Source organism: Staphylococcus agnetis (genome assembly GCF_002901865.1).
Lineage (GTDB): Bacteria > Bacillota > Bacilli > Staphylococcales > Staphylococcaceae > Staphylococcus > Staphylococcus agnetis.
The window spans coordinates 1-86,530 of the sequence record NZ_PPQF01000047.1; the positions used below are offsets into that span (position 1 = coordinate 1).

The 86,530-nt window shown below is 34.7% G+C and carries 83 protein-coding genes, 1 other RNA gene, 1 pseudogene and 1 riboswitch; of the genes and pseudogenes, 62 read left to right on the forward strand and 23 right to left on the reverse strand.

Annotated features, from left to right (window positions below; all coding sequences use genetic code 11):
- The 25 genes from cmk to CD172_RS07705 form a co-directional block, all read left to right on the forward strand.
- Positions 1-515: (d)CMP kinase (gene cmk / locus CD172_RS07585; protein ID WP_103345975.1), on the forward strand; the 515-nt coding region annotated here is incomplete at its 5' end.
- Positions 516-746: 231 nt separating this feature from the next.
- Positions 747-1,931 carry a 30S ribosomal protein S1 gene (gene rpsA, locus CD172_RS07590; protein ID WP_103345976.1) on the forward strand — a complete coding sequence of 395 codons (1,185 nt, stop codon included), beginning with the start codon at positions 747-749 and terminating at the stop codon, positions 1,929-1,931.
- 234 nt (positions 1,932-2,165) lie between these two features.
- On the forward strand, positions 2,166-3,476 hold the full coding sequence (gene der / locus CD172_RS07595; protein ID WP_060551082.1) for a ribosome biogenesis GTPase Der: 1,311 nt from the start codon (positions 2,166-2,168) through the stop codon (positions 3,474-3,476).
- A gap of 16 nt (positions 3,477-3,492) precedes the next feature.
- Complete coding sequence (locus tag CD172_RS07600; RefSeq protein ID WP_103345977.1) at positions 3,493-4,491, forward strand: NAD(P)H-dependent glycerol-3-phosphate dehydrogenase; 999 nt, start codon at positions 3,493-3,495, stop codon at positions 4,489-4,491.
- Positions 4,492-4,777: 286 nt separating this feature from the next.
- Entirely contained in the window at positions 4,778-5,050 is a 273-nt protein-coding gene (locus CD172_RS07605) for an HU family DNA-binding protein (protein ID WP_103345978.1), read from the forward strand.
- Between the two features lie 218 nt (positions 5,051-5,268).
- A complete protein-coding gene (locus CD172_RS07610; protein WP_060551080.1) occupies positions 5,269-5,847 on the forward strand; it encodes a hypothetical protein in 579 nt (192 codons plus the stop codon).
- Positions 5,848-6,558, forward strand: a complete 711-nt coding sequence (locus CD172_RS07615) for a demethylmenaquinone methyltransferase (protein ID WP_037564286.1) — start codon at positions 5,848-5,850, stop codon at positions 6,556-6,558.
- Between the two features lie 17 nt (positions 6,559-6,575).
- Positions 6,576-7,532: a polyprenyl synthetase family protein gene (locus tag CD172_RS07620; protein WP_103345979.1), complete on the forward strand. Its 957-nt coding sequence runs from the start codon at positions 6,576-6,578 to the stop codon at positions 7,530-7,532.
- An 81-nt stretch (positions 7,533-7,613) separates the two neighbouring features.
- Positions 7,614-8,063, forward strand: a complete 450-nt coding sequence (gene ndk, locus CD172_RS07625; RefSeq protein ID WP_060551078.1) for a nucleoside-diphosphate kinase — start codon at positions 7,614-7,616, stop codon at positions 8,061-8,063.
- 251 nt (positions 8,064-8,314) lie between these two features.
- Positions 8,315-9,481 (forward strand): chorismate synthase, encoded by a 1,167-nt coding sequence (gene aroC, locus CD172_RS07630; RefSeq protein WP_103345980.1) that lies wholly within the window; start codon positions 8,315-8,317, stop codon positions 9,479-9,481.
- An 11-nt stretch (positions 9,482-9,492) separates the two neighbouring features.
- The gene (gene aroB / locus CD172_RS07635) at positions 9,493-10,557 is read left to right on the forward strand and encodes a 3-dehydroquinate synthase (protein ID WP_103345981.1); all 1,065 of its coding nucleotides are present in this window, start codon (positions 9,493-9,495) and stop codon (positions 10,555-10,557) included.
- Complete coding sequence (aroA, locus tag CD172_RS07640) at positions 10,557-11,846, forward strand: 3-phosphoshikimate 1-carboxyvinyltransferase (protein WP_103345982.1); 1,290 nt, start codon at positions 10,557-10,559, stop codon at positions 11,844-11,846. The genes aroB and aroA overlap by 1 nt, the downstream gene beginning before the upstream one ends.
- A 1-nt stretch (position 11,847) precedes the next feature.
- Positions 11,848-13,089 carry a tetratricopeptide repeat protein gene (locus CD172_RS07645; protein WP_103345983.1) on the forward strand — a complete coding sequence of 414 codons (1,242 nt, stop codon included), beginning with the start codon at positions 11,848-11,850 and terminating at the stop codon, positions 13,087-13,089.
- Between the two features lie 9 nt (positions 13,090-13,098).
- Positions 13,099-13,632, forward strand: coding sequence for a YpiB family protein (locus CD172_RS07650; protein ID WP_103345984.1), 534 nt, complete (start codon positions 13,099-13,101; stop codon positions 13,630-13,632).
- A gap of 30 nt (positions 13,633-13,662) precedes the next feature.
- Positions 13,663-14,265: a DUF1405 domain-containing protein gene (locus tag CD172_RS07655; protein WP_103345985.1), complete on the forward strand. Its 603-nt coding sequence runs from the start codon at positions 13,663-13,665 to the stop codon at positions 14,263-14,265.
- Between the two features lie 36 nt (positions 14,266-14,301).
- Positions 14,302-14,997 carry a zinc metallopeptidase gene (locus CD172_RS07660; RefSeq protein ID WP_060551071.1) on the forward strand — a complete coding sequence of 232 codons (696 nt, stop codon included), beginning with the start codon at positions 14,302-14,304 and terminating at the stop codon, positions 14,995-14,997.
- Positions 14,998-15,137: 140 nt separating this feature from the next.
- The gene (locus tag CD172_RS07665; protein ID WP_037564310.1) at positions 15,138-15,458 is read left to right on the forward strand and encodes a nucleotide pyrophosphohydrolase; all 321 of its coding nucleotides are present in this window, start codon (positions 15,138-15,140) and stop codon (positions 15,456-15,458) included.
- Between the two features lie 14 nt (positions 15,459-15,472).
- The gene (bshA, locus tag CD172_RS07670) at positions 15,473-16,609 is read left to right on the forward strand and encodes an N-acetyl-alpha-D-glucosaminyl L-malate synthase BshA (protein WP_103345986.1); all 1,137 of its coding nucleotides are present in this window, start codon (positions 15,473-15,475) and stop codon (positions 16,607-16,609) included.
- The gene (locus CD172_RS07675; RefSeq protein ID WP_103345987.1) at positions 16,602-17,804 is read left to right on the forward strand and encodes a CCA tRNA nucleotidyltransferase; all 1,203 of its coding nucleotides are present in this window, start codon (positions 16,602-16,604) and stop codon (positions 17,802-17,804) included. The genes bshA and CD172_RS07675 overlap by 8 nt, the downstream gene beginning before the upstream one ends.
- Positions 17,791-18,762 (forward strand): biotin--[acetyl-CoA-carboxylase] ligase, encoded by a 972-nt coding sequence (locus tag CD172_RS07680; RefSeq protein ID WP_085622361.1) that lies wholly within the window; start codon positions 17,791-17,793, stop codon positions 18,760-18,762. The genes CD172_RS07675 and CD172_RS07680 overlap by 14 nt, the downstream gene beginning before the upstream one ends.
- Positions 18,763-18,784: 22 nt before the next feature.
- The gene (locus CD172_RS07685; RefSeq protein WP_103345988.1) at positions 18,785-21,472 is read left to right on the forward strand and encodes a helicase C-terminal domain-containing protein; all 2,688 of its coding nucleotides are present in this window, start codon (positions 18,785-18,787) and stop codon (positions 21,470-21,472) included.
- A gap of 98 nt (positions 21,473-21,570) precedes the next feature.
- Positions 21,571-22,863 (forward strand): asparagine--tRNA ligase, encoded by a 1,293-nt coding sequence (gene asnS / locus CD172_RS07690; RefSeq protein ID WP_103345989.1) that lies wholly within the window; start codon positions 21,571-21,573, stop codon positions 22,861-22,863.
- A gap of 80 nt (positions 22,864-22,943) precedes the next feature.
- Positions 22,944-23,636: a DnaD domain-containing protein gene (locus tag CD172_RS07695; protein ID WP_060551064.1), complete on the forward strand. Its 693-nt coding sequence runs from the start codon at positions 22,944-22,946 to the stop codon at positions 23,634-23,636.
- Positions 23,626-24,297 carry an endonuclease III gene (gene nth, locus CD172_RS07700; protein ID WP_060551063.1) on the forward strand — a complete coding sequence of 224 codons (672 nt, stop codon included), beginning with the start codon at positions 23,626-23,628 and terminating at the stop codon, positions 24,295-24,297. Before CD172_RS07695 ends, nth begins: the two co-directional genes overlap by 11 nt.
- A complete protein-coding gene (locus CD172_RS07705) occupies positions 24,297-24,626 on the forward strand; it encodes a YpoC family protein (RefSeq protein ID WP_165805524.1) in 330 nt (109 codons plus the stop codon). The genes nth and CD172_RS07705 overlap by 1 nt, the downstream gene beginning before the upstream one ends.
- A gap of 88 nt (positions 24,627-24,714) precedes the next feature.
- Here CD172_RS07705 and CD172_RS07710 read toward each other — a convergent pair whose 3' ends face one another.
- Together CD172_RS07710 and recU are read right to left on the reverse strand one after the other, a co-directional pair.
- Positions 24,715-26,934: a transglycosylase domain-containing protein gene (locus CD172_RS07710; protein ID WP_103345991.1), complete on the reverse strand. Its 2,220-nt coding sequence runs from the start codon at positions 26,932-26,934 to the stop codon at positions 24,715-24,717.
- Positions 26,931-27,557: a Holliday junction resolvase RecU gene (recU, locus tag CD172_RS07715; RefSeq protein ID WP_037564332.1), complete on the reverse strand. Its 627-nt coding sequence runs from the start codon at positions 27,555-27,557 to the stop codon at positions 26,931-26,933. The genes CD172_RS07710 and recU overlap by 4 nt, the downstream gene beginning before the upstream one ends.
- A 312-nt stretch (positions 27,558-27,869) precedes the next feature.
- Here recU and CD172_RS07720 point away from each other — a divergent pair, with 312 nt between their 5' ends.
- The 8 genes from CD172_RS07720 to CD172_RS07755 all read left to right on the forward strand — a co-directional run bounded on the left by CD172_RS07720 (position 27,870) and on the right by CD172_RS07755 (position 36,659).
- Positions 27,870-28,205, forward strand: coding sequence for a DUF1798 family protein (locus CD172_RS07720; protein WP_103345992.1), 336 nt, complete (start codon positions 27,870-27,872; stop codon positions 28,203-28,205).
- A complete protein-coding gene (locus CD172_RS07725; RefSeq protein WP_103345993.1) occupies positions 28,198-28,755 on the forward strand; it encodes an SLOG family protein in 558 nt (185 codons plus the stop codon). Before CD172_RS07720 ends, CD172_RS07725 begins: the two co-directional genes overlap by 8 nt.
- A 21-nt stretch (positions 28,756-28,776) precedes the next feature.
- Positions 28,777-29,112 carry a cell division regulator GpsB gene (gene gpsB / locus CD172_RS07730; RefSeq protein WP_037564338.1) on the forward strand — a complete coding sequence of 112 codons (336 nt, stop codon included), beginning with the start codon at positions 28,777-28,779 and terminating at the stop codon, positions 29,110-29,112.
- 41 nt (positions 29,113-29,153) lie between these two features.
- Positions 29,154-29,533: RNase P RNA component class B (rnpB, locus tag CD172_RS07735), an RNA gene on the forward strand.
- A gap of 231 nt (positions 29,534-29,764) precedes the next feature.
- Positions 29,765-30,898, forward strand: coding sequence for a THUMP domain-containing class I SAM-dependent RNA methyltransferase (locus tag CD172_RS07740; protein WP_103345994.1), 1,134 nt, complete (start codon positions 29,765-29,767; stop codon positions 30,896-30,898).
- Between the two features lie 143 nt (positions 30,899-31,041).
- Positions 31,042-31,956 carry an EamA family transporter RarD gene (rarD, locus tag CD172_RS07745; RefSeq protein ID WP_103345995.1) on the forward strand — a complete coding sequence of 305 codons (915 nt, stop codon included), beginning with the start codon at positions 31,042-31,044 and terminating at the stop codon, positions 31,954-31,956.
- A gap of 364 nt (positions 31,957-32,320) precedes the next feature.
- On the forward strand, positions 32,321-35,782 hold the full coding sequence (locus CD172_RS07750; protein WP_103345996.1) for a dynamin family protein: 3,462 nt from the start codon (positions 32,321-32,323) through the stop codon (positions 35,780-35,782).
- Entirely contained in the window at positions 35,775-36,659 is an 885-nt protein-coding gene (locus CD172_RS07755) for a 5'-3' exonuclease (RefSeq protein WP_103345997.1), read from the forward strand. Before CD172_RS07750 ends, CD172_RS07755 begins: the two co-directional genes overlap by 8 nt.
- Positions 36,660-36,845: 186 nt before the next feature.
- On the opposite strand, the gene CD172_RS07760 is transcribed toward CD172_RS07755, so the two are convergent.
- Complete coding sequence (locus CD172_RS07760; protein ID WP_060551054.1) at positions 36,846-37,247, reverse strand: ribonuclease HI family protein; 402 nt, start codon at positions 37,245-37,247, stop codon at positions 36,846-36,848.
- 87 nt (positions 37,248-37,334) lie between these two features.
- Positions 37,335-38,040 (reverse strand): annotated as a pseudogene (locus CD172_RS07765) (queuosine precursor transporter).
- A gap of 287 nt (positions 38,041-38,327) precedes the next feature.
- Here CD172_RS07765 and CD172_RS07770 point away from each other — a divergent pair.
- From CD172_RS07770 to brnQ3, 23 genes are all read left to right on the forward strand, one after another.
- Positions 38,328-38,519, forward strand: coding sequence for a zinc-finger domain-containing protein (locus tag CD172_RS07770; protein ID WP_168429135.1), 192 nt, complete (start codon positions 38,328-38,330; stop codon positions 38,517-38,519).
- 11 nt (positions 38,520-38,530) lie between these two features.
- Entirely contained in the window at positions 38,531-39,646 is a 1,116-nt protein-coding gene (locus CD172_RS07775; RefSeq protein WP_103345998.1) for a conserved virulence factor C family protein, read from the forward strand.
- A gap of 12 nt (positions 39,647-39,658) precedes the next feature.
- Positions 39,659-40,099 carry a bacilliredoxin BrxA gene (gene brxA / locus CD172_RS07780; protein WP_037564354.1) on the forward strand — a complete coding sequence of 147 codons (441 nt, stop codon included), beginning with the start codon at positions 39,659-39,661 and terminating at the stop codon, positions 40,097-40,099.
- A gap of 141 nt (positions 40,100-40,240) precedes the next feature.
- Entirely contained in the window at positions 40,241-41,194 is a 954-nt protein-coding gene (locus tag CD172_RS07785) for a thymidylate synthase (RefSeq protein ID WP_103345999.1), read from the forward strand.
- Between the two features lie 70 nt (positions 41,195-41,264).
- Positions 41,265-41,741 (forward strand): dihydrofolate reductase, encoded by a 477-nt coding sequence (locus CD172_RS07790; protein ID WP_037564358.1) that lies wholly within the window; start codon positions 41,265-41,267, stop codon positions 41,739-41,741.
- A 17-nt stretch (positions 41,742-41,758) separates the two neighbouring features.
- Positions 41,759-42,607, forward strand: a complete 849-nt coding sequence (locus tag CD172_RS07795; RefSeq protein ID WP_037564360.1) for a DegV family protein — start codon at positions 41,759-41,761, stop codon at positions 42,605-42,607.
- A gap of 14 nt (positions 42,608-42,621) precedes the next feature.
- Positions 42,622-43,149, forward strand: a complete 528-nt coding sequence (gene msrA, locus CD172_RS07800; protein WP_103346000.1) for a peptide-methionine (S)-S-oxide reductase MsrA — start codon at positions 42,622-42,624, stop codon at positions 43,147-43,149.
- On the forward strand, positions 43,142-43,570 hold the full coding sequence (gene msrB, locus CD172_RS07805; protein WP_037564364.1) for a peptide-methionine (R)-S-oxide reductase MsrB: 429 nt from the start codon (positions 43,142-43,144) through the stop codon (positions 43,568-43,570). Before msrA ends, msrB begins: the two co-directional genes overlap by 8 nt.
- A 13-nt stretch (positions 43,571-43,583) precedes the next feature.
- Positions 43,584-44,084 carry a PTS sugar transporter subunit IIA gene (locus CD172_RS07810; protein WP_103346001.1) on the forward strand — a complete coding sequence of 167 codons (501 nt, stop codon included), beginning with the start codon at positions 43,584-43,586 and terminating at the stop codon, positions 44,082-44,084.
- The gene (locus tag CD172_RS07815) at positions 44,084-44,305 is read left to right on the forward strand and encodes a YozE family protein (RefSeq protein ID WP_103346002.1); all 222 of its coding nucleotides are present in this window, start codon (positions 44,084-44,086) and stop codon (positions 44,303-44,305) included. Before CD172_RS07810 ends, CD172_RS07815 begins: the two co-directional genes overlap by 1 nt.
- A gap of 168 nt (positions 44,306-44,473) precedes the next feature.
- Positions 44,474-45,916 (forward strand): S41 family peptidase, encoded by a 1,443-nt coding sequence (locus CD172_RS07820; RefSeq protein WP_241954770.1) that lies wholly within the window; start codon positions 44,474-44,476, stop codon positions 45,914-45,916.
- Entirely contained in the window at positions 45,913-46,422 is a 510-nt protein-coding gene (locus tag CD172_RS07825) for a GNAT family N-acetyltransferase (RefSeq protein ID WP_103346004.1), read from the forward strand. Before CD172_RS07820 ends, CD172_RS07825 begins: the two co-directional genes overlap by 4 nt.
- A 9-nt stretch (positions 46,423-46,431) precedes the next feature.
- Positions 46,432-47,505, forward strand: coding sequence for an undecaprenyldiphospho-muramoylpentapeptide beta-N-acetylglucosaminyltransferase (locus CD172_RS07830; protein WP_103346005.1), 1,074 nt, complete (start codon positions 46,432-46,434; stop codon positions 47,503-47,505).
- A gap of 11 nt (positions 47,506-47,516) precedes the next feature.
- On the forward strand, positions 47,517-48,131 hold the full coding sequence (locus tag CD172_RS07835) for a phosphatase PAP2 family protein (RefSeq protein ID WP_037564378.1): 615 nt from the start codon (positions 47,517-47,519) through the stop codon (positions 48,129-48,131).
- A 577-nt stretch (positions 48,132-48,708) separates the two neighbouring features.
- Complete coding sequence (locus CD172_RS07840; RefSeq protein WP_037564380.1) at positions 48,709-49,386, forward strand: response regulator transcription factor; 678 nt, start codon at positions 48,709-48,711, stop codon at positions 49,384-49,386.
- On the forward strand, positions 49,383-50,753 hold the full coding sequence (locus tag CD172_RS07845; protein WP_103346006.1) for a HAMP domain-containing sensor histidine kinase: 1,371 nt from the start codon (positions 49,383-49,385) through the stop codon (positions 50,751-50,753). Before CD172_RS07840 ends, CD172_RS07845 begins: the two co-directional genes overlap by 4 nt.
- A gap of 91 nt (positions 50,754-50,844) precedes the next feature.
- Complete coding sequence (locus tag CD172_RS07850; protein WP_103346007.1) at positions 50,845-53,634, forward strand: 2-oxoglutarate dehydrogenase E1 component; 2,790 nt, start codon at positions 50,845-50,847, stop codon at positions 53,632-53,634.
- 13 nt (positions 53,635-53,647) lie between these two features.
- A complete protein-coding gene (gene sucB / locus CD172_RS07855) occupies positions 53,648-54,889 on the forward strand; it encodes a dihydrolipoyllysine-residue succinyltransferase (protein WP_103346008.1) in 1,242 nt (413 codons plus the stop codon).
- Positions 54,890-55,199: 310 nt separating this feature from the next.
- A complete protein-coding gene (locus CD172_RS07860; RefSeq protein WP_103346009.1) occupies positions 55,200-56,015 on the forward strand; it encodes a VOC family protein in 816 nt (271 codons plus the stop codon).
- A gap of 11 nt (positions 56,016-56,026) precedes the next feature.
- Positions 56,027-56,230, forward strand: coding sequence for a DUF6501 family protein (locus tag CD172_RS07865; RefSeq protein ID WP_037564389.1), 204 nt, complete (start codon positions 56,027-56,029; stop codon positions 56,228-56,230).
- Between the two features lie 74 nt (positions 56,231-56,304).
- Positions 56,305-57,099, forward strand: coding sequence for an ATP-binding protein (locus tag CD172_RS07870; protein ID WP_103346010.1), 795 nt, complete (start codon positions 56,305-56,307; stop codon positions 57,097-57,099).
- Positions 57,100-57,110: 11 nt separating this feature from the next.
- Complete coding sequence (locus CD172_RS07875) at positions 57,111-59,000, forward strand: vWA domain-containing protein (protein WP_103346011.1); 1,890 nt, start codon at positions 57,111-57,113, stop codon at positions 58,998-59,000.
- Between the two features lie 119 nt (positions 59,001-59,119).
- The gene (gene brnQ3, locus CD172_RS07880; RefSeq protein ID WP_037564398.1) at positions 59,120-60,466 is read left to right on the forward strand and encodes a branched-chain amino acid-like transporter carrier protein BrnQ3; all 1,347 of its coding nucleotides are present in this window, start codon (positions 59,120-59,122) and stop codon (positions 60,464-60,466) included.
- Between the two features lie 57 nt (positions 60,467-60,523).
- Here the strand turns inward: brnQ3 and CD172_RS07885 are convergent, their stop codons facing one another.
- The 3 genes from CD172_RS07885 to CD172_RS07895 are packed head-to-tail and all read right to left on the reverse strand — an operon-like array spanning position 60,524 to position 62,641.
- Entirely contained in the window at positions 60,524-61,702 is a 1,179-nt protein-coding gene (locus tag CD172_RS07885) for a toxic anion resistance protein (protein WP_404829375.1), read from the reverse strand.
- A gap of 11 nt (positions 61,703-61,713) precedes the next feature.
- Complete coding sequence (locus CD172_RS07890; protein WP_037564403.1) at positions 61,714-62,349, reverse strand: 5-bromo-4-chloroindolyl phosphate hydrolysis family protein; 636 nt, start codon at positions 62,347-62,349, stop codon at positions 61,714-61,716.
- Positions 62,350-62,371: 22 nt separating this feature from the next.
- Positions 62,372-62,641 (reverse strand): acylphosphatase, encoded by a 270-nt coding sequence (locus CD172_RS07895; protein ID WP_103346013.1) that lies wholly within the window; start codon positions 62,639-62,641, stop codon positions 62,372-62,374.
- A gap of 390 nt (positions 62,642-63,031) precedes the next feature.
- On the opposite strand from CD172_RS07895, the gene CD172_RS07900 reads away from it, so the two are divergent.
- Together CD172_RS07900 and cspA are read left to right on the forward strand one after the other, a co-directional pair.
- Positions 63,032-63,340: a DUF1033 family protein gene (locus CD172_RS07900; protein WP_037564408.1), complete on the forward strand. Its 309-nt coding sequence runs from the start codon at positions 63,032-63,034 to the stop codon at positions 63,338-63,340.
- Between the two features lie 178 nt (positions 63,341-63,518).
- On the forward strand, positions 63,519-63,719 hold the full coding sequence (cspA, locus tag CD172_RS07905; RefSeq protein WP_001831260.1) for a cold shock protein CspA: 201 nt from the start codon (positions 63,519-63,521) through the stop codon (positions 63,717-63,719).
- Positions 63,720-63,943: 224 nt separating this feature from the next.
- Here cspA and lysA read toward each other — a convergent pair whose 3' ends face one another.
- The 8 genes from lysA to CD172_RS07945 form a co-directional block, all read right to left on the reverse strand.
- Complete coding sequence (gene lysA / locus CD172_RS07910) at positions 63,944-65,209, reverse strand: diaminopimelate decarboxylase (protein WP_103346014.1); 1,266 nt, start codon at positions 65,207-65,209, stop codon at positions 63,944-63,946.
- Positions 65,206-66,279 carry an alanine racemase gene (gene alr / locus CD172_RS07915; RefSeq protein ID WP_103346015.1) on the reverse strand — a complete coding sequence of 358 codons (1,074 nt, stop codon included), beginning with the start codon at positions 66,277-66,279 and terminating at the stop codon, positions 65,206-65,208. Before alr ends, lysA begins: the two co-directional genes overlap by 4 nt.
- A 2-nt stretch (positions 66,280-66,281) precedes the next feature.
- Positions 66,282-67,430, reverse strand: a complete 1,149-nt coding sequence (locus CD172_RS07920; RefSeq protein WP_103346016.1) for a M20 metallopeptidase family protein — start codon at positions 67,428-67,430, stop codon at positions 66,282-66,284.
- A 138-nt stretch (positions 67,431-67,568) separates the two neighbouring features.
- Positions 67,569-68,288 (reverse strand): 2,3,4,5-tetrahydropyridine-2,6-dicarboxylate N-acetyltransferase, encoded by a 720-nt coding sequence (gene dapD / locus CD172_RS07925; RefSeq protein WP_060551025.1) that lies wholly within the window; start codon positions 68,286-68,288, stop codon positions 67,569-67,571.
- Between the two features lie 16 nt (positions 68,289-68,304).
- Complete coding sequence (gene dapB / locus CD172_RS07930) at positions 68,305-69,027, reverse strand: 4-hydroxy-tetrahydrodipicolinate reductase (protein ID WP_103346017.1); 723 nt, start codon at positions 69,025-69,027, stop codon at positions 68,305-68,307.
- The gene (dapA, locus tag CD172_RS07935; protein ID WP_103346018.1) at positions 69,024-69,902 is read right to left on the reverse strand and encodes a 4-hydroxy-tetrahydrodipicolinate synthase; all 879 of its coding nucleotides are present in this window, start codon (positions 69,900-69,902) and stop codon (positions 69,024-69,026) included. Before dapA ends, dapB begins: the two co-directional genes overlap by 4 nt.
- 23 nt (positions 69,903-69,925) lie before the next feature.
- A complete protein-coding gene (locus tag CD172_RS07940; RefSeq protein ID WP_060551019.1) occupies positions 69,926-70,909 on the reverse strand; it encodes an aspartate-semialdehyde dehydrogenase in 984 nt (327 codons plus the stop codon).
- A 114-nt stretch (positions 70,910-71,023) separates the two neighbouring features.
- A riboswitch (Lysine riboswitch) is annotated at positions 71,024-71,201 on the reverse strand.
- A gap of 149 nt (positions 71,202-71,350) precedes the next feature.
- Entirely contained in the window at positions 71,351-72,958 is a 1,608-nt protein-coding gene (locus tag CD172_RS07945) for an ABC-F family ATP-binding cassette domain-containing protein (protein WP_060551017.1), read from the reverse strand.
- A gap of 156 nt (positions 72,959-73,114) precedes the next feature.
- Between CD172_RS07945 and CD172_RS07950 the strand changes: the two genes are divergently transcribed.
- Positions 73,115-74,023 carry a CvfB family protein gene (locus CD172_RS07950; RefSeq protein WP_060551016.1) on the forward strand — a complete coding sequence of 303 codons (909 nt, stop codon included), beginning with the start codon at positions 73,115-73,117 and terminating at the stop codon, positions 74,021-74,023.
- 95 nt (positions 74,024-74,118) lie between these two features.
- Here the strand turns inward: CD172_RS07950 and CD172_RS07955 are convergent, their stop codons facing one another.
- A complete protein-coding gene (locus CD172_RS07955) occupies positions 74,119-75,063 on the reverse strand; it encodes a hexose kinase (protein ID WP_157950603.1) in 945 nt (314 codons plus the stop codon).
- A 141-nt stretch (positions 75,064-75,204) separates the two neighbouring features.
- A complete protein-coding gene (gene pepF / locus CD172_RS07960) occupies positions 75,205-77,007 on the reverse strand; it encodes an oligoendopeptidase F (protein ID WP_103346020.1) in 1,803 nt (600 codons plus the stop codon).
- A 130-nt stretch (positions 77,008-77,137) separates the two neighbouring features.
- Here pepF and CD172_RS07965 point away from each other — a divergent pair, with 130 nt between their 5' ends.
- Positions 77,138-77,461 carry a hypothetical protein gene (locus CD172_RS07965; protein ID WP_037564429.1) on the forward strand — a complete coding sequence of 108 codons (324 nt, stop codon included), beginning with the start codon at positions 77,138-77,140 and terminating at the stop codon, positions 77,459-77,461.
- A gap of 412 nt (positions 77,462-77,873) precedes the next feature.
- On the opposite strand, the gene CD172_RS07970 is transcribed toward CD172_RS07965, so the two are convergent.
- From CD172_RS07970 to CD172_RS07980, 3 genes are all read right to left on the reverse strand, one after another.
- Positions 77,874-79,133 carry an aminoacyltransferase gene (locus tag CD172_RS07970; protein WP_103346021.1) on the reverse strand — a complete coding sequence of 420 codons (1,260 nt, stop codon included), beginning with the start codon at positions 79,131-79,133 and terminating at the stop codon, positions 77,874-77,876.
- A gap of 24 nt (positions 79,134-79,157) precedes the next feature.
- Positions 79,158-80,417, reverse strand: coding sequence for an aminoacyltransferase (locus CD172_RS07975; protein WP_103346022.1), 1,260 nt, complete (start codon positions 80,415-80,417; stop codon positions 79,158-79,160).
- 357 nt (positions 80,418-80,774) lie between these two features.
- A complete protein-coding gene (locus CD172_RS07980; protein WP_103346023.1) occupies positions 80,775-81,812 on the reverse strand; it encodes a M42 family metallopeptidase in 1,038 nt (345 codons plus the stop codon).
- Between the two features lie 139 nt (positions 81,813-81,951).
- Here CD172_RS07980 and CD172_RS07985 point away from each other — a divergent pair, with 139 nt between their 5' ends.
- On the forward strand, positions 81,952-83,046 hold the full coding sequence (locus tag CD172_RS07985; protein ID WP_103346024.1) for a prephenate dehydrogenase: 1,095 nt from the start codon (positions 81,952-81,954) through the stop codon (positions 83,044-83,046).
- 130 nt (positions 83,047-83,176) lie between these two features.
- Here CD172_RS07985 and CD172_RS07990 read toward each other — a convergent pair whose 3' ends face one another.
- Together CD172_RS07990 and CD172_RS07995 are read right to left on the reverse strand one after the other, a co-directional pair.
- On the reverse strand, positions 83,177-84,439 hold the full coding sequence (locus tag CD172_RS07990; RefSeq protein ID WP_085622339.1) for a Y-family DNA polymerase: 1,263 nt from the start codon (positions 84,437-84,439) through the stop codon (positions 83,177-83,179).
- Between the two features lie 153 nt (positions 84,440-84,592).
- A complete protein-coding gene (locus tag CD172_RS07995; protein ID WP_060551005.1) occupies positions 84,593-85,003 on the reverse strand; it encodes a sporulation protein in 411 nt (136 codons plus the stop codon).
- Positions 85,004-85,151: 148 nt separating this feature from the next.
- Here CD172_RS07995 and CD172_RS08000 point away from each other — a divergent pair, with 148 nt between their 5' ends.
- Positions 85,152-85,337 carry a 2-hydroxymuconate tautomerase gene (locus CD172_RS08000; protein ID WP_037564442.1) on the forward strand — a complete coding sequence of 62 codons (186 nt, stop codon included), beginning with the start codon at positions 85,152-85,154 and terminating at the stop codon, positions 85,335-85,337.
- 159 nt (positions 85,338-85,496) lie between these two features.
- Here the strand turns inward: CD172_RS08000 and CD172_RS08005 are convergent, their stop codons facing one another.
- On the reverse strand, positions 85,497-86,468 hold the full coding sequence (locus tag CD172_RS08005) for an LCP family protein (RefSeq protein ID WP_037564445.1): 972 nt from the start codon (positions 86,466-86,468) through the stop codon (positions 85,497-85,499).
- Positions 86,469-86,530 lie beyond the last annotated feature (62 nt).

The following is an 86,530-nucleotide window of genomic DNA, read 5'->3' on the forward strand; positions in this document are numbered from 1 at the left end:
ATTTTAAAGACCTTATCTCAAATATTCAACTTGAATTAATTTATGACCCTGATAAAGGGCAACGTGTACTTCTTCAAGACGAAGATATAACAGATTATTTAAGAGAAAATGACGTCACACAAAATGTTTCTTATGTCTCCTCAATGCAAGAAGTTCGTGAATTTTTAGTTGAAGCGCAACAAAAGCTTGCGATTGAAAAAGGAATTGTCATGGACGGGCGTGATATTGGTACAACAGTACTTCCAAATGCAGAATTAAAAGTTTATATGATTGCATCTGTCGAAGAACGTGCGATGCGTCGTTTAAAAGACAACGAAGCACGTGGTATTGATGCAACATACGAACAACTTATGAAAGACATTGCTGAGCGTGATGCCTATGACATGAACCGTGAAATCTCACCACTTAGAAAAGCTGACGATGCGATTGAAATTGATACAACTGGCTTAACGATTGAGCAAGTTACAGAACGCATCATTTCATTAGCTCGATCGGCACAAAATCAAATAAACTAAATTTTTTTAGTTTAGTTTTAAGCGTAACACCAGTAAAAATACAGAATTTAATTTTTACTGGTCGAGACCATCGTATATTGTCATATTCTATGATGCATTTTTATTTTTTTATAAAAATTTTACTCATTTTGTATTCTCAAAGCGCTTAATTCTAACTTATCTAAATTTCTTGACAATTTTACACTTTTATAAGATGTTAGTATTATGTAGTAGTATAAGGAGGCATTCATGATGACTGAAGAATTCAATGAATCAATGATTAAAGACATTAAAGAGGGCGATAAGGTAACAGGCGAGGTACAACAAATTGAAGATAAACATGTTGTTGTACACGTTAATGGCGGAAAATATAACGGAATCATCCCAATAAGCCAGTTATCAACACATCATATTGATAATGCAAATGAAGTAGTAAAAGTCGGAGATGAAATTGGAGCATATGTAACTAAAATCGAAGTAGATGAAGACAACGACACAGGTAGTTACATTCTTTCAAAAAGACAATTAGAAGAAGAGAAATCATATGAATTTCTACAAGAAAAATTAGATAATAATGAAACAATTGAAGCCAAAGTAACAGAAGTTGTTAAAGGTGGCTTGGTTGTTGACGTTGGACAAAGAGGTTTCATTCCGGCATCGCTAATTTCAACTGATTTCATTGAAGATTTCTCAGATTATGAAGGTAAAGTTCTTGAATTAAAAGTAGAAGAACTTGACCCATCTAATAATCGTGTCATCCTAAGCCGTAAAGCTGTAGAAGCAGAAGAAAACGCAAAGAAAAAAGAAGAACTGTTAAAATCTATTAAAGCTGGCGACGTAATCGAAGGAAAAGTTGCACGATTAACAAACTTTGGTGCGTTTATTGATCTTGGTGGCGTAGATGGTTTAGTACACGTATCTGAGTTATCTCATGAACACGTTAAATCACCTGAGGAAGTTGTTTCAATTGGTGATACTGTAAAAGTGAAAGTTCGCTCTGTTGAACAAGACTCAGAACGCATTTCATTATCTATTAAAGATACGTTACCGAGCCCTTTTGAAACAATTCAAGAGACATACAGTGAGGGTGACATTGTTGACGGTAAAGTGATGAGACTCGCTAACTTTGGTGCTTTTGTAGAAATTGATAAAGGCTTACAAGGGTTAGTTCACATCTCTGAAATTAGTCACAAACATATTGGTACACCAAATGAAGTATTGGAACCAGGACAAGCAGTTAAAGTTAAAATTTTAGGTATTAATCCTGAAGAAGAACGCATTTCACTTTCGATTAAAGCTGCATTACCTCAAGAAGAAACTAATGAAGCATCTGAAGAAACAACAAAATCTTACACTCAATCTTCTGAGGATGAAAATGAAAATAATCCAACACTCGGTGATGTGTTCGGAGATAAATTAAAAGACTTAAATTTATAATCTTTTTGGCAGAGACATGCATCTCGTATGTCTCTGCTTTTTTATTTTTAATCAAAAGGCCTGTCCATGATATAATGAACAATGATGCAACCCATTCATATTTAGACTTTTAAGGGAATGAACATATGTATGTGTGTCGAGTATGTAAATAAAAACAGTCTTACATACGTCCTTTTAAAATGACAATTCTTTATGCTAAAATAATAAGGATATTTAAAGAGAGGAAGAACAATCATGACGAAACCAGTTGTAGCGATTGTTGGAAGACCAAATGTAGGGAAATCAACAATTTTCAATCGCATCGTTGGGGAACGTGTTTCAATCGTTGAAGATACACCAGGTGTTACACGAGACAGAATTTATTCAAGTGGCGATTGGCTTACACATGAATTTAATATTATAGATACAGGCGGTATTGAAATCGGAGATGCACCATTTCAAACTCAAATTAGAGCGCAAGCAGAACTCGCAATAGAAGAAGCAGACGTCATCATTTTTATGGTTAACGTGCGCGAGGGCCTAACACAAAGCGACGAAATGGTTGCACAAATGCTTTATAAATCAAAAAAACCAGTTGTTCTAGCTGTAAATAAAGTTGATAATCCTGAAATGAGAAATGATATTTATGATTTTTATTCATTAGGGTTTGGTGAACCCTATCCATTATCAGGTTCTCACGGCTTAGGTTTAGGAGATTTACTCGATGCTGTTGCACGCCACTTTAAAGAAGACATTGAAGATGAATATGATGAAGATACAATTCGTCTCTCATTAATCGGACGCCCAAATGTAGGAAAATCTAGCCTTGTCAATGCCATACTTGGTGAGGAGCGAGTGATTGTTTCAAATGTGGCTGGAACTACACGTGATGCAATCGATACAGAATACACATATGATGATCAAAAATATGTATTGATTGATACAGCAGGGATGCGTAAAAAAGGAAAAGTATACGAATCTACTGAAAAATATTCCGTATTGCGCGCATTAAAAGCGATAGAACGTTCTAATGTTGTACTTGTAGTCATAGATGCTGAAACGGGTATAATCGAACAAGATAAGCGTGTCGCAGGGTATGCACATGAAGAAGGAAAAGCGATTGTTATCGTTGTTAATAAATGGGACACTGTTGAAAAAGATAGTAAAACAATGAAAAAATTTATGGATGATATTCGTCAAAACTTCCAATTCTTAGATTATGCTCAAATTGCATTCGTATCTGCTAAAGAACGTGCACGTTTGCAAACATTATTCCCATTAATCAATGAAGCAAGCGAAAACCATAAGAAGCGTGTCCAAAGTTCGACTTTAAACGAAGTGATTACAGACGCGATTTCAATGAATCCAACACCGACGGATAAAGGCCGTCGATTAAATGTTTTTTACGCTACGCAAGTTGCCATAGAACCACCGACATTTGTAGTGTTTGTGAATGATGTAGAATTGCTACACTTCTCCTATAAACGCTATTTAGAAAATCAGATACGACAAGCGTTCGGATTTGAAGGTACGCCGGTTCATATCATTGCTAGAAAACGAAATTAAATTCGGAGGAATCAAAATGAGCAATATAACAGTATTTGGTACAGGAAGTTTTGGTAGTGCACTTGCCAACGTCCTAGCTGAAAATAAACACCATGTATTAATGTGGGGGAAAAACCAATCTACTATCGATGAAATCAATACACAACACACAAATGTAAATTATTTAAAAGATGCACAATTGGATACTACAATTAAAGCAACAACACATTTGGACGCAGCAATCGACCATTCAGATATTTTTATTATTGCATTACCTACAAAAGCGATTCGAGAAGTGATGGGTCAAGTGAACGAAAAGCTTCACTCTAAGAAATCATTCATCCATGTGACGAAAGGTATTGAGAATGGTACATTCAAACGTGTTTCCGAAATGCTCGAAGATACCATCTCACCTGACTTTAATGCTGGCATTGGCATTTTATCAGGCCCAAGTCATGCAGAAGAAGTTGTTATTAAACAACCGACTACAGTTGCTGCCGCATCTGAAAATCCTAAGTTACGCCAATTAATTCAAGACCTATTTATGACAGATTACTTACGCGTATATACGAATGATGATTTAGTAGGTGTGGAACTTGGAGGCGCGCTCAAAAATATTATCGCCATAGCGAGTGGTGTTGTATCAGGCATGGGCTATGGAGATAACGCAAAAGCTGCCTTAATCACGCGCGGACTTGCTGAAATCACACGTTTAGGCGTTAAATTAGGTGCTGACCCTCTGACTTTTCAAGGTCTAGGCGGTATCGGCGACCTCATCGTTACTTGTACATCTACGCATTCTCGAAACTTTTCATTGGGGTACAAACTTGGTAAAGGTCAAAAGCTTGATGACATTTTAAAAGATATGAACATGGTGGCTGAAGGTGTGTATACAACACAATCTGTTTATAACCTCGCACAACAAGAAGGTGTAGAAATGCCAATTACTAAAGCATTGTACCGCGTTTTATTTGAAGATCAACCAGTAGAAAAAGAATTGAAAATCTTAATGGGCAGAGATAAAAAAGCTGAATAACTTCAAATTTATAATTTTTTTGTAAAATGACTGTTTATGGCGTTAAGCTAAAGGGTACAATAAAAGCGCATATCTATATGCGTAACGCCAATTCTTGGTGTATTTTACAACTTTTCCACACAATTTAAGGTACTTGTAACTTAAATACAATCAATTTTTAAGAAAAACGCATTAAATCAGTGTTTTTCTTGTATAAATCGTTGCAGTATCGCTATTGCTTGTGTTAAAGTCATAGCATAATGATAATTGAATTATCATTACATAAACCTTTAGGAGGTGAATTGACATGAACAAAACTGACTTAATCAACGCTGTAGCTGAACAAGCTGACTTAACTAAAAAGGAAGCTGGTCAAGCTGTTGATGCCGTTTTCGAATCAATTCAAAAATCACTAGCAAAAGGTGACAAAGTACAATTAATCGGTTTCGGTAACTTTGAGGTACGTGAGCGTGCACCACGTAAAGGACGTAACCCTCAAACAGGTAAAGAAATTGATATTCCTGCAAGCAAAGTTCCAGCTTTCAAAGCAGGTAAAGCTTTAAAAGATGCAGTGAAATAATTCAATTATTTACTTAGAAAGCCCTTTTTAATAGGGCTTTTTTCTTATTTTATACTTATCTTTTTTTGTCATACATACCCAAGTGATACATAATAAATAAGCTTTGAAACCGTTTTAACATAATCATGTAAGTTTCACCATTTTACGAAACAATACAGATTTAATTTTCATATTGTTAATGTTAATATAGAGAGTGATTATAAATTGGGGTGTGACTGATGCGCAAAACATTTGAACGCTTAGAAAAACAAATTGATCAAATATTATTTCAAATACATAAACCTAAAAATGTCTATATCAATCATGATTTAAGTGAGATTTTAGATCGTCTTGATATTCCAGAATTATCAAAGGATGCCGTATTTTCGATTTACACGGCTATGACACATCTAGATCGCATTAGTTATTATAAATATGAACGCGATGCCATTTTAATAGGCGACTTATACAGTGCGCACTATTACAATTTAATCGCTCAAATTCAATCGACACAATTTCAAAAATTAATCAGTGACGCACTGATTCATATGAATGCGTTAAAATCTCATTTACAACATAACTATCAACAAATTTCCCAAACTGAATTATTAGAAACCATCATACAAGTTGAGTTATGTTTAATTGAAGCACTCATTGATATTTACCAGCTAAATGACGAACGCGCAACCATCCGTCAAGCTGTGATCAATCAAATCAAACTCGAACAACTCACATACCTCAATTTCTTTACTGAAGAGGAAATTTCAAAAGTAATCCAAACGTTACACTCAAAATATCATTATAATGGAGTGGTTTAAATGAAGAATAAAGCGAATAAAGAACAAGTACATGAAGTTTTTCAAAACATTTCAGGTAAGTACGATAAACTTAATAACATTATCAGTTTCGAACAACATAAAGTTTGGCGTAAAAAAGTGATGAAGGAAATGAATGTACAACCAGGCTCAACTGCATTAGATGTATGTTGCGGCACTGCTGATTGGACAATTGCTTTAAGCAAGGCGGTTGGACCATCAGGAGAAGTGACGGGATTGGACTTTAGTGAAAATATGTTAAAAGTAGGCGAAGCAAAAACATCCAATATGTCTAATATCCGTCTTGTCCAAGGTGATGCGATGGCATTACCTTTTGATGATAATAGCTTTGATTATGTAACAATCGGCTTTGGTTTACGTAATATTCCTGACTATACTAAAGCATTATCTGAAATGTACCGTGTTTTAAAACCAGGTGGCATGGTCGTTTGTTTAGAAACCAGTCAACCGACAGCACCAATATTTAAGCAGGGATATAAGCTTTATTTTAAGTTTATTATGCCTTTATTCGGTAAGATATTTGCAAAATCAAAACAAGAGTATGAATGGTTGCAACAGTCCGCATTTGATTTTCCTGACAGTGAAACTTTAAAGAAGCTTTTTGAATCTGTAGCATTTGAAAATGTGAAAGTACGCCGCTTCACAGGTGGGGTAGCTGCAATGCATTTGGCTAAAAAACCTAAAACGAAATAATTAAAGGTGAGGAACCCATGTCTAAAATTAACATGAATCGTGAATTAAAACATATTGAAACTTCATTAGCACAATTAATGCATTGTGAAGATCCAACACTACAACAGGCTTCTGAACATTTATTATCTTCCGGTGGTAAACGTGTACGCCCGCTATTCGTTATATTAAGCAGTTACTTAACTGGTGCACGTCCTACAGATGCAACATATCGCGTTGCAGCAGCCTTAGAATTAATTCATATGGCAACTTTAGTTCATGATGATGTGATTGATTTAAGTGACAAAAGACGTGGCAAAACTACAGTAGAATTTGAATGGAGTCAATCTACAGCTATTTTAACTGGTAATTTTTTACTTTCACGTGCAATTGCGCATTTAGCAGCAATTGAAAATTATGAGATTCATCGTACGTTATCCCATGCGATTATAGAAGTGTGCCGTGGCGAATTATTTCAATTTCAAGACCAATTTCGTACGCCTCAATCTCTAACAAATTACTTACGTCGTATTAAAAGAAAAACCGCTTTACTGATTCAATTAGCGACAGAAGTCGGAGCAATGAGTGCAAATGCGGATCAGGCAACCGTCAAATGTATGAGAGATATTGGTTATAACATCGGTATGAGTTTTCAAATCGTTGATGATATTTTAGACTTTACAAGTACTGAGAAAAAGTTAGGTAAACCTGTAGGAAGTGACTTACGTAATGGACATTTGACATTACCAACACTCCTTGAAATGAAAAAAGACCCGGAATTTAAACAACGTGTTGAGCAACTTCATGCAAACGCATCTCAAGAAGCATTTGAAGTGTGCATCAACCAAGTGCGTCATTCAGATGCCATTATGCAGTCTAAACGTGTAAGTGAAAAATATTTACAACGCGCAAAACAGTTGCTCAATACGATACCAGAAAACGACGCTAAACCATTATTTAATAAATTAATATTAAAACTCCAAAACCGCATGAAATAAATGACAAAACAATTGAAAGCGCTTTATTATCATGGTAGGATAATCTTGTAATCTATACATAAATACAGGGGGATCCTCAAAATGGAAAAAACATTTGTAATGATTAAACCAGATGCTGTACAAAGAAAATTAATTGGAGAAGTCGTTCAACGTCTCGAGAAAAAAGGTTTAAAATTAGTAGGTGCTAAGTTAATGACTGTGCCTCAATCATTAGCAGAAACACATTATAGCGAACATAAAGATAAACCTTTTTATTCAAAACTCATTTCTTTTATTACGTCAGCACCTGTTTTTGCAATGGTTGTAGAAGGTGAAGATGCCGTTGCAGTAGCGCGTCATATTATCGGTGCTACAAATCCATCAGAAGCAACACCAGGATCTATTCGAGGAGACTTAGGTTTAACGGTAGGTAGAAATGTTGTTCATGGTTCAGACTCAGTAGCATCTGCTGAACGTGAAATAAATTTATGGTTCAAACCCGAAGAAATTAGCCAATATCAATCTCCTGATGAAGTTTGGCTTTACGAATAACCTATTAATTTAAGACATATAAGTGCATAGATATCCAATAGAACGGTTAAATCTTTGATTTGACTGTTCTAATTTTTTACCCTTATACTTTAGCTATTAAAAGCGTTAAACTTTTTCATATTTTTCTGTTAATTTATCGCATGTTTTATGCTAAGATAGGTAACATATTTATTTTAATCAGTGCGATGAAACTAAGAGCTATGATAAGCTTGAAACATCATCATTATTCTATATAGAAGGAGATGCCTAAAATGAGATTTTTAACCGCAGGCGAATCACATGGTCCTCAACTGACAGTAATTATAGAAGGACTACCCGCTAATGTGAAAATTGATATAGATCAAATTAATCAAGAAATGTTTAAACGTCAAGGTGGCTATGGGCGAGGACGCAGAATGCAAATTGAAAAAGACAATGTAGCCATTGTATCTGGTGTACGCCATGGTTACACGCTAGGCAGTCCTGTAACCGTAGTAATTAAAAACGATGATTTTACACATTGGAAAAATATTATGGGGGCTGACCCAATCACAGCTGAACAGCAAGAAAATATGAAACGTGTCATTACTAAGCCTCGTCCAGGCCATGCCGATTTAGTGGGTGGAATGAAGTATCATCATCAAGATTTAAGAAATGTGCTAGAGCGTTCATCTGCGCGAGAAACGGCAGCGCGAGTGGCAGTGGGAGCCATTTGTAAAAGTTTACTTGCTCAATTGGATATTCATCTATACAGTCGTGTTGTTGAAATTGGAGGCATTAAAGATGAGGGCGATTATGACCTAGCTACTTTAAAAACGCATGTAGATCGTAATGATGTACGTGTCATTGATGAAGGTATTGCACAAAAGATTCGCGACAAAATCGATCAAGCGAAACAAGAAGGCGACTCTATTGGTGGCGTCGTTCAAGTTATCGTTGATCAAATGCCAGTAGGGATTGGAAGCTATGTTCACTATGATCGTAAATTAGACGGTCGAATCGCTCAAAGTGTTGTTGGCATTAATGCATTTAAAGGCGTGAGTTTGGGCGTAGGCTTTAAAGCAGGATCACTTTTAGGCTCACAAGTTCAAGATCCTATTTTATATGATGATGAAAAAGGATACTACCGTGAAACGAATCATTTAGGTGGCCTTGAAGGCGGTATGTCAAATGGAATGCCAATTGTTGTGAATGCTGTTATGAAACCTATACCTACCTTATATAAACCTTTAGCCTCTGTCGATATCAAAACGAAAGCGCCTTTTAAAGCGACGATAGAACGTTCCGATAGCTGTGCGGTTCCTGCGGCAAGTGTAGTATGTGAGCATGCGGTTGCTTTTGAAATTACAAAAGCCATATTAGAAGAATTTGAATCCAATGATTTTGAAACATTACTTTCACAAGTTGACGCACGTAGAATGCGAAATAAAACGTATTAAGGGGATAGACTATGAAATTGTTCACACGTTATGAATCTAACAATTATCCCATTATTATTGAAAAAAATGCCATTGATAAACTAGATGACTATATTGCAGATTACCAGCATGTATTCATTTTAATCGATCAGAATGTTGCTCAACTATGGCCATCGATTAAAAAACGCTTCCAATCATATATCATGATTGAAATCCCCTCTGGAGAACAAGTGAAATACATTCAATATTATGATCAATATATGAATCAACTTCTTGAACATCATCCTACACGTCAGTCCTGTGTCGTGGCGATTGGTGGGGGTGCCACAGGAGATTTCGCTGGTTTCATAGCTGCAACATTATTAAGAGGTGTTGATTTTATCCAAGTGCCAACAACGCTGCTTGCACATGACTCTAGTGTTGGCGGTAAAGTAGGCATTAATGCATCCTATGGTAAAAATTTAATCGGTGCCTTCCATCGACCAAAAGCAGTGATTTATGATTTGAATTTTTTAACATCTTTACCGACAACTGAAATACAAAGTGGCTATGCTGAAATTTATAAGCATGCATTACTTTCAAATCATGAGGCTGTAGACACATTAGAACAACACTTTGCTACATTACAGTCCTTAAAACATCTTGACCATATTGAACAACATATAGTTCAAGGCATCGAGACTAAGCTAGACATTGTCATTGAAGATGAAAACGAAAAAGGAAACCGAAAATTTCTAAACTTAGGTCACACGTTTGGACATGCTATTGAATATGCACATCACATGCCGCATGGACACGCTGTGATGATTGGTATTTTATATCAATTTTATGTCGCAAATATCATTTTACAGACACAATTTGCTACAGATCATTTTTATCATTATTTAAAACAACTTGAGTACCCTTTATCATTACTCGATACATTTGATTTCGAATCATTATATACACTCATGTTATCAGATAAGAAAAATACCGCGACTGGTGTGCAAATGGTTTTACTTCAACGTATAGGTCAAGCAACAGTCGAACATATACCGAAACACATTTTAAAAGAAGCATTTGATCAAATGCTTCAATATCATCAGGAGGTGCACTAATGGAAACCATTTCTATACAAGGACCTTTAAAAGGTCATGTAACAATACCTGGTGATAAATCGATGACACATCGTGCTATCATGTTAGCATCGTTAGCCCAAGGGACATCTATCATCAATAAACCATTGTTAGGTGAAGATTGTCTTAGAACCGCAGAAATTTTCCAATCACTTGGCGTTTCAATGCAATTTAAAGAAGAGCAACTACAGATTACATCTCCAGGTTTCAAACATTTTAAAACGCCACACCAAGCGCTATACACAGGTAATTCAGGAACTACAACCCGTCTTATGGCAGGGTTATTAGGTGGCTTAGGGATTGAGAGTGTATTGTCGGGTGATAATTCAATAGGAAAGCGACCAATGAATCGTGTGATAGAGCCGCTTCAACAAATGGGCGTTAAAATACGAGGCATAGAGAATAACTATACGCCACTAGTAATAGAAAAAGGGCTTATACAGGGTATTCATTATAAAATGCCTGTAGCAAGCGCTCAGGTTAAAAGTGCAATTTTGTTTGCCAGTCTTTTTGCCAACAATGAATCGGTAATAGAAGAATTAGATACGTCTAGAAATCATACTGAAACAATGTTCGCACATTACGGGATTCCTATCAATGTGTCATCACATCGTATAGTATTGCCAGGCAACAGTATCCATCACATTAAAGCCACTGATTTTGATGTACCTGGAGATATTTCATCAGCTGCTTTCTTTATAGTAGCAGCACTTATTACACCAGGAAGCGATATCTATTTACATCACGTGGGCATGAATCCAACACGGGATGGCATCATCGAAGTGGTTCAACAAATGGGTGGCAATCTTGAAATTTTAAATCAAACCAACACACCTGAACCAACCGCAACGTTACACGTTCGATATACCCCTCATTTGAAACCTATTGAAATAAGTGGAAATATTATTCCACGCTGTATAGATGAACTACCAGTCATTGCTTTACTCTGTACACAAGCTAAAGGTTCAAGTATTATAAAAGATGCCGAAGAATTAAAGGTTAAAGAAACAAACAGAATAGATACTACTGCAAGTGAATTAAATCGACTTGGTTTTCATTTAGAACCCACTGATGATGGAATGATCATACACTCATCTCAATTGCAAACACCTTGTGAAGTTGATAGTCATACCGATCATAGAATCGGAATGATGCTTGCAGTTGCGTCGTTACTTCACTCAGAATCTATTCATATTAAACAGTTTGATAGTGTAAATGTTTCTTTTCCTGGATTCTTACCGATACTAAAACAATTTGAGAATGAGGGATAACATGGAAGATATCTATAAAATTATAGATGATATCAATTTACAAAATTTAGACAACCTCGATTCACGTGTACAAGAAGTACTTCAGTCAGATGACGATGAAGGGTTATTTGCACTCGGAGAAACATTATATCAATACGGGTTAACACCTCAAGGTCTTGAGGTGTTTCGCACGTTATACCACAAATATCCTGATGAAGGGGAAGTGCTTATCTATTTTATAGAAGGCCTTGTAACCGAAAATCAAATAGATGAAGCGTTGGAATATTTGAATGAAGTCCCTGTCTCCCCAGAAAAATTATTACTAGAAGCAGATTTATATCAACAAATTAATATGCTTGAAGTTGCCACTGATAAATTGACAGAAGCACTTGAATTACAACCAAATGATCCTGTCATACATTTTGCGCTTGCTGAACTCCTCTATTTTGATGGCCAGTATTTAAGGGCATCACGTGAGTATGATACGGTGTTAGAAAGGGGAGAATACGAAGTGAATGGTGTGAATTTATTTTCACGCCTTGCAGATAGTAGTCTTCAAAGCGGCAATTACCTAGATGCCTTGAAATGGTATGATGAAATGAATGAACAAGAAATGGTTCCTGAGGATTACTTAAAGAAAGCCGTCGCATTTGAGAAAAACGATCGAACACAAGAAGCAATAAAAATCACTAAATCTTTATTGAATAAAGATCCTGACTTCATCCAAGCTTATTTTTATTTACAGCAGTTATATGAAAATGAAAAAATGTTCGCTGACGCCATTGATATCGGTGACGAAGGTTTACGTTTAAATCAATATTATAAAGAGCTTATGTACAGTACAGGCGCTTTAAAAATCGAACATGGTGATCAAAATGAAGCGGTTGCTTTATTAAAACAAGCACTCGAAGTCGACCCAAGTTATCAAGAACCGTTATTAATGCTTGCTGATTTTTACCGCCATCAAGAAGACTATGAAGCATTAATTGAATTAGTACAATATGCTAATGAAGAAGACATGGATCCTGTATTTACATGGCAATTAGCTTATGCACTTGGCCAAGAAGAACGCGATAAGGAAGCGCAACATTTTTACGATTTAGCTTTTGTAGCACTAGAAGATAATACGGATTTCTTAAAAGATTACTATGCGTATTTAATTGAAGTCGGTCACATTGCTCAAGCCAAATCTATTTTAAACGCGCTGCTTCAAAAGGAGCCTCATGAAGAAAGATGGCATGATGAGTATGCACGTTTGAGCTAGGAGGATACGATGTTTGAGGTGCCCATCAATCAAGACAAACAACATTTGATTGATTATTTATTGTTTCAATATCAGTTTAAATCACGAATATCTGTGTGGTTGTTAAATTATTTTAAATCAGATGATGATTTTTTAAGTCGGATTAATTTCGTTGATCAAATGATACCTGGACATCTTACGTTAGAAATTTCAGTTGAAAATAGTGAATACCCAGCTATACGTTTGACGATGGATGGAATGACATATGTGAATACAAATGAAATCTTTACTCGCATCATTAACGATACGGCACCGATAGATTTAAAAATCCACTTTTCTCATGCCAAATATAGAGATTTACGACTTGATCATATTATTTTACATCAATTATTAACGTCTCATCATAACACATGTTATTTTAATGACGTAGCTAACATTCATTTGAGCAATGATATGCGCCAACATTTGATGCATATCATTGAATCTCAAATTGATTTGAGTTTACAAATGAAAGATCAACACACTTTTTATTACTATACGGCGTTATTACGTGTAGTTAAATAAGATAAGCGTGTTGTTTTAAGGAGTTATGCTATGAACTGGTCTTCACTGCATCCGATTTTAATATACAATCGCGCCATATTAACATTTTTATTTCTATGTAATTTAATGGGTACGATTTTCGGTTATGTATGGTATGCGCACAGATTATCTCTTTCTCATTGGAAATATTGGTTGTTTATACCTGACAGTCCTAATGCAACGCTCTGTTTAACTGTGAGTATTGGGTTAATGCTTTTCAATCACCGCAATGCAATCATTGATACCCTCGCATTTATCACCTTGATTAAATACGGTGTATGGGCCATTTTCATGATTATATTTTTAAGTATCCACGACCAAACTATTTATTTATTAGGGGTAATCTTGTTAGTAACTCATGCCATCATGGTGATTCAAGCATTTTTATTTTTACCTCGGTTCAAAATCACATGTCTGAGCATTTCCTTTGCTATGGTTTGGGTGTTTCACAATGATGTGATAGATTATGTCTTTCATCAATTTCCAAAATATGGTTCATTGACACCATACGAATCTATCATTGGTTACGTCGCATTTTGGTTAAGTGTTCTACCATTGTTAATATCAATTTATGTCTGTCATCAACGAAAGGTTAAAAAGTTTGACCATTATTAATCAACCACTTACAATAGTATTAAAGGAGTGAACATAATGTCTTTTATTAATTTAATTATTTATTTTGTAATACTTATGATCCTCCCAATGTATGCTCAACATAAAGTTAAATCTAACTATGAAAAATATTCACAAGTTAGATCTACAAGTGGCAAGACGGGACGAGAAGTTGCTTTAGAAATTCTACATGCTAATGGCATTTATGACGTAGATGTGAAAGAAGGCGAGGGCTTTTTAACTGATCATTATGATCCAAGTAAAAAAGTAGTCGTTTTATCACCTTCTAACTATAATCGACCAAGCGTTGCGGGTACAGCGATCGCAGCCCATGAAGTTGGTCATGCGATTCAACATTATGAGGGGTATTTCTTCTTACGTTTCCGTTCTGCATTAGTACCAGTAGCAAATTTAGGTAGTTCGTTATCATACTTACTTATTACTGCTGGATTCATTTTGACAATGTTGCATATTGCATTCGGTTCTACGCTATTATGGATTGGGATTTTCTTTATGGCTTTTGCTGTGTTGTTCTCAATCATTACATTGCCAGTAGAATTTGATGCAAGTAAACGTGCAATGAAGCAAATTCAACGTTTGAATATTGTAAATGAAAAAGAATATAAACATGCTGGCCGTGTGTTACGTGCAGCTGCAATGACTTATGTTGCCGCTACAGCAGTAGCCGTTGCTGAGTTAGTAAGATTAATTCTTATCGCACGTTCTGAAGAATAATAATACGTATAAAACATCCATTCTGATATACCAGAATGGATGTTTTATTTTGTCTCTTTTCAATGTCCAATGTCCCAAAATTGCCGATACCCTAGATTATCATGTAAGATAAAGATTAAGACATTGAAAGGGTGCGTTAAATGAATAAATCAATGAAAATGATGCAACAAGAAGTGGATGATTATATATCTCAATTTAAAGCAGGGTACTTCTCACCACTTGCAAATTTAGCGCGTTTAACTGAAGAAGTAGGAGAACTTGCACGTGAAATTAATCACTATCACGGTGAGAAACCAAAAAAAGCTTCAGAAGCGGCTAATACTATTGAAGCTGAACTCGGAGATAATTTATTTGTATTGTTATGTTTAGCAAATTCATTAAATATTGATATGACAGAAAGTTTTAATCAAACGATGGAAAAATTTAATCAACGTGATAGTCATCGTTTTGAACGTAAATAAAGGAGTGTGCCAATGTGAAAATAGGAATTACGTGTTATCCTTCGGTTGGCGGATCAGGCATCATTGCCACAGAATTAGGTATCTTAATGGCAGAACGCGGGCATGAAGTTCATTTTATCACCTCAAATATGCCATTTCGACTTAACAAACCCGTACCGAACATTACGTTTCACCAAGTAGATATTAATCAATATGCGGTATTTCAATATCCACCTTATGATATTTCCTTAAGTACAAAAATCGCTAACGTCATTAATGAACATGATTTAGATGTACTTCATATGCACTATGCGATACCGCATGCCATTTGTGGCATACTGGCACGCCAAATGTCAGGCAAAGATATTAAAATTATGACAACATTACACGGGACAGATATCACTGTTTTAGGTTACGATCATGCATTACGAAATGCCATCAAATTTGGAATTGAAAAAAGTGATATTGTCACAAGTGTGAGTCAATCACTGAAAGATGAAACGTATCAAATTATAGAACCTGACAAAGAAATCGTTCCAATTTATAATTTTGTGAGAGAGCACGAGTTTCCAGTAGGACGTCAACCCGAACTACGTGCGAGTTACGGCATTTCACAAGATGAGAAAGTCATCATTCATGTGTCTAATTTCCGTAAAGTTAAACGCATCGATACGATTATCGAAACTTTTGCACATATCCGTAAAAACATTAAAGCAAAATTACTTTTAATTGGCGATGGACCTGAATTGTTAGATATGCGACAACTTGTAAAAGCGTTAAACTTAACAGATGATGTCTTATTTCTTGGAAAACAAGACTGTATGAGTAATTTTTATCAAATTTCTGATCTCGTTTTATTGATGAGTGAAAAAGAGAGTTTTGGTTTAACCCTTTTAGAAGCGATGAACTCAGGTGTCATACCTATAGGCACAAGTGCAGGTGGTATTAAAGAAGTCATTAAACATGAAGAAACAGGCTTTTTAGTGAATATTGGAGACGCACATGTAGCGGCAGACTATGCTGTTTCTATTTTACAAGATTCAAAACAATATCAACGTATGCAGGCGGCTATGTTAGCAGATATTCAACAACGTTTTCATTCCTCTAAAATTGCAGATCAATATGAGCATTATTATGAAAAAATGTTAGGAGACGCGTACACACATGACTAAAACTGCCTTTTATGATGCGATACCTGTAATGGAGCACATTTCAAAACATGGTTTTAAAGCTTACTTTGTCGGTGGCGCTGTACGAGATTATTACTTGCAACGTGATATTCATGATATCGACATCGCTACAAGTGCTACACCAGATGAAATCGAAGCTATTTTTGAGCACACGATTCCAGTTGGCAAAGAACATGGTACGATTAATGTTGTCTTTGAAGGGGACAATTATGAAATTACGACCTTCCGCACTGAAGGTGACTATGATGATCATCGTCGCCCAAATGATGTACAATTTGTGCGCTCATTATATGAAGACGTCGCACGTCGAGATTTTACAATTAATGCGATGGCAATGGATACATCATTTAAACTTTATGATTATTTTGAAGGGCGACATGATTTAACAGCAGGTCTGATTCGTACAGTGGGCGATCCCAACTTACGTTTTGCTGAAGACGCTTTACGCATCATTCGAGGATTACGATTCCAATCTCAACTTAATTTTGAAATCGATCCTAATACGTTTGAAGCGATGCGGAATGCCGCTTGTGATATTGCATATTTATCCATCGAACGTATTATAGCGGAGCTAGATAAGTTGCTTAAAGGTTCAGGAATCGAAAAGGCTTTTTCAGCAATTCAAAGCATTAATCTCTTGGCGCATGTGCCTTATTTCAATCAATATCAATGGCAAACGCTCTCTTTATCTGAACCGTTGACACTTGTGCAATTCCTTGCGTTGTTGTATTTATTAGAGGGAAAGAAAGCACATATAAAAACTTTAAAATTAAGTAACCAAACACTTAAGGAAGCTGATGTTTTATATTCCGCTGTATCAGAATTACAATCCATTCAATCAAAACGTGACCTTCAAATTTGGTTATATGATTACGGTATTACACTTGCTCAAACGATTCTTGATTTGCGTCCGTTGTTTCAAAATCATGGCATTATGTTGCCATCACCTTTATTTTTTAATGCGACAAGCGTTCATTCACTTTACGAACAACTGCCAATTCGGTCTCGTAAAGAAATACCAATTGATGGTAAAGTACTAATGGAAGTATTACAACAACCTAGTGGCCCTTGGTTAAAACAAGCATTAAGAAAAATTGAATGCGCGGTTATAACTCAAGAAACACTCAATACACAATCTGATATTATAGAATGGGTGAAATCAAATGTCGAAGTATAGAGACCCCATATTAAAATTAATTACGGATGAGCGACCGAATTACATTTCTGGTCAAACCATCGCAGAAAAACTGAATATTTCTAGAATGACGGTAAAAAAAGTCATTGATCAACTTAAAGCTGAAGGTATTTCTATTGACTCTGTACATAATAAAGGGCATCGCCTCAATACTTTCCCTAATACTTGGCATACAAGTATCGTACAATCTGTATTAACGCATCAACCTTTATTTGATATCATACACTGCTATGACTCAGTAGCATCTACACAGCTTGAAGCTAAACATCTATTGGTTGACCATGATGAACCAATGCTTATTATTAGTGATACCCAAACTGAAGGTCGTGGGAGATTTAAAAGACCTTGGCAATCTTCTAAGGGAAAAGGGCTGTGGATGTCACTCGTCTTAAGACCTCAAATTTCTTATGCCATGTTAACAACATTTAATTTATTCATGTCGTTAGCGATTCGTGATGCGATTCAAGCTTATGTAGATGAAGACGTTAAAATTAAATGGCCTAACGATATCTATATTGGCGAAAAGAAAATATGTGGCTTTTTAACTGAAATGGTAGCAAATGCAGATGGTATTGAAGCGGTCATCTGTGGTATAGGCATTAATATCAACCAAACTACTTCTGACTGGGACGATGAAATACGTCAAATTGCAACAAGTATTAAAATTGAGAGTGGTCAGTCCATTGAACGTTATACGTTTTTAGAGACACTCATTTCACATATCGCTAAACGATACCATCAATTCCTAACATCTTCATTCAAATCAATTAAAGAGGAATACGTTGCTGCTTCCAACATATGGCATCGACAATTACGTTTTACTGAAGGCAAACGTCAGTTTTACGGCAAAGTAATAGAAATTGATGATGAGGGTTTTTTACATGTTGTAGATACAACAGGAACGATTCATCGTCTAATGAGTGCAGATATTGAACTATAGATAAAAAGAAAGGAGGGGTGATATGTCAAATACGCGCTACGCGATTGTCGATTTAGAAACGACAGGAAATCAAGTGGGCTATGATGAAATTATTCAAATTGGAATATCCTTTGTTGAAAATCATTCAATTGTAGATCAATATCATTCTATGGTTAAAACAGACTTAGAAATACCGACGTTTATTCAAGCTTTAACCTCAATAGAAGCGGACATGCTTGATCAAGCGCCTTATTTCAAAGATATTGCGCGCCAGATATATCATAAACTAGAGAATTGTATATTCGTGGCACATAACGTCAATTTCGATTTGAACTTTCTTCAATTCGCCTTTAAAAGTGCGCACATCGATTATGAACCTCCACAAATTATAGATACACTAGAATTATTTAAAATTGCTTTCCCAATGGAAAAAAGTTATCAATTAAGTGAATTAGCTGATGCGAAAGGTATCGTTTTAGAACAAGCGCATCGTGCCGATGAAGATGCACGTACAACGGCACAACTGATGATTATTGCTTTTAAGCAATTAGAACAACTTCCGGTAGAAACGATGAAACAACTTTACTTTTTAAGTAAACATTTAAAGTATCAATTGGATCATTATTTCTTCGAGCTGGTTCGACAACATAAAAACAATGAACATGTCACTACATATCGCCATTTTAATGGCCTATATTACAAACCTATTCTAGATTTAAAAGAAACCCGTATACAGTTTGAAGGAGACATTCAAACACTGTATCAAACGATCATTGACAAAGCAGGGTATCAATATCGTGAAACACAGTTGTATATGGCTGAAACGATATATAATCAAATCATGCATAGTGAAAAGACCTTGATAGAGGCAGACACAGGAAGCGGTAAATCGCTTGCATATCTTATTGCTGCATTGATGTTTCATATTGAAACCGGGGAACATGTTATGATTTCGACAAATACAAAGTTGTTACAGAATCAATTGTTGCAACATGACATTCCTATGATTAATCGTGCACTGAATATACGTTTACACGCGCGTATGATTAAAAGCAAACACGACTACATCTCATTAGGCCTTGTACGTCAAATCCTCGAGGAATCTACACCAAATTATGAAGTGAATGTTTTAAAGATGCAGCTTTTAATCTGGATTCTACAAACAGAAACAGGGGATATACAAGAACTTCATTTGCGTGGCGGGCAAAAAATGTACTTTACACAAAAAGTCGAAACATATATTCCAATTAAAAACGATGTACATTATTACCATCATATTAAGCAAAATGCACAACGTATACAAATTGGTGTAACAAATCACGCCCACTTAATGTATTCTTCTCCAGACAATTCCATATACCAATTATTTAATCATTGTATTATAGATGAAGCACATCGGTTACCTGATTATGCTTTTGATAGGGCGATTAAAGTAGTAGGTTATGCTGACATAAAATACCAACTCGGGTTAATTGGTAAAACAGAAAATGAAAAATTATTACGTCAATTAGATGTTTTAGAACAACAGCGCATAGATGAAAAATTAGACATACCACCTATCGATGTATTTCAAATTAAAGAAGACATTGATCGTATTCATGAAGAAAATGAGCACCTTTTTAACGTGTTGTTTGAATGTGCACATCAGTCAAAAATTTATGAAGACGAAAGTGCCAAAACATTTTATATTTATAATTTAGATTCTGAACAAATTTCAAAGCCTTTGAGTCGTCTCATCCAACAAATTAATTTAACACTTGAGAATTTTAATAGCATGAAACATGCTACTATTAAAGCGATTCGCAAACATTTATTGTATATACGAGATATGATGAAATATTTTGAAAAGGCGATTCAGCAACACCAACCGTTTTATCTATCACTCAAAAATACGCATCAAAAGTCCACTTTAAAGGTGCATATTAAAGAAAATAAAATTAAAACGATTTTAACGAATAAAGTTCTTAATAAATTTGATTCCATTACGTTTGTTTCAGGGACGTTAACATTTAACGGCTCATTTGATGCTTATAAAAAATGGTTTAATAACGAAGCATTTAAAACTTTTACCATCAAGCCAAAAGTACCGTTAAATACAAAGGGACATTTATTTATACCATCCGATATCGAACGCTTTGATTACCATCACCATGATGATTATATTCAATCCATAGTTTCATACATTATTGAGTATGCTGAAATCGTCCAAGGTAAGTGTTTGGTTTTATTCACAAGTTATAAAATGTTATATGAAGTTATGAATTATTTACAAGACTTAGAAGCACTTGAAGATTATGTCATTTTATCCCAACAACCTAGTCAAAATTTTAAAATCGTTCAGCAGTTTAACCACTTTGATAAAGCGATTTTATTAGGCACTACGATGTTCTTTGAAGGGTTTGATTATCAAGCCAATGGCATAAAATGTGTTATGATTACCAAATTACCATTTATGAGTCAGTATCATGCTAAACCAGTACTTCTAAAGGATGAATTCGATAATATCTTTAAAGATTATGTCCTTCCTGAAGCTGTTTCAAGATTTAAACAAGGTTTAGGGCGCTTACTACGAAATGAACATGATCAAGGTATAGTGGTTTCATTCGACAATCGTTTAAAAGAGCAACATTATAAACATTTTTTCAATGAAGCACTTGAACCATTTGCTAAACATTACGGAACAATGAACGATTTTGATAAATTATTAATTCAATTACAGTCAAAAAAGTAACATGAAATGATATTTTGTTTGAACTTATTGCGATTGTAGAACTTATAAGTGAGTTTTGATAAAATAAGAAAGAGTAAAAATGTAATAGGAGACTGGTTATGAAAACAACGATAAAAGAAGCTAAGAATTTTATAGGTCAAGAGGTTACAATCGGTGCTTGGCTCGCAAATAAACGATCAAGCGGTAAAATCGCGTTCTTACAATTGCGTGATGGAACTGGCTTTATGCAAGGTGTTGTCGTTAAAGCAGCTGTAGATGAAGACACTTTTAAACAAGCGAAGTCCATTACACAAGAAACCTCTTTATATATTACGGGTGAAATCACAGAAGATAATCGCTCAGATTTAGGATATGAAATGCAAGTCAAATCCATCGAAGTGATTCATGATGCTCATGACTATCCAATCACACCTAAAAATCATGGTACAGAATTTTTGATGGATCATCGTCATTTATGGTTACGTTCAAAAAAACAACATGCAGTGATGAAAATTCGTAATGAAATTATTCGTGCGACCTATGAATTCTTTAACAATAATGGTTTCACAAAAATCGATCCACCAATTCTTACAGCTAGTGCACCAGAAGGCACAAGTGAATTATTCCATACAAAATATTTCGATGAAGATGCCTTTTTATCTCAAAGTGGTCAACTGTATATGGAAGCTGCTGCGATGGCGTATGGTAAAGTGTTCTCATTTGGTCCAACTTTCCGTGCAGAAAAATCCAAAACGCGTCGTCATTTAATTGAGTTTTGGATGATTGAACCTGAAATGGCCTTTACTACACATGATGAAAGTTTAGAAGTTCAAGAACAATATGTATCGTTTATCGTTCAATCTGTTCTCAAAAATTGTGAAATTGAACTTAAAACGTTAGAGCGTGACACATCTAAATTAGCTAAAGTAAAAGCACCATTCCCTCGCATCTCATACGATGATGCTATTGAATTCTTGCATAAAGAGGGATTTGATGACATTGAATGGGGCGATGATTTTGGCGCGCCACACGAAACTGCTATTGCAAACCATTATGATTTACCTGTATTTATCGTTAATTATCCAACTCAAATTAAACCGTTCTACATGCAACCAAATCCAGCCAATGAAAAAACGGTTTTATGTGCCGATTTAATTGCACCTGAAGGCTATGGGGAAATTATCGGTGGTTCAGAACGTATCAATGATATTGAATTACTCGAACAACGTATTGACGAGCATCAATTAGATACGGAAAGTTATCAATATTATTTAGACTTACGTAAATATGGTTCGGTTCCCCACAGTGGCTTTGGTCTAGGACTTGAGCGCACTGTAGCATGGATTTCGGGTGTTGAACATGTACGTGAAACATCTCCATTCCCACGTTTATTAAATCGTTTATATCCATAGTATTTAATGACTGTAGACCAAGTCTCATGACTAATTTTTGAGCTTGGTCTTTTTATATCAAAACGAAACGAGGTGACGACATGAATGCAAGAGAACTACAAATTCGTCCTGTGGTCATTCGATACGAATTGCTAAATTATTATCAAGCACTCGGTTTGAACGAAGCAGACTTAATCATACTAATTAAAATTTTACACGCCTATGAAGTGTCTAATTTACAACCTTCAATAGATGTTCTTAAACAAGGTACGACGATGCAAGAAACAGAAGTCACTATGATTATCCAAAAACTTATTCGTTTAGATTTATTATCAATGAAAGTTGAAAAAGATCATGACGGTAAATTCTCAGAATTCATAAATATGGACGGCTTCTTTAATCAGTTCGCAAAAGTGCTAGAGCAAGAAAAGCAAAAATTAGAGCTTGAAAATGACACAGCACATTTTAAACGTTTATTTTCTAAAATTGAGACCAATTTTGGTAGGGCATTATCACCATTAGAAATAGAAACGATTTCACAATGGTTAGACGTCGATCACTATCCACACCAATTAATCGATGCTGCAATTGACGAAGCTTTAAGTCATAATAAATTAAATTTAAAGTATATTGATCGAATATTGTTGAATTGGCAAAAGAATAATGTCACTACTGTGGAAGATTCAAAACCTATACGGGCAAAATTTAAAAAACAATCACAAGAGGGAGCAAAAAAAATTGAAAATTTCCCTAAGTTTGATTGGTTAAATGGGGAGTCACCAAATGGTAAGTAAGAAAAAAGCTTTAGAAATGATAGATACAATTGATCAAATGTTTCCAGATGCAGAATGCGAATTAAAACATAGCAATCCTTTTGAACTCACAATTGCGGTTTTATTATCTGCACAATGTACAGATAACACCGTTAATAAAGTAACACAAGACTTATTCCAAAAATACCATACACCTGAAGATTATTTAAATGTTGAACTTTCAGAACTCGAAAATGATATTCGACGTATCGGATTATATCGGAATAAAGCAAAAAATATTCAAAAATTATCTAAATCATTAATTGATAAGTTTGATGGGGAGGTTCCAAACACACATCAAGAACTTGAAAGTTTAGCTGGCGTGGGGCGAAAAACAGCTAACGTGGTCATGAGTGTGGCTTTTGGAGCGCCTGCTTTAGCCGTCGATACGCATGTAGAGCGCGTTTCAAAAAGATTAGGGATATGTCGTTGGAAAGATAGTGTCTTAGAAGTAGAATGTAAGCTCACATCTATTATCCCTAAAGATCGATGGACTAAAAGTCATCATCAATTAATCTTTTTTGGAAGATATCATTGTTTAGCACGCAAACCGAAATGCGGAGAATGTCCTTTATTTGATGATTGTCGTGAGGGACAAAAACGTTATAAAGCGTCATTAAGAGCAGTAGGTGGCGTCTCATGATGAATCGCTACACTCATTTTCATAACCTTGAACTCGAATTAGATGCACTTGCCAAAAAACGTTTAATTGGAAAACCACCTTCATTTGACTTATTAGATGCTTATTACGAATTACTCATATCTTATTTTAAAGATATCAATCATATCTCTTCTATTGAGCCACTTGATGAAACACAGTTAATGATTAAACCATTTAATTTAACAGAACGATTGGCGTATATTCAACAACGTAAACATCATTATATGGGATATCAACAAATGAAAACATTAAAAACAGAACTTATAAAAATGCACGCAGCCTATCGCGTCCGTCATGAAGAAGATCTTTAAAAGTATTGACGTGTCGGTAGCACTTGCATATTTGTAATATAAAAAAACAAACTCCTAAACAACATCGTTGTCTAGGAGTTTGTTTGCGTTAAAATCCAAAGAAGTTACGAATTGTACCACTTGGGCCACCAGTAGAATTTCTTTGATTTGTCGTTCCACTATTACCCGTTACGCCACTTTGAGAGTTTGCTGTTGGGCGATTCGTAGTAGTACTAGAACCACCGGCATTTGTACCACCACTATTTTCAGTAAAGTTACTTGTAGTATTATGGTCTGGTGATTTTGCAACATATAGGCTCTTATCACTGCCTCCTACAGAATCTGGACGTTTGAAGTCTTCGCTATATCCTGGAGGGTGAATGCCTGACATTACTTCTCTAAATAGTTCTTGAGGTAACTTTTGTTCGCTACTACCTACAAATGAGTTTGTACCATATGGTTTTACGTTGTTAAAGCCCATCCAGATAGACATCGTATATCTAGGGGAGTAACCTGCAATCCATACATCTTTGGCAGCTGAATCTGGTAAATTGTACTGTTGATACACTTCAGAACCGTAAGTACCTGTACCTGTTTTTGCTGCAACATTAAATCCTGGATTGTTACCATAAGCAGAACCATATGCTTTAAATGTACCTTTTAATACATCAGTAATCATATAAGCAGTGTAATCTTCCATTGCTTTATGACTCGTATGATCAAACTCAATCGTATTGCCATTGGCTTCTTCAACACGTTTTATCGCGTGCGCTTTGTTATATTCACCGCCATTGGCAAAAGATGCATAGGCTGACGCTAATTGTGTTGGTGAAAATTCAGAAGATGAACCACCTAATACTTCGGAAGGTCCGATATTAGTGTTTTCATATTCTAAACCAACTTTTTTAGCAAAATCAGTCGGTGCATTACTGCCTGCTTGTTCTTTAACTTGTTGCCAAGTTTTAAGGGCAGGAATATTAAAACTTTGACGTAAGGCATCATACAGTGCAACCGTTCCATGACTCTTTTGGTCATAGTTTCTAAACGTACCACCGTCTACGTTATACGCAGATTCATCTTGTAATGCGTGATTCGTCGCCCATTGGAGATTTTCAATGGCAGGTGCGTATGCTAAGAAAGGTTTTAATGTAGAGCCGGTAGGGTGTAGGTCTGTCGCTTGGTTTCTTTCTACGACATCTTCGTAATTACGTCCACCCGAAATCGCTACAAGACCACCTGTTTTACTGTCAACTATCGTTGCACCAACTTGTTGGTCTTCATTCTTATAATAACCACCATTATTTACACGTTCTTGTAATGTATCTTGAACATTTTTATCCATGTTAGTGTAAATTTTAATACCACTGTTTAGAAGGTCAGATAAGTTTTCACCTTTAAAGTCTGGATGTGCCATTAATTCTTGCTTAATGAAGTTAACATATGAATCATATTGTTTTGTACTATCATCAGGTTTAATTTGACGCTCTGTTGAAGTACGTTGTACTAGATTCTCTGTAATAGGTGTGTTTTGAGCCTCTTTTTTCTCTTTTTCAGAGATGCGATTATGGTAAGCCATTAAGTATAATACAGTATCTTTACGTTGTTCTGCTTGTTCAGGATGATCGTAAATATTATACGTATTAGGTACTTGTGGTAGACCAGCTAAATACGCTGATTCAGCAAGATTTAAGTCTTTTAAATCTTTGTTGAAGTAATACTTAGCAGCAGCTTTAATACCATATACACCATCAGAATAATAAATTTTGTTTAAGTACATTTGGAATATTTCATCTTTAGAATATTCCTGTTCCAAACGATATGATAAGTATGCTTCTTGCGCTTTACGTTCAATTGACTTTTGATCAGTTAAGAATGTACGTTTAACAACTTGTTGCGTAAGTGTTGACGCACCTTGAGCACCAAAGCCTCCAGAGACATTTTTTAAAACAGCTCCAAAAAGACGTTTGTAGTCAAGGGCACCATGATCATAAAAACGATTATCCTCAGTCGCTAAAACAGCATTTTTCATCTGTGGCGGGACATCTTTTAAGTCAACGTGTTCACGTCTTGCACCGTTATCAAGCTTTTTAACAAGTTGTCCATTTTTGTCATAAATTTCTGCTGGTGCGGGATCTTGTAATTTCGCTTCATTAAAGGCGGGTGCTTTCCAGGCATAATATGCAAAAAGTAAGATTGCTAGTAAGCCTAAAATAACTCCGGCAAGCACCATAAAACTCAGCACTTTGATGATGGTACGCTTGATGTTTCTATTCTTTTTTTGACCGGACTTCTGAGATGAACTATTAGAAGTCCTTTTCTTTTCCGTCATACGCGGTCCTCACTTTCATCTAATATCAACTTATCAACTGCATTGAGGTAATCTAATCTTGGTTGATATTGATAAGGAATATAGTAACTATTTTCTTGAATTTCTTCAACCGAAATAGATTTTTTTCCTCCTTGTTGACACCGTTCCCAAAAAGGAAGAAAGTTTTTAAAAGGGAGTAGGTACACATCGTCAAGCACTTTAAATCGAATGAGTAAAAACACTATGCCACCTTGTTCTGACACATGAGACATATGTCGCACTTGATGTTCATGAATGTTTTGTAACGGAAAAGACGTTTTATTTTTAGTTTCTTTCGCTTCAAAGTCGATGTGATAACCCTGATAAATACCATTATAATCGGTTGTAGAAGGCGTTCTAAAATAAGCCTCTTTAATAACAGCCTGACTACGTTTAGGATAATCTACATGTACCACTTGAACTGGGGTAGGCTTCTTATGAATCACTGCACGTCGGTGTTTCATATAAAATTGATTTGAACGTTCAATGTCTTTTTCTAATGACATCCCACGTCCACCATATTCAATTTTACTATGCTGTGACATATTCGTGATTCCGCCTCTAGTCTGATTTGGCTTAAAAGGCTTACCATTTGGATAATTCATTTTGCCACCTAAATTCTGAATTAAGTTAGAACGACTGTTCTTTACTACATTAGTAATGTTTTAAGGTACATATCATTTAATAATTAAGTAAATAGGGCGCTTAACACATTACTTAACTCGTATGATATCCTTTAATTCCAATGACATTACGATACAAAACACTTTGCAAATCAATATTATGTTCGTATATAATACGATGCAATTAAAGTTATCATAAACTGATATTATTGTATCACAAATGCTATAGATGCGTTACCCTTAATCCAGTTGTAATAAGCATGTAATACGAGATATACACATTTGGAGGTTAATATGAATGTCCAAGAATTGATAGAAATAAATAAAGCAATACAAAAGCGCTTTAAATTAGCTAAACAAGGTCATCAATACGACTTTGAAAAAGATATCAAACCGTTTGTTAGTGAAGTAGACGCATCTTTGTTGTCGTTTAAAAAAAATTATCATTCTATGCTTACGTTCCCATATTTTAATGACCAAAAATTTCATCGTCTCATTCAAATTATTGAAGAAGTTTCTGTAGAATGTCATTATAAAAGAACAAGTACTAAAATATTTAATGATAAAATTAAAGTTGTCACACATGATTTAAATTATCTAAAACAAATGAGTGAACAAAACCATGTTTAAAACGATGTATGTTACAGGATACAAATCTTATGAACTCAATATTTTTAATGAGTCCGCTAAAGAAGTGCAGTACTTGAAGCAATTTATAACGCATAAATTGATAGGTTATATCGAAGAGGGACTTGAATGGGTGTTAATTCAAGGCCAGTTGGGTATTGAATTATGGACAGCAGAATGTGTCATTGATTTAAAGTCAGATTATCCTGATTTAAAATTAGGTATCATATCGCCATTTGAAAATCATACAGAGAAGTGGAATGATACTAATCAATTGCGTTATCAGCAAATTATAGCGCATGCTGACTTTGTACGTAGTGTTTTTGAACGCCCTTATGAAGGGCCACATCAATTTCAAGCTGCAGATCAATTTATGTTAGATCATACAGATATTACGCTTTTGATTTATGATGAAGAACAAGAAGCGAGCCCTAAGTTTTTCAAGCGTAAGTTAGTTGATTTTACAGAAAAAACAAACTATACTTGTGATATTGTGGCGTTTGACGAAATTACGAGCTTTATCAATGATTTACAATGGTCTGAAGAAAATTGAATCAAATGAGGTGGAGAAATCATGTCAGATGTTTCTTTAAAGTTATCTGCAAAAGATATTTACGAGAAAGATTTTGAAAAAACAATGGTACGCGGTTACCGTCCTGAGGAAGTAGATGCTTTTTTAGATGATATCATTGCGGACTATCAAAAAATGGCTGACTTAAATAGTGAGGTCATTAAATTAACTGAGCAAAACAATAAATTAAAAAAAGAAATTGAAGATTTACGTATTCGTGTCGCATCAGGTCGTTCACACGATAATAAAAGTTTTGCTAACCAAAGTACGAATCAAAATAGCAATGTAGACATTCTTAAACGTATCTCTAACCTTGAAAAGGCTGTATTTGGTAAATAATCATTGCTTTTATGAAACAAAATGATATAATTTTTGAGTGATATTTTGCGTAATCGCTATAGTGAATATAGAGGAAAGTCCATGCTCACACAATCTGAGATGATTGTAGTGTTCGTGCTTGATGAAACCATAAGTCAAGGCAATACATTTATTGACGGCAACGACCTAACCTAAGTCTTTTGATACGGTTACAATAGTTTGAAAGTGCCACAGTGACGTAGCTTCAGTTAGAAATAACGAAGGTGGAACGCGGTAAACCCCTCGAGTGAGCAATCCAAATTTGGTAGGAGCACTTGTCTAACGGAAATGAACGTATAGATGAGGAAAAGTTATATGCTTTTCAGACAGATGATTACGACCGGCGTACCAGTGTAACTAGTGCACATCATGAGTACTACGGGACAGAACATGGCTTATAAAAATATCACTACTAGTTCGGGGCTGGGACATCAATGTTCCAGCCCCATCATTTATTTCACTATAAATGTGTACCCCTTTAAACCGCTATCCAATGACATCACACATCATCATTACCCTCATCGATGAACATGATTACTAAATGCCATATGTTCATTATGAATAACATAAGTATGATACAATTTATTTAATTTATACATAGCAACCTATATCAAATTATTTTAGGAGGAAAATCATGTACCAATTACTAGCAGTATGTCCTATGGGGCTTGAATCTATTGTAGCTAAAGAAGTTCAAGAGTTAGGATATGAGACACGTATTGAGAACGGGCGCATTTATTTCGAAGGGGACGAAAGCGCTATTGTTAAAGCCAATTTATGGTTAAGAACTGCTGATCGTGTCAAACTCATTGTCGGTCAATTTGAAGCAGTAACTTTTGATGAATTATTTGAAAAAACAAAGGCTTTGCCTTGGGAAGCAATCATTAGTAAAGATGGAAAATTTCCTGTGCAAGGTCGTAGTTTAAAATCAAAGTTATTTAGTGTACCTGACGTTCAAGCGATTACTAAAAAAGCTATCGTTGAACGTCTCAAACACGCTTATAAAACCCCTGGATGGTTAGAAGAATCTGGGGCCAATTATCCGGTCGAAGTTAACATTTTAAAAGATAAAGTTTTACTTACGATTGATACATCTGGTTCTGGTTTAAATCGTCGTGGATATCGTTTAAAACAAGGGGAAGCACCGATTAAAGAAACACTAGCTGCTGCTTTAGTTAAATTAGCTAACTGGACAGGGGATACACCGCTTATCGACCCATTTTGTGGATCGGGAACTATTGCTATTGAAGCTTGCATGATTGCTCAAAATATTGCGCCAGGTTTCAATCGCTCTTTTGTATCCGAGCAGTGGGATATCATGCCAGATCAGCTATTTGATTCATTGCGCGCTGAAGCAGATGAAGCTGCAGATTATGATAAAGAAATTGAAATATATGCTTCTGATATTGACCCTCATATGGTAGAAATAGCAAAAGCCAACGCTGATGAAGTTGGCATGGGTGATATTATTCAATTTAGTGTCAAAGATGTGAATACTTTAACACTTACACATGAGGGACCAATTGGTATTATTGGAAACCCACCTTATGGCGAACGTATCGGTGAACGTAACGAAGTTGAAGAAATGTATCGTTATTTAGGCACATTACTTCATAAACATGACCAACTTTCGCTTTATATTATGACAAGTCATAAAGACTTTGAATATTTAGCCAATCGCAAAGCTACAAAACGTCGAAAACTCTTTAATGGCTATATTGAAACAACGTATTATCAATACTGGGCACCTAAAAAAGCTGATGCGTAAAGTGCAAACTTGTAAAGTATTCTTAGTTGCATTCCGCTTCTCATAATTATAATGATTTTCGTGACATACATTGCTGTTCAAGAATGTAAATGATTGTGTCAATAGTGAGATAATCATTTATGAAGATAAAGGGGGCTATGTCGATGCAAGATACAAGTTTTAAAAAGGGGATTATGTTCTCATTAATCGCATATATACTTTGGGGAACATTACCACTTTACTGGGCATTAATCACGGGGATTAATGCGATTGAAACCTTAATGATACGCATAATTTTGTCCCTTATTTTTATGTTATTGTTGTTGCCACTAATGAAACAATGGACAACATTTAAAAACGATTTACAACAACTCATTGCGTCACCTAAAAAAATCATCATTATTATTATTGCTGGTTATGTGGTGACATTAAATTGGGGAACATTTATTTATGCTATTGAAGCTGGTTATGTATTACAAACAAGTTTGGGATATTATATCAATCCATTAGTAAGTATATTATTAGCAATGATATTCTTTAAAGAACGCTTTAATCGTTTAGAGTGGTTAGCTATAGTCGTTGCTTTAACTGGCGTGCTTTATATGACCGTTAAAATAGGTGAATTTCCTTTCATCTCTTTATTGTTAGCATTTTCATTTGGAATTTATGGTTTATTAAAAAAATTAGTCCCTTTAAATGCGATGAGTAGTATAACTATTGAAACGATAGTGACCACACCGATGGCACTCATTTATATCTTATATATGACGTTCCAACATCATTTAAGTATTGGATTTAATATGTCATCATTTTGGCTCCTGTTTTCAGGCGCTGTCACGGCCATCCCTTTACTCTCATTTTCTGCTGGCGCCATTAGGATTCCACTATCCTTAATGGGGTTTATCCAATATGTTGGGCCAACACTTATTTTCATATTAGGTATTTTTGTATTTAAGGAACCGTTTAACATGGACCAATTTATTACATTTTGTTTTATATGGTCAGGTATTTTAATTTATGTTTTATCGCAAATTATCAAAATATATAAAAGACCTACACCTTTAAAATATCAAAATTAACGCACTCAATATGCTTATAAAATTGTGTATGATAACTCAAAAAATGATATTATAGTTGTTTTCATTGCAAGCTTTCAAAATTCATGTATGTGAATTTTGGAAGCTTTTTCTATTTTGTTGTTGCTGAAATGCTATCTCGTTTGTCTATTAAAAATTTGACCAGATGAATGATAAAAGAGGCATTTTTTACAACATTAATGAGTTTGATATAGCTTAAAGGAATTGCATTAAATCCAACATTAGTTATTCATTCAATGTGACATCTTTATTGTTCACTTTTATTCTTGAATCGTGTTGTTGGTTTTTTTAATGGCGTCACCTATAATACAATAGTAAAGAACCATTTAAACAAGGGGAGTACACTATGCATAACCAAGCACAATTGGATATTTTATATAAATTAAAAAAAGAAGCGGAGAAGTCCAATCACACGTCTTTTGTACATACAATCAATCAAATGATCAAAAAAGTTTATTTAGATCATTATACGATGACATTTGTCGGTCATTTTTCTGCTGGTAAATCTACGGTTATAAATCGGTTAATCGGTCAGGATATTTTACCGAGCTCACCTGTTCCTACAACAAGTAACACAGCTCTAGTAACTGTTTCTGAAACTTCAGGCATTACAGCAAATATAGAAGGTCAAAGCTATACTATTTTAGATTCATACGATGATGTGAAACAAATGAATCGAGAAAACTATAATGTAGAATCGATAGATATTCGCTTTAAGTCTCATGAATTTCGTCAAGGCTTAACGTTTCAAGATACACCTGGTGTGGACTCAAATGTTCAATCACATAGCGCAAGTACAGAAAGCTTTCTATACACTAGTAATATGGTATTTTACACAGTTGATTATAATCATGTGCAATCAGCTTTAAATTTTCAATTTATGAAACGTTTAAATCATGCCAATATTCCTGTGGTATTTGTGATCAATCAAATTGATAAACATGTGGATTCAGAAATTCCATTTGAAACGTTTAAATCCCGTGTGGAGGCGTCGCTTAAAGAATGGGATATACAACTAGAAGCCACGTTCTACATAACTAAGTTTTCACATGAAGCAAATGAATTTGAAGCACTTAAATCCTTTATACGTCAGCAAGATGAAAATAGAGAACCCGTTAAAGATTATGTAAATCGAATGGTCGATTTTATCACTCAACATCAATCAGATTATTTGGAACAAAAAATGAATGATATATTGTCTCAGTTAAATATTGAAGTTGACCAATTTGACCATGCCTATGACACTTTTAAACAAAATCAAGCTGTTCAAGAGGAATCCGCACGATTAAGCAACAAATCTACTTTAAAAACAGATTTATATAACAATCGAAAACACATTTTAGATAATGCTTACGTCATGACACATGATATGCGTGAACATATACGTCATTATTTAGAAAGTAATGCAAAAGATTTTAAAGTGGGTGGTTGGTTTAATAAACAAAAGAAATTAGAGGAAATACGTCAGTCACGCTTAAATACGTTGATGGACGCCCTTCAAAATAAAGTCACACAAGAAATAGCAAAGCCCATGCGTGAAGATATGTCTTATTTGACACGCTTTATACATGATCAAGGTTTAAATCATCAAATTGTCAATCAAAACTTTGACATTCCAGTTGACTTAATCACAGATTTGTATCAGACCCAAATACAAATTAGCAATCAATATGTATTGACATTTTCTGAAAACTTAATGAAACAAATACGACAGTACGTCTTGAAATCAAGTGAACCATTAGATACCCGCATCGTATCATCCATTGATATTATTGAAGAAACAAATACCAATAATGAAGACGCTAACCTATATTCGCAATATGTAGAACTTCGTGCGTTAAAAGCATCTTTAGATACGAAAAATTATCAACATTATTATATTCATTTAGACGATTCATTGGATAAACTGATAGATCGTACACCGATAAACTATGAACCACAAACTATAAACCAAAACGCTCAAGTAGATATATCGCAAGCTTCAAAGAATCAAAAACATCACGTATCGCAAATAGAAAAAATTAAGTCTTCGTTAGAAACGCTACAAGAGTTACCTTTATTCCAAACGACAAAAAATAATATTGATGACACGCTAAAACGCATGGATCAACATATCATCAAAATCGGTGTCTTCGGAACGTTTAGCGCTGGGAAGAGCAGTTTAATCAACGCATTATTAGGAGATCAATATTTAGTAAGCTCACCTAACCCAACGACTTCAGCGACGACCGAAATATCATATGGTCATAACAATGCGATTACATTTAAATCTAAATCTACCTTACTTTCAGAGATCAATGATGTCACGGAAGTTGCAGGGTACACATTTTCTTCTATCGAAGCATTTTTAAAAGAGGATAAAACAAAACTTAAAGCTAATATTGATAAGAATCGTTTAGCCTTTATTCACGCTGTAGAACAAAATTATGATCTATATTCACGCTTAACTAAAGACAGTTTAACGATGGCGGTTGCACAAGATGACATTAAAAAGTGGAGTGCAGAAGATCAATATGCAACATTTGTAAAAACTGTACATCTTCAATTACCATTGGAATGGCTAAAAGATAAAATTATTATTGATTCGTTAGGATTGCATTCGAATAATCAACGTCACACTAATGAAACTGAAAAGATTTTAACAACTTCAGATTTAATTATTTACGTGAGTTACTTTAACCATTCATTTACAGATAATGACAAAGCGTTTATTCAACATATGAAAGAAATGAATCAATTGATGGAAAACCAAGCGTTTAAAATGGTTGTCAATGCGACAGATCTTGCAGAAACAGATGAAGACCGTTACGCTGTAATGAACTATGTACAAAGTGCATTAAATGAAGTGGGAATGACACCTGAAGTGTTTGGAGTATCTAGTCGAAATGCCTTAATACATGGTGATGCTGGTCTAGAGAAACTTAAAGCGCGTGTAGATGATTTTGCACAAGTAGAATCAAAAGAAGTATTAGAGTCACAATTGAATCATCAACTTCTTTACATATACGATGCTTTAAACGCAATGGTGCTTGATTTTGAGAAAGATAGCACGAAACGAACACACCAACATGAACGTTTAAAAACAATACGATCACCTCACGTATTTGATGCTCAAATTTTATCAACAACTGCCCAACAGGCTGAAAATGAAATTTCTGATCAACTTTATCATCTTCATGAACGTTTAAAAATACAATTGTTAGATGATATCAAAGCAGTATTTAACGGCCAAATGACAAATACAGATGATTTTAAACAAGAAAAACTAGCAGCTTCTAAACGTTATTTAGATCATGTTCATCAAAAACTATACTTAGAACAAACTTTAATCGTTGAACGATTAAAACGCTGTTTCATAGATCACTTTGAGCATCAATGCATCCCTACATTAAAAGCATTGCACGAACTACATGTATTGGTACAACCAAAATTAACTTTTCAATTAGACCAACTTGAGACACCTTATTTAAAACTTGATTTAGACACTTTTGTAGCTTCGTTGCCTAAATCTTTAACGAAAAAGAAAATTATTCAAGCACAAGGACAAAAAGAAATCCAAGAAGCAATCAAAGAGAAGACGCTCCAACATTTACAAACACCTATAGTGCATCTAAAAAAAGCATTACATGAGCGTAATCAATTATTGATTCAACAAGGAAAGTCACTTCTAAATGAATTAGAGCAAGTTGCTCAAAGCGAAATAGACCAAGTCATTTCATATCGTATTGATAATCAATTAGTGGCACAAATCAAACAAATATTACCTAAATTACAAAATACTTTAGAAATTGAGGATTCACATGAGTAAAAAAATATTATTAATTGATGGTATGGCATTATTGTTTAGACATTTTTATGCGACAAGCGTGAATAAGCAGTACATGTTCACTTCCAAAGGATTACCCACAAATGGCACACAAGGTTTTATTCGTCACATCTATACTGCGATTAAACAATCTGATCCAACACATGTAGCTGTATGTTGGGATATGGGAAAAGCAACTTTTAGAAACGAAATTTTCGAAGGATATAAGCAAAATAGGACGGAGCCGCCAGAAGCATTATTACCACAATTTGATCATGTTAAGCACATCTCTGAAGCATTAGGATTTCATAATATAGGTGTATCTCATTATGAAGCAGATGACGTTATTGGAACGATTGCAAGTCATTATAAAGATGTAGAAGACGCTCAAGTTGTCATTGTTACAGGCGACCGTGATTTACTCCAATGTGCTTCTAAAAACGTAGAAATTTGGTTAATTAAAAAAGGATTCACTGAATATGTAAAAGTCGACGAACAAGCATTTATATCACAGTACGCATTACAGCCTAAACAATTAATAGATATTAAAGCATTTATGGGAGATAGTGCGGATGGGTACCCAGGTGTTAAGGGGATAGGTGAAAAAACAGCCATTAAACTTATTCAAGCATACCACTCAGTAGAGGGTGTGCTTGAAAATATGCATCATCTTACACCAGGACAACAAAAGAAAATCCAAACACATCTTGATGATTTAAAACTATCGAAGCGATTAGCACGTATTGAAGACAATGTACCTATCAACTTTAAAAATTTAGAACAATACCTACTCTATGAGCACAATATTATGCATGCGCTTCGAATATGTGAGGCACATGAATTACGAGTTTCCCATCGCTACTTGAGATCACTCTTTTAAAACAATGTATGAAACATTATTGAGAAGATTTCATAATCAAATTAAGCATCGAATATAACAAATAACATAGCCTTCAGCACTCATCAATGAATGTTGAAGGCTATGTCAATACATTTTTAGCGTTAAACGTATTATGTTTAACTGTTCATTAAAATAACGCTTAATTCAAACTTTGGTGTTCCACTTTTAACTTCGTTTTTTTGTATATTGATACAGCTTTGATTGCGCCAACATATTCGCCTCTTTATTTTGTTCTCTAGGAATCCATTTGACAAAACACAGGTCAAAAGCATTGGATAGAGCTAAATATGATGTCAAATAGTGTTTATACTTAGCATTTTTAACAAACTCACGATTCACTGCATCTTCTATTAATTTTGAATCTGTATGTATGAGGGCATTAGAGACGTTCAAATTTTGCGCTTGTTTTAATGCAATTAACAACGCTTCCCATTCTGCCTCATGATTCTCTTTTTCTCCAATTACATCAGCAAATACATAACGCTGATGATTTTCTACAATTACCACACCATAAGTACTTAAACCTGGATTGCCTTGTGATGCAGCATCAAAATATATTTTTGCCATATCAACACCTCTAAATAATAGTAACACGAAGCGATAAAAAAAGAGAATGAACGTCTATTGTTCACTCTCCTTAGTTTTATCCTATATTTAATCAATTTGAAAAGGTTTAATTTTCCCTTTACGATACAGCCATTTAGCCCAATATCCAAAAGGCACATTGAAAATTGTAGCTATTAACTTAAGAACGTACGTCGTAACAAAAATTTCAAACACTACATCATTAGGTAAAGGTCCACCTAAAAATGCTATGATTACAAAAATACCTGTATCGATAATTGAACTTAACATTGTACTTCCATATGCTCGTATAAAAAATGTACGGTCTGAACTAAAAATCCGCTTAATACAGCTAAAGATAAAGACATCGATATATTGACCTATAATATAAGCAATAATTGAAGCTAAAGCAATACGGGGCACCAACCCAAAAATTGTATCCAAAGCGCTTTGTGCGATATCAGCTGTACTTGGTTGAAAACTTAATGAAATTTGCATCAAAATAATCATGATTAATGTCGAAAAAAAGCCCATCCATACCGCTCGCTTTGCGACTTTACGTCCATAATATATCATTAAGTATATCAGTTGCTAAATATATAGATGCAAACATAACATTACCTAACGTCGCAGATATCGTAAAAATATCTACTGTTTTTATCACTTGTATATTGGCTATCATCGTTCCTATAGCGACCCAAACCATTAAACCTTGGGGACCAAATAACCGAAACATTAAAACCAATAAAATAAAAGTCATTAAAAAAGCAACTAAACCTAACCATTCATTAAACATGAAATTCCTCCTAAATTTTGATTAAGCGGGTGTTTAGAAACCGCTTCTATACTTCTAAAATTGCCTACATTGAATTTAAGGACTTGATAATAATCCGACTTGAATTGCCACAATAATTAAATCAATCTCAACTTAATTATAATAATTAAAATAAATATAAATATCAATAGATGTAACAAAAGTTTTGCATGTCTATGAGAAAAACGTATGCTTGAAATTTAAATATTTCATTGAAAAGGGAATACATGTTACCATAATGTTTATTGTGTGTGCTAATTTAAGGAGTGATGATTGTGTTTACAGAAACAAAAAAACGTGCTGTTTCAAAAATTGACCAATTAATGAACCAATATTGTGAGCAATGTATGATCAAAACACATATCAGACAATCTCAGAATAAGACGAAAGCACATCATTTTTGCATAAAAGAGTGTTCAGTTGGAAAACAAATTCAACAATTAGGCAATGAATTACAATAGGGGGACATTTTATGGAAATTGTAAAAGTTGAACCTACTCCAAGTCCAAATACAATGAAGATTATTTTGTCTCAAAAAAGGGCGGACAATCAATCTAATACGTATACTGAAATCAAAAAAGAACAACCAGAATTTATTAATGCGTTGCTTGCCATTCAAGATGTCAAATCAATTTTTCACGTACTCGACTTTATTGCTGTTGACAAAACACCGAAAGCTGAATGGGAAAGCGTGTTACCTCAAATCACAGAATCATTAACTCATGGAAGTATTGCGTCAACACACTCAGTTGAGCCAGATACGCATTTTGGTGAAGTCACAGTGGAAATTTTGAAGTTTAAAAATATCCCATACCAAATTAAGTTAACATCAGGTAATGAGGAATTGCGACATCAATTACCAGATCATTTTGTCGAGGCCATGACTTCTGCACAAAAAGCGGGTGATAATGTTGTTTTCATGCGTAAATGGGAGCTATTGGGTATTAGATACGGTGAAATGGATGAAGTCATGTCACATGTGGAGACTGAAATTAGCGCACTATACCCAAAAGATACACTTCATACACTCGTGAAAGAAGCACAAGAAAGTGATATACATGTACCTCAAAAACTTTATAAACATGTTACACTAGAGACATACCAACAAACATCAGACTGGAACGAACGTTTACGTATGTTAAAATCTTTTCCAAAGCCTACAGTTGAAGACTATCCATTATTAGATGCTGCTTTAAAGGAAGATAAAGTACCGTTAAGACGAGAAGCAGTAGTATTATTGAGTATGATAGAAAATAAAGCAACATTACCATATTTATATAAGGGGTTGCGTGATAAAAATCCTGCTGTACGTCGAACTGCTGGTGATGGATTAAGTGACCTTGGATACAAAGAAGCATTGCCGGAAATGGAAAAAGCACTGTCAGATCCACAAAAAATTGTTCGCTGGCGTGCAGCAATGTTTTTGTTCGATGAAGGTGGACAAGACCAATTAAAAACGCTTAAAGCTCATCAAAATGATGACGCATACGAAGTGAAGTTACAAATAGAAATGGCTATTGCGCGAATTGAAAATGGTGAAGCCGCTTTAGGTTCTGTTTGGAAACAAATCGCAAATCGAAATCAATAGGGAGATGTTAACATGAATGCTTATGATGCATATATGAAAGAACTTGCCGCACAAATGCGCGCTGAATTAACACAAAATGGCTTTGAAAGTCTAGAAAGTGAAGAAGATGTCGAAAACTATATGAATCAAGTGTCAGAGAATGCAACGACATTTGTTGTAATCAATTCTACATGCGGCTGTGCAGCTGGTTTAGCTCGACCTGCAGCTGTAGCTGTAGCGGAGCAAAATGAAAATAAACCGACACATAAAGTAACCGTTTTTGCGGGACAGGATAAGGCTGCTACAGCAAAAATGCGTGACTATATTCAACAAGTACCATCCAGTCCATCCTATGCATTATTTAAAGGCACGCAACTTGTTCACTTTATTCCCCGTGAACACATTGAAGGCCGAGATATTAATGATATAGCTATGGATATCAAAGATGCTTTTGACACACATTGTCATTCATAAACCTAGCGTTCAATTTAATGAGTCATATTGTAAGTAAAAAAGAGAGATGTGGCATTCAAAATATGAGCCATATCTCCCTTTTTAATTTATAATAAGTATCAAATAATTTATTATAGTAATAAAGAGAAAGAGGTGGCGCACATGAATCCTTTTGATCAAGCATATCATCAACTATGTCAAGAAGTATTAAATGTTGGAGCAACAAAAGATGACCGTACTCGTACTGGAACAATTTCAAAATTTGGTCATCAATTACGCTTTGACTTAAATAAAGGTTTCCCTTTACTAACAACTAAAAAAGTATCATTCAAGCTGATCGCAACCGAATTGATTTGGTTTATACGTGGAGATACAAATTTAAGATATTTATTGCAATATAATAATAATATTTGGAATGAATGGGCCTTTGAAAAATATGTTCAATCTGATGATTATACAGGCCCAGATATGACAAACTTTGGACATCGTGCTTTGCAAGATTCGGAATTTAATAAAGTGTATCAAGACGAAATGTCTCAGTTTAAAACTCGCATTTTAAATGATGATGATTTTATGCGAAAGCACGGGGATTTAGGTAATGTATATGGGAAACAATGGAGAGACTGGGTTGGACCTAATGGTCAACATATTGACCAATTGGCGCAATTAATTGATAACATTAAACATAACCCTAATTCTAGACGTCATATTATTAGTGCATGGAACCCTGCAGAAATTGAGTCTATGGCACTACCACCTTGTCATACCTTATTTCAATTTTATGTCCAAGATGGAAAATTGAGTTGTCAGTTATATCAAAGAAGTGCTGATATTTTTCTAGGGGTACCTTTTAACATAGCAAGTTATAGCTTATTGACTCATTTAATCGCAAAAGAATGTGATCTTGAGGTCGGTGAATTCATTCACACATTTGGCGACGCTCATATATACAGCAACCATATTGACGCTGTCGAAACACAATTAGCACGATCAAGTTTTGCACCGCCAACACTAAAAATTAATACAGATAAATCTATATTTGATTTAGAATACGAAGATTTGGAAATAGTAAATTATGAATCTCATCCCATCATAAAAGCACCAATTGCGGTATAATTAACTCAACGTGTATTTGTTAATGCATTGATTTGAGATTTTAAATTTAGCATAACTAGGAGTGAGTCAAATGACATTATCCATTTTAGTTGCTCATGATAAAAATAGAGGCATTGGTTTTAATAATCAATTACCATGGCATCTCCCGAATGACTTAAAACACGTGAAAAAATTATCAACTGGTAATACTTTAGTAATGGGACGTGCAACCTTTGATTCTATTGGAAAAGCTTTACCAAATCGAAAAAATGTTGTTTTAACACGTAATAAAGATTTTAAAGCTGATGGTGTTGAGGTGATTCATGATATTAAAGACATCGAACAGTTAGAAGGCCATGTTTTCATTTTTGGTGGTCAATCATTATTTGAAATGTTTATGGATAAAGTGGATGATATGTATATTACAGTTATCGATGACACGTTTCAAGCTGACACTTATTTCCCACCCTATTCGTTTGAAGATTGGGAAGTAGAATCAGCAATTGAGGGCGAAATTGATGAAAAAAATAAATACCCACATACTTTTCTGCATTTAGTTAGGAAGTAATCACGGAGGTTTAATCAATGCAACGTATATTAGTAACAGATTCAACATCAGATTTAGATCCTAGTTTTTTAGAACAACATAACGTTCACATCGTGCCATTAAGTGTGACGGTTAATGGTAAATCTTATGTTGACCAAGAGGAAATTTCTTCAGAAACATACACACAATATTTAGAAGACGACAACAATGATTTAAAAACAAGCCAACCCCCATTAGGAAGATTTGTTGAAACATACGAAGCTTTAACTCAAGAGGGTGCAGAAGTCATTAGTATTCATTTATCTTCTGGCCTTAGCGGCACGTATCAAACCGCTGTTCAAGCCAGTGAAATGGTAGATGGTAAAGTGACTGTTATTGATTCAAAATCTATCACTTATGGATTAGGATATCAAATTCAGCATATCGTTCAGTGGATTGAAGAAGGTCTACCTACTGAAACTATTGTTGAAAAAGTTCATCAATTACAAAACAATATTAAACTGTATGTTGTAATTGGTAAATTAGATCGCTTAATCAAAGGTGGTCGTATTAGTAAAGCGAAAGGTATGCTTGGTAACTTAATGAAAATTAAGCCTGTCGGTGTACTGATTGATGGCAATCTAGAAATTGTTCATAGCTCACGAACACAAGGGGCATGTGCGAAGTATTTAGCGAAAGATTTAGCTCAATTTTTAGGTGACGGTAAAATTAAATCCGCAGCCATTGTGCATGCCAATGCGAATGATTTCTTAGAAAAAGTGAAAGATAAAATTGAAGAAACGTTTGATTTTTCAAATTTTGACACAAATTTTACTACACCTATCATATCTACGCATACGGGAACGGGTGCAATTGGTGTCGTCGTTTTAAAAGAACATAATTCTTAAAAGGGCGTGATATTATGGCATTAGCTACTTTTGCAGGAGGATGCTTCTGGTGTCTTGTAAAACCATTTGATTCTTACGATGGTGTTGAATCCGTCATTTCAGGGTATAGTGGTGGTCACGTTGAAAACCCCACTTATGAAGCCGTATGCTCTGACACAACAGGTCACGTTGAGGCAGTACAAATAGAATATGACCCGAAACAAATCAGCTATACGCAAATATTGGATATTTACTTCAAAACATTTGACCCAACTGATAATAAAGGCCAGTTTTTTGATAGAGGCGAACATTACCGCCCAGTCATTTTTTATCATAATGAGGAGCAAAAAGCATTAGCCTTGTCTAAAATTAAAGCATTAAATGATGCTAAAATTTTTGATAAGCCTGTGATTACACCTGTAGAACCGTATAAAAACTTTTATCCTGCAGAGGCCTATCATCAAAATTATTATCAGAAAAACCCGTTGCATTATGCACAATATCAACTCGGTTCAGGTCGCAAAGCATTTATAGAACGACATTGGAGTGATCATCATGATTAAGAAAGATAAAAAAGATTTAACCGACTTAGAATATTTAGTGACACAACAAGATGGTACTGAACCTCCGTTTGACAATGAATATTGGAATCACTATGAAAAAGGTATTTATGTAGATAAAATTTCTGGAAAACCGTTATTTACATCAAATGATAAATTTGAATCAAATTGTGGTTGGCCAAGTTTTTCTAAAGCGATTAACAATGAAGATATCATTGAACTTGTTGATAAATCTTTTGGTATGATTCGTACAGAAGTGCGCTCAGAAGACAGCAATAGTCATTTAGGTCATGTTTTCAATGATGGACCGCGTGAGCTTGGTGGCTTACGATATTGTATCAACTCTGCAGCGATACAATTTATTCCTTATCATAAATTAGAGGAACTTGGATACGGAGATTTAATTCAACATTTTGAACAATAAAGGAGCGATTATGATGTTTAAAAAATTATTTAGTAAAGGAAATGAAGCGCGTAAAGATATTGAAATTTATACGCCAATTACAGGGGAATTTGTTAAAATTGATGATATTCCTGATCCAGTCTTCGCACAAAAAATGATGGGTGAAGGATTTGGTGTTAAACCGACAGAAGGTATTGTTGTATCACCGATTTCAGGTGTTGTAGATAATGTCTTTCCAACAAAGCATGCCATTGGACTTAAAGCTGACAATGGTTTAGAAGTCTTAGTGCATATCGGGTTAGACACTGTCCAATTAAATGGTGAAGGATTTAAAACATTCGTTGAAAGTGGCGATCATGTCAAAGTTGGCGATAAATTAGTAGAATTTGATATCGATTATATTGATCAAAATGCCAAATCAACGATTTCACCCGTAATTATTACAAATACAGACCAAACAGATCACATTTCGATTAAAGATCAAACCACTTTAACTAAAGGTGAATCAAAAGTCATTGAAGTTACGGTGAAATAATGAAAGATGCGTCTTTTTATCATTTCCTCCTCACGGTGAGAGGTCGTCCCAACGAGGAAGGGGCTTTTGCAGAAATGGTGTACGATGATTTCGATTTCCCTAAACAAGAGTCTGACTTTGATAAACTATCTAACTATGTCGAGACGGAAGGGAATTACACACTTTCTATGTCTGTATTTGATACATTATATGAAGAATTCCAAGAATGGCGCCGTTTTTAACGTCTTCCTCTATTCGCATTTAATGTATGTTTTGCAGCATTAACCACGTATACATTTATGATGACAATGGTTCTATATTCGAGGAGTGAGACGAAGAAATCAAATCTATAAACATTTGATTTCATGCTCACTCTTTTTATTTTACATATAAAAGGAAAGGGTGTTACAATGTTGCCTCGTAAAAAACATCATACTGAAAAAAATAAAAAATATGTGTCTTTATCCCACTTTATTATCGGGATTATTTTCACTATTATATTAACAACAATTATCGTTTTAGGCAGTATTTACTTGTGGCATCTTAACACACAAAATCAGCAGGTCGCTGAAAATAGTGATAAATTAACAAAAGTTTATGAAACACTAGCGAAAGACTACTATAAATCCCCAAATAAAGATAAATTATTGCAAAATGCGATTAACGGGATGACAAAAGGGTTAAATGACCCATATACAGAATTTATCCCTAAAGATAAATCCAAAGCATTTAACGAAGATGTTACTGGAGACTTTGTCGGTATTGGTGCTGAGATGCAACAAAAAGGTAATCAAATCATGATTACAAGTCCAATGAAAGGCTCTCCAGCCGAAAAAGCAGGTTTAAAACCAAAAGATGTATTAAAAGCAGTTGATGGAAAATCCATTAAAGGAAAAAGCTTAAATGACATTATTCCTAAGATTCGAGGAGAAAAAGGCACTCAAGTGACTTTAACGATTAAAAGAGGCAACGAATCTAAAGATTTTACTGTAAAAAGAGATACCATTCACGTTAAAAGTGTAGAAGTTGAAACAAAAGGGCAAGTGACTGTGTTCAAAGTAAATAAGTTCCAAGAAGGAACTGCTGGTGAATTAAAATCAGCGATTCAAAAATCTCAAAAATCTGGCGCTAAAAATATCGTTATTGATTTAAGAAATAATCCAGGAGGCCTTTTAGACGAAGCTGTCAAAATGTCTAATATTTTCTTAGATAAAGGTAAAACCGTACTTTATTTAGAAAAAGGTAAACAACAAGAGGCTGTTAAAACATCAGGTAACCCTTTAGAACATGTTTCTGACTTGAATATTTCAATCTTAGTCAACGAAGGGTCTGCAAGTGCTTCAGAGATTTTTACAGGAGCAATGAAAGATTATAAAATCGCTAAAATATATGGCAGTAAAACATTTGGAAAAGGGATTGTTCAAACAACAAGAGAATTTGACGATGGTTCTATTTTAAAATTCACTGAAATGAAGTGGCTCACACCACATAAAACATTTATACACGGAAAAGGGATTCACCCTGATGTAGACATTAAAGGGGCAGCTTTTGAAAAATTAACAGTGATTCCATCTGATCAAACTTTTAAAGAAGGTGACAATAATAAACATGTTACATCTATTAAAGTGGGATTAGACGCATTAGGATACAAAATAGCGTCAAATGATAACCAATACGATGCTTCCCTAAAAGCTGCGGTCATTCAATTCCAGAAAGCAAATAATTTAAAAGTCACAGGAGAATTTGATAAACAATCAAATCAAAAGTTCACACAATTACTTGTTGAAAAAGCAGCTAAAGAAGATCCTGTCTTAGATAAAACGATAAAACAAATTAAGGAGCAATTGAAATGATTAGACATGCTACATTCGATGATATTGACACAATTGTCAATTTAACCGAAGATGCTAAAATACTTATGGACCAAGATGGTAATCCACAATGGGATCACCGTTATCCATTAAAAACACACTTCGAAACAGATATCCAATCCGATAATATGTATGTCTTAGAGGAAGATGGCATTATAAAAGGCTTTATCGTTATCGATCAAAAAGTACCAGATTGGTACAATGACATTGATTGGCCCATCTCTATTTCAAATGCGTATGTCATTCATCGTCTCGTAGCTTCCGCTCAATACAAAGGTGTGGCACAACAATTATTTGATTTTGCATTTGACATTGCACATTCGCATCAAGTAGGCGTAATACTTACAGATACTTTCTCTCTAAATGCGCGTGCACAACGTTTATTTGAAAAGAATGGCTTTATAAAAACGGGAGAAATGACAAGTAATGAATTTCCATTTGATAAAGGCGAACCGTTTTACGCATACTACAAAAATTTGAATGAATAGAGGGTTAATATGGTTAAAATAGCATTTACTGGAGGCGGTACAGTCGGTCATGTCTCAGTTAATTTAAGTTTAATTCCGACTGCACAACAACATGGACACGAAACAATGTATATTGGATCTCATCAGGGTATCGAACGTGAAATGATAACGTCGCAACTCCCACATACACCTTATTTTGCGATATCAAGTGGTAAATTAAGACGCTATATATCTTTTGAAAATGCGAAAGACATCTTTAAAGTGATGAAAGGGATATGGGATGCACGACGTATTCTAAAAAAAGAAAAACCAGACATTTTATTTTCTAAAGGTGGATTTGTCTCAGTTCCAGTCGTACTAGCTGCAAAAACATTAAATATCCCTACAATTATCCATGAATCCGATTTAACTCCTGGATTAGCCAACAAAATCAGTATGAAATTTGCTAAAAAATTATATGTTACATTTGAAGAAACTTTAAAATATGTACCACGTGATAAAGCAGATTTTGTAGGCGCAACAATCCGTGAAGATTTAAAACACGGGAACCCCAAACGAGGCTATGAACGAACAGGCTTCAATGACGAGAAAAAAGTCCTGCTTGTAATGGGTGGAAGCATGGGTAGTTTGAAAATTAATGAAGCGATTCGTCGTCAACTTCCTACATTGCTTAAAACTTATCAAATTGTGCATCTTACCGGTAAAAATCTTAAAGACGAATCTATTAACAAAGAAGGCTATATTCAATATGAATTTTTAAAAGATGAACTTACGGACATCTTAGCAATCACTGATACCGTCATTTCAAGAGCAGGATCAAATGCGATATATGAATTTTTAACGTTAAAAATTCCGATGCTTTTAATTCCGCTCGGTCTTGATCAATCACGTGGCGACCAGATTGATAATGCGAAATATTTTGAAAAACAAGGATACGCATCTATGTTAGATGAATCTGAACTCTCAATTGAAACGTTATGTCCTGAACTTGAAAAAATAGAAAATACACGCCATCAAATTATTCAAAATATGGGCACATTCACTGAAAGTTTAACGAAAGATGCTTTACTTAATAAAATTATTAATGATGCAACATCATCATAAGGAGGCCTATCATGAATCATTGGAAAAGAATTTCATTACTGATTGTTTTTACACTCATATTTGCAGTGATTGCAATGTTCCATGAATCAAGACTAGGTAAATGGATTGATAATGAAGTCTATGAGTTTATATATTCTTCAGAAAGCTTCATTTCTACTTCTATTTTCTTTGGTGCGACTCAAGTGGGAGAAGTATGGGCAATGATGTGTTTATCTTTAATGATGATTGCATTGTTAATGTTTTACAAATATAAAATTGAAGCTTTATTCTTCGCGTTAACGATGATGATATCAGGAGCTACAAACCCAATTTTAAAAAATATCTTTGATAGAGAAAGACCAACTATTTTAAGATTAATCGACATTACAGGCTTTAGCTTTCCAAGTGGTCACGCAATGGGATCGACAGCATTTTTTGGTAGCCTCATTTATATTTGTCGCCGAATTTTAAAAGGTAAATCACAGATGGTGGTTATCGCTTTATGTGCACTCATGATATTATTAATCTCTACGTCTCGCGTATATTTAGGTGTTCACTATCCAACTGACATCATTGCTGGTATTATTGGGGGCTTATTCTGTATCGTTTTAACTCAACTGATACTACGAAAACCACTTAAAATATAAGACGAATTAAATATCAATTGTTTAGACGCATTGAAACAGCGCTCTAGCTTCAATCAAAGCCAACAAATTCATTTGTTATATGAACTTTGTTGGCTATTTAAATTGGATTCATTTTGGTATATAGTCATGCTCAATTGGGGTAGACACAAAGTGTATTTGATGATTGTGAATTAAAAATTTGATGCCTCATATTTATAAAAAACAGTATCAATTAGACGCTAAAACTGCGTTATAAATCGTTTAAGGCAGAAAATATAGAGAATGATTAAAGTTTCGCTTTATGTATCATTTAAGGGCTAATTTTCGCATACAAAGAAGCTGCTACACATCGGTGTAACAGCTTAAATTTAACGTTTAATCAAAACGACTATTTTTTTATACGGGCATATAAAAGGGGATAGTACTTGAAAATGCCTCAATCAAAAGAACGAATTGTAGTGGGGGGTCGTTGCGATTGAGAATCATTTTCAATTACATTATACCTTATTGAGAATGATTGTCAATTAAAACCTTTGAAATTTTTGAAAAAACTTTTATCTGTCCTCATTTTGAAATATGATAGAGGTGAGGTGGCATAATGAAAAAGGTACTTATAATAGAAGACGAACAAAATTTAGCACGTTTTATAGAATTAGAATTAAAACATGAAAATTATGATGTAGACATCACAAATGATGGCTTATCAGGCCTTAATAAAGCATTACAACAAAATTACGATTTGATTCTCCTAGATTTAATGCTTCCAGAAATGGATGGTCTCGAAGTCTGCAAACGTCTAAGAGCTCAAAAAGATACACCGGTCATTATGATAACAGCTAAAGGTGAAATTTATGATAAAGTAACAGGTTTAGATATTGGTGCAGATGATTATATTGTTAAACCTTTTGAAATCGAGGAATTATTAGCTCGAATGCGCGCATTGGTGAGACGATATTCGGAAGACCATCAGTCCAACCCTGACATTATTAACATCGATGGCTTAATTATCGATAAGCATGGATTTAGCGTGACATATGAGTCACAAAATATTGAACTCACTAAAACAGAATTTGATTTATTACTCGTATTAGCAGAAAACCAAAACCACGTTTTACATCGGGAGCAAATTTTAGATCATGTTTGGGGCTATGAGTCGGCCGTTGAGACGAATGTTGTAGATGTATATATTCGTTATTTAAGAAACAAATTAAAGCCTATCGGTAAGCAAAAATTAATCGAAACGGTTAGAGGCGTAGGATACGTGATAAGAAAATGAAACAATCCACATTGAAAACAAAATGGACACTTGTAACGACAATTATTACTTTCTTAATTATTTTTATATTTTGCTTACTTATCATTTATGCTATTAGCAGTTTATTGAAACAAAATGAACTTGAAAAAGCTGAACGTAGTGTCGATGACATTTACAATTTATTAGAAACCAAACCCTTACAACGTATTACAACAGTGGAATTTAATGCAGTGACCAATAGTTATCAAAAGGTCATCTTGCATGACCACTATCAACGTAAAATTTTTGAAAATTCAAGCACATCATCTATTAAATTTTCACCAGAATTTCATCCTGTTAGTTCTAGAAATATCAATATTACAAAAAACGACGAAGGGTCATTTATCATCATTAACACGCCTGTTGATACACCTTATTTTAAAGGGTATGTGACTGTTGTACACTCACTAGAAGTGTATGATGATTTATTAACCTTCATTGCGTATTTAGCATTCATATTTGGGTTAATCGCACTTTTTGTAACAGCCATTATTAGTTACATTTTCTCATCACAAATTACAAAACCTATTAATATTATTACAGAGAAAATGACTCAAATTCGCCGAGATGGCTTCCAAGAAAAATTAGCCGTTCCAACGAATTACGAAGAAACGGATGCACTCATTGACACCTTTAACAGTATGATGATCAAACTAGAAGATTCATTTAATCAACAACGCCAATTTGTTGAAGATGCGTCTCACGAATTAAGAACACCATTACAGATTATTCAAGGTCATTTAAGTTTGATTAAACGATGGGGAAAGAAAGATCCGGATATTTTAGAGGAATCCTTGTCTATCTCAATTGAGGAAATGAATCGCATTTCGAAATTGGTGGAAGAATTATTATTACTAACTAAAAATGATATGGGGAACGCAGAGCATCATATTGAAAAAGTAGATATTAATGAAGAAATAAAAACACGTATTCGAGCTATTCGTAAAATACATGATGCTTATACGTTTACATTTAATACGAATCAAGATTTCATTTATCTAAACATCAACGCCTTTCACTTTGAACAAATTTTACTTATTTTCTTTGACAATGCTATTAAATATGACACAGTTAATAAACAAATAGACATATCGACACGATTCATTAACAATCAAGTATTAATTGATATTACTGACCATGGTACGGGCATCCCTCAAGAGGATATTAATTATATCTTTGATCGTTTTTATCGAGTTGATAAGTCTAGATCGCGTCATCAAGGTGGAAATGGATTAGGTTTATCTATAGCTGAAAAGCTAGTAAAGCAATATCATGGACGCATTTCAGTTCAAAGTGAAGTGGGTAAATTTACAACTTTTACAATTCATTTCAATGCCGGTCAAAACTAGAAATTGCACGGTTTTTTTGCCTTTAAATGTTCACAAATTAATGCTATGATTGTCCTGTAAGCGTTTTTATTTATACTGTGGAGGGTGGATTATGAAGAACGATAAACAGGTGACTGAGGCACCTGTAAACTTCGGAGCGAATCTAGGATTAATGTTAGAACTCTATGATCAGTTTTTAGAAGATCCAAGTTCAGTCACTGAAGATTTACAAGTGCTCTTTAGCACAATCAAAGATGGCGAAGCAACTGTATCACAAAAGTCAAATCAAACAAGCTCAGGGGATAGCACCATTAAACGTGTTATGAGGTTGATTGATAACATTAGACAATATGGGCATTTACAAGCAGATATTTATCCTGTAAATAAGCCTGAACGTAAACATTTACCTAAATTAACAATAGAAGATTTTGATTTAGATAAACAAACGCTCGAAGGTATATCTGCCGACATCGTATCAGAACACTTTAAAGATATTTATGATAATGCATATGAAGCAATATTAAGAATGGAGCAACGCTACAAAGGCCCAATCGCGTTTGAGTATACACACATCAATAATAATAAGGAACGTGTATGGTTAAAACGTCGTATTGAAACGCCGTATAAAGCAAATCTTAATACTGAAGAGAAAAAAGCTTTATTTAAACAACTTGCTCATGTAGAAGGATTCGAAAGATACTTACACAAAAACTTTGTGGGTGCAAAACGTTTCTCTATTGAAGGTGTGGACGCATTAGTACCGATGTTATCACGCACAATTAAACGTGCTTCTGAAGAAAATATTACTAATATTCAAATTGGTATGGCACATCGTGGTCGTTTAAATGTGTTGACACATATTCTTAAAAAACCATACAGTATGATGCTTTCTGAATTTATGCATACTGATGCGATGAAATTTTTACCAGAAGATGGCAGCTTAAATTTAACATCCGGTTGGACGAGTGATGTGAAGTATCATTTAGGTGGTGTAAAAACCATTCATGACCACGGGCATGAACAGCGCATTGTTTTAGCAAATAATCCGAGTCATTTAGAGGTTGTCGCACCAGTGGTAACTGGACGCACACGTGCTTCACAAGATAACACTAATCGTTCGGGCCAAATTGAAACAAACTTTAATCAAGGTATGCCGATAATCATTCATGGTGATGCTGCTTATCCAGGACAAGGGGTCAACTTTGAAACGATGAACCTGGGCAGTTTACATGGTTATTCTACAGGTGGGACATTGCATATTATTACAAATAACCGTATTGGATTCACAACGGATCCTATAGATGGTCGCTCTACGACTTATGCGACAGACGTTGCAAAAGGATATGATGTTCCTATCATGCATGTCAATGCAGATGATGTAGAAGCAACAATTGAAGCCATTGATATCGCTATGGAATTCCGTAAAACATTTAATAAAGATGTTGTCATCGATTTAGTCGGATATCGTCGTTACGGACATAATGAAATGGATGAACCTTCACTTACTAATCCGTTACCATATAAAAACATTCGAAAACACGACACGGTAGATATCATTTACGGTAAAAAGCTTATTGATGAGGGCATTATTACTAAAGAAGATATGGACAATGTCATTTCAAGTGTTCAAAAAGAAATGCGTGAAGCACACGATGCTATCGATAAAAATGATAAAAATAATAATACCGATATGAACATTCCAGAAGGCATTTCTAAACCATTGGAGAGTAATGACAGTGCGCTTTCGTTTGATCGATTAAAAGAAATTAATGATGCAATGTTAACTTACCCTGAAGGCTTCAATGTGTTTAAAAAATTGAATCGTATTTTAGAACAACGACGTCAAGCATTTGATAGCGAAACAGGACTCGTAGACTGGACGCATGCGGAACAACTTGCTTTTGCCACAGTAATGCAAGAAGGCACACCAATTCGAATGACTGGTCAAGATAGTGAGCGTGGTACATTTAGTCATCGTCACGCTGTATTACACGACCAAGAAAATGGTGATGTTTTCGTTCCACTTCAAAATGTGCCGAATCAAAAAGCAACATTCGATATTCACAATTCACCATTATCAGAAGCTGCTGTTGTAGGTTTCGAATATGGATACAATGTTGAAAACCCATCTTCCTTTAATATTTGGGAAGCTCAATTTGGTGATTTCTCTAATATGGCTCAAATGTATTTCGATAACTTTATTTTCTCAGGAAATGCCAAATGGGGAGAGCGCTCAGGTCTCACTTTCTTCTTACCACATGCGTTTGAAGGTCAAGGACCAGAGCATTCATCAGCACGTTTAGAGCGGTTCTTACAACTCGCTGCAGAAAATAATATGACCGTATGTAACTTGTCAAGTTCAAGTAATTACTTCCACCTGTTGCGTGCACAAGCAGCAAGCTTAAATACGGATGCAATGCGACCGTTAGTCATCATGTCACCAAAAGGATTATTACGAAATAAAACAGTCGCAAAACCAATTGCGGAATTTACTCAAGGTGGCTTTGAGCCAATATTAATTGAAGATTACGATGCCTCAAAAGTTAAAAAAGTCATTTTAGCTACAGGTAAAATGTTTATAGACCTTAAAGAGCGTCTTCAAAAAGAACCTAATCCAGAAATTCTATTAGTCGCAATTGAGCGCTTATATCCTTTCCCTGAAGAAGAAGTGGCACAATTATTATCGTCACTTGAGGGTATCAATACAGTGACATGGGTTCAAGAAGAACCTCAAAACCAAGGGGCTTGGCATTATGTATATCCTATACTCTCACGCATTCTTGATAAAGACATTGCGCTTCAATATGAAGGTCGTAAACACCGTGCAGCACCATCAGAAGGTGACGGAGAAATTCACAAACTGGTTCAAAATATCATTATTGAAAAAAGTTTAAATATCTAGGGGGCATTTGAAAATGGCAGAGGTAAAAGTTCCAGAATTAGCAGAATCTATCACAGAAGGTACCATTGCAGAATGGTTAAAACAAGTTGGTAACACAGTTGAAAAAGGTGAAGCCATCCTCGAATTAGAAACAGACAAAGTCAATGTGGAAGTCGTCTCTGAAGAAGCTGGGACACTTCAAGAATTACTTGCCAATGAAGGTGATACTGTAGAAGTAGGACAAGCTATTGCAGTCGTTGGTGAAGGTGGTGGCAATGCATCAAGTGCAACACCAACTGAAGAAAAATCGAATAAAACTAACGAAGATACTTCAAATCAGAAATCATCTCAAGCAACAGATTCTGAAAAACAAGCGTCCACATCCAATGAGAGAATTAATGCCACACCATCAGCGCGTCGTGCAGCACGTGAAAAAGGTATTAGTTTAAATGAGGTGCAAAGCATCGTACGAAAAGAAGATGTAGAACGAGGTTCAACATCTCAAGCTTCTACAACGCAAGAAAAAGCATCCCAAACAGAAGCAAAACCACAAAAACCTTCTACGCCGTCAAAACCAGTCATTCGAGAAAAAATGACACGTAGAAAACAAACAGCTGCTAAAAAGTTACTTGAAGTGAGTAACCAAACAGCAATGTTAACGACTTTCAATGAAGTAGATATGACAAATGTAATGAATCTACGTAAACGTAAAAAAGAAAAATTTATGGAAGATCATAACGGTACAAAACTTGGCTTCATGTCGTTCTTTACTAAAGCTGCAGTCGCTGCTTTGAAAAAATATCCAGAAGTGAATGCAGAAATTGATGGAGATTACATGGTAACAAAACAATTCTACGATATTGGTGTTGCGGTATCAACACCTGGTGGTTTGTTAGTACCAAACGTCCGTGATTGTGATAAAAAGAACTTTGCTGAAATTGAAGAAGAAATCGCGAACTTAGCTGCCAAAGCGCGTGATAATAAACTTTCTCTCGACGATATGATGAACGGTTCATTTACTATTACTAATGGTGGTATTTTCGGTTCAATGATGTCTACACCAATTATTAATGGGAACCAAGCTGCGATTTTAGGTATGCATTCTATTATTACACGTCCAATTGCTGTTGATGGAGACAAAATTGAAAACCGTCCTATGATGTATTTAGCATTAAGTTATGATCATCGCATTATTGATGGTAAAGAAGCAGTAGGATTCTTAAAAACAATTAAAGATTTAATTGAAAATCCTGAAGATTTATTATTAGAATCGTAAGAAGCGTAAATAATACTAACCCACCTAGCATTGTTGTTAGGTGGGTTTCTTTAAAATCATTGACACTAAACAATGTGCACAACTCTTTTTTTCTAACATCTTCATATATATCTCAGCACACTACTACAACAATGATGTTTCTGTCATACCACTATAAATGCGAGGCTTAGTGAACTATATAAATCAGACTTTTATGCCTCAACCACATTTAATTTTATAAAGTAAGTTTCAAACTGTAATCTCTACAAAATTATCGCTTTATGATACACTTAAGCATATATTAAGTGTTGATTATAGTGGAGGTTGTATCATGAGTGGTATTCGAAGCGTTACATTAGCTACAGATAATTTAAATCAAACGATTGAATTATTTCATCACACACTTGGACTGAATTATAAAAAACATCATGGTGCGATTCAATTCGGTGACGGAAATATATCGCCAGGTACACGTATTCAATTTGTTGAAATACCTCAAGGCTTATCTGAACCATACCGTCATTTTGATTCTATTGGTTTAAGAACACCTTCAAATGAAGGATTGGAGCATTATGCTGATATTTTAAATGGTGCGGACATTTCATTTTCTGAACCAAGTTTACTGAATGGCCACGCATATTTTGAATTTACAGATGATACTCAACAAACATTTTCAATTTTTTCAAATGAGCATAATTCAGGGGTAGGTCTTGGCATGCCGTATGAAGATAGTAGCGTTAATCCATTGCATCAAATACAAGGACTAGGTCCCATCGTGATTAAAACCAATGAATTAATGGTTACATTTTCTATGCTCACACAAGTCTTTGGTTTTACGCCATTGGGTGAGTATACTAAAGAACATGATGATAATAAGGTGGTTGTTTTACATTTAGATGAGGGTGGTTTAGGAACAGAAGTTCATTTATACACACCATCTTCGCCTATAAAATTTCCTGAGGTAGGTATTGTTGAACAAATAGAGTTTACTGCACGCGACGAACAACATTTAAATACTGCAATTAAACAACTTGAATTAAATGAACTTCCTTATCAACAACTTAAAAATGAACAAGATAAGACACGTGCAATTCGTATCAATGATGTGAGTGGCATGTCGTTTATATTAACTCTAGATGAATCATAAAAGGTGATATTATGTTACATGAAACGTGGAAAGAAAAAACGCCAATCAAACAAGTAAAGGTCGTCCATGTGGATGCCAAAAAATTCAAAGTTAGTCATATGTTAACGATAGGCAAAGTTTACGATGTCGTTAATGAAACTGAAGAATACTATCAAATTATTGATAATTCAGGCCTTGTAGGCGGCTACTATAAAACATATTTTGAAGAAGTTTAAAATTAAAAAATGATGAAAAAAACGGGGGTACACTTGTACTCACGTCTTTTTTCTTGTTAAGAAGGGTGAATAAAGTGACACAAACTAAGGGATATATAAACGCTGATGAAAATGTATTTGGAGATGCGGTCAAGCTATTTCAATTAAATAAAAATATTTTACTTAAAGGGCCTACAGGTTCAGGAAAAACAAAACTTGCCGAAACTTTGAGTCAAACACTCAATATACCTATGCATCAAGTGAACTGTTCAGTAGACCTTGATACTGAAAGCTTATTAGGATTTAAAACTATAAAAACGAATGACAATGGCCAACAAGAAATTATTTTTATAGATGGTCCTGTCATTCAAGCGATGAAAAAAGGACATATTTTGTACATTGATGAAATCAACATGGCAAAACCGGAAACATTACCAATATTAAATGGCGTTCTTGATTATAGACGTCAACTCACTAATCCATTTACGGGTGAAGTGATTAAAGCCGCTAAAGGATTTAAAGTTATTGCTGCAATCAATGAAGGATACGTTGGAACGTTACCTATGAATGAAGCATTAAAAAACCGTTTTGTGGTGATTAATGTAGATTATATAGATGGTGACACACTTCACGATGTTATTAAGGCACAAAGTCTACTACAAGATTCGGCACGTATAAAGCAAATTATTAAATTTAACGAAGACTTGCGTACTATGACAAAACAAGGGCAACTTTCAGAAGAAGCAGCAAGTATTCGAGCACTTATAGACTTAAGTGATTTAGCTACAGCAATGCCTGTCGAACGTGCGATACAACGTACAATTATTGATAAATTAGAAGATGAAAGAGAACGACAAGCTGTACAAAATGCTGTAGAACTAAACTTTTAGAAGGTGACACAATGAGCGATCGTTTTATACTCTTTAACGATGAACAATTAGACGCCATGAAAGTGATGATGCTTCAAGATTTATCACGTTTATTGTTAAAAAACCCTGAAACACAAGTGAAAATTCATAAATTCCCATATTATGATGCAATTGATAACACTGTTATATGTAGTTCATTTTGGGCGCATCGACCTGAACATATTGAGAAGACAGGCTTAAAAACAGATGTATTACTCGCAACTTACAGTTATTTTAATATGGCGCCTCACATCGTGAATGCAGTACTTCAAAATGACGAAGCTTTTCAACATCCAAAATTTTATAGACAGTTATTTAAACTGATTGAAGAAATGCGTATGCTTCACCTCATTGAAAATGAACGTCCCAGTGCATCAAAAATGATTCAAGTGCGTCGACAAATTCGCCAACAATATTGCCAAACTCAAATTAAAGTTTATCGTACAAAAACGTTATATTCGGATTTATTGTTTTTAAATTTAGAATATGCATTTTTAACAGAAAACTTTTATGATATTCCTTATATTCATGATGATTTAACGAGTATTTTACAGCACATGTATCACTATTTACCTGACTTTTTTAACCTACAAACAAGTGAAGATAGTTTATTGTTAACGCAACGCATTATGTTTCAAATTGATGATTGGTTGACAGAGGATATGTTAAATGAATATTATCATATTCCTCGAAGAGTATATGAATCTATTGGTCATTTATCATTAGATGATATTAGACGTATGGATGCATCACAAACGGATGGCCAAACGCAAGAATCTGACTGTGTTGATACTGAATCAATTGAAATGAAATCATCTGATAGTGAAACAGCAGGTGGTGCGTATCTCGAAATGGAACTTCATGAAGGACAAAATAGCGATGTTTTGAATGAAAGTGATACAGCTAGAGAAGGCGACAGCACAGATGATATGACAAATATGGAAGCTAAAAAAGGGCATGGCTCAAAAGATAGCATTGATGATGAAGAAGGCGGGGAGTTACACGGACGTCATCCGCTTTTAGCTTTATCTGGTATCAATCAATATGTAGATATTAAATGGAATAGACCGGAAATACAACCTGAACATATGATAGCCTACGCTAAAGTGCAACAGTCTGTACAATATGAAACACGTGATTTAATACAAATTATTAAAAAAACGATTGACCGCGAATATCAAGATCAACGTAATGATTTAACTAAAGGCCGCTTACAAAAAAATTTAATCAACTGGTTTGTTGATGATCAGTATAAAGTGTTTTTTAAAAAAGCAGATATGAGCCAATCATTTGATGCTACATTTACATTACTAATAGATGCCTCAGCAAGTATGCATGACAAAATGGATGAAACCATTAAAGGTGTAGTCTTATTTCATGAAACACTTAAAACGTTAAATGTTCGTCATGAAATTCTAGCATTTAATGAAGATGCATTTGATGCTGATGAAACATATCAACCTAATATCATCGATGAAATCATTCAATATCATCAATCCATCTATCATAGCGAAGCACCTAGGATCATGAGTTTGACGCCACAAGATGATAATCGAGACGGCGTTGCCATACGTATTGCAAGTCAGCGTTTGCTCACACGTGCTGAAAATCAAAAGTTTTTAATTGTTTTTTCAGATGGTGAACCATCCGCTTTTAATTATAGTCAGGATGGTATTTTAGATACGTATGAAGCAGTCGAACAGAGCCGCAAACTTGGTATTGAAATTTTCAATGTATTTTTAAGTCAAAATCCAATAACCGAATCAACTGAACAAACCATTCACAATATTTATGGTGCATATGCCATCTTTGTGGAAGGGGTAGAAAACTTGCCGAGTTTATTATCACCTTTACTGAAAAAACTATTGTTGAAATCATTTTAACGCATTAAAGCTCAAAATGGAGAAAATATTTTCAAATTTTCTGAAATTTTATGGACGCTTTTATCTATATGTGATAGAATGAGACATAAATTTTAAAAGTTGATTGAAGGAGTAGCAATATGAACAAAAATACACTTGTTATTGGGTTTATGTTATTTGCGATATTTTTCGGCGCAGGTAACTTGATTTTCCCACCATCTTTAGGCCTTTCTAGTGGCCAATATTTTTGGCCATCTATTTTAGCCTTTGTTTTAACAGGTATTGGTCTTCCATTATTGGGGATAGTGGTAGGCGCACTTGATAAACAAGGTTATGTTGGGGCTATTAATAAAATCCATCCAGGATTTTCAATTATATTTTTAGTTGCGATTTATTTAACAATTGGACCGTTATTTGCGATACCACGTACAGCATCGACGTCTTTCGAAATGACAATCACGCCAATTATCGGAACAAGTAATCCAATCGCGTTATTAATTTTTACAATCATCTATTTTGCGATTGTATTATATTTATGTTTGAATCCTGGAAAAATCGTAGATCGTATTGGTGCCATTTTAACACCTTTACTACTTATTACGATTGTTGCAATGATTGTTAAAGGGTTCATCGATTTTGGTGGTAAACCGAATAACCAGGCAGACCCTGAAGTGTATACCTCTAATTTAGCCGGTTTTTCTAAAGGTTTTACTGATGGTTATTTAACAATGGACGCCATTGCAGCTATTGCCTTTTCCATGATTGTTATCAACGCAATTAAAGCGACAGGGGTTAAACATGCGAATCAAATTTTTAAACAAACAGCTTTAGCCGGTTTAATTGCAGCATTTGCACTGGCTGTTATTTATATTTCATTAGGATTTATCGGAAATCATATCGTATTATCTGAAACTACAATGCAACAGCTTGTGGCTCAAGATCGTAATATTGGTGCCCATTTACTAGTCACAATGGCAAATACAGGCTATGGTGCATTTGGTAAATACCTTCTTGGAATCATTGTCGCTTTAGCTTGTTTAACAACTGCGTGTGGTTTAGTCGTAGCAGTTAGTGAATATTTCCATGGATTATTTCCTAAAGTATCATACAAAATTTTTGTTATCTTTTTTACTTTTATCAGTTTATTCTTATCAAATTTAGGATTAAATGCTGTGATCAAATTATCTGTACCAGTTTTATCCATCATTTATCCAATCGCGATTACAACTGTTTTACTCATTTTAATCGCACGTTTTATACCAACACGTCGCATTACGCAACAGATTACCGTTGCTGTGATCACTTTAGAATCTATCCTTAGCGTAATACATGCAAATGGATGGGCAAACTTTAGCTTTATAAGTAAATTGCCTTTACATCAATTCGCTTTAGAGTGGTTCCCAATTATGGTTGTGACACTCATTATTGCATACGTCATTGGTGCATTCGTCAAAAAGTCTAATATTATCGTATACGAAAAAGAATAAATCAACATACAACGCCCACAATCACGCATATGCATGATTGTGGGCGTTTTCTTATAACTATTGATATAATTTTGTTTGATTACGGTGCTTTTCAGCGTCACCTAATCGTTGACGTAAATTAGCCTCTAATTGTTGTAAATCTTTTTCAGCTTGCATACGTTTTTGTCTACCTTCAGCTTGAATTTGAAGCGTTTCTTCAATCGTTTGTATAATGTTATCTTGTGTTGTTTTTAACGTTTCAATATCAACAATACCACGTTCATTTTCTTCAGCTGTAATACGTGCATTTTGTTTTAACATTTCAGAATTTCTAAGGAGTATTTCATTCGTTGTATCCGTCACTTGTTTTTGAGCAACTGCTGCTTTATTTTGACGTTGTAACGTAAGGGCAATGGCCATTTGATTTTTCCATAATGGGATACTTGTTAAAATAGAACTTTGTATTTTTTCAGCCAATGCTTGATTAATATTTTGAATCATTCGAATTTGTGGTGCAGATTGTAACGTAATTTGACGCGACAATTGTAAATCATAAATACGCTTTTCTAAGCGATCTACAAACTGTTCCATATCTGCAACATCTTGTACAGCCATTTGGTTATCACTTTGTTGTACCTTCGTACGCATTTCAGGTAACACATGGGTAACAATTTCATGCTTTTTCTCTTCAGCTGCTGCAATATATAAATTTAAAACATCATAATAATCTTTATTTTGAGTATAAAGTTGATCTAATAGCTTGTTATCTTTAACAAGTAATGATTTATTTTTATCAAGTTCTACCGAAATACGATCAACTTGAGCACTCACCGATTGCATGCGAGAAAAAAGCTGTTGCATTGAATTTTTTGAACGCTTAAACCATTTCTTTAACATACCATCATTTTTTTGTGATAATTCTTCAGGATTTACTTCTTTTAATTTTTTCATTAAGCTTTCTAAAGTATCACCAATTGGACCAACGTCTTTGGACTGAATTTCACTTAACATTTGATGTGAAAATTGAGATAAATGAGATTGCGCATTTGAGCCAAAGTGTAACAAACTGTCATGGTCTAAAGGCTTAATTTGTTGTGATAGACTTTTAATTTTTTCTTGATCTTGCTTAGAAAATTGCGGTTGTTTTTCATTGGTCTCTTCTAAATGCATTTGGTCTGATGGGGTCTTTTTTTGATCATTATTATCAAATGAACTAAAATAGTGATCTAATGGATGACCTTGATCAACTTTTGACATATCATTATCTCTCATTTTTCATGCTCCATTTCTTTTCGTTTTTGATACATTTTATTAAGTCTCATTTCAGTATCTAATTGATTATAGTCCTGTGCATTAACTTCTTTTAAATCAGCGACTAAAGTGCGTCTGACTTCTTCAAGTGTTATTCGAGTTTGTTGCAGCATTTGACGTTCTTCAGCTGACTTAGCAGGCATTTTTGCAAGTCGTGTATAGCTTTCTATTAAATTTAATGCATTATCAATATGTGTATAATAAAAACTTTCAATGTTATAGAATAGATCCGGTCTTTGACGAACGGTCGTATTTACCGTTCTAGAAATACGGTAAATATCATTCACTAGTTTAAAATCATTTATGGACCGCACATTGATAAACGTTTTAAAAATACGTTTGATTTTATTTTGAGCCGTATGAATTTGATGCGTAATATAACGATAGTCTTTACGCGATAGATTTAATTCCTTCAAGTAACTTCTTGATGTTAATCTTTGAGTAGGAATGTACCCTAATATAAATCCAGCAGAACCAATTAAAATATCATATATTAACATAATATCTAGTGTGAAAATACTTGTTATAAATGCACCAATTGCTACTGGAATTCCTACAAGTCCTCCAAAAAGCCTTGAAATTTGATATCTCATAGTCATCTTCCTTCATATATCATCATTCTGTTTTAAAATCAGTTAACGTCGTATCTATATCTTTTGATTCAATTGTATAATCGCTCACATCAGAAGCAGGTGAGGCACCTTTAATTACGGCTTCAGTAAATGTCTTTAAGTTTTCTTCAGATCCTTGTGCGTCTACTTCAACAAAATCTTGCACATTTTTAACATAACCTACAATGTCATATTTCAATGCAAGCCTTTGTGTAAAATAACGAAAGCCCACACCTTGAACACGTCCATAAACGCGTATGAAATTATGTTTCATAACTACCACCTCTTATGTTAATTATACGGATTTTAGATTATAAAGACTAATAATTTGCCAACGAAATGCTATATAATTGCGTCACATGAAATGATGAGCTTTTAACATTATAAGAATGTTAAACTAGGGGAGTACTGTACATGCAATGAAGCATTTTTTGTGCAATAACATCGTCACTTCGTTTAATCTGTATATAGGTTCTATCATCATTAACATTGAATGCGTATCAATCATCAGCTTATGATTATTATGAGACGTTCTTTAATGTTAGATTGTTTGAACGCTTACATATATACTATGAGTTGCATTACTCTATTATTACTTGCAATTCAATGCAAAAACACTTATTTTGATAGATATTACGATTTGTAAGAATAGGGGGCTAAGTCAATGTGGGAAGTTGTAAAAATACGCACCGATTATGAAGGGTGGTGGCTTTTTGACGATTGGAGAGACTATTCTATCGAAACTTACTACTTTGAAACTTATGCATCGTTTATCAATACATACACACATTTAATTAAAGAAGCACAAGCATCTTATGATAATTGTATCGTAGGTAAACACCACATGTATGCTTTTTATAATAATTGCGATATGAATTATTGTGAACATTGCGATGAAGATCTTCAAATATTTGATAGCTTTATCATATTAAACAATGAAAAAATTTATTATAATCTACCTTTAATTGACTAATTTAAAAATTTTCATTTCGATATTGCAAATACAGTAGTGTTCACGTATAATAGTTTTTAAGCAATGGCATTATTCCATATTGCAAAGAATATTTTAATGCTTTATATTGTCGAAATAGTATTTTTTGTAATATGCGAATAACGCATATTGAATTTTAGTCTTGGAGGTTTCACAGATTATGAAACAAGGTACAGTAAAATGGTTTAACGCTGAAAAAGGTTTTGGTTTTATCGAAGTTGAAGGTGAAAACGACGTATTCGTACACTTCTCAGCTATTAACCAAGAAGGTTACAAATCATTAGAAGAAGGTCAATCAGTTGAATTTGAAGTAGTTGAAGGCGACCGCGGTCCACAAGCTGCAAACGTTGTTAAACTATAATAAATAGATGCAATATTGACTAATACAAAACAGTGAGGAATGCTTCACTGTTTTTTTATTTTGTATAAGTGCTTCTCCATAATCATCTCAAAACTTCACTTAACACTCTCTTGAGAAGGTAGGTTACACTTATACATAGATGAAACATTTTGATAATACAAAAGGGGAACTATCATTTGTAGTCCCCCAATATAACAGTCTCATTAATTAATCAAACGTATCATTTATTTAACGTCATTGATGATGAGTTGACGTAATGACTGCCTTTTTATAACTTCTCTCGCTTTACCATCTGATATGAAAAATACTGCTGGCTTTTGTATTTGGTTATAATTCGATGCCATACTGTAATGATATGCTCCTGTGGATAATACTGCTAGATAATCTCCGCGTTGTACACTGCTAGGTAATTTAGCCTCATGAATTAATATATCGCCAGATTCACACAATTTACCCGCAATCGTTACTGTATCCTCACTTGGTTCATTGCGATTCACAAGTTTAACATCATATTTCGCATCATAAAGTGCAGTGCGAATATGGTCACTCATACCACCATCTACTGATACATATTTATTAACATTGGGTATCTCTTTAATTGAACCGACTTCATATAATGTCACACCCGCTTCTGCGACAATAGAGCGACCTGGTTCAATACTCAATGTAGGGAGTGGATAGTCCAAATCATGACAAGTGAATTTTATATTCTCCACAATTTCCGGAATACCTTCTTCAATGTTAAATGAAGAATCTCCATCCACATACTTTACAGCGAAACCGCCACCGATATTAAGCATTTCAATATTGATATTTGATGTTTTAAGCCACTTCAAAACGATTTTAGCTGTTTCTTTCATTCCTGTTGTTTCCTCAATTTGTGAACCTATGTGAAAATGAATCCCCTTTAAGTGAAGATGTTCACTATTACGAACCATCTCTACACCTTTCTGAGCTAAACCATGTTTGATAGATAAACCAAATTTACTTTTCTCTTGACCCGTTTGTATAAATTCGTGAGTATGCGCTTCAACACCAGGATTGACTCGTATTAAAACATCAATGGACTCAGTTGCGTATTGGTCAATGAGTGCGATTTCATCAAGAGCATCTACTACAAAATAACCAATCCCACACTTTAAAGCATATTGAATCTCGTCCTTTGTTTTATTGTTACCATGAAAATGTATGCGTTTAGGATCGAACCCAGCTTCTATCGCTGTATATAATTCACCAATAGACACAACATCTAAATCAAAGTTCTCTTCATCTGCTAACTTGACCATTTGGATACACGTAAATGCCTTCGACGCATATGACAACACATAATTAACATCCATTTTTTGAAACGCTTGATGATAACGTCTCATTTGTTGCCGTATGTACATTTCATCATAGACAATGGTAGGGGTTCCGAAACTTTGTGCGAGTGTTTTTAAATTCGTATTTCCTAAAGTTAATACACCATTTTGATTGTATGAGACTGTCATGATTGATACTCCTTTATTAATGAATTTAAATTTAAAGCACTTAACTGTTCAGAATTTGCTCCGACACCTTTAAATGTATAATCATCGATGCGTAATATGTCATTATAGATGATAACCTCATCTCCAGCTTTAACATTTGCGTCGACTTCTACAAACATATGACTCATCATTAATGCTCGAATAGGATAGCGTTTGTCGTTGATTAACACATCATGTTGTGCCCGTGTTCTCAAAATCCCATCTCCATAGCCAATGTCAACGACCGCCAATTTTGTATGATCATTTTGGGCTGTATAAGCAAAACTATAGCCACAATGTTCTCCTTCATGAACGGTTCTCACCTGAATAACATTTGCTTTTAATGTCAGTGCTTGTTTAATGGTATGGCGAGGTACACTAGCAAACGGACGCGAACCATATAACGCGATTCCAACACGCACATGTGAATGCCTCGAGAAGATTCCATTTTCTCTAAAATAACTTGCACTATTTTGCGCATGAATTAATTCAAATTGATAGCCATCTTGATGAAGTTCATCCACAAGCGCGCGCCATTTTTGTTTTTCAATATGATAGTCTTCTACATCAAACTCGTCCGCATAACCAAAGTGTGTCCATAATCCAGTGACTATCATCTTATCACTCTGATTTTGAGCATGATCTTCTAAAACGTCACGAATGTCATCAATGTTTTGAAAGCCTGAACGATGTAACAGATTTTCGTATTCTATATGTACATGGATGTCAACCAAATCATGCTTATGCGTATCATAAAAAGATTTAGAGGGCAATGTAACATGAATATCATTCTCGCGTAGTACATCAAATTCTCGGCTCGGGTTCATTAAAAATATTGTGGCACGAGGTGCAAGCTGCCTGATTTGAATTGCTTCTGATAAAGAAGTCGTACTAAATGTGTCAATACCTTCTTCCATAAACGTTTTAATTGCAAATGCCAATCCATAGTTATATGCATTGTTTTTTACTACAGCCATAATGGGATAATGCTGTTTCACACGTCGAATATTTTCTCGAAAAAGTTGTGTGTTCAATTGCCATAATGCCGTCATGCTTACACCTCATTATAATTAAATAACAGACGTTCATAATAATCTGCAATGCGAATTAAAATATGCTCGTCAAAGTTTAAGTGAGGGGTATGTAACCCACTAACAAATTGTTTCAACTCATTTTTAGTACCAACAAATACAAAATAACTTGGTGCTACTTGACCATAAAAACTGAAGTCTTCCCCAAATAAGTAGGGTGTTTCATTTTCGATAACAGTATTTCCATTATATTCGATACTGTCGACGACATATTTTTTTAAACTAGGGTCATTCATTGTTGGTGGATATCCTTCAGCAAACGTCACGTCACACTTCACTTGAAATAGGTGATGCGCACTTTCAGCAATTTTTTGCATTTGATTTTTAATTATTGCTAGATCTTCCATACTGTACGTACGAATGGTACCTTCTAAATAACCTTGAGAAGGCACAGTATTTATTGCTTCTCCTGCTTTAAAATGACCAATGTGGACAATATTACGTTGAAGTCCATTAAGGTGATATTGTTGAATTTGAGCCAGTTGCGTTATCACATGATGTAATGCTTCTCCTGCTGATCGACCTTGTTCTTTATTAGCGACATGACTCGATTGTCCTTCCAAGTAAAAGCGATATTCTGTTGCACATGCTGTAATTTCATCATTTCGAATCGCAACCGAACCCTCATCAACAAAAGGCATGATATGCACACCATAAATAGCATTAATTTGATATTGTGCTAGGGCATTCGATTTAATCAAAAGATTGGCACCACCACCTGATTCCTCAGCGGGTTGAAAGATGAATACTACATTATGTGGTAACTTTTTTGCATCATAAAGTGCTTTACAACGTTTTACAAACAACATGAGCGCCGTTGTATGACCGTCATGTCCACACGCATGCATTTTATTGTCAAATTGGCTTCGATAATCCACATTATTTTGTTCATGAATAGGGAGCGCATCTATATCTGCACGAAATGCCAATGTATGATGACTATTCCCTTCAAGGTAACCAATAATACCCGTTTCGAGAGGACGTTGATAGGGGATATCAAGTTGCTTTAAAAAAGTTTCTATATAATTTGTAGTTTCATACTCCTCTAAACTTAATTCTGGATGTTGATGTAAATATCGACGATGCGTCGTTACAAATTGAAGTTCATCCATTTCATTCACCTCAGCTTATGTATAAAAAGGGGAGTGGCATTTTAACACCCTTCACCCTTTCAACTTTATATCATGTTCTTTTATAACGTACTATATCAATGTCACACTTTAATAAAACCTGACAACATAGCTTAGTCGTTAATCATTTAATTTTCGTAATGCAGAGACAATTTCACGTTTCGTATCTTCGACTTCATGCGTTTGTTTTATCACTTTGGCAGGCGTTCCAGCTACAACAGCGCCTGCTGGTACATCTTGCGTCACAATGGCGCCTGCTGCAACAATAGCACCTTCGCCGACACGTACACCTTCTAAAATTACCGCATTGGCGCCGATAAGGACGTTATCTTCAATGACGACAGGTGCAGCACTTGGTGGTTCAATGACACCCGCTAAAACTGCACCTGCACCTACATGAACATTTTTGCCAGTAGTTGCGCGGCCACCCAATGTCGCATTCATGTCAATCATTGTGCCTTCACCGACAACTGCTCCTATATTGATTGTAGCGCCCATCATTACCACAGCGCCGTCGCCAATAACCGCATGTTCTCTTATAAATGCACCTGGTTCTATACGCGCATTTGTATTGGTTAAATCTTTTAATGGAATTGCTGAATTTCTACGATCCATTTCAATTTCTAGATCTTCAATCAACATATGATTTTCTTCATAAAATGTTTTCCAATCATCCGCTTCACAAAAGATAATTTTTGAATTTTCTCCACCAAAAACATTAAAAGTATCTGGAAAATGAACTTCGCTAAATTCACCATTAATATACACTTTTATGGGTGTAGATTTTTTTGCATCGCTAATGTAGTTAATAATTTCCTCAGCTGTAAAATTTTGTACCATAGTTCACGTCCTCCTCTTATAAATCATCAAATGTATAATACCCATTTTGTTTATGAATTAATTTTGACGCTGCATTTAACGCACCATTTGCAAAAATGTCTTTAGATTGCGCTCGGTGTGTTAATGTAATGGTTTCATCAACACCCGCAAAAAGAACGTCATGTTCACCAACAATCGTGCCACCGCGTATTGCATGAACACCAATTTCATCGGCCTCACGTGGCTTTGATTTTTCATGCCTATCATATACCGGATAACTTTGTTCTCGTAAATCTTTAATCACATCATATAGCTTCACTAGCGTTCCACTAGGCGCATCGACTTTTTTGTTATGATGTGCTTCGGTGAGCTCAATGTCATAATCATTGAGCAGTGGTACAGCCACTTCCAATAGTTTTGTGAGTACATGCACACCATAACTCATATTAGCGCTAAAAAAGATTGGCATGTGTTGGCTTAAATCTTTTAATTTTGATGTTATTTTTTCCTTTTCACCTGTCGTGGCAACCACTAATGGAAGGTGAAATGAATCTTCTAATAATGGAAGTAATAAGTCAGGATGTGAAAAATCGATAGCGACATCTGCAGATTCAATGTCACTTAGTTTTGTAAATAAAGGGTAGGGGATTGGGCGTTTTTGATCATTTACAATCACACCTACAATGTGATGACCTTGTTCTTCTGCTAATCGTGCAACACGTTGGTTCATTGCACCATAGCCTATTAATACGATATTCAAGCTTCGACACCTTCCTTAAATTGTTGATAAACAGCTTTTAATTGCGCTTGTTCTTCTTCATTTAAAGGGACCAGAGGGAGACGCACTTCATATTGACCAAAACCTTCAAGCGCTGCTAAATATTTAATAGGGACCGGGTTAACATCAATAGACATTGCTTCTAGCAACTGTGAAATCGGTTCAAATAATTGTGCACGTGATTCAGAGTGACTATAAATTTCTTGAAACGCTCTCGGAATCACATTTGCAACTACTGATATCACACCATGCCCACCTTGATTATAATAATCAACGATATTATCATCATTACCACTATACAATGCAAATTGGTCTGTATCGATGTGTTGTTGAATTGCTTTCAAATAATCAAAATCATTTGTGGCATCTTTTAATGCAACAATATATGGGTTTTTACTTAAATGCACGAGTGTGTCAACTTCAATTGTAGAATTGGTACGTGATGGAACGTTGTAAAGTACAACAGGTAATTCAACCGCATTGGCTATCGCTTCAAAATGAGCAATAAGGCCACGTTGACTCGTTTTAAGGTAATAAGGCGTAATTAACATAATCGCATCTGCGCCGAGCGCTTTCGCTCGTAAAGAGGCTTGAATTGAATATGCTGTATTATTCGTTCCTGTTCCTACGATGATTGGCACACGTGAGGCATTTTCTTCAATGACCGTTTTCAAAATATTATCTTTTTCATCTTGTGTTAAAGTTGGATTTTCTGCTGTTGTTCCGTTTACCACTAAAGACTGAATGCCTTGGTCTATTAAATAATTTACTTGCTTACGAATGGCTGGATAGTCAACTTGATTATTTGAAAAAGAGGTGATAAGTGCCACACCCGTACCTTCAAAAATATGTGTCATAATATCTGACTCCCTTCAAAAATTTACGCTCTGAGTGCTAAGACTTGTTCAAGTACCTGTACAGCATTTAATGCGGCACCCTTAAGCAAGTTGTCAGACGTACACCAAATATGAAATGTATTTTCTAAGGAGTCATCTTGACGAATACGTCCTACAAACACCTCATCTTTACCCGTTGAATGAATGGCTAAAGGGTACGCATTGCTTTTTGGATCGTCCACTAAAACTACACGGTTATCTTTTTCAAACAATGCACGTATGGATTCAACTGAGGCCGGTTTCTCAAGCGATACATTAATGTGCACACTATGGCTGTCTTGAACTGGAACACGTACACATGTTGCAGTGACTTTTAAATCTGGTAAATTCAGAATCTTACGTGTCTCATCTATCATTTTTTGTTCTTCTTTTGTGTAGTCATTGTCTAAAAAGACATCAATATGCGGTAAAACATTGTTATAAATTGGGTGAGGATAAGCTTTAGGCTGCGCTCCGTGAGCACCATCTTCTAAATCTTTTTTCCCTTGCATTCCAGATCCTGATACAGCTTGATATGTCGTATAAGCGACACGTTTAAGCCCAAATGTATCTTGAAGTGGCTTTAAAGGTACGACAGATTGAATTGTCGAACAGTTTGGATTAGCGATAATACCACGTTGAAACGTAGGCGCATTAACTTCAGGTACTACTAAATCAACGTCATCTGTCATACGCCATTGACTTGAGTTATCAATGACGATTGCACCATGTTGTTCAAAAAGTGGGGCGAACTGTTCACTTGTTCCACCGCCAGCACTCATTAACACATAATCAAATTGACCGTCTGTTGCGGGCTCAGTCAATTCTTGAACAGTGTAGGTTTGGCCTTTAAACGTTACCTCTTGACCTGCAGAACGCTTAGACGAAAATAATACCAATTCATCAAAATGAATACCCTTACGTTCAATTGTTTCTAAAATTTTAGTTCCTACTAATCCTGTTGCACCTACAACTGCTAATTTTGTCATGTTTGTTCACTCCAATTATGTTTATTTAGACATTACTTTATGTCATTAAATTAAAGAAAGGGGCATCAATAAATAAAAAAACAAGTTCGGTGTGCGAACTTGTTAAAATTAATATACAAGTGATGCACTCCATTATCCGTAAATAATGACAGACTCTTAGCTCTTAACCACAGAATCCAACAAACAGTTTCTGCAAATCCTGTTTATTTCGGCATCTCACCCTTTGGATATATCTTGCTTGCAGGCAATGATTAATATATCTACTCATGATTGATGCGCCTCATCAGTAATGATTGAATTGTTATGTTTATCATTATACATAGCACTACTTGTCATGTAAACAGAAAAGGGCGATTTTTTAAAATTTACTGAAAATTTACGTTAAAAAAGCGTGGACGGAAACATCGTAAAGATGCGCGTCCACGCTTTTCATTGCACACATTATTTCTTTTTTAATAGTCCTTTTTCTTCTAAATAACGTTCATATGATATTTCTTTAGATAAACTACCCGTTTCATCAAGATCAATTACACGATTGGCAATTGTATTAATAAATTCAAAGTCATGTGATGTGAAGATCAGAGAACCTTTAAATGATTTTAAGCCTTCATTGACTGATGTAATACTTTCTAAATCAAGGTGGTTGGTTGGTTCATCTAGCAAGAGTACATTTGCACTTGAAAGCATCATTTTACTCAACATACAACGCACTTTTTCTCCACCCGATAGAACGCTTGCCTTTTTCTTAACTTCTTCACCACTAAATAACATACGTCCTAAGAAACCACGTAAAAACGTTTCTGTTTGTTCATCTTCAGGCGCATATTGGCGTAACCATTCCACTAAGTCCATATTGACGTTATCGAAGTACTCCGAATTGTCTTTAGGGAAATAACTTTGAGATGTTGTTACACCCCATTTAACCGTACCTTCATCTGGTTCCATTTCACCGGCTAATATTTTTAAAAGTGTTGTTTTAGCAATTTCACTTTGTCCGATTAATACCGCTTTATCATTAGGGTTCATTGTGAATGAAATGTTATCTAATACTTTTTCACCTTCTACAGTTTTAGAAATGTTCTGTACAAATAACAAATCATTTCCAATTTCACGCTCTGGTGTGAATTTTACAAATGGATATCGACGTGATGAAGGTTGGATATCATCTAATTCAATTTTTTCTAATTGTTTTTTACGACTTGTTGCTTGCTTAGATTTAGAAGCATTAGCAGAGAAGCGTGCAATAAAGTCTTGAAGTTCTTTAATCTTTTCTTCTTTTTTCTTATTTTGTTCTTGAGCCATTTTTTGTGCTAATTGACTAGATTGATACCAGAAATCATAGTTACCTACGTAGATTTTAATTTTTCCAAAATCTAAATCAGCAATGTGCGTACAAACGTTATTTAAGAAATGACGGTCGTGAGATACTACAATAACTGTATTATCAAAATTAATTAAAAAGTCTTCTAACCAGCTAATCGCTTGAATATCAAGTCCGTTTGTAGGCTCATCGAGTAAGAGTACGTCAGGTTCACCAAATAAACTTTGTGCAAGCAATACTTTAACTTTTTGATTGTTTTCTAGTTCAGCCATTTTTTTATCATGTAAATCTGAGGCAATGCCTAAACCAGAGAGTAGGGTAGCTGCATCTGATTCAGCATTCCAACCATTCATTTCTGCAAATTCACCTTCAAGTTCTGCAGCGCGAATACCATCTTCATCACTAAAATCAGGTTTCATGTAAATCGCATCTTTTTCCTGCATCACTTCAAATAAACGTTCATGACCTTTAATGACGACATCTAATACACGTTCATCTTCATATGCAAAATGATCTTGTTTTAACACGGCTAAACGCTCATCTTTACCTAATGACACATGACCTGTTTGTGAATCAATTTCTCCTGATAAAATTTTTAAAAACGTAGATTTCCCCGCACCATTTGCACCAATTAAACCGTAACAGTTCCCAGGTGTGAATTTTATATTTACATCTTCGAATAATTTACGATCACCAAAACGTAAACTAACATCGGTAACTTGTAACATGCATTTTCTCCTTTTATACAATAATACTAACGGGTGCATTATACCATATATTCAATAGTGTTTCGACATGATTTATCGTTTATAAAAATGAACACTTAATGCTTCTGTGCAATACTCATGATATAATGGTAATAATAAAATTACGAGGAGATAATTATGTCTTTTAAAGAAAATGAAATCGTTGGGACTATAGACTTTTTAGAAGTAAAAGCGCTAGAAGGATCAACATATATATTAGAAGGTCCGAACAAAGAAAAAGTAAAGTTAAATCCATCAGAAATCAATGATGAAGATGACTTAGAAATAGGGGAATCCTATAGTTTCTTTATTTTCCCAAACAGATCAGGAGATCTTTTCGCTACACAAAATATGCCCGATATTACAGTGGGACGTTATGATTTTGTAAAGGTGATTAGTACGGATCGAGACGGTGCGCGTGTAGACGTTGGTTTACCACGTGAAGTTCTTATTCCATGGGAAGATTTACCAAAAATTAAATCTTTGTGGCCACAAAAAGGGGATGAAGTACTTTGTACATTACGTATCGATCGTGAGCGTCAAATGTTTGCGCGTTTAGCCTCAGAAACGACAGTACAACAAATGTTTACCCCAATCCATGATGATCAGTATCAAAACCAAACAATTACTGCACGACCATATCGATTGTTAAGAGTCGGTACTTTTTTACTTTCAGAAAAAGGACACAAAATTTTTGTTCATGAATCTGAAAGAAAAGAAGAACCAAGGTTAGGTCAAGCAATGGATGTACGTATTATTGGATTTAATGACAAAGGGGAGTTAAACGGATCATTTTTACCATTAGCGCATGAACGCCTAGACGACGATGGTGAAAAAATCGTTCAACTTTTAGTAGAGTATGAAGGTGAATTGCCTTTTTGGGATAAATCCAGTCCTGAAGCCATTAAAGAAGTTTTTCAAATGAGTAAAGGTGCATTTAAACGTGCAATCGGACACTTATATAAAAAACGATTAATCAATATCGAGACAGGTAAAATCGTGCTTACAAAAAAAGGGCGGGCGCACGTTCAAGACAGTCAATCTTAAGGTCTGTAACATAAAAATTTGAGATATACTAAAACCTTCAAAGCAATTTGAACTTTGAAGGTTTTTCTTTATAAATAAATATTAAATTAAAGACTTTATAATGGCTGTATAGTTATTTGCGACAATAGTGTTTCAAAATCATGCATATCAATTTTTCCAGTCTCATGTTGCATCGCATTTGCCATTCCCGCAGCCATAGCACGCTTCGTCGCATTTTGAATATCTTCAGATTGCACCAATCCAGAACAAAATCCTGCAATAGAACTATCTCCAGAACCCACAGCATTTACAGCATTAATAGATGGTATATTAACTTGATAAAATTGAGAATGATGCTTCAATAATGCACCATCTTTCCCAAGTGTAACCAGGACGTTTGGCAATTGATTAAATATAGGTTGATTTAAAGCATTTTGCAATGATTGTATGGACAAATGACCCGGATTGCCCGTAAGTTCAGCAATTTCTTCTTCATTAGGTTTAATCAAATCGGGTTTAAAAACAGTCTCTTGCTTCAAAATTGTTGCTAACGTTGCACCATTCACATCTAAAATAACAAATTTATTTTGACGTTTCGCAATATCAATTAAATCTTGATACATCGTCACAGATAATCCTGGAGGAATACTGCCAGAAATAGCAATGATGTCATAATCTTTTATCAAAGTATCATAAAATGTGACAAATTGTTCCTGAACCGTCTCATTTAAAGCAATACCACTTTCTAAAACTTCGGTTTGAGCATCTTGTGTTATCATAGCAATACAAAAACGCGATTCTACACCACTATCCAAAAATTGATGGGGGATGTGTAAACGATCCAATTGTTGTTTGATAAATAAGCCTGACGTGCCACCCACAATACCACTTGCTGTTATGTCTAATCCTAATTGATGTCCTACGCGCGTAACGTTAAGCCCTTTACCACCAGCAGTTTTTGAAACTTGTGTCACTCTATTTGTTGTGTCGAGGCGTAGTTCCTCCATATGATAACTAATGTCTATTGACGCATTTAATGTGACGGTTAACACTTTTTTCATTGAAATCATCCTTGCTATATGAGAAATATATGTTTAATTTTGTTTATTTATGTTGTTTATATGTTAAATATATAACTTAAGGATGTTTAAGTCAAACAAATTAGCGCTTATCCATGTAGTGAATAAGCGCCTAGATTATTTCTAAAGTTCATGTGTTAAGTTTTCTATTTCATCTACTAAAGAACCAATAAATTGTATTGTATCTTTTAAAGGTTTGTCCGTCGACATATCCAAGCCTGCAATTTGTGTTAACTCAAGAGGGGACATACTTCCGCCTGCCTTTAATACTTCAAGCCAATCTTTTACAGCGGCTTGACCTTCCTCTTTAATACGTTGCGCCATTAATGTTCCAATCGTTAAGCCAGCAGAATATGTATAAGGATATAAACCCATATAATAGTGCGGCTGACGCATCCATGTTAATTCTGCACCTGATGATATGTTTACTTCATCACCCCAAAACGCTTCGATAACATTACGTTTCAACGTATTAAGTTTATCAGCCGTTAAATGCTCACCATTATCAACACAACGATAAACTTCTCGTTGAAATGCGGCTTCAAGAAGGTGCGTAACCATATTATGATAATACGTTCTAGATATTAAAGAACTCAGTACCCATCGTTTAAAGCGAGGGTCATCACTATTTTGCTCTAATAAATATTGTGCCATCAACATTTCATTCATAGTAGAAGGTGCTTCTACAAAATACAATGAAGTCTCTGAGTGCAAAATGTTTTGATGCGCTTGAGCTAAATTGAAATGACCTGCATGACCCAGTTCATGGGCAAGAACAAAAACCTCATTCATTTTTCCAGTCCATGATATGAAAATATAGCTATGAGAAGCGTATGGACTTGCGCAATAAGCACCAGTTTCTTTCCCTTTATTTTGAGGAAAATCAATCCAGCGTTCTTTATACGCTTTTTTAGTCATTTTTAAATAATCTTCACCTAAAACACTTAGCGCATTGTAAATATACTGCTCGGAATCTTGAATTGAAATTTTGGGTTCATAATCAGGATCAATGGAAATTTTTAAATCTTCATATTTCATCGTATCTAATTGATGCACTTCTTTTAATAATCGCGCATATTTACGCATAATAGGGGCTAAATCGGACATAATGATATCAATTTGACGATGATACATATCTGCTGATACATCTTGATCCTCTAATAAGAAATCGATTACCGACGTATATCCTCTTAAATTTGCCTCTAATTTCTCGTTTTGTACATGCGCTTGATACACCGCTGCAGTCGTATGTTGATATTTACGTAGTGTATCACTAAAATGTTTAAAGCTTTGACGTCTTAAATCTGTATCAGGATCATCTTCATAAATACCTTCAAACGTTGTGTAATCCATATTATAAAGTTTACCGTTAACTTCAAATTGACCAAAATCAATATCTAACATTTTTGTTACTTCATATAAGTCATAAGGTACATTTAATGCCGCAATCATTTCAGCTAAAACTTTCTCTGCTTCCGGATGCAACTGATGTGGTTGTCGTTTTAACAAACGTTTTAAGTAATAATCATACTTTGATGTTTGCATTGCATTCTGAAGCACATTCGTATCTAATTGCAGCAGTTCAGATTCCACAAAAGTCAGTTGACTCGCTATTTTACCGTAGTTTTGATTAAATAGCGCATTTAGCCGTTGTTTTTCAGGATCTGTTGACTCAACACTTAATTGTAAATGGGAATAATTGGCAACGCGATCAATTTCAATCGTTAATTCACTTAATGCATCCAATACACTCTCAATCGAAGATACATCGCGAATAGCCGTAGCATATTGTTTGTGAAAGGCTTCCGACCTTGAAACTAAAGCGATAATCGCATCTTCATATGCTGCATCATTTTCAAATAGATCTCTCAAATCCCACGTTTCTGATACAGGTACTTCATTACGTTGTTTTAGTTTTTGCGTCATAAAAGTTCCTCCCTTTATAAATAGTTAAATCTATTATACATTATTTTTTAAAGAAGAAATCGATTTCATTGTACATACATATCTTTTAAAGTCATGTATAATGAAGACAACATGATAAAGGGGGTTCACGATGACAATACTAGATATGCCTAATTATTTATGGATCTCAATAGTTATAATGATTGTACTCACAATCTTTTGTACGTTAATGTTAAACAAATGGTTTTTTACTGCTATTTTAAGCTTTGTTATTTTAGGTGTGTTAGCTTTCATATTACCGAATTTCTATCATATTACGTATGAACCTTTATTAGGCTTTGCAGCATTCGTATCTGTACTTAGTCTTATATTAAGTTTAATATTATGGTATTTCACACGTAATTGGCGTAAGAAACGTCAAGAGAAAAAATATCAAAAAGAATTATCCCGCATAGAACGAAAATATAGATCATAAAACCCGTTAGCATATTGTTAACGGGTTTAAATGTATATAGAAAGAAGGTGCCATGCTTTGCTATAGTTAACTTCCTATAATATATATTATGTAAACTAAAAACTGTTCGAAAATCATTATATCATATCTACGTTCATTTACATGTTTTTTCGTATTTATAAATTTCTAATGCACAGCTTTGTATGTCACTTGGATTAGTCACATTTTTTATCCATCTACATCATTGATTATGTCAAACTTCTTACTTAAACTGTGATAATTTCATTTACTTACAAAGGAATTCAAATAGGCTTAAAAGCCTTTTTGGTTTACATAACATAAATATGTTAAATTATGTCCTTTTACTTCACTGGCATCTCAAAACTATAAACGAAAACACTCGCAACTTGTATCATTGCGAGTGTTTTAACTTTTATTTTTTAATTTTAGCACGCACTTTATTTAACGTATTAAACAAGAAATATTTCGGTTTATTAATAGGTTTGTAAAAGTCTCCAATTAATTCTTCGATTTGAACATTAAACCCACGTTTAAATCGATACACACCGTAATCTTCACTGTTTTCAGTAAAATCACCAGATAAACCGTAGAAATTGTAGCGCTCATAACCATGCTCGAAACAATAATTAATCATGTACCAGTGCATAGCATATGGGCCCATAAAATGATTGTATTTTTCACTTGAGCCGCCTGAGAAATAGTTAATTTCATAACCGTTTGCAAAATATACACCAGACGCTAAATTTAAAATTTGACCATCTGTTTTACGTAATTCGCTCACTTTTAACATTTCATTTTTGTCATGATCAATTTGTTTATCTAATTCTGCAATTTTCTTCAATTGTTTATCAGATTTATTTTCATTCGCCATCATTTGATCACGACGCGTTTCTTTATCATTTAAGCTGTCTTGTAACGACATAATATACTCATCTAAATCGATATAAGCGAGCGGTATCAATGCTTTGCTACCATAATTCGAAATAAAGTTTTTGAAATAATCATCTGTTTTTGAAACGAATCCTGCACGTGCTTCAGTTTCACGATATAGTTCTAGGAATTGATCCACTTCATTTTCATTTAAAAACTTGACCCGTATGCCGTAATTGATTGCTTTATTTACATTACGTTTCCGTTGGCTATCAAATTGCTTTTTAATTGTTTGAGGTGATTGGCCTTTTAAATTCAAAACACCCATCCAACGAACTTGACTTGATGTATCATATGCTGTCGTAAATCCATGATGTTCATAACCATGTGATTTAAATAGTTGAACTAGCTTTTCATTAGCATCCTTGTCTGTTATAGGTTTGATATCTTTGTCATACACTTGATAGAGCCAGTATGGGTCCATTTTGACGTATAAACATTTGTTTTTTTGTAAATAAACATCGAGTTCTTTTAAGTAAAAGTCAACTAAACCTAAATCAGAATAGTCCATAACTGGACCGCGATTAGAATAATAAACATAACTTCCCATTGTAGGAATTTTTGAGAATAAACTTGCTGCTAGAATTTGATTATTTTCACCTTTAATTCCAAGTAAAACGACTTGAAACCCGTCTGCTTCACGTGTTCCAATATTTTCTTTAACTTGGAAATAATGGCTTTCTAAAGCAGGATTTTGTACAAATTGGTCATATTCTTCAACTGTGAGTTCTGTAAATTTCATACCAATGAATCCCCTTCTTTTACATTACTTTCTATCTTTTAATTTCTTAAGTTGTGTATACAATTGATACGCCGGTTTGTGGATTGGTTTCACAAAATCACCAACATATTCAAGCACATCTGCGTTAAAACCTTTTTTAAATTTCACTACACCTGCATCTTCGGCATCATCTGAGAAATCGCCACTCACACCATAGAAGTTGTAGCGTGGTATACCTTGATCAATCGCGTAATTAATCATCGTCCATTGAATAGCATAACTTCCTGCGAAATGACGGAATTGATTCGCAGTACCTCCTGCATAATAAACCACTTCAAATGGATTAATAATATAATATGCTGCTGATATTGGTAATTCATTGCCATGCTCAGCTTGAAGGCGTTGAGCTTCTTCAATTTTAGCGTTTTGCGCTTCGAGTTGCTGTTCAAGGTTTTGTTTTTTATTGAGCGCTTTTTTATTGTCTGGTCGCTTTTCAATGTCTTTTTCAGCTTTTGTTATTTCTTTATTAAGTGCACGTTCTTCATTTTTCAATTCTTCAATATATTCATTGAAATCAATATAAGCTAATGGTACAAGTACACGTTCTTTATAATGTTTGTAACGATTATAGTAGAAATCATCATCACGATCTAAGAAATCTTTTGCTTCAGATGTATCTTCCATAAAGCCTCTAAAAATATGAAGTTCATCTTCTTTTAAAAAGCGCACTTTCACGCCGTTTTTTTGTACTTTTTTAGTGTTACGTTTTCTTAAGCTATCCATATCTTTTAAGACATCGTTAGCCGTTTTATCTTTTAAGTCTAATACCGAATGGAAACGTATTTGTTTAATTGGGTCAAACCCAACTGTAAAGCCATCATGGTCGTAACCCAATTCTGCCATTTTGTCAAAAATCCAATCGTTATTAAATCGTTCAATGACTTCTCCATCGTGATTACGTTTCAACATTGGTAGATAAGGGTCGACACGTAAATACAACGCATTATATTTTTTTACATATTTTGAGAGTTCATTAAAGAAAAAATGAACCAGTTCTTTATTATCGTAATCAATGATAGGACCACGATTACTATAAAAATATTTAAAAAACTTCATGACAGGCGTAGCAGTTAATAAACATGCTGCAAGGATATTATTTTGGTTGTCCTTTATTCCCACAAGATGCGTCTCAACACCTTCTGCCACTTTCAATTCATAATTTCCTACCATTTGTGTGAAATGGCTGTACGGCATTGAATCAGCAAACGCACCGAATTCAGCCGTTGTTAAATTTGTAAATTTCATTTTATAACTCCTATTTCTCTAAAACATTTTGTAAGTATTAATGGAGAGGGTCATTTATGTTTATACTATGGATGTTTCCATTTATCCAATATGATGAAAGATGTTTTGACCAAGATGCAACGCGTTTTTCATTTAAACCCAATTCATAGCTCGAATACATGATGATATTTCATCACTACTTTTAGTAATAATCGATACTTTTGTCTCACTTTATTTTAACGTATTCAACCACATTACGCCAATATTGGAATAGTCAGAGAGAAACTTTTTTTAATACATTATTGTCAAAATGTGTCGTGCTTCAAAGTGCATTTCTATCGTTCATCTACAGCCATCTGGATGAAAACACTTTCACCATCAAACCATTGTGTCGGACTCACAATACGCTTTAAGTAATTGATATGTGGCTGTTATAGACGTTTGATGTGTACGTTCCATTGCATGTGATGATTCAATACCTGCTCCAAACAAACCATGTTTCACATCTGCCCCTGCATGTAACGCCCCCGTCGCGTCAGATGCATAATATGGATAGATATCAACTTTGTAATGAATATTTTCTTTTTGACATAATTTCACCAGTTGTTGGCGTAGTTGCTTATGATAAGGACCCGAGGCGTCTTTTGCGCATATGGAGACTGAATATTCATCAGTATTTTGCCCATCTCCTATGGCCCCCATATCTAATGCAATAAATTCCTCAATTGCTGTATCAATATTCGAGTTTGCGCCATACCCTATCTCTTCGTTATTTGAAAAATAAAAAATGGTTGTATACGGTAATACTATATTATCGATATGCAATGATTTTAAATAAGCTAGCATTAATGCAACACTGACTTTATCATCTAAGTGTCGTGATTTTATAAAGCCTGTCGATGTAACTTCAGTACGTGGGTCAAAGCTGATAAAATCACCTACATTGATTCCAAGATCTAATGTTTCTTGTTTTGACATTGTTTTAGCGTCAATGCGTACTTCCATATGTTCTTGCGTACGTTCAATTTTCTGATTGTTTAAATATACGTGCGGAGATGTTTCATGTAAGAGAATGGTACCCGTATACGTCTTATCATCAGAAGTCCGGATGGTACAATATTCTCCTTCAATAGCGTTGTATTTAAAGCCACCAATCAAATCTATTCGTACGCGACCGTCCTCTAATATTTCTTTTACCATTGCACCTAACGTATCAACATGAGCAGTAATACAACGTTTTTGTGCCTTGTTTTGCCCCTCTACTTCTACGTATAAGCCACCTTTTCGTGTCATTTCGGGTGAATAGCCCATCTGAGTAAGCTGTGTTTTCACATACTGAATTGCAAGTGCTGTATCACCTGATGGGCTATGTATCGCAGTTAAATCTTTTAGATAATTTAATGCTTGATTATACATGTTTCTCTCCCCTTCACTCATCTTTCCCTCATTATACCTATCTTCTCTTATTTCTTCACAAGATTACCGTGTATTCTATTGCAATTAAACGCTTTAAAATGTTAAAATATCTGAATATTATTACAATAGGCGGTGCACTATGACTAACATTTTTTTCGTAGGTTTAGGCTTAATTGGAGGGAGTTTAGCCAGTAATTTTAAATATTTTTATGAAGATATTCACATCACAGCTTATGATGCCAATCATCATCAGTTACAACGTGCGATGTCAATGGGCATTGTAGATACAATTACTACAAATTATGCACATGGATTAGCACAAGCGGATATTGTTATTTTTGCTACACCTGTTCAAACGACGACGGCTTACCTTAAAGAAATGTCTCAATACGAAACGCGCCCAGGTCTTATAGTTACCGATACTGGTAGTACAAAATCTACAATTCAAGCGTTTGAGCGTTCATTATTAAAACATGATATACATCTTATTGGTGGACACCCTATGGCAGGGAGTCATAAAAGTGGTGTATTAAACGCCAAAAAACATTTATTTGAAAATGCCTATTACGTTCTTGTTCATGACTTGCCAGAAAATAATCACGCCTCTGAGAAAATTCAATCTCTACTTCAATATACGCGCGCTAAGGTCATCTCTATGACTGCAGATGAACATGATAAGATTACAGGTATTGTGAGTCATGTTCCCCACTTTGTTGCATCAAGTTTAGTTCATTTAAATGCGCTTTATGCACGTGATTCTGAGTGGGTTAAAGATCTAGCAGCTGGTGGATTTCGTGATATTACGCGTATCGCTAGTAGTAATCCTGAAATGTGGCGTGACATTTCTTTAGAAAATACCCAACATATTTTAACTGTTATGAAACAATTACGTTCACAATTCGATGATGTCATTACGTTACTTGAATCTCAAGATGCAAATGGATTGTATGCATTTTTTAATCATGCCAAAATGTACCGCGATGAATTGCCATTGCGTAACAAAGGGGCGATGAATAGTACATTTGATTTATATGTCGACATCCCGGATAAACCCGGTACGATTTCTCAAGTACTTGATATTTTAAGCACGCGTCGTATTTCAATTAGTAACTTACGTATTTTAGAAGTGCGTGAAGATATTTATGGTGCCTTACGCATCAGCTTTAAATCAGCCTCTGATCGCGATGCAGGAAGACAAGCCCTCTCCCATCAATTTGACACGTATATAAATTAAAAAACCGAGCAACACCCCCTAGTTGCCCGGTTTTCTTTTTTAAATTTACCTTATAAGGTTTACATAATATAAATATGGTTACTACATAATTGCAATCCTTTGACATCATTTTGCTGTGCACCATTTCAAACTACATTTTATGACCCGCCATTAGACCAAGTCGATTATGTTTTGTTCCTGCATCTGTAAATGACACTGCCTTGGATACACTTCCTCGTCCGTATTTTTGATGTAAATAATCAATGGTTTTGGCTAACTTTTCATCTCTACGTCGCTGATATTCATCTATAAATAAATTGAGCTGTCGATCTGTATCTGATACAAATTGTGTCAAGGACACACTCAGTGTGCGATATAATTCTGTTTTGTCACACTTCTCATCTGCTAATCGAAATACCGTTTGAATGATATCACGATCTAAATTGGTCGCATCTTGTAATGTGTATTGCTTAGATATGCCACCCCCTTCACTATAGCCATATGAGAAATGAATCGTCTTCGCAAATTGATTACGCGATCTTAAACGACTGGCCACATCTTCAATCAACTCTTGCATCACGACTTTTGTTTCTTCATAAGTGTAATCTCGCATTAAAATCTGACTTTTACATATAGACGGATTAATCACTTGATACGTATCACTAATATGACTTTGATCAATACCATTTGCATGGAGATGTAAGTCTACGCCTATAATGCCAAAATCACGCTTTAAATATTGATATGGGTATTGTGCAAGTTGCCCAATATTAAAAATCCCACGTTGATTTAACTTTTTTTCTGTTTGTTTACTAATCCCCCAAAAGTCACGTAAAGGCTCAATTTTCCACAGTTTGCTCGGAACATCTTCATAGCGCCATTCAGCAATGTAGTTCTCATTATTTTTTGCTTCATTATCCAATGCCACTTTACTCATCAACATATTCGGGCCAATACCAATCGCACATTGAATTTGTGTTTCATCTAAAATTTCCTTAATTAAGCGTTCGCAAAATGATTTAAGCGTTGTACTAAAACGATAATAACTTTTAGTAACATCCATAAAAAATTCATCAATACTATATTGGTGTAAATCTTCAGCTGGGACATACCGCAATGCAATTTGAGAAATTTTTAATGATACTTCTAAATATTTTCGCATGCTCGGATTAATAATATAGATATCGTTTCTGTGCGGAATTTCAAATAAACGTGACCCTGTTTTTATCCCTAATGCTTTTAATTTTGGGGTTGCTGCTAATACAACTGACCCCTGACGTTTTGTATCCGCAACAACAGCTAATTTGGTGTCTAAAGGATTTAAACCTTTTTCAATACATGAGACACTCGCAAAAAAACTCTTTTGATCAATACATAAAATATCTCGGTTTTCTAACAAATTATAATCATACATCCAACCACCCCATTTTTTTCATACTGAAGGATAGTTTCATTATATGCGAACATATGTTCTGTTTTCAAGATGAAATATGTTGCTTCTTTGTTAAAAAACATAAAAAAGAGACCAAAGCGTGATACGTATGCGCTTTAGTCTCAACAAAAAATATTAATGCGTTACATATGGAATGATTTCTTCAACTTCTTCGTCTATACCTAAATCAATATAAACATGAGCCTTTAAATAAACTTTACTGTCTTTAGATTGAAAATTGAGGTTTTCTGGTTTGAAATTGAAAGTCGCTTTATAAGGATGACCTTTTTCAACAGTAAAACTGTCTTCAAGTGTAAAAGCAGCTAATTCATTTTCTAGCTGTGAAAATTCACTTGTTTCATCATTGTTTTCATATTTTTCAATGAGTTTAACTTCGGTATGTGTCACAGTTTGAGCACTGTCTCCCGCTTTAAAATGAATACACCCACTGATAGCATCAGACACACGATATTCATTCTGATCTAATCGAATATACACATGCATGCCGTTAATTCCTAATGATGTTAAAATGTTTTCAAAACCCATATTGTACCTCCGAGATTTAAACGTTTTCTCTATCATATCTATAAAGGAATTCATTTGGCAAATCAAACCCTAAAATTTAAAAAAATCTTAAGAAGAGCCAGTCTTTTCCAAAGAAAATGCTATAATAAAAGAAAAGGAGGCGACTTACATGCCAATCGTAACAGTACAACTATTAGAAGGTCGTTCAGATGAACAATTAAAAGCCCTCGTTTCAGAAGTAACAGATGCAGTAGAAAAAACAACAAAAGCCAACCGAGATGCCATTTCTGTGGTCATCGAAGAAATGAAACCACAACATTATGGCGTTGGTGGTAAACGTAAAATCGATCAGTAGAAGCTAAATCTGTATCGTATATCTATTTTAAATCCCTTCACCGTTCATTTCAGGATGAATGCTGAAGGGATTTTAATGTTCATCGACGTGGTGTCCCACTTTAAAAGTGTGTTAGGTTCACATAAAAAAACAGGCAGGCACAATGCCCACCTGTCACCATTAGTCATTTAAAAATTCTTGAATTTGTTTTTTGTTCGCTTCTTTATCAATACCTAGTGCACTACCGCCATCATTCGTAGTCACATCTTCGTAAGTCCCTTTTACTGGTACGCTCAATGTTTTAATATTTTTATCCCCACGAACGATAAAGCCAATACCTGTTTGGTAAATCGCAGAGTCAGGCATATCTGTTGCTACATAGCCACGCATAATTCCTGCAAGTTTCGGTAATTTAAATACCGTCGACGGTTGCACAAGTTCTTGTTTTAGAGCACTCATCACTTGTTGTTGACGTCGAACACGACCGAAATCGCCTTCTTCATCATGTCGAAAACGGGCATAACCTAACAATTCTTTACCATTTAGACGGTGTTGTCCTTTCTTCAATGACACACCAATTTTAGCTGACATATCTTTTTCAACATTAATTGGAACACCTTCAGGACTCAATTCATCAATCATGGCTTCAAATCCTTTAAAGTCGAGCGTTGCATAGTATTCTGGTTCAATACCTAAATTCTCTTTAAGTGTTTTACGCAACAATTCTGGTCCACCTAATGAATAAGCGGTGTTAATTTTATAACGATTATATCCAGGTATATCTGCGTAAATATCACGCATTACAGATACAATTTTCATATCTTTATGAAGAAAATCATACTGAGCAATCATAATGGAATCCGTTCGTGAAACACCACCATCTTCACGGTCAGAACCTAAAATAAGTACCGTTGCTTTCGCATCATTTTTAGATGTACCGTTAAATTTATGTAACTTAGGTGCTTGTTTATGATCTTTGGCAACTTCAAGACCAGAACGATAACTCGAAATCGTAAAAACAGTCGTTGCAATTAAGATAATAATAATAGCCAAAATAATAAATGGGAGTTTTCGTATACGACGTTTTTTGCGTCGTTTCATACCCCCTTTTGGCGGTTTGGGATTTCTATGTTCATATTTAATTTCGCTCATCTTATCAACCTTATACCTTCAAAATTGGGATTGTCTGTACTATAATTAATACATATTAACGT

Excerpts from the sequence above, each read along its gene's own strand:
- CD172_RS07850 (WP_103346007.1), top strand. The coding sequence starts at position 50,845 with ATGAAGAACGATAAACAGGTGACTGAGGCACCTGTAAACTTCGGAGCG.
- CD172_RS07615 (WP_037564286.1), top strand. The coding sequence starts at position 5,848 with ATGAAGAATAAAGCGAATAAAGAACAAGTACATGAAGTTTTTCAAAAC.
- CD172_RS07975 (WP_103346022.1), bottom strand. The coding sequence starts at position 80,417 with ATGAAATTTACAAATTTAACAACGGCTGAATTCGGTGCGTTTGCTGAT.
- dapA (WP_103346018.1), bottom strand. The coding sequence starts at position 69,902 with ATGACACATATTTTTGAAGGTACGGGTGTGGCACTTATCACCTCTTTT.
- CD172_RS07600 (WP_103345977.1), top strand. The coding sequence starts at position 3,493 with ATGAGCAATATAACAGTATTTGGTACAGGAAGTTTTGGTAGTGCACTT.
- cspA (WP_001831260.1), top strand. The coding sequence starts at position 63,519 with ATGAAACAAGGTACAGTAAAATGGTTTAACGCTGAAAAAGGTTTTGGT.
- CD172_RS07750 (WP_103345996.1), top strand. The coding sequence starts at position 32,321 with ATGCATAACCAAGCACAATTGGATATTTTATATAAATTAAAAAAAGAA.
- CD172_RS07900 (WP_037564408.1), top strand. The coding sequence starts at position 63,032 with ATGTGGGAAGTTGTAAAAATACGCACCGATTATGAAGGGTGGTGGCTT.
- CD172_RS07660 (WP_060551071.1), top strand. The coding sequence starts at position 14,302 with ATGTCTTTTATTAATTTAATTATTTATTTTGTAATACTTATGATCCTC.
- CD172_RS07790 (WP_037564358.1), top strand. The coding sequence starts at position 41,265 with ATGACATTATCCATTTTAGTTGCTCATGATAAAAATAGAGGCATTGGT.
- rpsA (WP_103345976.1), top strand. The coding sequence starts at position 747 with ATGACTGAAGAATTCAATGAATCAATGATTAAAGACATTAAAGAGGGC.
- aroA (WP_103345982.1), top strand. The coding sequence starts at position 10,557 with ATGGAAACCATTTCTATACAAGGACCTTTAAAAGGTCATGTAACAATA.
- CD172_RS07840 (WP_037564380.1), top strand. The coding sequence starts at position 48,709 with ATGAAAAAGGTACTTATAATAGAAGACGAACAAAATTTAGCACGTTTT.
- CD172_RS07865 (WP_037564389.1), top strand. The coding sequence starts at position 56,027 with ATGTTACATGAAACGTGGAAAGAAAAAACGCCAATCAAACAAGTAAAG.
- CD172_RS07655 (WP_103345985.1), top strand. The coding sequence starts at position 13,663 with ATGAACTGGTCTTCACTGCATCCGATTTTAATATACAATCGCGCCATA.
- CD172_RS07890 (WP_037564403.1), bottom strand. The coding sequence starts at position 62,349 with ATGAGATATCAAATTTCAAGGCTTTTTGGAGGACTTGTAGGAATTCCA.
- CD172_RS07665 (WP_037564310.1), top strand. The coding sequence starts at position 15,138 with ATGAATAAATCAATGAAAATGATGCAACAAGAAGTGGATGATTATATA.
- CD172_RS07955 (WP_157950603.1), bottom strand. The coding sequence starts at position 75,063 with ATGAAAAAAGTGTTAACCGTCACATTAAATGCGTCAATAGACATTAGT.
- msrB (WP_037564364.1), top strand. The coding sequence starts at position 43,142 with ATGATTAAGAAAGATAAAAAAGATTTAACCGACTTAGAATATTTAGTG.
- aroB (WP_103345981.1), top strand. The coding sequence starts at position 9,493 with ATGAAATTGTTCACACGTTATGAATCTAACAATTATCCCATTATTATT.
- CD172_RS07920 (WP_103346016.1), bottom strand. The coding sequence starts at position 67,430 with ATGGATGAACTTCAATTTGTAACGACGCATCGTCGATATTTACATCAA.
- CD172_RS07965 (WP_037564429.1), top strand. The coding sequence starts at position 77,138 with ATGACAATACTAGATATGCCTAATTATTTATGGATCTCAATAGTTATA.
- CD172_RS07830 (WP_103346005.1), top strand. The coding sequence starts at position 46,432 with ATGGTTAAAATAGCATTTACTGGAGGCGGTACAGTCGGTCATGTCTCA.
- CD172_RS07775 (WP_103345998.1), top strand. The coding sequence starts at position 38,531 with ATGGAAATTGTAAAAGTTGAACCTACTCCAAGTCCAAATACAATGAAG.
- CD172_RS07860 (WP_103346009.1), top strand. The coding sequence starts at position 55,200 with ATGAGTGGTATTCGAAGCGTTACATTAGCTACAGATAATTTAAATCAA.
- CD172_RS07610 (WP_060551080.1), top strand. The coding sequence starts at position 5,269 with ATGCGCAAAACATTTGAACGCTTAGAAAAACAAATTGATCAAATATTA.
- recU (WP_037564332.1), bottom strand. The coding sequence starts at position 27,557 with ATGAATTATCCAAATGGTAAGCCTTTTAAGCCAAATCAGACTAGAGGC.
- CD172_RS07795 (WP_037564360.1), top strand. The coding sequence starts at position 41,759 with ATGCAACGTATATTAGTAACAGATTCAACATCAGATTTAGATCCTAGT.
- CD172_RS07885 (WP_404829375.1), bottom strand. The coding sequence starts at position 61,702 with ATGTCAAAAGTTGATCAAGGTCATCCATTAGATCACTATTTTAGTTCA.
- CD172_RS07835 (WP_037564378.1), top strand. The coding sequence starts at position 47,517 with ATGAATCATTGGAAAAGAATTTCATTACTGATTGTTTTTACACTCATA.
- CD172_RS07945 (WP_060551017.1), bottom strand. The coding sequence starts at position 72,958 with ATGTTACAAGTTACCGATGTTAGTTTACGTTTTGGTGATCGTAAATTA.
- brnQ3 (WP_037564398.1), top strand. The coding sequence starts at position 59,120 with ATGAACAAAAATACACTTGTTATTGGGTTTATGTTATTTGCGATATTT.
- CD172_RS07985 (WP_103346024.1), top strand. The coding sequence starts at position 81,952 with ATGACTAACATTTTTTTCGTAGGTTTAGGCTTAATTGGAGGGAGTTTA.
- CD172_RS07675 (WP_103345987.1), top strand. The coding sequence starts at position 16,602 with ATGACTAAAACTGCCTTTTATGATGCGATACCTGTAATGGAGCACATT.
- CD172_RS07810 (WP_103346001.1), top strand. The coding sequence starts at position 43,584 with ATGTTTAAAAAATTATTTAGTAAAGGAAATGAAGCGCGTAAAGATATT.
- rarD (WP_103345995.1), top strand. The coding sequence starts at position 31,042 with ATGCAAGATACAAGTTTTAAAAAGGGGATTATGTTCTCATTAATCGCA.
- pepF (WP_103346020.1), bottom strand. The coding sequence starts at position 77,007 with ATGACGCAAAAACTAAAACAACGTAATGAAGTACCTGTATCAGAAACG.
- CD172_RS07720 (WP_103345992.1), top strand. The coding sequence starts at position 27,870 with ATGAATGTCCAAGAATTGATAGAAATAAATAAAGCAATACAAAAGCGC.
- CD172_RS07970 (WP_103346021.1), bottom strand. The coding sequence starts at position 79,133 with ATGAAATTTACAGAACTCACAGTTGAAGAATATGACCAATTTGTACAA.
- CD172_RS07770 (WP_168429135.1), top strand. The coding sequence starts at position 38,328 with ATGATTGTGTTTACAGAAACAAAAAAACGTGCTGTTTCAAAAATTGAC.
- CD172_RS07755 (WP_103345997.1), top strand. The coding sequence starts at position 35,775 with ATGAGTAAAAAAATATTATTAATTGATGGTATGGCATTATTGTTTAGA.
- CD172_RS07785 (WP_103345999.1), top strand. The coding sequence starts at position 40,241 with ATGAATCCTTTTGATCAAGCATATCATCAACTATGTCAAGAAGTATTA.
- CD172_RS07815 (WP_103346002.1), top strand. The coding sequence starts at position 44,084 with ATGAAAGATGCGTCTTTTTATCATTTCCTCCTCACGGTGAGAGGTCGT.
- nth (WP_060551063.1), top strand. The coding sequence starts at position 23,626 with ATGGTAAGTAAGAAAAAAGCTTTAGAAATGATAGATACAATTGATCAA.
- CD172_RS07760 (WP_060551054.1), bottom strand. The coding sequence starts at position 37,247 with ATGGCAAAAATATATTTTGATGCTGCATCACAAGGCAATCCAGGTTTA.
- CD172_RS07950 (WP_060551016.1), top strand. The coding sequence starts at position 73,115 with ATGTCTTTTAAAGAAAATGAAATCGTTGGGACTATAGACTTTTTAGAA.
- CD172_RS07620 (WP_103345979.1), top strand. The coding sequence starts at position 6,576 with ATGTCTAAAATTAACATGAATCGTGAATTAAAACATATTGAAACTTCA.
- ndk (WP_060551078.1), top strand. The coding sequence starts at position 7,614 with ATGGAAAAAACATTTGTAATGATTAAACCAGATGCTGTACAAAGAAAA.
- CD172_RS07995 (WP_060551005.1), bottom strand. The coding sequence starts at position 85,003 with ATGGGTTTTGAAAACATTTTAACATCATTAGGAATTAACGGCATGCAT.
- CD172_RS07650 (WP_103345984.1), top strand. The coding sequence starts at position 13,099 with ATGTTTGAGGTGCCCATCAATCAAGACAAACAACATTTGATTGATTAT.
- CD172_RS07980 (WP_103346023.1), bottom strand. The coding sequence starts at position 81,812 with ATGTATAATCAAGCATTAAATTATCTAAAAGATTTAACTGCGATACAT.
- brxA (WP_037564354.1), top strand. The coding sequence starts at position 39,659 with ATGAATGCTTATGATGCATATATGAAAGAACTTGCCGCACAAATGCGC.
- aroC (WP_103345980.1), top strand. The coding sequence starts at position 8,315 with ATGAGATTTTTAACCGCAGGCGAATCACATGGTCCTCAACTGACAGTA.
- CD172_RS07725 (WP_103345993.1), top strand. The coding sequence starts at position 28,198 with ATGTTTAAAACGATGTATGTTACAGGATACAAATCTTATGAACTCAAT.
- CD172_RS07825 (WP_103346004.1), top strand. The coding sequence starts at position 45,913 with ATGATTAGACATGCTACATTCGATGATATTGACACAATTGTCAATTTA.
- gpsB (WP_037564338.1), top strand. The coding sequence starts at position 28,777 with ATGTCAGATGTTTCTTTAAAGTTATCTGCAAAAGATATTTACGAGAAA.
- CD172_RS07710 (WP_103345991.1), bottom strand. The coding sequence starts at position 26,934 with ATGACGGAAAAGAAAAGGACTTCTAATAGTTCATCTCAGAAGTCCGGT.
- CD172_RS07705 (WP_165805524.1), top strand. The coding sequence starts at position 24,297 with ATGAATCGCTACACTCATTTTCATAACCTTGAACTCGAATTAGATGCA.
- sucB (WP_103346008.1), top strand. The coding sequence starts at position 53,648 with ATGGCAGAGGTAAAAGTTCCAGAATTAGCAGAATCTATCACAGAAGGT.
- msrA (WP_103346000.1), top strand. The coding sequence starts at position 42,622 with ATGGCATTAGCTACTTTTGCAGGAGGATGCTTCTGGTGTCTTGTAAAA.
- lysA (WP_103346014.1), bottom strand. The coding sequence starts at position 65,209 with ATGACAGTCTCATACAATCAAAATGGTGTATTAACTTTAGGAAATACG.
- CD172_RS07605 (WP_103345978.1), top strand. The coding sequence starts at position 4,778 with ATGAACAAAACTGACTTAATCAACGCTGTAGCTGAACAAGCTGACTTA.
- CD172_RS07845 (WP_103346006.1), top strand. The coding sequence starts at position 49,383 with ATGAAACAATCCACATTGAAAACAAAATGGACACTTGTAACGACAATT.
- CD172_RS07695 (WP_060551064.1), top strand. The coding sequence starts at position 22,944 with ATGAATGCAAGAGAACTACAAATTCGTCCTGTGGTCATTCGATACGAA.
- CD172_RS08000 (WP_037564442.1), top strand. The coding sequence starts at position 85,152 with ATGCCAATCGTAACAGTACAACTATTAGAAGGTCGTTCAGATGAACAA.
- alr (WP_103346015.1), bottom strand. The coding sequence starts at position 66,279 with ATGACGGCATTATGGCAATTGAACACACAACTTTTTCGAGAAAATATT.
- CD172_RS08005 (WP_037564445.1), bottom strand. The coding sequence starts at position 86,468 with ATGAGCGAAATTAAATATGAACATAGAAATCCCAAACCGCCAAAAGGG.
- CD172_RS07940 (WP_060551019.1), bottom strand. The coding sequence starts at position 70,909 with ATGACAAAATTAGCAGTTGTAGGTGCAACAGGATTAGTAGGAACTAAA.
- dapD (WP_060551025.1), bottom strand. The coding sequence starts at position 68,288 with ATGGTACAAAATTTTACAGCTGAGGAAATTATTAACTACATTAGCGAT.
- CD172_RS07740 (WP_103345994.1), top strand. The coding sequence starts at position 29,765 with ATGTACCAATTACTAGCAGTATGTCCTATGGGGCTTGAATCTATTGTA.
- asnS (WP_103345989.1), top strand. The coding sequence starts at position 21,571 with ATGAAAACAACGATAAAAGAAGCTAAGAATTTTATAGGTCAAGAGGTT.
- CD172_RS07895 (WP_103346013.1), bottom strand. The coding sequence starts at position 62,641 with ATGAAACATAATTTCATACGCGTTTATGGACGTGTTCAAGGTGTGGGC.
- der (WP_060551082.1), top strand. The coding sequence starts at position 2,166 with ATGACGAAACCAGTTGTAGCGATTGTTGGAAGACCAAATGTAGGGAAA.
- CD172_RS07875 (WP_103346011.1), top strand. The coding sequence starts at position 57,111 with ATGAGCGATCGTTTTATACTCTTTAACGATGAACAATTAGACGCCATG.
- CD172_RS07990 (WP_085622339.1), bottom strand. The coding sequence starts at position 84,439 with ATGTATGATTATAATTTGTTAGAAAACCGAGATATTTTATGTATTGAT.
- CD172_RS07680 (WP_085622361.1), top strand. The coding sequence starts at position 17,791 with ATGTCGAAGTATAGAGACCCCATATTAAAATTAATTACGGATGAGCGA.
- CD172_RS07685 (WP_103345988.1), top strand. The coding sequence starts at position 18,785 with ATGTCAAATACGCGCTACGCGATTGTCGATTTAGAAACGACAGGAAAT.
- CD172_RS07820 (WP_241954770.1), top strand. The coding sequence starts at position 44,474 with ATGTTGCCTCGTAAAAAACATCATACTGAAAAAAATAAAAAATATGTG.
- CD172_RS07645 (WP_103345983.1), top strand. The coding sequence starts at position 11,848 with ATGGAAGATATCTATAAAATTATAGATGATATCAATTTACAAAATTTA.